This is a genomic window from Methylobacterium sp. 37f, from assembly GCF_023093475.1.
GTDB lineage: Bacteria > Pseudomonadota > Alphaproteobacteria > Rhizobiales > Beijerinckiaceae > Methylobacterium.
Genome location: NZ_JAGHKN010000001.1, coordinates 166,430 through 279,482 on the forward strand (window position 1 = coordinate 166,430; position 113,053 = coordinate 279,482).

Sequence of the window (113,053 nt, forward strand, 5' to 3'; positions counted from 1 at the left end):
AGCTTCGGATGCGGCGCATCGGTCTTGGCCGCGATGGCGATGTTGGCGCCGTCGCGGGCCGCCCGCAGGGCGATGGCGAGGCCGATGCCGCGTGAGGCTCCGGTGATGAACAGGGTTTTGCCCTGCAGCGAATCACGCATGTTTCAGGTCTCCTCGGCGTGGATCTGGAACCGGGCCGGCTGCGTGCCGTCCGCGTCGGTGAAGCCATATTCGGCGGCGAGATCGCCCGCATGGAGGATGCGCCCGGCCCGGGCGGCGATCGCCGGGTCGGCCGCCAGGGCGGCGAGCGCCCGGCCGGCATAGAGCGGGCTCTCCGTCGCCCGGTCGGCATGTCCGATGTCGACGGCCCGCTCGGTCCGCACGAAGCCGGGGGAAAGGCCGAGAGCCGTGACTCCGTGCGGCGCCAGTTCCTGGGCGCAGGCGAAAGCCAGGCGATTCGTGGTCGCCTTGGTGAGATCGTAGAAGATGTCGCCGAGATAGGCGGGCTCGGTGTCGAAGGAGACGAAGGCCAGCAGGCCGGCCCCGGCCGAGACCATGCCGGGGGCGACCGCGCGGGCCAGCAGCAGGGCCGGATAGGGGCCGCTGCCGAAGAAATCCGACAGCGGCTCGGCCGAGCGGCGCCAGAACGGCGTGCCCCAGGCGGCGCCGTCGCCGTAGCGCTCCCCGTCATAACCCTCGTTGCCGCCCCAGACGCTGGATACCGCCACGTCGATGCGGCCGAACCGGCGCAGAGCCCAATGGACCAGGGTATCGACGGCGCGCTCGCTGGTATGGTCGCACAGGTAGTGGTGGCCCTCGCCCCCGGCGGCATCGACCACCCGGGCGGTGTCCTCGATGGTCTCGGGCCGCCCCTCGGTGCGCGGACCCGTCTCGCTCGACCGGGCGGTGACGATGACGGTGGCGCCGGCCTCACCGAGACCGCGCGCCATACCGCGCCCTACCCCGCGCGAGGCTCCGGCGACGAGACAGACCTTTCCACGAAGATCCGGAATCCGGCTCACGCCGGCTTGACCCGGCCGAGGAAACGCATGAAGGCCGCCTGGGCCTCCGGCGAGCGCAGGCGCTCCTCGAAGGCGACGGCCTCGGCCTCCAGGGCCGCTTCCAGGGCGGCCTGATCGCCCCGGATCAGGGCTCGCGTCGCCGCCACCGCCCCGCGCGGCAGCCCGGCGAGGCGCGCGCCCTGCGCCCGGGCGTGCTCCAGCAGCAGCCCGGCCGGCATCACCCCGTTGACCAGCCCGAGGCCGAGCGCCTCGTCCGCGTCGAAGGGCTGGCTCAGCAGCAGCATCTCGGTGGCCTTGAGCAGGCCGACCCGGCGCGGCAGCAGGTAGCTCGACGCCGCCTCCGGCACGAGGCCGAGTTCCACGAAGGGCATGCGGAAGCGGGATGCCGGGCTGGCATAGACGAGGTCGCAATGCAGGGTGAGGGTCGTGCCGATCCCCACCGCGATCCCGTCCACCGCCGCGATCATCGGCGTGCGGGTGCGGGCGAGCTGGCGGATGAACTGCAGCGCCGGCGCCTCGCCGAACGGCTTGCCCGCGCCGGCGACGAAATCCGCGAGATCGTTGCCCGCGCTGAACGCCCCGGACGCACCGGCGAAGACCACGGCCCCGATCGCATCGGTCGCGTCGGCCCCGGCCAAAGCCTCCCGCATGGTGTCGTACATCGCGCCCGTCAGCGCGTTCTTCTTCTCCGGACGGTCGATCCGGATCAGGCGGACGCCATCGGCCGTATCCTCGATCGCGATGTGCTCGCTCATGCTGCCCCCGGATGCCGTCGCTGCGTGTGCACCCCCGTTTCGTCACGGAACGGAGGTGCGTGGATGGGTCTCTGCGCCGTCTTGAGAATCGGTGTCCCGGTCGCCGCGCCGATCAGCTCGCCAGGGCGAGACCGGCATCCTCGGTGAAGCGACCGCCGGCGATGACGCTCTCTTCCAGGCCGCCGGCAGCGGTCAGCAGGTTGTCGGCGAAGAAGCGGGCCAGCGCGATCCGGCCCGCATGGGCGGGATCGGTGTCCCCCGCCTTCCGGGCGGCGTTGGCGGCGAGCGCCTGACGACCGAGGCAGGCCCCCCCCTGCACCAGGCCGAACAGGCGCAGGTACGGCGTCGCGCCCGCCAGCGCCGTCTCGGGCCGGTTCGACGCAAGGGCCTTGAGCTGGAAGCTCGTCGCCCGGTCCAGGCTCTCGATCCCGGCCCGCAGCCGGGCGCCGAGGCTGCCGAAGGCCGGATCCGGATCCTTGAGGAAGCCCTCGGCGGTTTGGCGCAAACGGGCGATCTGCGCCCGCACCGTGGCGCCGCCATTGAGCGGCAGCTTGCGCGCGACGAGGTCGATGGCCTGGATACCGTTGGTGCCCTCGTAGATGCCGAGGATGCGGGCATCGCGCATGTGCTGGGCGGCGCCGGTCTCCTCGACGAAGCCCATCCCGCCATGGACCTGGACCCCGAGCGACGTGACCTCGTTGGCGATGTCGGTGGAGAAGGCCTTGGCGACCGGCGTGAGCAGCGAGGCGCGGTCATGTGCCTCCTGCCCTTCCGGGCCCTGCGCGGCATCGAGGGCCGCGGCCGTGAGGTAGCAGATGCCGCGCGCGGCCTGGGTGAAAGCCTTCATGGTCAGCAGCATGCGCTGCACGTCGGAATGGTCGACGATGGGGCTGGTCTCGGGAGCGCCGGGCGCCCTGCCCTGACGCCGGTCGCGGGCATAGCCCAGCGCCTGCTGGTAGGCCCGCTCGGCGATGCCGACGCCCTGGAGGCCGACATTGAGGCGGGCCGAGTTCATCATCGTGAACATGCAGGCGAGGCCGCGATTCTCCTCGCCGATCAGCCAGCCGATGGCGCCACCGTTGTCGCCGAAGGCCATCGAGCAGGTCGGCGAGCCGTGGATGCCGAGCTTGTGCTCGATGCCGGAGCAGCGCAGGTCGTTGCGGCTGCCGTCCGGCAGGACCTTCGGCACCAGGAACAGCGAGATGCCGCGCGTGCCCGCCGGTGCATCCTTCAGGCGGGCCAGGACGAGGTGGACGATGTTGTCGGTCAGGTCGTGCTCGCCATAAGTGATGTAGATCTTGGCGCCGACGATCCGATAGCGTCCGTCACCGGTGGGCTCGGCGCGGCTGCGCAGGAGCGCGAGGTCCGAGCCGGCCTGCGGCTCGGTGAGGTTCATGGTGGCGGTCCACTCGCCCGAGACCAGCTTGTCGAGGTAGCGGGTCTTCAGATCGTCCGAGCCGTGCTGCGCCAGGGCCTCGATGCCACCGGCCGTGAGCAGCGGACACAGGCCGAAGGCGATGCTGGCCGCGTTCCACATCTCGTTGCAGGCGGCATTGAGCACCAGCGGCAGGCCCTGCCCGCCGTGGTCCGGGTCGGCGCTCAGGCCGTTCCAGCCGCCGGCGATCCAGGTCTGGTAGGCCTCGCGCCAGCCGGGCGGCGTGGTGATGGCGCCGTCGTTCAGCGGCGTGCCGTGGCGGTCTCCGATCCGGTTGAGGGGGGCGATCAGCGATTCCGCGACCTTGCCGGCCTCGCTCAGGATCGCCTCGGCATCCGCGACGGCGAGATCGCCATGAAGGCCGGACGCCAGAGCCGCCTCGAGCCCGGCCACGTGGCGCAGGCTGAACAGCATATCGGCGACGGGGGCGCGATACGTCATGATGTTTCCTCCCGCGCCTTGGTTGAGAGCGACGCGTGTCGCCCCGTGTTTGACGCATGGCCCGACCCGGCGCTAGGCCCGGTCGAATCCCGAATCCGGCCGGACCGCGCGCCCGACAGCGAAGATAGTTTAGATATGAACGATCTGCGGTCAATCCCCGAAGGCTCGATCCCCGAAGGCTCGATCGGCGCCGATGCCACGTCCGAGCCGACCCGTCGCCTTCGCGACGATGCCGCGGGCGTTGCCGAGGCCGCCGCGATCCTGCGCGCGGGCCGGCTCGTCGCCTTCCCCACCGAGACCGTCTACGGGCTCGGTGCCGATGCCGGCGATCCGGCGGCGGTGGCGCGGATCTACGCCGCCAAGGAGCGCCCGCGCTTCAATCCCCTGATCGCGCACCTGTCCGATCTCGACGCAGCCCTTCCCGAGGGGATCTTCGACGCCGATGCCCGACGCCTCGCCGAGGCGTTCTGGCCCGGCCCCCTGACCTTGGTCGTTCCGGCCTCGCCCACCTGCCGGGTCTGCGATCTCGCCCGCGCCGGGCTGCCGAGCGTCGCCCTGCGGGTGCCGGCGCACCCCGTCGCCCGCAATCTCCTCCGGGCCGTCGGTCGCCCCGTCGCCGCGCCTTCGGCAAATCGCTCCGGGCGCGTGAGCCCGACCGATGCCGGCCACGTGCTGGGAGATCTCGACGGCCGGATTGCCGCGCTGGTCGATGGCGGGCGGAGCTTGGTCGGGGTCGAGTCCACCGTGGTGGCGTGCCTCGGCGGAACACCGCGCCTGCTGCGCCCCGGCGGCATCACCCGGGCCGCCCTGGTGGCGCATCTCGGCTTCGACTTCGCCGGACTGGCGGCCGGGGATGCGGCCCACCCGGTCGGCCCCGGCCTTCTCGCCTCACATTACGCCCCGCGCGCCCGCGTGCGCCTCGACGCGACCGAGGTGGCGCCGGACGAGGCGGTGCTGCTGTTCGGACCGGACCCCGTACCGGGCGCCGACCGGGCGCGGGCCCGCATCAATCTCAGTCCGACCGGTGATCTGGCCGAAGCCGCGGCGCACCTGTTCTCGGCCTTGCGCCAGCTCGATGGCGTCGGAGCGGACACCATCGCGGTCGCGGCGATCGCCGAAACGGGTCTTGGTGAGGCGATCAACGACCGGCTCCGCCGGGCTGCCGCCCCGCGCTGAAGTTTTTTCAAAATCATCGGGAACCGCGCGGGCGGCCGCGTGTTGATCCATCACGAAGGCCAGTTCAGCCCCCAATGGCCTTTTCCCTTCTAGGGCTCGGAGCAATCCGAGCCTTTTTTCTTGCGCTTTTGCCGCGAAGACGGCGTCAGGCGATTTCGGTGATCTCGGCCTCGTGCCCGTTGACCTCGACGACGTCTCCGACCATCTTGCCGGTCAGGCCCCGCGCCATCGGGGAAACGTATGAGATCGAACCCTTGGCCGGGTCGGCCTCATCCTCGCCGACGATCCGGAAGGTCTGGCGGCTCTCGTCCTCGCGCAGGATCGTCACGGTCGAACCGAAGCGGGCGCCCTCCCCCGTCTCACCTTCGACAAGCTGGGCCGTCCCGAGCCGTGCCGTCCAGTAATGCAGGTCGCGGGTCACCCGCGCCTCATCGGCCTTGGCCCCCGGCTCCAGCGCCGAGAATTCGGCCTGCAATCGCGCCACTTTGGCCTCGATCTGGGCCAAGCCGTCCGGGGTTACGAAATTCGGATGCGACGAAATCGGGCGGTCGGGGAGATCCTCGAAGGCTTCGCCGCCCTCGCGCTCACGTACAAACGCTTGGCTCATGGTATTCCGTGACTTGTGCGTGCAAAAACGCGCGACCTCGACACGACGTTCCTGGTATACTCAGGCGATCTCCACCACCGTCCGCCCCCGCACCCGCCCCTCCAGTATGGCCTCTGCAAGGGTGTCGACGCCGGGCAGCGGCACCGTCTGGGTCATCGCCGCGAGCTTGTCGTGATCGAGTTCGCGTGCCAGCCGCGCCCAGGCTTCGCGACGTTTCGGCTGGGGCGTGGTCACGCTGTTGATCCCGAGCAATGAGACGCCGCGCAAAATAAACGGTGCCACGGAAGTCGGTAGATCCATGCCCTGCGCCAGTCCGCAAGCGGCCACCGCGCCATCCGCCTTCGTGCTGGCCAGAACATTGGCCAGCGTCGTCGATCCAACAGCATCGATGGCGGCGGCCCAACGCTCCTTGGCCAACGGTTTGCCCGGTTTGGACAGATCGGCGCGATCGAGCACTTCGGACGCGCCCAACCCGCGCAAGTATTCGCCTTCCGCATCGCGCCCTGTCGAGGCGATCACATGCCATCCGGCCCGGGCCATCAGTGCCACCGCCACCGATCCGACCCCGCCGGATGCGCCGGTCACCAGCGCCGGCCCCTGGTCCGGCGTCACCCCCTGGTGGTCGAGAGCCATCAGGCAGAGCATCGCGGTGTAGCCCGCCGTGCCGATCGCCATCGCCTGAGCCTGACTGAGTCCCGCCGGCAGCGGCACCAACCAGTCGCCCTTCACCCTGGCCCGCTGCGCATAGGCCCCCAGATGACTCTCGCCGACGCCCCAGCCGGTGAGCACGACGGCATCGCCCGGCTTATAGTCGTCATGGTCGGAGTGTTCGACGATGCCGGCGAAATCGATGCCGGGAATCATCGGAAAGCGCCGGACGACCGGTGAGCGCCCGGTCATCGCCAAGCCGTCCTTGTAGTTCACGGTCGAGTGGGTCACCCGCACCGTGACGTCGCCGTCCATGAGGTCGGCCTCGTCGAAGTCCTTGAAGGTCAGGGACTGGCCCGTTTCCGTCTTCTCGACGACCCAAGCCTTGAAGTGACCCATCGCGTATCTCCGCTTCCTCTATCAGAGGTGTGGCGGCACCTGTCCGAATCAAGCGCCGCCGAGCGCGTCCGCCGTCAGAGGCGCATGTGACGGCCGCCCGCTCAATAGCCGTCGTAGATGCTGCCGGAGGAGAAGCCGAGACCGACGCCGACATCCGCCGAACTGGCTCCAGTGATGCCGAAAGCGTCTGGAATGGAACCGACGGCGAGGCTGGGGCCGTAGGTGCCCGGATAGCCGCCCTGGCCGTAATTCGCCGGCACCCAGCCCGACCGTGCCGGTTGGATCAGGATACGGCGCCGGACACTGGCGTATTCCGGCGGGATCGTCTCCGGGACGGTCTGGGCGGGCTGTACCAGAATGCGTCGGCGGCGCACCGCGTACTGGGGCGGGACGTCGACCCAGCAGCCGATCAACGCGCCATAAGCATCGCGGCGAGTCTGCCAGACGCGGCCACCCGGCGCCACGACGACCCGTTCGGAGACGGTCTCATAGACCGGCGGCATCGTGCGATAGATCGTTTCGGCAGGCCGTACCAGAACACGCTCGGAGACGGCACCATAGACCGGAGGCGTGTTGACGTGGCGGTAGCATTCGGCGCCGCCGCAGCCGCCGGCCTGGGCCGACGAGATGGTCACGACGGCGCCCGCGAGGGCAGCGAGAAGAAGGCGGGGGGCGACCGGCGTGGTCATGAGGGTACCTCGGCGCGAAACGCTTTACGGGACGGGATGGTGCGCGAAGCCCGCGCGCCTCTCGACGTCCCAGAGGCCGCCAAGTTGCCGTCCGATCAAGCTCTATCGAGACTCAAGGTAAAATTAACCCAAGCTTAGGACTACTTAGGTGTTTCCCTGCTTCTGTTAAATGCCCCGGAACAATACCGAGTTTCAGGTTTGTCCGCGCTTGAGCTGGTAGAAAATATGCCGCCCGATGACGTCCATTTTCTTCAAGCGACGCGACCAGCCGGGTCTTACGTAATCGGCATGGTAATGGGTCGCTCCGCCGACCTCATCCAGGTAAGTGCGGCCGTCGATCACCGCGCTCGCGATGCGGGAGGCCGTCTGCCAGGAACCGTCGTCGGTGATGCGTAGGGACTTGCCCTCGCATGCGAAGGAGAACTGGCAGCCCATGTACCGATGCCGGTTCTGATACACCACACCGCAGACGTTGCTCGGATAGAGCCCGCTTTTGACCCGGTTCAGAACCACCTGCGCAACCGCAGCCTGGCCTTCCTCGGATTCGCTGCGCGCTTCGAAATACACCGCCTCGGCGAGGCAGCGCTGCTCGCGATCTTTGGCATCGGCACCGATTAGGTCGGCGTAGCGATGCCGCGCGACGTCCGGTGGGGCCTCCGGAATCGATGTCCCACCATCGGTCTGTCCGGCCCGCGGTGACAGGCCTGGGAACACCAGGCTCGCGGCCGCGATTTCGATCGGTGTCGCGTCGGCAGGCGCCGGCGTGGTGGACGACAAGGCTTCGGCGCGTGGAATGGCCGGAGTCGCGCCATCGTCGACGACCACGACCGAACCCTCTACCTCCGGGCTCCGGACGCGTCCGAGATCCGGTGTCGGCACGAAGCCCGCATCGACGTCGAGGCTCGGTGCAGCGTTGCCGGGTGGCAGCAATCCCCCACTCATCTCGGTCAGACTGGCCCGAACCAGAATCGCTTCGCTGTCGGTTTCCCCAGGGCGATCGAAGGTTGCTCTGCTCGCCGTCCGCCGTGCCGGATGGGTGCGGGTCTCCGTCCCGGAGAGGCGTGCACCCGGTGATGCAGTGGCAAGAAGCCGGGCGCTTGGCGCAAGAGATCCTGCAATGCCAGGCGCCATGTCGGTGCCGGCCGTTGCCGTGAAGGACACCAGTAACCCGACGCCAGCCGCCCACGGGGTCATCGCGGCACTCAGCCAACGAAGATGCGACGTCCGTCGTGATCGTTTCGTACCCACGCAACCGACTCGCACCAGGATGCCCTACCGTCCGGTCGTTCATCCCACACGCGGGATGCCAGCCGGTCGATCGAACTATCGTGCGGTATGGTTGCGGACCGGTTAAGGCCGCCGCTCAGATCGAGCCGGGTCGTCCATGCGTGGCCGCCAGACTGCCGAACAGTGCCGAAAGCCCGGAGCGATCGCCATTCTGAGCACTCGCGATGCGTTCCGCATCGGCGCCGCTTTGTGTGGCGACGGCGAATACGAACAGGGAAAGGGTCGCTAGCCCGCCGATGCTGGCGACGACCCAGAGAAAGACCTGCTGCACCGCTCGCGGAAGTGGAACGGCGACGGAGTTCTCAGTGAGAAACAAAGGAGGTGGGCTGGTATCGTTCATGACGGCGATCCCACGCGTTGGCTGCCGCCCCTCTGGGCAGGATGGCCTGCGCGCAACGGATCGGCACTAGCACTGAACGTGCCCGCGTGAAATCAGTTCGCCGCGTTTTCGACAATTTGTTGAACGGAACGCTGCGCTGGGCGCCCGGGACGGTCACGGACCGCCCCGGATGGATGTCGTAAGCTTCGGGAAAGCTTAGACCGGAGCGTCCGCTTACTTCGAGGCCTTTGCGGCAAGGGCCGCCTGAGCCGCAGCGAGGCGCGCGATCGGCACGCGGTAGGGCGAGCACGACACGTAGTCGAGGCCGACCTCCTGGCAGAAGGCGATCGAGGATGGATCGCCGCCGTGCTCGCCACAGATTCCGAGCTTGATGTCGGGCCGGACCGCCCGCCCACGCTCCACGCCGATGCGCACGAGCTCACCGACGCCCTCCTGATCGATTGAAATGAATGGATCGGCGGAGAGAATGCCCTTCTGGGTGTAGGCTCCCAGGAAGGTCGCGGCGTCATCGCGCGAGATGCCGAGCGCGGTCTGCGTCAGGTCGTTGGTGCCGAAGGAGAAGAACTCCGCCGTTTCAGCGATGTCGCCCGCGCGCAGGGCCGCTCGCGGCAGCTCGATCATCGTGCCCACCTGATAGTCGACGATGCCGCCCGTTTCGGCAGCGACGGCCTTCGCCATGGCGTCGATGCGTGCCTTGACGATGTCGAACTCCATCTTGGTGAAGACGAGTGGCACCATCACCTCGGGGGTCACGGGTGCGCCGGTCTCCTTGGCTGCCTGCACGGCGGCCTCGAAGATCGCCCGCGCCTGCATTTCCGCGATTTCCGGGAAGGCGATGGCGAGGCGGCAGCCGCGGAACCCGAGCATCGGGTTGAACTCGTGCAGCTCCGTCATGCGGCGGCGCAGCTTGTCCTCCGACACGCCCGTGCTGGTGGCAACGTCGCGCACCTCCTCGTCGGTATGAGGCAGGAACTCATGCAGCGGAGGGTCGAGGAGACGGATCGTGACGGGCAGGCCCGACATGATGGTGAACAGCTCGACGAAGTCCTGACGCTGGTAGGGCAGGATCTTGGCCAAGGCGGCCCGGCGGCCCTCCGCGTCATCGGCGAGGATCATCTCGCGAACGGCGACGATGCGGTCACCCTCGAAGAACATGTGCTCGGTGCGGCACAGACCGATACCCTCCGCGCCGAAGTTGCGAGCGGCGCGCGCATCGGTCGGCGTGTCGGCGTTGGTGCGGACCTTCATGGTGCGGACCTTGTCGGCCCACCCCATCAGAGTGGCGAATTCGCCCGACAGGGAGGGTTCCAGCATCGCCACCTCTCCGAGAATGACCTGGCCGGTCGAGCCGTCGATGGTGATCTTGTCGCCGGCTTTCAGGGTGGTCCCGGCGACCGAGAGGGTGCCCGCCTTGTAGTCGACGCGGATCGAGCCGACGCCGGAGACGCAGGGCTTGCCCATGCCGCGCGCCACCACGGCCGCGTGGCTGGTCATGCCGCCGCGCGTTGTCAGGATGCCCTCGGAGGCATGCATGCCGTGGATGTCCTCCGGAGAGGTCTCCACACGCACGAGGATGCACTTGCGCTCGGCCTTGCGGGCGGCTTCGGCGTCCTCGGAATTGAAGACGATCTCACCGGTGGCCGCACCCGGCGAAGCTGGAAGACCGGCGGCGATGACCTTGCGCTCGGCTTTCGGATCGATGGTCGGGTGAAGGAGCTGGTCGAGAGCCGCGGGCTCGACGCGGCCGATAGCCTCTTCCTCGGTGATCAGGCCTTCCGCCGCGAGATCGACGGCGATGCGCAGGGCCGCCTTGGCGGTGCGCTTGCCGTTGCGGGTCTGGAGCATCCAGAGCTTTCCGCTCTCGATGGTGAACTCCATGTCCTGCATGTCGCGATAGTGGTTCTCGAGAAGACCGTAGATCCGCACCAGCTCGGCGTAGGAATCCGGCATCGCCAATTCCATCGAAGGACGATCGGACTTCGCCTCGATGCGGGCCTTCTCGGTGATGTCCTGCGGGGTGCGGATACCCGCCACCACGTCCTCGCCCTGAGCGTTGATCAGAAACTCGCCGTAGAGGGCGCGCTCGCCGGTCGAGGGATTGCGGGTGAAGGCAACACCGGTGGCCGACGTGTCGCCCATGTTGCCGAAAACCATGGCCTGGACGTTGACGGCCGTACCCCAGCTCTCCGGGATGCTGTTCAGCTCACGGTACTTCTTGGCACGCGGGATCATCCAGGAATCGAATACCGCGCCGATGGCACCCCAGAGCTGATCCTCCGGTGCCTGCGGGAAGTCGGAACCGTGCTCCGTCTTCACGATGGCTTTGTACTTGCCGACGAGGTGCTTCCAGTCCTCGGCCCCGAGCTCCGTGTCGAGGCTGACGCCCTTGCCTTCTTTGTAGTGCTCCAGGGCCTCTTCGAAGGCGTGGTGTTCCACGCCGAGGACGACGTTTGAATACATGGTGATGAAGCGCCGGTAGGAATCGTAGGCGAAGCGTGGGTCACCGGCACCTTGCGCCAGGGCTTCGACGGTGACGTCGTTCAGGCCCAGGTTGAGCACCGTGTCCATCATTCCCGGCATCGAAGCGCGGGCGCCGGAGCGGACCGAGACGAGGAGCGGGTTCTCTGGATTGCCGAAGCCGCGGCTGGTGAGCGCACCGACGGCGTCCAGGGCGGCCTTGACCTGACTTCTCAGTTCGTCGGGATACTGCTGCCCGTGGTCATAGTAGTAGGTGCAGACTTCGGTCGTGATGGTGAACCCGGGAGGAACCGGCAGACCGAGATTCGACATCTCTGCGAGGTTAGCGCCCTTCCCGCCCAGCAGGTTGCGCATGGACGACTGGCCCTCGGCCTTGCCATCACCGAAGGAGTAGACCCATTTGCCCATCTGTATCCGTCCGCTTGCAGGAGTGAACACTGCCCCATGCCTAACACGGCGGGTTGGACCATCTCATGCTGCAACGCAAGATGAATGGATCATTCAGGGGCCGACACCGTGACGCTTCGGTCCGGCTGTAACGTGGCCGTCAGGCGATCATCCAAACGAGCGGAAGACGCCGAGGCCAATGAGCCCCACCAGGATCAGATAGATCGCAACGATAAAGTTGAGCAGGCGCGGCATGACCAGGATCAACACGCCGGCTACGAGCGCTATCACTGGTTGAACGCTTGAAGTCGTGAAGGTCATGAAAAGCTTTCCCGGGTTCGTCCGGTCACCGAAGATCCGATGAGGGCTCCAGGGTGACCGTCAGCTACGACTCGCAGTCGACCTCAAACTCGGTACTTGCCGTTGCGCTTGACGAGGACCTGAGTGCCGACGGGCACCCGCTCATAGAGGTCGACGATGTCTTCGTTGAGCATGCGGACGCACCCCGAAGACATCTGCTCGCCGATGCTCCAGGGCTCGTTGGTGCCATGGATACGGAACAGGATGTCACGATTGCCCTGGTAGAGGTACAGGGCACGGGCGCCGAGGGGATTGTCGACACCGCCCTTGCGGGTGCGCGGCAGGTCCGGATTGAGCGACACCATGGTGGTGGTGGGGCTCCAGTCAGGCCAGACGCCCTTCCGTCCGACCCGGGCCTGACCCTTCCACGAGAAACCCAGCTTGCCGACGCCGACGCCGTACTGCACGGCGGAGCCGTCTTCCTGCACCAGGGCAAGCTGCCGATTATCGATGTCGACGACGATCGTGCCCGGCTTCTCCGGCCCGGTGTACCGCACCACCTGACGTCGGTACTTTGGGTCGAGCCGGTTCTTGTCGACGAGTGGCACGTCATACGGCTTGTCCGGCATCGTTCCGGCGTACCAGGCCGCCTCGTCGTCCTGCGCGACATTCATGGGACCGCGCGACTGGCATGCGGCGAGGGGTGCGATCAGGATCAGCCCGAGGACGAGGCGGCGGGACGGCATGGACAACTCCACGTTTCGACGCGTTGGGCGACGGCACTGTCCCCTGACTACCCCTCCCGGCCGCCCGACGTTGTGTCATTCCCGCCGCAGTCATGATGTTGCTGACCATCCCGGAAGTAGTCCTCGCCCTGTCGGGCCGGGAAGTGACGTTTTCGAGGTGCCTACGATCGGCCGGCGTTTGGAGCCATTGCGTCGAAGGAAGCGGCCTCGCATGATCGGACTACCCATCCTGGGAACGAGGCACGATCGCGCATGGTCGAGACGCAGACGCTGGCAGATTTTGAAACCGGCACATTCCTGACCGATCTCGCCCCGGCCGTGCACCTGGACCATTGCGTCATTCATGTCACCGACTGGGCGCGGTCCAATGCCTTCTATCGTGACGTCATGGGTGCAGAACTCATCCCGCGTGGAGCGACGTTCGCCTACCGATTTGGAGGGGTGCAGCTGAACGTTCATGGGCCGGGCGTGAGTGCGGCCCCGCTCGCCGAGCGGCCTGTCATGCCGGGCAACAGCGATCTCTGCTTCCGCTGGTCGGGGACGATCGAGCAGGCCGCCGCCCATCTGGCGTCGCAAGGCGTAACCGTGGAACTCGGACCGGTCGAGCGCAATGGAGCCGCCGGATCCGGCGTCAGTCTCTATTTCCGAGACCCGGATGGGTCCTTGATGGAATTCATCACCTATCCGGCTGCCTGAACCAACAGGTCTACGCTAGCCCGAGCCCCGCCTAACCCCGGGTCTCGGCAAGCTGCTGATTGGTCTGTTCGAGACGGAGGGCCAATTCCCGCATCACCGCGATGGCGATCGGAGGGAACTGAGCCAGCAACTCTAGGAACACGGTGCGGTCGATCCGCAGTGCGGTGGCCGGTTCTACGGCGGCGACCGTGGCGGAGCGCGGCTGATCGGCCAGGATGCCCATTTCGCCAACCAGGGCATTGGCGCCAAGGAGCGCAAGGCGAAACGGACCATGCGGCCCTTCTATTGCGACCTCGGCCGACCCTTCCAGCAACAGGTAGGCTGCATCGGCCGCGTCGCCGCGCGCGAAGAGTTGCTGCCCCGCCTCGAAATGTACTCGCTCACTCGTGAAGGCGAGCAACTTCAGGCGCGAGGGCTCGACACCCCTGAACAACGGCACTTGACGAAGGGACGTAACCTCGGTTTCGAGGGTCATAGGGCGGGCTCCAGCGGCGCGACGTCCTTGTGGGCACGCCACGATCGTCATGTATCCAATGCGGGCCAAACAGGCTTTGTCCAGCCCCGGCGAGCGGGGTCGCTGCTGGCGGATCCCTGACACCGGCCTACGGACGACGGTCTGAGACCACCCATCGCAGGTTCAACGGTTAAGCTCGGATTAATTGCCAATGGTGGCGGTACTAACCGCTGGCTCAGCCATCAGACGAGGAACCATCGATATTGGCAAAGGTTGTGATCACAGTGAACGCATAGCTGAGGAGGCACTGATGGCATCAGGAAATTCCACCTCGAAGCGAGGTTTCGCATCGATGGACCTCGAACGGCAGCGAGAGATCGCGAGCAAGGGCGGCCGCAGCGTCCCGGCGGAAAAGCGCTCGTTTTCGCAGGACCGCGAATTGGCATCGAATGCTGGTCGTAAGGGCGGACAGTCCAGTGGGTCCGGTCGTCCCGGCGACGAGTAATTTCGGGACGGCGTGCAGCCTCAATAGGGTGCACGCCGTTTTACGCAACAAGAAACACCCCGTTCCTATGGAACGGGGTGTTTCTTGTAGAAGCCTTGGAAAGCAACAGAACGTTTCACGTCATGCACCGACCAGGCACCATTCGGCGGGCCTCAGGGCCCGCCAGAGAGCTGATCGAGCGTTCACAGCCTTCCTGAAGCGGCTTCCGAACACGAGGGATGTCCCTTTCGCTTGCTGTTTGACCGATTGAGGGTGCAACAAGCATCGATCGGTCTCGAATATTCGGTATCGACGCGATGTGAACGGGACGTACGGTCCGCGGGGGAAACATTGCCTCCCCGCTGGCATTGGCGGGCGCTGATATGACTGAGCGCTGTTGAACGATGTTCTGATCAGCGCTGTGGCGCAGGGCCGGATGTATCAGCAGTGTCAACAGCGCAGCCGGCCCACTCACATTGAGAAACAAGCCGGAGCGAAACATCGTCGTAATCTCCACAGGGAGCTTGACAGGCTAATGCGGTAACGCGGCGCTGCCACAACGGTTCCTTAACCGTTCGATCGTGGGTATCGTGGCGTTAGCCGAATAAATCGCTGTGTCTGGAGTAACGAAAGATCGGCTGCAGGAGCGCTTCCGCTGTGGCCTCAGCGCATCACGGCGGAGAAAAATGTAGCAGGGTCTGGCCCATTCGGAACCTGCGGTTCTCGACGCCGTTGTTCGAGCACCCGGCCGCCTGGTCCTCCCCCGCATTCCCCTTGTGCACAGGCCGGAACCTTCCAAACGGGTCGGATTTTCCGACCCGTTTTTTTATGCCGGCCCGCCATGCGACAGCGGCCCGCGCCGCAACGAAAAAACCCCGGTGCGGACACCGGGGTTGATGAGCGATCGGATGGGAGATCCAGCGCGAACGCGACGTTCCGGGGCTGGGGTATATCAGGCGGACTTCGCCTCACGTCGCCGAGCGCTTTGCTGGAAGAACAGGGCTTGGCTGATCACGGCCGAGACGTTGGCAGGCTGGAACGGCTTCGCAATGAGGAACGCCGGCTCCGGCCGTTCGCCCGTCAGGAAGCGCTCGGGATAGGCGGTGATGAAGATAACCGGGACCTCGAAGGTCTTGAGGAGATCGTTAACGGCATCAAGACCCGAACTCCCGTCGGCGAGCTGGATGTCAGCGAGGATCAGGCCTGGACGAGTTCCACCGGACGCGATCTTGATAGCCTCCGTCCGGGTCCGCGCGACCCCGATCACGTTGTGGCCGAGTCCTTCGACCAAAGCCTCGAGATCCATGGCAATCAGCGGCTCGTCCTCAATGATCAGAATCTCGGTTGCCATATCAGCGGCAAGTTCGCGGCCTGCCTCGTCGACGAGGTCGCGGACTTGGCTGACGTCGACGTCGAGAATGATCGCCGCGTCTTCTTCGGAAAACCCTTCGAGGCAGGAGAGCAAGAAGGCTTGGCGTGGCAGAGGCGTGATCTGTCCGAGCCGGACTTCCGCCGGAAGGTCATGCTGCACCTGTTCGCTCTGGCCATTCACGGACAGCGAATTCCAGATTCGGGTGAAGACACGAAACAGGTCGGCCTTCACGTTGGAGCTGCGACCGAGCGTCTCCGGCTCGTTCACGAGAGTCTCCAGGGTGGCCGCTACGTAAGCGTCGCCAGCAACCTGGCTGCCGGTCAGCGCCCGCGCATAACGGCGCAGGTACGGCAGATGCTGAACGACGAGTTGAGCTGTCGACATTATATCCCCTTGGCTTTGCCGTTCTCTCGGGCGCCTCCGCCACAACGCGGAATGCAGGGCTCCGTTCCGCTGGTCGGGAACCGATTGTTCACACCAGCGTTGCAGGTGCAGCCATGGCCTATGTGAAGCCGCAAAACAATCGCGGCGATGTCGCTTGTCGACATCCAAGGGGACCTTAGTATGGATGATGACGGATCGAGGCATGGGCCTTCGGCGGAAGGTTCTACCTCGAAGGCGGACGCCTCGTCGGCAGGACAAGGCCTCAGCGATCACACCCAGAAACGCATCGGTCTACATTTGCGCGCGATGTACGATACCATCGTTCAGCAACCCGTGCCGGACCGTTTCCGCGATCTGATCGCGCAGCTCGACACGTCTTCTTCCCCTTCCGAACCCTAGGCTCCAGGTGATGGTGGACCCACAATTACCTGTTTCAGTGTCGGGATGAGGACATCTCTCGATTGGACCGTTGCCGAAATAAGAAAGGCCGCCCGTCTTGGGGCGGCCTTCACGTCAGAGTCGCGAAGCGTAACGCGCCGCTTGGCTCGTTAGAGTGTCGGCGAACGGCCGCGCATCAGGCCGATGACGGCCGAAATGGCGAACAGAACGATCGCAACGAAGAATACCAGCTTGGCGGCTTCCATTGCGGTGCCGGCAATACCACCGAAGCCAAGAAGCGCCGCGACGAGGGCGACGACCAGGAACGTAACGGCCCATCCGAGCATGTGACCCACCCCTTGAACAAGTACGGTGCAGCATGGGCTGCGACCTCATGACAGCATAACGCCAACTTAGCTGGACGGTTCCTGCGCGCGGCACAGGATCGCCACGTTTTCAACATGCCGCGAAAAGCCGAAAACGTTCATCAGGTCCGACGGTTTTCGCCGGGTCCCGACAACGGACCTTCAAGACCCTTTCGACGAAAGGATCTCTGCAAGGCGAGCCCCGCGATGGCGATCGCCACGCCAAATTGCGCCAATCCGTTCTCGGCGAGATCTCCAGTCGCACAATTGAGCTGAATCGCCATTCTCGTGAGGCCGTTCAGCACGATGACTGTGGCGCAGAACAGTGTCGACGCGCCAAGGATAGCGATGAAATCGGGCATGATGGCCTGTCCAGTCGATCCGGACGTAGGTCACGCAAAGCTTGCGCCACGTCTCGCGATCGTGGCGGCACGTCAGCAATCAACGCCGGCGTCATTGGATTTTGGCATCCCATAAATACCGACGCTTTATCGGCGCGCGTGGAGTGCCGCCGAAGAACTCCGATATGGAGTGTTCAGGGACGTCGTGCCGGCTGTGATTTGGGCCGATCGGCGGCCGCCGCAGGCGTTCGTTGCGATGCCGTCGGCTGGACAGCCGGCGCTCGTGGGGTTTCGACGACCAGGCGCTTCACCGGCCAGCCATCGGCCCAGCGTTCCATGTCGCTGAAACGAGGATTGCCCTTCAGGGATGTAGCATCGGTGCCGGAGAACGCCGAAGCGGCGGCAAGGTCGAAGGTCTTCCAGTAGGCCAAATAGTCCAGGCTATCGGCCCGTGCGTTGTTGATCTGTGAGACCAGTGTGGTCTGCTCGCCGGTCAACGCCATGTCCGGAGACCACTTGAAGGGCGGGGCCGGCTGCTTCGGATCGCGTGGCGGCTCAGGCGGGAGCTTGATCGCCGCCCCGTCATACGCGGTATCGACCGCCGCTGGAGAGGTCAGCGTGGCAGCCAAGGCGGGAAAGCCATGGTCATCCGACAGCGCCCGCACGAACAGCTTACGCTCAGCTGGAACTGCGCTGGCATCCCGCAGCAGCCGTCGAGCGGCAAGATCGGCGGCCCGGGCATCACGATCGCCGATCACGGTGACCACCAGGGTCTCCGGCGCGATCCGACTGAGATCGTGCAGAACCACGCCCCGCGCCCGCGCATCGCTGGCGATCCCGCCCGGCATCACGGCAAAGACTAGCCGCGGTGTGGGCAGGCCTTGATCTGACGCATCAGCAGCGAAATTTGCCGCAATGGGTGCGCCGGCAAGATGGCCGATCACGGCGACACGCTTCACATCGGGCTTTGCTTCCGCGTCGGCTGCCAGATCCGAAAGGGTCGCCTTGACGATGCGCTCGGCAATGGCGGTCGATTCGGATGGGCGAGTGCGATTGAGATCCTGGAACCGTGGGAAGATGACCAGGGACCCGGTCCGCGCGAGGTGGTCGATCCAGCTCCCATAGGCCTGCGGGTTCGGGGCGCCCCAAGCATGCAGGAGGATGACGACCGGTCGTCCCTGGGCCGGCGCGTCACCGGACTTGTAGAACACGAAGCTGCCAGACCCCGCCTTGCCGAGACCGCGCTTCACGATCGCGGCTGCTCGATCGCCGACCCCGCCGGGACCCTCAGCCGGTTGGTTCGGCGGAGTGGCAGCGATCACCGGCTTAGCCAGAGATATGAGGCAGGCAACGCTGATCGCGGCGACACCGAGGCTCAGGTTCAGACGCATGGTTGATCCGGTGACGCAGGCCCGTACGTCTCATGACCCAAGCTCGGAAAGCCGGTCCTGGCGAAGCACGGAGGAAATGTGATCCGAACCATACGTCAAGTCGCAGCGGACAAGTGCGGTATTCCCGCCGCACCCGGCCGGTAGAATGCAAGGATTCAGAAGCCGAGGTCCCTCACCCGCTCTTCAATCACGAGGGCGAGTTGCAGAAGATCCCTCGGCTGATCAGCATCCGTTATCGGCTCATAGATGTTCCGAAGACTGTGTCCGATGGTGGCAAGCAGCCGATCATCCGATAAGCCTGTCAAGGAGGACCAGGATTCATCCGGACATTGAGCGTTCACCGACTGCGCAAAGGTCATCGCTGGCTTTCGGGCCATCGCTCGGCCTCTCGATTTCAGAGACCGGACAACGGCCTTCTGCGTCAATGTTTCCCTTGATTTACGATAATTTTCAGTTGCCGGGTGCCGACGGACCGATGATGTCAGGCCTGGAAACGCCGCTATCGGTTCGGCCGGCGGCTTCCTGGACCCAGGCTAGGATGTCGGCGGCTCGCCACGGCTTCGGAATGAAAGTCGCTGAGACACGCAGGTCACTCGGCTGATCGCCGGCATCACCGGATGTCAGAAGGACCCGGACACGCGGCCAAGTTACGCCGATGATGCGGGCCAGCTCGAAGCCCCCGATCGGACCGGGTGTGCGCACGTCAGAGAAGACGACACTGACTTCGTCGCCCCGGTCGTTCAGGATCGCGAGGGCGCGCTCGGCTGTCTCGGCCTCGATAACTCGAAAACCGGTTTCCTCGAGCAGCTCAGCCGCGAGGAATCGCTCGTCTGGTTCGTCCTCGACGACGAGTATTACGGGACGTGCATCAGACGAATTCACAGCGCTCATGGGTCCGGTACGCTCTTCGGGCCAGAACGGCGGGCCAAGCGCAATCTTGCGCCATGGGGGCGCATCGCTGTCAATGTGGCGGAACCAACCGAATATCCGGATCGAGGCTTGCGGACTCGTCCTGTGCTTTCGGCGTCACGCTTTTCTAGGGATTTTAGCCAACACCATGAGATTTCAGAAAGGCTAAGGCGCGTGTCCATCCGTCTTTGGCATCCGCTTCACGATAGCTTGGCCGATAATCGGCGTGAAAGCCGTGGGGTGCCTCGGGATAGACGACGAGCTCGACCGATTTGCCTGCGGCTTTTGCCTTGTCTCGTGCAGCCTCCACGGCCGCGACCGGAATGCCGGAATCGGCACCGCCGTAAAGGCAGAGCAGTGGCGCCTGTATATCGGCGGCGACGTCCAATGCGGTTTTCGGCTGAATCTCTGAGCGTTCGCCCCCGACCGGCCCGTACCAGGCGATTCCCGCTTTCAGGTCCTTTCGGTGTGCGGCGTAGAGCCAAACGCCTCGCCCACCACGACACCACCCCATGGCGGCGATCCGCCCCTGGTCTCCGCGCGACGTCGAAATGGCCCAGGCGGCTGCTGAGTCGAGGTCGGCCATCCACTGCGCGTCGGGCGTCTTCGAAATGATGTCGCGAATGATCGCCTTCGCATCGGTCATTGTCGAAAGATCGCCCTGACGCGCATAAAGTTCAGGCGCGACCGCACAGTAGCCGGCTTGAGCCAGGCGACGACAAATATCTTTGATGTAGTCATGGACGCCGAAGATCTCCTCGATGACCAACACGATCGGAAATGGCCCCTCGCCCTTCGGCATGGCTCGGTAGCCTGGCATGGGACCGTCGACGGCTGGGATCTTGACTTCGCCGGCCACGATCGAGTCGGCATCCGTGTGGATGACCTGAGCATCGACCGAACTGGTTGCCAGGGTCAGACCGGTCATCAAGCTGGTCATGACAAAGCCGCGTCGCGAGAAGGGGGGTGTCAGCAGGCCGTCGAGACCTTCGAGGTTTGAGCTGTCCTCAACATGATCCGGTGTCTGCGACATGAGATCCCCGCGGCGCATTTCGACGTCGTGGAGCACTTAGGGCATGTAGCAGCAGCGACCAGACGTCAGAGGGCGATACGGTGACGGCTCGTTTCGCCGATCCGCTGAGACGCCGGCGATCCCATCCGCCGCGCTATGACCCGCCCCTCGGAGGCCGGATTGCGCTTTCGAGAGGTGCCCGTCACCGTTGATTTCGGTCGCACGAGATCACCGAGCGATACGAAGTCCTCCTCGCTCTTTTGCGAAGCGCCCGATGCCACGAAACCGAAGGCGACCGCGAAGGATTGCGCCAGATCGGCATCGCGCGCGACGCCGAAGGCATCGATCGCAGCCAGGAACGCCTCGCGGAAGAGGCGGACCGTGCACCAGTTCTTCTCGGCCAAGTGCAGGGGCCATTCCCAAAGATTGTCGCGCCGAATCCCAATCGCCTCTCGTGCGATGAAGTACCCGGTCTCGCGATGCTCGAGACCATCGGCAGCTACACGCCAGTCCGCATTCTCGAAAAGGATCGGGCTCGGCCGGCACGCGTCGTCTAAAGTGAGATCGAACATGATGTCCCCTCGCCGCCAGTCCCGCGGCTGCCTAGTGGCAGTCCCGAAATGGATCAGAACATTAAGGGAACACTGATGGGAAACCTCGGCGACGTCAAGCCTTTGTTCTCGGTGTGTTCCAGGGTGGGACCCGGAAGAACCGACGCTAGCGCGCCGGCTTCTCGAAGAGTGAGTGCTCCACCCGGTCTCCGGCATGCAGACGGAGACGTGCCGCGGTCCCGGCATTGAGTTCGAGCACGGACAGCACCGGTTCGCTCGACGGAATGACCTTTGTCGAGAGCGGCTCGGTATCTGCCGCGATCTTTGCGATGGTGCCGTCGGCCCGGATGAACACCATGTCGAGCGGCAGGTAGGTGTTCTTCATCCACATCGCCACCGGGGCGGAAGCCTGAAAATCGAACAGCATGCCGTGGTCGGGCGCCATCGAGCGACGGTACATCAGGCCGCGCGAACGCTCCGCGTCGGTGCGCATCACCTCGACGGCGAAGACGTGCCGTCCCTCGCGGCCCACGATGCTCAGCGGTTCGGTCGGTCCCGAACGCGCATCCTGCGCCACCGCTGGATCGAGGATCAGGGCGAGGAGCACAAGGGCGAGGAGCGCGCGACATCCATCGCGCCAGTCGATCACGTGTCTGGAGAGCACCGGACCATCCGTCAGTGTGAGGCGGGCAGCGCGCCGTCGAGGAGCCGGACTTCGGCGGCCATCTTGCCCTTGGAACCATCGCCATAGCGGACGAGAACCATCTCGCCCGGCTTGAGTTCGGCGATCCCGTAGCGGCGAAGCGTCTCCATGTGAACGAAGATATCGGGTGTCCCATCGCCGCGGCTGAGAAAGCCGAAGCCGCGGAGACGGTTGAACCACTTCACCACCGCGGTTTCGAGCCCGCTGGTGGGTGTAACCGTGACATGCGTGCGCGGAAGCGGCAGCTCTGAGGGGTGCAGCGCCGTCGACTGGTCGAGCGAGATCACCCGGAAAGCCTGCCAGCCGCGCGGCCGCTCGGTGGCTTCCACGACCACGCGTGCGCCCTCGCTGGCGCTCTGGTGCCCGTCGCGACGCAGGCAGGTGATGTGGAGAAGCACGTCGGCCGAGCCGTCGTCGGGGACGATGAATCCGAAGCCCTTCGAGACATCGAACCATTTGATCCGACCGGCGACCTCCATGAGGTCGAGGGGCCGCTGGGCATCGATGCTCTGTCCTTCGACGGAGCGGTTCTCGTCCTGCTCCCCCCACGAACGCTGCCCAAACGGGCCTGAACCGAAATCGTCAGACATGTCAGCAACCCACACCGAATCACGTCACGCGACCCGCGTCAGAGATTAACAAAGTCATGACTCGGCGGAAGCCCGTTTCATGCGTCCGCCGGCTTCCCGATGCCGCATTGTTCGGCAGGGCTGTGCGCGCGCAACAGCGCACCTTGCCATTTTCCGGCGCAAAGACCGGCGGGGGCTCAGGATTTTTTCGATCGAGCGCGCAAAGCTGAAATTTCGTTAGCGCTGTTGCGCGAAAGCGTCCGTCGAGACCGGAGATCGTCGCGTCGTCGCGGAGGCCATCATTCGATGGTACGGCCTCTGCGATGAAATCCTGGTTGTTGACCTCCGTCGCGCTGCGCTTCCGGTACGCTGCCCTGGATGCCGGGCGTGGCCTCGCTCTGCTGGCGATGGCGCTCTACCACGCCACGTGGGATCTCGGGGCTCTACGGCTCACGCCGGAGAACTATGCCCTGACGCCGCCGGGGCGCATGATCGCTCACGGAATCGCCGGAACCTTCCTCGTGCTCGTCGGCATCGGGCTCGTTCTCATGAATGGCGGCCGCTTCGCACCCAAGCGCTTCGGCCTGCGATTCGCCCGCATCGCGGCTGCGGCCGCCCTTGTGACAGTCGCGACCTACCTCACCGATCCATCAAGCTATATCTTCTTCGGCATCCTGCACTGCATCGCGGCCTCGAGCGTGCTGGCCCTGCCGTTCGTGCAGGCGCCCGGCTGGGCGGCCACCGCTGGAGCAGCCGTCGTGATCGCCGCTCCGCTTTGGACCTCCGGCGGTCCGTTCGATGCGCCGATCCTGTCCTTCATCGGATTGGGACGCGGCACGCCGCAGACCAACGACTACGTGCCGCTGTTTCCCTGGTTCGGCATGGTACTGGTGGGGGTGGCGCTGGCCCGATACGGGCGGGACACCGTCGGCCGATCGCGATTGGCCGACTGGTCCGGGACTGGTTGGTTCGGGCGTGGTCTGAGCTGGGCCGGTCGCCACAGTCTGGCGATCTACCTCATCCATCAGCCCATTCTGATGGCTCTGCTGACGGGCCTCGTCACCCTGACCGGACCGCATCCGCAGGCGGGTGTCGCCGAGTTTCGGGCGCTTTACGTGCGAAACTGCCTTGCCACTGGCGGCGAGGGCACAGCCTGCAGCCGGGCCGCCGCCTGCGTCTCGGACGCCTTTCGGCGAGAGAACCTCTGGGCCGACCGGCCCCGAAGCTTCACCCAGGCGGAGCGCCAGCGAGCCCAGAGCCTGTCGCAGACCTGCTACGAGGCCGCTGATGGAACGACCCCAGCCCCGTGAGGCGGAGGGCCGTTCCCGGAATCGCTCAGTCCTTGGCGCGCTCCACGTAGGAGCCATCCTCGGTCATGATCACGACGCGGGTGCCGACGGCGATGTGGGGTGGAACGGCCGTGCGTACGCCGTTGGAGAGAATGGCGGGCTTGTAGGACGACGAGGCGGTCTGGCCCTTCATCGCCGGCTCGGTCTCGGTCACTTCGAGAACGACGCGCTGCGGCAGGTCCAGGGTCAGCGCGACGCCGTTATGGGTCGAGACCATCACAGCCATGCCTTCCTGCAGGTACGGCGCGGCGGAGCCGACGACGTCCTTCGGGATCGCGACCTGATCGTAGTTCTCGGGGTTCATGAAGTGGAAGCCCTCGCCGTCCTCGTACAGGAAGGTGTGCTCCCGGTCCTCGACGAAGGCGCGCTCGACCGATTCGGTGGTGCGGTAGCGCTCGGAGACCTTCACGCCGTCGGTGATGCGGCGCATGTCGAGCTGGGTCACCGGGGTGCCCTTGCCGGGATGGATGTTCTCGACCGTCAGGATGACGTAGAGCTTGCCATCCTTGTCGACGACGTTGCCCTTGCGGAGCGTAGAGGCGATCACCTTCACGGGGTCTGGTCCTGCTGTGTTCGTTGAAAAAACGGACGCGGCGCCCCGACGCGGAATCCTCCGCGGGAGCGACATCTTGGCTCCGCCACTAACCTATCCGCGCCACCGTTGCCAGTCGCACCGCAAGGCGGCACTTCCGAGACCCTGATGTCCTCCCGTGCGGGCCGCAAAGTTTTCGCGTATGAACACCCCCTCCCCCTGGTGGGCACCCCATCGCCACGCCGACCGCCGTCCGGCCCTGATGGCGCGAAACCGCATCGTCGCCGCTGTCCGCGCGCATTTCGCGGCGGCCGAGTTCGTTGAGATCGATGCGGCCGCCCTCCAGATCTCTCCAGGCAACGAGGCCCATCTCTCGGCCTTCAGCACGGAGGCGCTCGGATCGGACGGGGCGCGTCAGCCGCTTTACCTGCACACCTCGCCGGAATTCGCCTGCAAGAAGCTGCTGGCGGCCGGTGAGCCGCGCCTCTTCAGCATCGCCCGTGTCTATCGCAACCGGGAGCGCGGGCCCTTGCACCATCCGGAATTCACGATGCTCGAATGGTACCGGGCCGGGGCCGAGTACATGGAATTGATGCAGGACTGCGCCGACCTCCTGGCGCTCGCGGCCGACACGGCCGGCATCGGCACGTTGCGCCATCGTGATCGGGAGGCCGACCCGTTCGCGACGTTCGAGCGCTTGACCCTGGCCGAGGCATTTGCCGAGCGCGCCGGCATCGATCTCCTCGCCACCATCGATCGTGACGGTTCAACCGACCGCGACGCGCTCGCCGGGGCGGTGCGTCGGGCAGACCTCCGGGTGGCGGAGGACGACACCTGGGCCGATCTGTTCTGTCGGGTGCTGGTGGCGCGGATCGAGCCGCATCTGGGCATCGGGCGGCCGACCATCCTGTATGAATACCCGGTCAGCGAAGCGGCGCTGGCGCGGCCGAGTCCACACGATCCCCGCGTGGCCGAGCGCTTCGAGCTCTATGCCTGCGGCGTTGAACTCGCCAATGGATTCGGGGAGCTCACCGATGCCGACGAGCAGCGCCGGCGCTTCACGCTGGAAATGGCCGAGAAGGCTCGCGTCTATGGCGAGACCTATCCGATCGACGAGGACTTCCTCGAAGCCCTGGCGATCATGCCGGAGGCAAGTGGCATCGCCCTCGGCCTCGATCGCCTCGTCATGCTGGCAACCGATGCCCGCCACATCGAGGATGTGATCTGGACGCCGGTGGCGGGCGGAGCTCGATGAAGACGGCCCTGCGCAATCCAGCCGCCCTCGTCCGTGCGGGCCTCGTGGCGCCCGGCGATCTCTCGGCCCTGGAGGCCGTCGCGACGCGCTATGCCGTCTCGCTGACACCTGACATGGCCGAGTTGATCGATCCGTGCGATGCCGCCGACCCGATCGCGCGGCAGTTCCTGCCCCGGGCCGAAGAACTCGTGACCCGGCCCGAGGAGGACGCCGATCCCATCGGCGACGCGGCCCACAGCCCCCTGCCGGGCCTCGTGCATCGCTATCCCGACCGGGTCCTGCTCAAGCCCCTGCACGTCTGCCCGGTCTATTGCCGCTTCTGCTTCCGGCGCGAGATGGTCGGCCCGGAGGGCCAGGGGACCCTGAGCGAAGCCGAACTCACCGAAGCCTTCGCCTACATCGCGGACCGGCCGGAAATCTGGGAAGTCGTCGTTACCGGTGGCGATCCGTTCGCACTCTCGGTGCGCCGCCTCGCACACCTCGCCGGCGCTCTCGGGGCCATCCCGCACGTGCGCGTCCTGCGCTTTCACACGCGGGTCCCCGTCGTCGATCCGGGTACGGTCGACGACGACCTGATCGGCGCCCTGAAACGTTTCGGCGGCGCGGTCTTCGTGGCTCTGCATGCCAACCATCCCGCGGAATTCACTCCGGCGGCGATGGCGGCGGTGGCGAGGCTGGTTGATGCCGGGATCCCGATGGTGAGCCAGACGGTCCTCCTGGCAGGCGTCAACGACGATCCCGCGACCTTGGCGCTGCTGATGCGTCGCTTCGTCGAGAACCGGATCAAGCCGTACTACCTTCATCACGGCGACCTCGCACCGGGGACCGGACACCTGCGGACGGACTTGGCGGCCGGGCGTGATCTCGTCCGCGCCCTGAGGGGCCGTCTGTCCGGCCTCGCGCAGCCGACCTACGTCCTCGACATCCCCGGCGGGCACGGCAAGGTCCCGGTGGGACCGGACTACCTGGAGCCGGCCGGGACGACTTGGCGGGTCACCGACCCTCAGGGCACCACTCACGCGTATCCGCCGAAGCCGGCGCGTCCGTAGGTCCCGGCCGCGGGTGCGTTGACAGCGCTTCGGCGCCAAGCTTTTGATGCGGTCGATCTGCCATGCGACGGTCCAGCCAGGGCGACGCAGGCGGAACGCCAGGTGTTCGGGGAAACGAATGGGTGTGTTTCAAGAGTTCGTCGGGCGTTTCTCCCAGACCATGGGGGCCTTTCTCGGCGACCGCCCCCTGATGGAGGCAGCGGTCTCGGCCTCGGCCAATGTGATCCTGGCGGATTACGAAATCGACGAGGAGGAGATCGAGGCAGCGCTCGCCGGCATGCGTTCCAATCCGATCCTGGAGCGGGGCTACGACACGTTGAAGCTGGAATCGGAGCTGTTCGAGGGCATTGCCCGCGCGCGGACGCGTGCTGGGCGCGCGGAGAACCTGAGCTTCGTCTCGGCCATCGCCGAGCGGGACGTTGCCCAGCGGACGAGCGTGTTCCTGATCGCGGCGGATGTCGCCGATCAGGCCGGGATCAGCGAGCTCGAGCACGTGGCGCTGGCTGAGATTGCAACTGCGCTCGGCGTCGACAAGGACGCTCTGCTCGGTGCTGCGACGCCGGCCGGCAGACCTCGTATGTAGTGCTCAGTCGTCATTCCGGCCGGTCATCAAGGCGGCATCCTTCTCGATCTGACGCTCGAATCGGCGCGGAAGCAGGTTCGAGCGGTCCATCCGACGCAGTCCGAGCATCATCAGGATCAGGGCAACGGCCGCAAACGGGGCGCCGACGATCAGCGCCGCGAGGATTTCCGACCCGATCAGAGCCGCCAGACCCTTCACCAGAGCCACGAGCACCATCGCCAACGCAGCCACCAGCAGGATGACGGCTGTACCGAAGCAGGCGAACACGCCCAGGATGGCGCGGATGTTGCCATCCGTCTCCCGGCGCATCAGTTCGAGTTCCTGCCCCACGAGATCTCCGCCGTGGCGCAGGCCCTCACTGATCAGGCGGCCGAGGCTCGGCGTCGGTGGGGCCATCGGGGCGGGTCCTTTTCGTTGGCCGAAGCATCCTGCATGCGCCGGACCTCGAAGGCCACAACCGTGACGGTTCGATCCCGTTCCAGCCAGCCGCGATTCGGTCAGGCGGCTTCCGCATCCCGCGTTTCGGACAGGGCAAGGGCGATCGCATCGAGGAGGGCGGTGTCCTCACCGGCCATCGCCTCCATCGAGGCCATCCGACCGACGACGGTGGTGGCGATGCTCTCCTCCACGGTGCCTTCGGCCAGGGCATAGTAGATCGTCGCCTTCTGCCCATCTCGATGGCAGCGGCCCTCAATCTGGGCGAGCTGAATCGCGCTGTGGCGCAGGTCGTGGACGATCAGAGCACGGGGCCGCTCGCCACCCGGCAACTCGCCGGCGTGAAGCGAGATCGACTCGGTGACGGTAAAGACGATGGCATCGAGCCCGCCGGTCTGGAAGGCGAGACGTGCCGCCTCGTTGGCCTCGCCCGACTGGGCGCCGGTGATCGTCTCCGCCCGCCAGCCGGCTGTCCGCAGCGCCTCGACCAGCGCGGCGGCCGTCTCCAGGAAAGCGACCGAGATCGCCACCGCATGGCCCTCTTCCATCAGGAGGTCGGCGAAGCCCGTGGTTCCCGAGACCCGGAGCAAGCTGGCCTTCTGGCGAAAGCGCAGGTCGGCGGCCCAGCCTGCTGGCTTGCGGGTACTGCCACCCAGCAGCCCCCATTCGCGGCGGAATTCCCGCCAAGTGGCGTCGTAGAGCCGGCGCTCGGCGGGGCTGAGGGCGACTGCGCTGAGGGCACGCTGCACCTCCGGCCAACCGGCGATGTCACCCGGTCGCCGCCGAAGCCCGATCGCTCGATCGCCCTTGAACAGGAGGTCGGCCATGATCGTACAGTCGCGCGGGTTTGCGTCCCAGGACCAGTTGGTCCAGCGCCCCTTGGCACGGCCGATGCCGAGATGCTGCATCAGCGTGCGGAACTCGGCCAGTGTCCCGGTCGGATGGCCGGCGGCCTCGCCGAGCAGACGGCCGAGATACGAGAGTTCGTGCGGGGCCTGGCCCGCCGTGGCGCTGAGATAGATCGTGAAGGCCGCATCCTCCGCGATCTGTCGGCAGACGAGGCTCTGCTGGGCGTAGGGATTGCGGATGCGGTGGCTCTCGTCGAAGACCACCAGGGACCATGCGCGTTTCGGCGTCCCGTGCTTGGCCAGCGCATTGTTCCTGGCCCGGGTCGAGCGCCGATTGCTCGGCGGCGGAGGCGCCATCAGGCCCTTCGTCCGCTCGTAGTTCGTGAGGGTCACGTCCTTCTCGGCGAGGCCCGACAGGGCGATCGTCCGCCGCCACTGAGGCATCGCGCCTTTGGGACAGACGATCAGCACCTCGCGCTCCGGCATGGCGGCGACAGCGCACCAAACCGACAGAGTCTTGCCGAGCCCCGTCATGTCTCCGAGCAGAAAACCCGAACGCCCCGCGTTCCGCGCGGCCAGGATTGCTGCGCTGGCCGCCTGTTGATGAGGGCGCGGGATCAGACGTTCGCTAGCCACCATCAGGAGTGTTTCCTGACCCGGCACGAAGCGTCGGATTTTATTCTCGTCGGGGCTTTGCAACCATACTCGCGAGATCTTGCCGCCATCCTCACCACGTTTTGAAAACCCTGGAACTGTTCAGGTTGTGCTTTTGTTAAGGGATCATCTCGGCACGCGGCCGGGCGCCCTCATCGGAGACATCGATGCCGACGATCTCGCTGCCAGCTGCGTCGCGCGCTGTGATCGCCCCTGCTTTCGGCATGCTGATGCTGACTCTGCCGGCCCAGGCCCAGAGCGCTGAAGGTGGATTGTTCGATCTGCTGTTTGCGCCTGCCCGCCCCGTCCAGCAAGTCGCACCGGCGCCCGCGCCGGATTTCGATTACGGACAGGCGCGCCGCTCCATTCGGCGGGCAGCCCATGCCGGGCGCCCGCGTCCGAAGATCCGCTATGCGGCCCTGCCGAAATCGGAGCCCCTCAAGATCAAGGTGACGGACCGCCAGACTCCGATCGACATGACAGCCGGACCGGCCGCTGCCTTCATGCGGGACGAGACACTTCGGCCCGGTGATATCGTGGTGATGAAGGACGGACCCAAGGTCTTCGTCGGCCGCACTGACGACCGGCATACGGCAGCCGATTTTGCCAGCATCGGCCGGTCCGACTTCATCGATCGGCGTACGCGCACCCAGTTGACCGCGATGATGCTGCCCATCGGAGCGATGCCGGCGGATCAAGCCCGGAAGATGATGCAGCAAGCGCGCAAGGTCATGCCGGCCAATACCGAACTGCAAGCCAAGACCGAACTTACGGCAATGCGGGTGATCAATCCATGGACGACCGCTCGCTAGACCGGACTGAAAGTTTCGGCAGGGTCACGCTGTCCTGACGCTGGCCAGGAAGCCCGTTACCTCGCGACGTAGGTCTGAGGCCTGACGCGCCAGGTCGCTTGCCGCCGACAGAACCTGGGAAGAGCCGCTTCGCGCCGCTTCTGCCGCTTCGCGAACACCTGTAATGTGGCCGGACACGGCGCGCGTGCCCTCCGAGGTTCGCACGGTGTTCCGGGCGATTTCCTGCGTCGCGGCATCCTGCTGATCGACTGCGGCCGAGATGTCCCCGGAGATCCGGTTGAGGCGCTGAATCACCTCGGTGATTCCCCCGATGGCCGTGACGGAGGCCTCCGTCGACTGCGAGATTTCGGCGACCTTGGCGGCGATTTCCTCCGTGGCCTTGGCGGTCTGAGCTGCCAAATTCTTGACCTCGCTGGCGACCACCGCGAAACCGCGCCCGGCATCGCCGGCGCGGGCGGCCTCGATGGTGGCGTTCAGCGCCAGCAAATTGGTCTGCCCGGCGATGCTGGTGATCAGTCCGACGATCTCCCCGATGCTGCTGGCGGCAAGCGCCAAACGGTTCACATCCTCGGCCATCCGGCCGGCATCGCGTTCCGCCTCGCCGGCGACGGCGGTCGAGGTCTCGACGCGGTTGCCGATCTCCCGCACCGAAGCGCTCAACTCTTCTGTCGCGGCCGCGACCGTATCGGCCGTCGCGGCGGTCTCGGAGGACGCCGTGGCCACCGACTGGCTCAGGGACGAGGTGTCGCTCGCGGCCTGATTGAGGGCGTAGGCGGCGGTCTCGAGCTGGCTCGATGCGGCCGAAACCGCCTCCACGATGCCGCTGGCCTGGGCTTCGAAGCGATCGGCAAGTGCGACCATCTCGGCCCGGCGGACCGAAGCGGCCTTCGCGGCGAACTGGTCGGCCTCCCCGGCGATGCGGCGGCGCTCGGTGACGCTGGCCTCGAAATCGATGGCCGCCGCAGCGATCGCCCGGACCTCGCGCGCTCCGTTCCGCGGAATTGCCCCGGCCTGCTCGCCGCGGCCAATCGCCGTGAGCGCGCTGGCGATCCGGGTCAGGGGACGGGCGATGGCCGTTCCGAAAGCGTAGGCCAGCCCGCAAGACAGAGCCAGCGTCGCGATACCGGCCGCGACCCATAGCAGGACGCTGCGCTCAGCTTCGGCGCGGGCATCCGCGGCTGCCATCCCGAGATCGGCGGTGAGCCGGTCCTCTATGGTCTTCAGGCTGTCGATGCGCTGCGTGGCGACGCCGAACCAGGCGGGCGCATCGGTGAAGGACAGGGCCGTTCCCGGGATCGTGTCGAGAATGATGCGACGCAGGCGCTCGACCTCGCGGGCCGGAGCAGCCGTCTTGGCGCCATCGAGCAACGCTGCCTGGGCCGAACCTGCTCCGAGGCGGAACAGGGATTCGTAGGTGGTCTGGCCTGCACTCAGGCCCGCCAAGCGCTCATGCCCCGCGAGATCGGTCTGTCCGGCGCCGAAGATCGCTGAGGCGGTGGCGCGCTCCTGGCCTGCGAGTTCCTTGAGGGCGAGAAAGGACGAATAGGCGGCGATGCGACCGGCGAGATCGGCACTGGCGGCCACCTGGGAAACTTCGCGGACGAGGTCGAGGGCGCTGGCGATCACGCCGGAATAGGCGGCCATGTTCTGGGCCGGCGTGCGCATCAGGCCATCGACCGCCGCGCGATGCGGGCCAATGGCGGCGATCTGGGCAGTCAAGGCCTCGCTCCGGCGAGCGACGCCTGCGCCGAAGGCTCCGATATCCATGCCGGCCCGGCCTGCATCGAGGGCCGTGCGAGCTGCGTCGGTGCGCAAGCGCTGCGCATCCAGTTCCGCCCGGAACTTGGTGCCCTTCGCGCCGAGGAAGAGGCTGGAGGCTCCACGTTCCCGCTGAGTCTCGTGCACCAAGGCACTGATCCGACCCGCCATCCCGACAAGATCCTCGACCTGCCCCATCTGAGACCGCAGGCTCATCCGCTCGGTGATGGCAAGACCGACCACCACCGCGAAGGCGAGACAGGGAGCGAGTGCAACGAGCAGGATTCGGAAGCGCAGCGATGAAGTGAAACCGGCGGACATCAGACGAACCTGCTTGCAAGACGATGCAGCAATGGTTTCATTCATCGGGTAAAGGTTGCGTTGCATTACTATCATATGATGAAAATTTGGTCATAAGTGATGCAAATTTGGTAACGATGAGCCGTTTGCGTTCCGCGAAATCTGGGTTGCTCCCTCCAAGAACCTGGTGTCTTCCGTGTAGTCGCTCATGACTGAAGCCGAGGAATGGCCGCCGTCCTTACGCCCGATCGTGGTCCTGATGAGTCAGGCGGAGACTGGATCGCATTTGACCTTTGTCGGATTTGAGACGGCGCAACGGAGACAACGAAACCGGCATGTGGATCGACCGCTGTTCCACTGATCCGGCGCGGTCTCTGGCGGCGGCCGCCGATATTGTGGTTGTACGCTTTTTGTTCTAGTTGAAGAGCCGATATGCGCGGTGTGCGCCTTGCCCGCGGTTGCCTTGCGCCCGACATGCGGCGAACGGGTCGTTCCGAGACGTGCCGGGTCCCGCACCGCAGACCTTCCAAAGAGACTCCATGGCCAAAGCCAAAGCCGCCGCCAAGAAATCGCAAGCCGAGGCCGAGAAGGTCGAAGCCAAGATCGAGGCATTGTTCGACGGGGCGGCGGCGCGCGATGCGCGGGTCATTTCGGTGCGCGGCGCGCGCGAGCACAACCTGAAGAATATCGACCTGACGATCCCGCGGGATCGGCTGGTGGTCTTCACCGGTTTGTCGGGCTCCGGGAAGTCGTCGCTCGCCTTCGACACGATCTATGCGGAGGGGCAGCGCCGCTACGTCGAATCGCTCTCGGCCTATGCGCGGCAGTTCCTGGAGATGATGTCGAAGCCCGATGTCGATCAGATCGACGGCCTCTCACCGGCCATTTCGATCGAGCAGAAGACCACATCGAAGAACCCGCGTTCGACGGTCGGCACCGTCACCGAGATCTACGATTACATGCGGCTCCTGTGGGCGCGGGTCGGCATTCCCTACTCGCCTGCGACTGGCCTGCCGATCGAGAGCCAGACTGTCAGCCAGATGGTCGACCGCGTGCTGGCCCTACCGGAAAAGAGCCGGCTTTACCTGCTCGCGCCGGTAATTCGAGGCCGCAAGGGCGAGTACCGCAAGGAGATCGCGGAGTTCCAGAAGAAGGGATTCCAGCGCCTGCGCATTGACGGGGAGTATTACCCCATCGACGACGCGCCGAAGCTCGACAAGAAGCTCAAGCACGACATCGACGTTGTGGTGGATCGCATCGTGGTCCGGCCTGACATCGCCGCGCGCTTGGCCGATTCGTTCGAGACCGCCCTGGAACTGGCCGATGGCATCGCCCTGATCGAGTTTGCCGACGCGCCGGAGGGCGAAGCCCCGCGCGAGCCCATCACCTTCTCGTCGCGCTTCGCTTGTCCGGTCTCCGGCTTCACCATCGCGGAGATCGAGCCGCGTCTGTTCTCGTTCAACAATCCGTTCGGTGCCTGCCCGACCTGCGGCGGCATCGGCCATGAAATGCGGATCGACCCGGAACTCGTCATCTCTGACGCCAAGCTAAGCCTCAAACGCGGCGCTGTCGGTCCCTGGGCGAAATCGACGTCGCCCTATTATGGACAGACCCTCGACGCGCTGGCGCGCCATTACGGGTTCAAGACCACGACCGCGTGGAGCGACCTGCCCGCCAAAGCCCGCGAGGTCGTCCTCTATGGGACGCAGAACGAGGCGGTGCGCTTCGCCTACGATGATGGGATGCGGGCCTACGAGGTCAACAAGCCGTTCGAGGGCGTGATCCCGAATCTCGAGCGGCGCTACAAGGAGACAGAGAGCGATACCTCCCGCGAGGAGATCGCGCGCTTCATGAGCGAGACGCCCTGCGCCACCTGCGGCGGCAAGCGCCTGAAGCTCGAAGCGCTCTCGGTCAAGGTCGCGATGCAGGATGTGGGCGAAATCACCGCGCTGTCCGTGCGCGACGCCCATGCCTGGTTCTCGGATCTGCCGGGTAAGCTCACCGACAAGCAGAACGAGATCGCTTTCCGCATCCTCAAGGAAATTCGCGACCGTCTGACCTTCCTGATCGATGTCGGCCTCGAATACCTGACGCTGGCGCGCGGCTCCGGCTCGCTCTCCGGCGGCGAGAGCCAGCGAATCCGCCTCGCCTCGCAGATCGGCTCCGGGCTCACCGGCGTACTCTACGTGCTGGACGAACCCTCGATCGGCCTGCATCAACGCGACAACGAACGCCTGCTCGGCACCCTGAAGCGCTTGCGCGACCTCGGCAATTCCGTGATCGTGGTCGAGCACGACGAGGACGCGATCCTGCAAGCGGACTACGTCGTCGATGTCGGCCCCGGCGCCGGCATCCATGGCGGACGGATCATCGCCCAGGGCACACCCGCGGAGGTTCTGAAGAACCCGAACTCGCTCACCGCCAAATATCTCACCGGCGAGATGAGCGTGCGGGTTCCGAAGGCGCGTCGCAAGGGACGAAAGGGCACGCTGAGCCTGATCGGCGCCCGCGGCAACAATCTGAAGAACGTCTCCGTGGACATCCCCCTCGGAACCTTCACCTGCATCTCGGGCGTCTCAGGCGGCGGCAAATCCACCCTGATCATCGACACGCTGTACAAGGCTGTGGCGAAGTCACTGAACGGAGCCCTCGAGCATCCGGCGCCCTACGAACGCCTCGACGGGCTGGAGCACCTCGACAAGGTCATCGACATCGACCAGTCGCCGATCGGGCGCACTCCGCGCTCCAACCCCGCGACCTACACGGGAGCCTTCACGCCGATCCGTGACTGGTTCGCCGGCCTGCCGGAAGCCAAGGCGCGCGGCTACCAGGCCGGGCGCTTCTCCTTCAACGTGAAGGGCGGACGCTGCGAAGCCTGCTCCGGCGACGGCGTCATCAAGATCGAAATGCATTTCCTGCCGGATGTCTACGTGACCTGCGACGTCTGCAAGGGCCGCCGCTACGACCGTGAGACCCTGGAGGTGAAGTATCGCGACCATTCGATCGCGGACGTGCTCGACATGACCGTCGAGGAGGCGGCCGACCTGTTCAAGGCGGTGCCGACGATCCGCGAGAAGATGGAGACCTTGGCGCGGGTCGGTCTCGGCTACGTCAAGGTCGGGCAGCAGGCGACCACCCTGTCGGGCGGCGAGGCGCAGCGGGTCAAGCTGTCGAAGGAACTGTCGAAGCGCGCCACCGGGCGCACGCTCTACATCCTCGACGAGCCGACGACGGGACTGCACTTCCACGACGTCGCAAAGCTGATGGAGGTGCTCCATGAGCTCGTCGACCAGGGCAACACCGTCGTGGTCATCGAGCACAACCTCGAAGTCATCAAGACGGCCGACTGGGTCATCGATATGGGGCCCGAAGGCGGCGACGGCGGTGGCGTCGTGGTGGCTGAAGGAACGCCCGAGCAGATCGCCAAGTCCCGCGCGAGCCATACCGGTCGATTCCTGCGTGACGTCCTGGCCCGCCGTCCCGCTACGGCCCTCGTCAAGGGACGTGCCGCTGCCGAGTAGACGAACCGCGAGCCCGGATTCGCGCACGACACGGGGAAGGGGGCCCTGATTCGTCCGTGTCGGAGGGGCAAAAGCAGCTCGGCACAGCGTCATGGCCGAGCCCAACCGCACCAATCGGGGTACCGGGGCTACGCCGACTGCGCATTGGCAATAGGTCCTTTGCCGGAAGCTCCTGACGCCCAAGCCAGACCATAACAGGTTGAGAGCCCAGCGGTATTTTGCCGATGCTGGCTGGCACGGGCGCTCAAATAGCCGCGCCAACCTGCTCAAATGGTTAACAATTCCTTCCGCTGCACTGCACCGAAAATGCGACTTTTGAGCAACGGTCAGGGTCGATCTGCCCCGTTTCCAAGCATTCCGCTGTCCTTCTGCGGCGTCCTGTAGAATAGTTCTCGACGTTGAGACTTGAAAACGGGCCGCAAGGGGGGCCGCCGGATCCACTGCAAACAAGCCGCACACAAGCGGCGCATCGGCAGAATGGTTCGGACGGCTGCGTGGCGGACGCCTGAAATCCTTGGGAAGGAATGAATAAGATGTCGAAGAACTGGCTCGTTGCCGGAGCGCTCGCGCTCACCGCCAGCATGACTGCCACCGCCTCCTACGCGCAGAGCACCACGGTTCCGGGTGAGCAGGTCGGCCTCGCCACCGGTGCGCCGCTCCCCGAGGGCATCTACGCCCTCAACACCTTCGTGTACCAGATGCGCGACAACCCGTCGGCTCTCGACGTCGGGGTGAACATCCCGGTGCTGGTCTGGTCGACCCCGCTGGTTCCGCTCGGCGGCCGCATCGAGCTGCTCGTCGCTCCTCCGACCGTCTTCGCCTTCGGCAAGAGCGGCTCCAACCTGCGTGACCTGTCGATCAACGTCGGTACTTTCGTCGGCGGCATCTGGGCCTTCGATCTCGGCAACAACTTCGGCGTCAGCTTGCTCGGCGGTGTTTACCTCAACGAACTCAATGGCGACCGCGGCGTCCTCGTCACCAATAATGGCACGATTGCCGCCTCGGCCGTGCTGCCGCAGCTCTCCTCGAACACCTACCGCTTCGGCGTCGCCGGCAGCTACACCGGCGACGGCTGGAACCTCACTGCCAACCTCACCGCCAACATCTATGACTCGCCCTCCAACTTCGGTGGCGTTCGCAACATTGGTCTCGGCGGCTTCACGCAGTCCTACTCCCTGTCTGACTCGCTGAACCTCGACCTGACCGCGACCAAGAAGTTCGGCAAGTTCGAAATCGGCGCCATCGCCTACGGTACCTACAACTTCGACATCAGCGCCAAGGCCGGCAACCTCATCAACGCTGCTCAGGGTGATCGCGGCCGGTTCCTGATGGGTGGCCTCGTTGGCTACGACTTCGGTTTCGCTACCGGTCAGGTCTACGTCGCCCGCACCGTCGCTCGTAGCGCTGCCAGCTTCGACAGCACCGAGATCTCGGGCCGCCTGATCGTGCCGCTGTACTCGCCGACCCCGGTCGCCGCCGTCGCTGCGCCGATCATCCGCAAGTACTGATCTGGACATCGGCGGCGAGGCCTGGCTTCGCCGCTGCATGACATAGGCAAAGCCCGTCCGACTTCAGTGTCGGGCGGGCTTTCACATGTTCGGCGGACACCGCAACGCCCGGAGAAACCGGCGCCGATACGGCATTGGAGTCGATGATTTCTATCGGAAGCCGGCGCGTCCCTGAAACTTTCGCCGGTTGCATTCCGTAACGGAGCAAGACCCCCTCGAAGGGGCACCCGTTTTCAGAGGAAGCGCTTCATGATCAACCGTCACGCCCGTCGCCCGATCGCGTCAACGTTCGCCGCCGTCGTCCTCGCCTGCTCCGTCGGCGTCGCGTCCCCGGCTCTCGCGAAGAATCCGATGGTCGGCGGTGCGCCGATGTACGCCTCGAAGACCATCGTCGAGAACGCGGTGAACTCGAAGGATCACACCACGCTGGTCGCCGCCGTGAAGGCTGCCGGTCTCGTCGATACCCTGTCCGGCCCCGGTCCGTTCACCGTCTTCGCGCCCACCAACGCCGCCTTCGCCAAGCTGCCGGCCGGCACGGTCGAGACCCTGGTGAAGCCCGAGAATAAGGCTACTCTCACCCAGATCCTGACCTATCACGTGGTCCCGGGTGTCTACACCGCCAAGGATCTGATGAAGCTCGCCAAGGATGGCGGCGGCGAAGCGCAGCTGAAGACGGTCCAGGGTGAGCCGCTCGTCGTTCAGAGCAAGGGCAAGAAGGTCTACGTGACCGACGCCAAGGGCAGCACCGCCACCGTGACCACTGCCAACGTCATGCAGTCGAACGGCGTCATCCACGTCATCAACGGTGTCCTGCAGCCCTGATCGGGCATTTCGATCCCGTCCGAAGCATAGGAAAACGCCCGCGACCCATCAGGATCGCGGGCGTTTTTCATGACTGTCCCGTGCGGGTCGCTCAGCCGACCCGGTTGAGACGGCGAGCGCCTTCGAATCGGTTGAGGAAGCGTGGCTCCTTCTCCGGTGCAATGCGGATCGCGAGGTGCATGGTACCGCCCTCCTCTTCGCGCCGATCGAGCACTTCGGCGTTCTCGTAGAGCCAGTGCAGGGCTGCGCCGTCCTCCGGTGGCAGGACCACGGCAAAGGTCGAGCGCTGGCGCGCGATCCGCGCTTCGATCCGGGCCGTCAGGACTCCCAGGCCCTCGCCGGTCACCGCCGAGACGAGAGCCGGCGCGTCGCTGTCGCGATCGCTGCGGCCCTGGCCGCTGAGGTTGAGCAGGCGGGTGCGCTCGTCCCCATCGAGCAGGTCGGCCTTGTTCCAGACCTCGATGATCCGCGCGGCGGAGGTCTCGATCCCGAGCTCCCGCAGCACGGAGCCCACATCCTCCGCCTGGGCCTCGCTGTCCCCGTGCGAGACATCTCGGACGTGGAGCAGGATGTCGGCGTGAATCACATCCTCCAGCGTGGCGCGGAAGGCGGCGATCAGCGAGGTCGGGAGTTCCGAGATGAAACCAACCGTGTCCGACAGGATCACGGTCTCGCCATGCGGAAGCTTGGTGGCCCGCGCTGTCGGGTCCAGGGTCGCGAACAGCATGTCCTGCGCCATCACCTGGGCCTTGGTGAGGGTATTGAACAGCGTCGACTTGCCCGCATTGGTGTAGCCGACGAGGGCGACGATCGGATACGGAACCCGGGCCCGGCTCTGACGGTGCAGGCCGCGCGTGCGGGTCACGCTGTCGAGCTCGCGCTCGATCTTGGTCATCCGCTCCTGAATCATGCGCCGATCGGCTTCGATCTGGGTTTCACCGGGGCCGCCGAGGAAGCCGAATCCGCCGCGCTGGCGTTCGAGGTGGGTCCAAGACCGCACGAGACGGCTCTTCTGGTAGGCGAGATGCGCGTGCTCGACCTGCAGCGTGCCCTCGCGGGTCGAAGCCCGTCGCCCGAAGATCTCGAGGATCAGCCCGGTGCGGTCGATGACCTTGCAGCCGAAAGCCTTTTCCAGGTTCCGTTGCTGCACGGGGGAGAGGGCGCAATCCATCACCACCAGGCCTATTTCGCGGGCGCGGATCACGCCTGCGAGTTCCTCGACGCGGCCCTTGCCGAGATAGGTCGAGGGGCGGATCCGCTGCACCGGGGCGACGATCGCCTCGACCACGTCGAGCTCGATCGCGGCGGCGAGGCCAGCAGCCTCATCCAGGCGGGCATCGGTGGATCGCAGGATCTCAGGCGTGTGACCCGTGGTGTTGCGTGCCGCCGCGGCCCGGCCGAGATAGGGGCCGACGACGAGAGTGTGGGTGGCCGCCGCGATGTCACCCTCGGGAGCGGCCATCGCCTGGAGCCGGGCTTCGCCGGCCGTCATCGGTTCAGTCATCAAGTCCTTTGATCCGCCCTGTCTTGCCGTGTCGTCAGGCTCGGCCTGTCCTCAGGACAATGGGCGTTTGCCGGCCACAGACAAGGGCGCGACAAACGTTTCACTGCTGCGCCAATCAAATGTGCTGGGCTCACACCTTGTCGGGGGCCGTTTCGTCGGGCTCGAAGAGCTGAACAGGATGTCCCGGCATAATGGTGGAGATCGCGTGCTTGTAGACGAGTTGCGAATGACCGTCGCGCCGCAGCAGAACGCAGAAGTTGTCGAACCACGTCACGACGCCCTGAAGCTTCACGCCATTGACGAGGAAGATCGTGAGCGGAATCTTGTTCTTGCGAACATGGTTCAGGAACGTGTCCTGGAGATTCTGAGCGCGTTCGCCCGCCATTTTTTCTTATCCTTGGTTCGCATCGCCGCCCGCCGTCGTAGCGGGTTCTCATCCGTTGATCTCGACACGAATCGGGCGCACCCAACGTCACATGCCGATCCCGCAACATTACACGTGTATCCCGCCCCCGATGCAAGTGCATCGCGCGCGTGTTCTCAGGGGCCGATGCCGAGCGACTTGAGTTTCCGGTGGAGCGCCGAGCGTTCCATCCCGATGAACTCCGCCGTGCGAGAGATGTTGCCCGAGAACCGGGCGATCTGGGCCACCAGGTACTCCCGCTCGAAGATCTCGCGTGCTTCGCGTAAGGCGAGGCTCATCAGCTTCTCGCCGCCCGAGCCGTTCGGTGTCGTGGGCACCAGGGCGCCGATCTCGGTCGGCAGCATCTCCGAAGTGACCTCCTGATCCGGATCGGTATGGGTCAGGATCATCAGGCGCTCGACGTTGTTGCGCAGTTGCCGAATGTTGCCCGGCCAATCGTGCGATTGCAGCACCGCCATCGCATCCTCGGCGATGCGCCGGCGCGGCAGGCCGGTGGCCCCCGAAATCTGCTCCATGAAGAACGAGATCAGCTCCGGCACATCCTCGCGCCGCTCGGACAGCGACGGCACCCGGATGGGCACCACCGAGAGCCGGTGGAACAGGTCCTCCCGGAATCGGCCGCCCGCGATCTCCTCGGCGAGGTCGCGCGAGGACGACGAGATGATACGCACGTCGACGTGAACCCGGGCGGTGCCGCCCACCCGCTGGAAGTTCTGATCGACGAGGACGCGCAGGATGCGGTTCTGCGTCTCGCGCGGCATGTCGGCGACTTCGTCGATGTAGAGGGAGCCGCCATGCGCCTCTTCCAGGGCGCCGACGCGGCGCACCCGTCCTTCGCCGGCCTCGACGCCGAACAGCTCGGCCTCCATGGTGTCCGGCGTGATCGTGGCCGCGTTGATGACCACGAAGGGCCCGCTGGCGCGGGTCGACAGGGCGTGGAGCGTGCGCGCCGACAGTTCCTTGCCGGAGCCCGGCGCGCCGAGGATCATCACCCGGGCGTTGGTCGGCGCGACGCGCTCCACGGTCTGGCGCAACTGGTTGACGACCACGGAGGCGCCGACGAGGCGGCTCGCCTGCCCCGAGCGAGCCTTCAGGTCGCGGACTTCGCGCTTGAGGCGAGAAGCCTCCAGGGCGCGTTCGGCCACCAGGATCAGCCGGTCCGCCTTGAACGGCTTCTCGATGAAGTCGTAGGCGCCCGCCTTGATCGCCGCGACCGCGGTCTCGATGTTGCCGTGGCCCGAGATCATCACCACGGGCAGGTCCGGGTGGCCGGCCTTGATCTGGTCCAGCACTTGAAGGCCGTCGAGGCGCGAGCCCTGTAGCCAGATGTCGAGGAAGACCAGATGCGGCCGGCGCGATTCGATGGCCGCCAGGGCTTCGTCGGAACCGCCGGCCGTCCGGGTGCGGTGCCCTTCGTCGTCGAGGATGCCGGCGACGAGGTCGCGGATGTCGGCTTCGTCGTCGACGATCAGGATATCGGCGCTCATGAATGGATCTCCGCGATTGGGGGGGCCGTCCGCGCGGCACCCTTCTCATCCTGCACGGAGGGTTTGCCCCCCGGCGTCGTTGGGTCGGTGGCGTCACCAGAGGTTTCGAGCGGCACGCGCAGCCGCACCCGTCCGCCCCGGCCTTCCGGATTGTCGTTCAATTCGATCCCGCCGCCATGCTCTTCGAGGACCTTGCTGACGATGGCCAGCCCCAGGCCGGTGCCACCCTCGCGGGTGGTCATATAGGGCTCCAGCAGCCGCTGGCGCCCCTCGGCCGGAAATCCCTTGCCGTTGTCCGTCACTTCGATGACCACGAATCCGTCCTCGGGCACGAGGCGGACATCGACCCGGCCCTTGCCGAGATCGGCTTCGGGAACCGCCTGAACTGCCTCGACGGCGTTCTTCAGGATGTTGGTGATGGCCTGCGACAGGAGCCGGATGTCGAAGGCTGCCAGGATCGGCTCACCGCCCTCCTCCGCGAAGGAGAAATCGAGATCGGGATGGGCCACCCGCATCATGAAGAGGTTCTGCCGGGTGATCTCGCTGAGATCGTTCCGGGCGATGGCGGGCTTGGGCATCCGCGCGAAGGACGAGAACTCGTCGACCATGCGCTTGATCTCGTCGACCTGACGCACGATCGTCGCCGTGCACTGGTCGAAGATATCCTTGTCGGTGGTGATGACCTTGCCGTACTTGCGCCGGATGCGCTCGGCCGAGAGCTGGATCGGGGTCAGCGGATTTTTGATCTCGTGGGCGATGCGCCGGGCGACGTCGGCCCAGGCCGAGGTCCGCTGGGCCGCGACGAGGTCGGTGATGTCGTCCAGGGTCACCACGAAGCCGCGCGCACCGCCCTGGGCCTGCTCGCTGGTCACCCGGACCGTCACGGTGCGCTCGCGCCCGTCGCGGGTGAGCTGGATCTGCTGCTGGAGGGTGCGCAGGCGCGCCTCGCCGCCTTCCGGGAACAGCGCCTGCAGTTCGGGCACGGCCTGGGTCAGGGGCTTCCCGACGATCTCGTCGGCGGTCAGCCCCAGCGTGCGCTCCACCGACGGGTTGGCGATGGTGACATTGCCCGCCGCATCGACGCCGAGCACGCCCGGCGATACCCCGGACAACACGGCCTCCGTGAACCGGCGCCGACGGTCGATGAGGTCGCTCGCCGCCGTTAGCCCGTCATGCTGGCGGCGCAGCTCCTGGGTCATCTTGTTGAAGCTCTCGGACAGGTGCGCGAGGTCTCCGTCGCTCTTCCGGGCCGGCACCTGAGCGTAGAAGTTTCCGGACGCGACCTGATCGGCCGCGTTGATGAGGCGCCGGATCGGCGCGACGAAGCGATTGGCGAAGTTGAGGCCGAACCACACCGCCGAGAGCAGCGCGATCAGCGCGATAAGCACGAAGACCAGCGCGAAGGTGAGCTGGATCGAGCGCTTCAACGAGTCGTAGGTCAGGTATTCCGCCGCCGCCGCCCGCGACACGCCGGGAAACTCGACCGCGAGCTGGCTCACCTCCCGCTGCACCAGCAGCACGGCGCCGTCATAGGCCGGCATTCGCAGGAGTGCGGCGAAGACCCGGCCCTCGTTCGGCACCAGGCAGATCGGATCGGGGGACTTCGCCGCGTCTTCGAAGGCCGCTGCCGAGGGCAGGCGGCGGTCCTTCAGGATGTCGATCTTGGCCCGGGCGACCACCTCGGTCGGGCCGCGCATGATCTCGGCCACCGGCAGGCCGAGCGCGGTGGCCCGCGTGGTCAGGAAGCTCTCGAACCACGTCCGGTTCACGTCGAAGTTCGGGCGTGCCCGGGTCAGGTCGTCCGTCAGGATGCGGATCTCGCGCGCCAGGCTCTGGCACTGGTTCTCCTGGTAAGCGTCAGCGACCTCGACCGATTTCAGCACCACGTCCCGGACGCGGTCGGTGAAGCCGAGGGAGAGGGCGAGATTGATGGTCATCGCCGCCACCACCGCCAGCAGAAGCGTAGGCAGGATCGCGATGATGCTGAACAGGCCGACGATGCGGGTGTGCAGGCGGGCCACCGCCGCATTGGTACGTCGGGCATAGAGGAAGACCCGCGCCTCCCAGGCGATGATCACCACCAGCCCGAGGACGAGGAACACGTTGATGCCGAGCAGCGTCAGCCCGAGGGTCGGCGTCCGGATGACCTGAATGATCCCGGCCAGGATCAGGAAGGTTGCGATGGCCGAAATCAGGGCGGTGATCACCACCAGGGCGCCGATCAGCCCGGGGCCACGCGGGGGCACCCGCACGGCGCTCTCGAGCCGGTCGGACCCGTTGGCCTGCCCCGGCTCGGGAGGGCTCGCCCCCTTCGCAGAGGGGGCCGAAGTGCTGGAAGATCGAAGCCACGGCATGGCTGATGCGTCGCCACAACAGTGTGGCGAAATTAATACGGATGGGGCACGGATCGCTGCGCAAACCGCCGGCGGGCCGGCGGAACGCTCAGCCCGAAGCGGGGTCCGCACCCTTCCGTCGTAGCGTAAAAATACATTATCCTTCCGTTCGTCATCGCGCAGAGATCAGAATGTCAGACACGCCCGTCTTCGCCACGGCCGCCGTTGCGGCGCCTCACCGTCTCGCGGCCCAGGCCGGGCAGCACGTCCTGGCGCAGGGGGGGAACGCCATCGAGGCGATGACCGCCATGGCCGCGGCGATCGCCGTGGTCTACCCGCATATGAACGGCATCGGCGGCGATGGCTTCTGGCTGGTGCGCGAGCGCGGCGGCCGGGTGCGCGGGATCGAGGCCTGCGGTCCCGCCGGCCGCAAAGCCACGATCCAGCGCTACCGCGAGCAGGGCTACGAGGTGCTGCCGTCGCGTGGGCCCGACGCGGCCCTGACGGTGGCGGGTGCCATCGGTGGTTGGCGCCTCGCCCTCGACCTGTCGAAGGCTCTGGGCGGACGCCTGCCCCTGAACACGCTGCTGGCGGACGCCATCCGCCATGCCCGGGACGGCGTCGCGGTCTCGCCCTCGGAAGCGCGTTACGTGCCGAAGGAACTCGATACGCTGCACGACCAGCCTCACTTCGCCGAGACGTTCCTCGACGGCGGCAAGCCCTACGCGGCCGGGGCGATCCGCAAGCTGCCTGCCCTGGCCGCGACGCTGGATCACCTCGCCCATGCGGGGCTCGACGATTTCTACCGCGGCGATCTCGGCCGCGAGATCGCCGCGGACCTGGAGACGCTCGGAACCCCGGTCACCCGGGCCGATCTCGAGGCTTACGCGCCCCGCGAGCGCACGCCGCTCTCGATCCGCCGCCGGGACGCAATGCTCTATAACTTCCCGCCGCCGACCCAGGGCATCGCCGCCCTGCTGATTCTCGGCATCTTCGATCGCCTGCGGATCGACCGGCCGGAGACCACCGCGCATTATCACGGGCTGATCGAGGCAACGAAGCGGGCCTTCGCGATCCGCGACCGGATCGTCACCGATTACGATCGCCTGAACGTCGACCCGGCCAGTTTCCTGACGCCCGAATCCCTCGACCGCGAAGCGGCCCAGATCGATATGCGCCGCGCCGCGTCGGTGCCCCTGCGCAACCCCGGAGAGGGCGATACGGTCTGGATGGGGGCGATCGACCGTGACGGCCTCGCGGTGTCGTACATCCAGTCGATCTACTGGGAATACGGCTCCGGAATCGTCCTGCCCAAGACCGGAATCCACTGGCAGAACCGCGGAACCTCGTTCTCCCTCGACCCGAAGGCGGTGAACCCGCTGGAGCCCGGCCGTCGGCCGTTCCACACCCTGATCCCGGCGTTGGCCTGCTTCGATGATGGCCGCGTCATGGCCTATGGCAGCATGGGTGGCGACGGACAGCCGCAATTCCAGTCGCAGATCTTCGCCCGCTACGCCGATTACGGCATGAGCCCGGCCGCAGCGGTCGATGCACCCCGCCTTCTCTACGGCCGGACCTGGGGCGCGGAATCGCTGTCCGTAAAGGTCGAGGACCGCTTCGATCCGGCCTGCATCGCGGCCCTACGCAGCCTCGGACACGACATCGAGGAACTCGGCGGCGCCTATATCGACTCCCTCGGGCATGCTGGCATGCTGATCCGCCATCCGGGCAACGGGTCGATCGCCGCTGTTCACGATCCCCGATCGGACGGAGGCTCGGAGGGGCTGTAACCAAAGGCCCTCTTCGCGAACACGTTGTGTGGCAAAGACTTACCACGCATCAACCTGGCATCGTCCTTGCGAAGCGGTTCGCGTCGCAAGGAGCGAATAATGGATACGAACCTCTCCCGCCAACGCTGGATCCAGCTCGGCCTCGGCCTCGTCGCCATGATGGCGATCTCCAGTCCGCAATATGTCTGGACCCTGTTCACCAAACCGCTGATCGCGACCACCGGCGCAACGCTGCCGCAGATCCAGTGGACCTTCACGATCCTGATCGTGCTGCAGACCTTCTTCTCGCCGGTGCAGGGCTACCTGATCGACCGGTTCAGCCCCAAGCTGATGATCGCGCTCGGCGCAGCCCTGTCCGGCCTCGGCTGGGTGCTGGCGGCCCGGGTCGATACCCTGCTGGGCGTCTATGCGACCTACGGCCTGTTCTGCGGCCTCGGCACCGGCATCGTCTATGTCGGCATCGTCGGCCTGATGGTGAAGTGGTTTCCGGACCGGCGCGGCTTCGCCGTCGGCGTCGTGGCAGCCGGCTACGGCATGGGCGCCATGCTGAGCACCTTCCCGATCAGCGACATGCTCACCGCCTCGGGCTACCGCCACACGCTCACGGTGTTCGGCATCGTGCTCGGGGCGATCGGGGCCCTGGCGGCCCTGGGCCTGCGCGCGCCGCGCGCCGGTGAGGTGCTGCCGTCCCCGGCGGTCAATCTCTCCACCTGCGTCCATGACACGCCGCCGCGAGTGATGCTGCGGACGCCGCTGTTCTGGCTGATGTTCGTCATGATGACGATGATGTCGACCGGCGGTTTGATGGTGGTGGCGAACTTCGCCTCCTTCGCCCGCGACTTCGGCGTGGCCGATGCGATCATCTTCGGATTCGTCGCCCTGCCTTTCGCGCTGACCTTCGATCGCATCACCAACGGCCTGACCCGCCCGTTCTTCGGATGGGTCTCGGACAAGATCGGTCGCGAAAACACCATGGGTATCGCCTTCGCGGCGGAAGCGGTGGCGATCGCATTGCTGCTGGTCTTCCGCGAGAACGCCTACGCGTTCGCGCTGCTCTCCGGTGTCGTGTTCTTCGCCTGGGGCGAGATTTTCTCGCTGTTCCCGTCGATCCTCACCGACACCTTCGGCACCAAGCACGCCACGACGAATTACGGCTTCCTCTACATGGCTCAAGGGATCGGTTCGCTCTTCGGCGGCCCGATCGCGGCCTGGATCTATGCCGTGCAGGGCTCGTGGCTGCCGGTCTTCGCGATCATCATCACGCTCGATGTGCTGACCGCGATCCTCGCCTACTTCGTGCTCAAGCCGATGCGTCGGCGCTGGCTCGGCGAAGTCGAGGCTCCGACCCTGGTCGGCAAGCCCGCGCTGGCTTGATTGAGGCTGGGACAGGCGCGGATGGGAGAGCCCGTCCGCGCCTTCCTCGGGGAATCGGCCAGGATTTTGGCTGGGTGCAGGATTTTGGCTGGGTGAATGAGCAGGAGCTCGCGTTCACCACATCGTCTGGCGGGCGCGTTCGCCCCAGGTCCTGTCATAGGTTTCGCCACCCACCCGGCCCTCGCTGCGTTCGGCCAGGATCTGCCCCGGTGAGGGAAGCGACGTCGGGTCCACGTGGCTGTCCTGCCGCCATAGGCCGGAGCGGATCAGGGCGCGGGCGCACTGGAAGTAGATCTCGTGGACGGTGATCACCATCACGGTCCGGGGTGCCTTGTCCTCGACGGCGAACGTGGCGAGGAGGGCCGGATCGTCCTCGATCACCGCACGCCCGTTCACCCGTAGGGCATTGCCGATGCCGGGGATCAGGAACATCAGGCCGACGCGCGGGTCCCGCACGACGTTGCGCAGGCTGTCGATCCGATTGTTGCCGCGGCGATCCGGCAGGAGGAGCGTACGGGCATCGGCGCAGCGCACGAATCCAGGCCGGTCACCCCGGGGCGAGCAATCCAGGCCTTCCGGACCGACGGTGGCGAGACTCGCGAAGGGCGCGACCTCGATGAAGCGGCGGTAATGCGACGTGATGTGGTCGGCCACCTTCGCGGTGGAGGCCTCGGAGACAGCGTCCCAGGCACCGTAGATGGTCTCGAGGTCCGCCACTGTCTCGACGATGGCCATGGGGTGTTCCCGTTTCGCAGGCTGGAGAAGCGTGCTCCCCTTGCAGCAATCCGAGGGTGATCGCCAAGTGCCGCATGAAGCTTACCGATCAGGCTTGCCGAGATACGGAAACGCAATCGTGCTTTCGAAGCGCCCGGTCTAACGGTCGGGACCGATCGGTTTCGGCGGTCCGCCTTCAGGCGTCACCCAGTCCCGCGCATTGCGCAGACGCAGCCCGCTCGCATGGAGGCTCGAGCGCCAGATCGGTGCCAGGGGTGTGAGGCGAGGCAGGATGCGGAGTTCCAGGCCCGCCGTCGCCATGGCACCGGGCAGATCCCCCAGGGTGTCATGGCCGTCCGGCACGACCGGTTGGCGTGAAACCCAGGTGCCGGCCTCGCCGGAGGGTTCGAACGTAGCGAATGGCATCTGGTAGCGTTCGAGGACGCCGGCCTCGATCCGGTCCGCCCAGGCCTCCTCGACATAGGCGACCGCGCGGCCCGAGACGTCGCCGAACCACGTCTCCCGGTCCTCCGGCGACGTCTCGGCCGTGGGCCAGATCACGATCCTGGGGCAGTCACGCGGAAACAGGTAGAGCAGGCTGTGGGCGCTATCGATCGCCCAGACCAGAGCCCCGTTCAGCCAGGCGCGCTCCGCTCCCCGGTCGATGCCGACCCGCACCGGGCGCGGTACGAAGACCCGGATGTCCGGATCCTCGCTGAAGTGGAACAGCGACGGGCAGGCATTACTCGCCGTCGCCGCGTCTCTGGTGCTCACCGGGCGTTGCGAAACACCTGGAGGTCGAGGTCCCGTACCTTCTTGCGCAGGGTGTTCCGGTTCACGCCGAGCAGCTCCGCCGCGCGAATCTGGTTGCCGCGCGTGGCGGCGAGCGCCGCTCCGATCAGCGGCCCTTCGATTTCGCGCAGGATGCGATGGTAGAGTCCGGGCGGGGGCAGCGTGTCGCGATAGTTGCTGAAATAGTCGGCCAAATGCCGCTCCACGGCGCCCGACAAAGTTTCGGCCTCACCGTTGTTCTTGCGTGGGGTGCCCGTGCCATTCGTCTGACTCTGGGCCAGCGGGAGGGTATCGAGTTCGGCCTCGATCACCGGGCCGGTGATCGTCTCCTGCGGGTAGAGGGCAGCGAGGCGCCGGACGAGGTTCTCGAGTTCGCGCACGTTGCCCGGCCAGCGATAGCGCTTCAGGCGCTCCATCGCCTCGCCATCGAGCTGCTTGCGGCTCAGGCCCTCGCGCTCCACCAGGATGAAGAAGTGGCGGATCAGGTCGGGCACGTCCTCGGAGCGCTCACGCAGGGCCGGCAGGCGCAGCGGCACCACGTTCAGGCGGAAGAACAGATCCTCGCGAAAGATGCCCTGCTGGATCGAGACCCGCAGATCCTTGTTGGTGGCCGCGATGATGCGGACGTTGGTCTTGATCGGGACGCGTCCGCCGACGGTGGTGTATTCGCCCTGCTGAAGCACGCGCAGGAGGCGGGTCTGTGCCTCCATCGGCATGTCGCCGATCTCGTCCAGGAACAGCGTGCCACCTTCGGCCTGTTCGAAGCGTCCGGCCGATCGCGCCAGCGCGCCGGTGAAGGCCCCCTTTTCGTGGCCGAACAGCTCGGATTCGATGAGGTCGCGCGGGATCGCGGCCATGTTCACGGGCACGAAGGGGCCGGTCCGGCGCCGGCCGTAATCGTGTAAAGCCCGTGCGACCAGCTCCTTGCCGGTGCCCGACTCGCCGGTGATCATCACCGTCAGGTCCGTCGGCATCAGCCGGGCCAGCGCCCGATAGATCTCCTGCATGGCCGGGGAGCGCCCGACCAGCGGAATGTCCTCGTTGCCCGGATCGGCCCCGACCGGCGCGGTTCCGCGCGGGCGGGACAGAGCGCGTCCGACGATCGCGATCAGCTCCTTCAGGTCGAAGGGCTTGGGCAGGTACTCGTAGGCGCCGCGCTCCGAGGCGCGGATCGCCGTCATGAAGGTATTCTGCGCGCTCATGACGATGATCGGCAGCTCGGGGCGCACGCGCTTGATGCGCGGGAGCAGGTCGAAGACGTTCTCGTCGGGCATCATCACGTCGGTGATGACGAGGTCGCCCGCCCCCTCCGCGACCCAGCGCCAGAGGGTGGCGCAATTGCCGGTGGAGCGGACCTCGTAGCCCGCCCGCGACAGGGCCTGATTGAGGACGGTGCGGATGGCGGCGTCGTCATCCGCGACGATGATGTGTCCGTTGGGCATGACGCGACTCTACAGCTCCGCGGACGATTCGCGCCCGTCGCGGGCGCTCGACATGGGGAGAAGAAGGCGGAAGGTGGTTCGGCGCGGGACCGGATCGCATTCGACGATCCCGCCGTGGTCGCCGATGATCTTGGCGACCAATGCAAGTCCGAGGCCGGAACCCTGCGCCTTCGTCGTGACGAAGGGATCGAACAGGTCGGGCAGCAAATCCGCCGAGACGCCGGGGCCGTTGTCGCGCACCGCCACCTCGATCGGCAGGCTCACGCGCTCGCGCGAGCCTGGAACCTGCAGGCGCAGGCCGGTGCGGAAGGCGGTCGACAGGGTGATCTCGCCATCGACCGCATCGGCCCCGATCGCCTCGGCGGCATTCTTCACCAGGTTGAGGATGACCTGAATGAGTTGATCGCGATTGCCGAGCACCGGCGGCAGCGACGGGTCATAGGTCTCGACGAAGCGGATATGGCGGGCGAAGCCCGACTGGGCCGAGCGCTTCACCTGGTCGAGCACGCCATGCACGTTGACCGAGCCGCGCTCCACCGGGCGCTCGTCGCCGAACAGCTCCATCCGCTCGACAATGCGTACGATCCGGTCGGATTCGTCGCAGATCAGCCGGGTCAGCAGGCGGTCGTCCTCGTTGCCGGACTGCTCGAGGAGCTGCGCCGCCCCCCGGATGCCGGCGAGCGGATTCTTGATCTCGTGCGCCAGCATGGCGCCGAGCGCCACCATCGAACGCGCGGCGCCCCGATGGGTGAGCTGGCGGTTCATCTTGTCGGCAATGGTGCGTTCCTGGAGCATCAGCACGACGATCTCCTCGTCGTCGCCGAGGGGCGTGGCGAAGACGTCGACGCTGCGCTCCAGGCCCGAACGCGGCTGCACCAGTTCGACCCCGTACTCGCTGACGCTGGCCCGGCGGCGACGCACCTCAGCCACCAGGGCGATGATCGGCGACGCGAACGGGATGATGTCGGACAGGCGGCGCCGCTGCATCAGCCGGGCCGAATGATCGAAGAACGTCTCGCCCGCATGATTGACGTGCAGGATATGGTCGTTGGCCCCGACCGTCAGCACCGGCAGCGGCAGGGCGTTGATCACCGCCTCGTTGGTCGGCACGACCTCGGGCTTCTGGCCGCCGCCCCGGCCGGATATCGGCTTTCCCGCGCTCATGCGGCTTCCTCGCTGGTGTCCGGCATCGCCCATGCGTCCCGCGTCCCGAAGGCGCGCGCCAGCAGGTGCGTCGCCACCGCGGGGTCGGTGGTTGTGAGGAGCCGCATCCGCGCTGGCGCATCGAGCCCTCCACCCGCCTCCGCGTAGGCCGCGAGGTGCTTGCGGGCGTGGCGCACGCCCATGCGCAGCCCGTAGAGAGCGAGAAGACCCTGGTAATGCTCGATCGCCAGCGCGGCCTTCTCGGCGCTCGACAGCGTCGGAACCGGGCGCCCGGCGAGGCCAGCCGCCAGGGCGCCGACGAGCCACGGCCGGCCCACCGCTGCCCGTCCGACCATGAGCCCGGCAGCGCCGGAGCGCTCCAGACAAGTGCGCGCCTCGGTCAGGGTGGAGATGTCGCCATTGGCGATCACCGGAATCGCCACGGCCTCGACCACGGCGCGGATCGCGCGCCAATCGGCCCGGTCCTTGTAGAATTGCTGCCGGGTCCGTCCATGCACCGTGACGGCGTTCAGCCCGAGCCCTTCGGCCCGGCGCGCCAGATCGGGCGCATTGAGATTGGCATGGTCCCATCCGAGACGCATTTTCACCGTCACGGGGATGCGCACCGCGCCCCGGACCGCCGCGAGGATGCGGGTCGCCCCCTCGATGTCGCGCATCAGGGCCGACCCCGAGGCGACGCCGGTGACCACCTTGGCCGGGCAGCCCATGTTGATGTCGATCACGTCGGCGCCGTTCGCCTCGGCGATCCGGGCGGCTTCGGCCATCGGCTCCGGCGCGCAGCCGGCGAGCTGGACAATGTGCGGATCGACGCCGCTGCCCTCGGCCCTCAACTGGGCCTCCTGATCGCCGCGCGCCAGTTCGGCGGCCGCCACCATCTCGGAGACCACCGCGCTGGCGCCGAGCCGGCGGGCGATGCGCCGGACGTGCAGGTCGGTAACACCCGAAAGCGGCGCCAGCAGCACCGGTATCGGGCGTTCACCCTTATCGATTGCGATGCTGCGCTCACCCTCCGCCGGGCGAAGGAAGCTTAAATAATCATCAGTGGCCATTGTGCTCAACAAATAGACAAATCCGCCCGGCGCGCAAGCGATTCGGTGGATTTGATTTCAGCTTCTCCCGCGCTTAAACGACAGGTCTCCCCATCGGCGGGTTTCCAGGCCTACGCATCGCAGACGCGCGGTGCCCCGTGGGCGTGGCGATCGGCAGGTGCGCGGTTCCTCACCCCCCGAAGCGCGGGAGCATACGCATGTCCGGCATCGCATGGAATGCGGCCGCGGTGGTCGTCGCGGCCGGTCGCGGCATCCGCATCGGCGGCGATACCCCGAAGCAGTACCGCAGCGTCGGCGGTCAGGCCGTCTTGACCCGGACCCTGACGGCTCTGGCGGCCCATCCGGGCATCGTCCGCATCCAGCCGGTGATCGCGCCGGATGCGGCCGAATTCTACCGCGCCTGCCTCGCCGACCTCGACGCCGCGACCCGCGATAAAGTTGCCGCGCCGGTTCCCGGCGGCGCCACCCGCCAGCAATCGGTTCGCGCCGGCTTGGAAGCGCTGGACGGATCGCAGGCGCCCGACCTCGTCCTGGTCCACGACGCGGCTCGCCCGCATGTGGACGTGGCACTCATCGAGCGGGCCCTGGTGGCCGGCCGCGATCACCGTGCCGCTGTGCCGGGCATCGCCGTCACCGACACCATCAAGATCGTGGACGATCTCGGCGATGGCAGCGGACGGGTGCGCGAGACGCCCCGGCGCGAGGGCTTGCGCGCTGTTCAGACGCCGCAATCCTTCGTCTACGGCCTCTTGCGCGACGCCCATCGCCGGGCGGCCGCGGCTGACCTTCATGCCTTCACCGATGACGGGGCCCTCGCCGAATGGGCCGGCCTGCCCGTCGTCGTCTTCGAAGGCGATCCGCGCAATCGCAAGATCACCCAGCCGGCCGACCTGATCGAGGCCGATCGCGGCTTCTCCGGCCAACACTTCACCACTTTAAGCGAGGCCCAGCCCATGACCACCTACGTCACCCGCCTCGGCACCGGCTTCGACGTCCACGCCTTCACCGACGGCGACCACGTCTGGCTCGGCGGCGTGAAGATCCCGGCCGATCGCGGCGTGCTCGCGCATTCGGACGGCGACGTCGCCCTGCACGCCCTCACCGACGCCCTGCTGGGCGCGATCGCCGATGGCGATATCGGCACCCACTTTCCGCCGAGCGACGAGCAGTGGCGCGGCGCCTCGTCCGATCGCTTCTTAGCGCATGCGGTCGAGCTGGTTCGGGCGCGCGGCGGCAAAATTGACCACCTCGACATCACCGTGCTGGCCGAGGCCCCGCGCATCGGCGCCCATCGCGAGGCGATCCGCGCCCGCATCGCCGAGATCGCCGGGGTGCCGCTGAGTTCGGTTTCGATCAAGGCGACCACCACCGAGAAGCTGGGCTTCGTCGGTCGCGCCGAGGGTCTGGCCGCGCAGGCTGCCGCCACCGTGCGGCTGCCCGAAGTGACCGCCGAACTGAACGCGGCCGACGAGACGGCCGAGCGCCGCTCGTGATCGACGATCCCGCCTTGCTTGCTCGAGCGGAGGCGCTGGTCGCCGCCTATGCGGCGGCGGAATTGACGATCGCCACGGCTGAATCCTGTACCGGTGGCCTCGTCGCCGGCCTGCTCACCGCAATCCCAGGTTCGTCCGCCGTGGTGGAGCGCGGCTTCGTCACCTACTCGAACGCCGCCAAGGCCGAGAGCCTCGGCGTGCCCGTCGATCTCATCGCCGCCCACGGCGCGGTCAGCGCGCCGGTCGCCCGCGCCATGGCGGAGGGTGCTCTGGCACGATCCCGGGCCACCGTCGCGGTGGCGATCACCGGCATCGCCGGCCCGGGCGGCGGCAGCGCCGACAAGCCGGTGGGCCTCGTGCATTTCGGCCTGGCCGTGACGGGCGCGACCGTGCGCCACCTCGAGCGCCGCTACGGCGATCTCGGCCGCACCGAGATCCGCCGGCTGGCGGTGGGCGATGCGCTCGGTCTCCTCGAATTGATTCTCGCTCCCGGTCTCGGCCCGGCGTCTTGAAACTGACACGCTTGGGCGTCAGCCTGCGTATCACGGCGCATCGATCCGCGCCGGGTTCGCTCTCGAACCCTTGGGGAGGCTGCATGACATCAAGTTTGATCGCCGCCCCGGTCCGCCCGCGCCTCTCGCGCCTGCCGGCCTGACGGAGCCCACGCGCCCGAGCGCGTCGCAGCCGTCTCCCTCATCCTCTTCGTCCATCCTTTCGGCCGGCCCTTCCGGGGCCGATCGCCGTTCACGGAGCCGGCGCGCATCCCGCGCCGCGATCGCGTTCCATGATCCTCGACCGCCTTCAGGGCGCGCAAACCTATCGCGCCGTCCTCGCCTTTCTCGTTCGCCAGTGGTGCACTCGGCCCGGTCTTCTGCTCGGGCTCGTCGCTGCCATCGTCGGGTCGACCCTCGCCGACGTCTTCCTGCCGCTCTTCGCCGGCCGGCTGGTGGATGCCCTCTCGGCCGCCGATCGCGATGCGGGGCGCTGGGATGCCCTTGTCGCCTTCGCGGCGATGGGCGGGCTCGGCCTCCTCACCCTGGGCTTGCGCCACGTGGCCTGGACCTTCGTGGTGCCGTTGAGCCTGTCCACCATGCAGGCGGTGGCGCAGGCCGGCTTCCAGCGGGTCCAGCGCCTGTCGACCGACTGGCACGCCAACAGCTTCGCGGGCTCGACCGTGCGCAAGGTCTCCCGCGGGATGTGGGCGCTCGACGGCCTCAACAACACGCTGCTGCTGGAATTGCTGCCGGCCTTCGTGGTGCTCTTGGGCACCATGGTCTTGCTCGGCGTGCAATGGCCGCTCATGGGGCTGGTGATCGGCTTCGGCTCCCTGGTCTATCTCGCCGTGGTGGTCCTGCTCGCCATCCAAGTCATCGCTCCGGCGGCGCAGCTCTCCAACGTCTGGGATTCGCGCCTCGGCGGTGCGCTCAGCGATGCGGTCGGGGCCAACGCGGTGGTGAAGGCCTTCGGGGCCGAGGCCCGCGAGGATGCGCGCCTCGGCCGCCTCCTGGCCAAGTGGAACCGCCGCACCCACCGGACCTGGATGCGCATCACCTGGAGCATCACGGCGCAGTTCGCGCTGCTCCTCCTGCTCCGCACCGCCATCGTCGGTACCGCGCTCTGGCTGTGGTGGACGGGAGATGCGACGCCCGGCGACGTGGCCTACGTGCTGACCACCTATTTCGTGGTGCACGGCTACCTGCGCGACATCGGCGATCACATCAATCGGGTGCAGCGCGGCGTGAACGAGATGGAGGAGTTGGTCGCCCTCGACGCGGAGCCCTACGGGGTCGCCGATCGGCCGGACGCCACGCCTCTCACCGTGCAGGGCGGCACGATCGGTTTCGACCGCGTCACCTTCCACTACGACGGGCACGCGACGCCGCTCTACCGCGACCTGTCCGTGCAGATCCCGGCGGGGCAGAGGGTCGGGCTCGTCGGCCGGTCTGGCTCCGGCAAGACCACCTTCGTCAAGCTGGTGCAGCGCCTCTATGACGTCACGTCTGGCCATGTTCGCATCGACGGGCAGGACGTCGCCGCGGTCACGCAGGCATCCCTGCGGGCGCACATCGCCATCGTGCCGCAGGAGCCGGTCCTGTTCCACCGGTCACTGGCCGAGAATATCGCTTACGGGCGTCCCGGCGCCTCGGCGGAGGACATCGCCCGCGCGGCGCGGCTCGCTAACGCGCACGACTTCATCGCCCGACTGCCCAAGGGTTACGGCACGCTGGTGGGCGAGCGCGGCGTCAAGCTCTCGGGCGGCGAGCGCCAGCGCGTGGCCCTGGCCCGTGCCTTCCTGGCCGATGCACCGATCCTGATCCTCGACGAGGCGACCTCCAGCCTCGACTCGGAATCGGAAGCACTGATTCAAGAGGCGATGGAACGCCTGATGCGCGGCCGCACAGCCATCGTCATCGCGCACCGGCTCTCCACCGTGCGGTCGCTCGATCGAATCCTGGTGTTCGATCGCGGTTGCATCGTCGAGGACGGAACCCAAGCGGACCTGCTCGGCCGATCGGAGGGCCGGTATCGCGCCCTGTTCGAGCGCCAGGCCGGCGGGGTCATCGAGGCGTGACGGACGGATGAATCGACGGTGCGGCTCAGGCGGCGGCGCCGTAGACCCGGTTGGCCCGTGCCTCGAAGGCGTCGGTGAACTTGCGGAAGGCGCGGTCGAACATCGTGCCCATGAGCAGCCCAAGAGTCCGGCTCTTGAACTCGTAGGTGATGAAGAAATCGACGGTGCAGGTATCGCCCTCGCCGGGCTTGAAGGCCCAGCGGTTCTCCAGGTGGCGGAACGGACCGTCGATGTATTCGGCGACGATGCGCAGGTTGTCGGGGTCAAGGGTGACGCGCGTGGTAAAGCGCTCGCGGATGGCCTTGTAGCCGACGCCCATCTCAGCCACGAGCACTTCGGTGCCGTCCGGCCCCGGCTGGCGCCGCAGCACACGCAGGGATTCGCAGAGCGGCAGAAATTCCGGGTAGCGTTCCACGTCGGCCACGAGGTCATACATCTGGCGCGGTGAGTGCCGCACCGCGCGGTTGATCCGAAATGAGGGCATCGAGACTCAGGCGTTGGCGATGCGGGCGAGACGGGCCGCTTTCAGCTTTGCGAAATCCTCACCGGCGTGGTGGGAGGAGCGGGTCAGGGGCGTTGCGGAAACGAGCAGGAAGCCCTTGGTATAGGCGGTGGTCTCCAGGCCCTTGAACTCGTCCGGGGGCATGAAGCGCACCACCGCGTGGTGTTTCTTGGTCGGCTGGAGGTACTGGCCGATGGTCAGGAAGTCGACATCCGCCGAGCGCAGGTCGTCCATGAGCTGGACCACCTCGTTCCGCTCCTCGCCGAGACCGACCATGATGCCGGACTTGGTGAAGATGGTCGGGTCGAGTTCCTTCACGCGTTGAAGCAGGCGCACCGAGTGGAAGTAGCGCGCGCCGGGGCGCACCGTGAGGTAATTACCCGGCACCGTTTCCATGTTGTGGTTGAAGACGTCGGGGCGGGCGGCGACGACGATTTCGAGGGCGCCGGGTTTGCGCAGGAAGTCCGGGGTCAGCACCTCAATGGTGGTGGCCGGGCTGCGCGCCCGGATCGCCCGGATGGTACGGGCGAAATGCTCGGCCCCGCCATCCGCCAGGTCGTCGCGATCCACCGAGGTGATCACCACGTGGTGCAGGCCGAGCTTGGCCACCGAATCCGCGACCTTGTCGGGCTCGCTCGCGTCGAGGCCTTCGGGCAGGCCGGTGCGGACGTTACAGAAGGCGCAGGCCCGCGTGCAGGTGTCGCCCATGATCATGAAGGTGGCGTGCTTCTTCTCCCAGCACTCGCCGATATTGGGGCAGCCCGCCTCTTCGCAGACCGTGACCAGGCCGTGCTCGTGCACGATCTTGCGCGTGTCCTCCCAGCCCTTCGAGCCAGGCGCCTTGACGCGAATCCAATCGGGCTTGCGCTGGATCGGCTTGTCCGGGCGATGCGCCTTCTCGGGGTGGCGCGGGCGCTGGTCATTGCGCAGAAGATCGAGGACGACGGCCATGACAATCCACGGGATTCGCCCGCAAGACGCCGGCGCGTAACCCCGACTTAAGGCCTGGGACCGGCCTCCGCAAACCCGCCGCGTCGTCGTGGCGCGACAGGCCCGCGTGTTCGTCAGGTATCGAGGACGTGATCGGCAGGATCGCCGCGCTGGTTCACCCGGTCGTCTGAGGGGAACGCCTACGTTGCTCGACGATGGGTGCCTCCGCCGTCCGTCTTGGCGCGGTAGAGAGCACGGTCCGCCATCCGATAGACCGTGTCGGGGTCCTCGCCGTCCAGGGGGACCAGCGCGATGCCGATGCTGACCCCGACATCGACGGGGTGCCCCTCGATGACCATGGGCACCTCGATGGCCTGGGCGATCCGGCCGGCGAGGGTATCGATGTCGTCCGTGCAGGCCGCCCCGGTCTGAATGATGACGAACTCGTCGCCGCCCAGCCGCGCCACGGTATCCTCGATCCGGACGACGGAGCGCAGCCGATCCGCCACCATCGTCAGCAGGGTGTCGCCCGCGGCGTGTCCGAGGGTGTCGTTGACCGCTTTGAACCGGTCGAGGTCGAGGCACAGCAGGGCGAATGGCGGCCCGCCGCGCCGGACCAACGCCAGCTCCTGGAGGAATCGTTCCTGGAACTGCATGCGGTTGGCGAGGCCGGTGAGCGGATCATGCCGCGCGAGATGTTCGCTGCGACGCTCAGCCAGTTTCCGGGCTGTGACGTCGAGGGTCAGACCGACGACCCATTCCGGATCGCCCCCCTCGCCGACCACGACCCGTCCGATACAACTCAGCCAGCGCGTGTCGCCCGTGGGCCGGAGGATGCGGAAGTCGGACACGAATGTCCCGCGCGCTTCAATGGCGAGGTCGAGGTCGGTCAGGGTACGGTCCGCATCGTCCGCGTGGATGAGAGGCCGCCAGTCCCGTCTCACGTCGATCTCGATCTCGTCGTCGCCGAAGCCGTGCTGGCGTGCCATCTCGGCGGACAACAGGGCTCGCCCGCTGGTCACGCTGTAGTGCCAAGTCCCGGCATCGGCGGCCTTCAGCGCGAGGTCGAGCAGAAGGGACTGGTCGGCCATCCGCTCGTGCAGCAGACGGCGCTCGGTCTCCCGCCGCAGTTCGGAAACGAGGCGCCGCCGCTGGTCGAGGAGGGATCGGCCGGCGACTTCGGCCTTGATCAGGTCTGCCACCGCGCTCTGCATGAAGTGGATCAACAGGATGTCGATGCCGACAACGAAGGTATAGAGCGCCATGGCGGTGATGACGGAGCCGTTCAGTGCGAACGCGTACTGGCCCGGCATGAAGCAGTACCAAGCTGCAAGCCCGGACAGCGTTGCGCAGACGATGCCCGCATAGGCCCCACATAGGTAGGCCGAGAGGATGACGGCCGGGAAGAACGTGATGAAGGGAAAGCCCGGCGGGAGATGGGGGTGTATGATGCTTCGCACGAGGAGAGCGGCGAGGAAGGCGGCAATCCCGACCGGGATCGAGAATCTCGGGTGACGATGCGGTCCGGCGGCGGGAAGCAGCAGAGCCAGCGCCGTTCCGCTCCGGCTGACGAAGGTGGACTCGCTCACGGTCGGCGCGTTGACGGCCTCCGTCGTTTCCATGTCGATCAATGGACGATGGTCCTTGCTGGCCATTGTGGAAATCGGGTCGTCGCGCCTACCCGACGCGAAGGGACAGGCCGCCGCGTGTTCCCGTGGTCCAGGTGAAGATGACGCCGTTCCGTTCGAAGGCCCGACGGGCCGCATCGACCTTGGATGGACGCACGCTGTCGATGCGGGCCGCGTCCTCGATGCGCGCGACCGTAGACGGCGACAGGTCCGCCTCTTCCGACAGGCGCTCGATGGTCCAGCCGAGCATTGCCCGCGCGCCCCGCACCTGTTCCGTCGTCAGGCGTCCCAACCCGGCCTCCGCCGAGACCCGGTCAACCTCGAACCGCTTGCTGCCCGTGATCGGCAAGCACACCCCGACCCACTCGCGGATCGTGCCGTCTCGGGCGAGGACGGGGGCGCCGCGTGCGTTGAACCAGCGGTGGATGCCGTCCGCGCACCGGATGCGATAATCGGTGTCGTAGATGCCCTGATGAAGGACCGCCGTTCGCCAGGCCTCCCGAGTTCGTTGCCGGTCGTCCGGATGGATAGCGTCGAGCCAGCCGTAGCCGGCCATCTCGCGCGATGTCTGGCCGGTCAGTCCAGTCCAGTCCGATCCGACCCTTGTTCCCCCGTCGGCGGTCGCGGTCCAGACAACGGTGGCGACCGCACGGACGAGCGCACTGTACCGTTCATGTGCAAGCTCGTTCGGATCCTCGACCGAGGCCGGGGCCTGCAGGGTTCCACCCATCGCGTATCCTGGGTTTACATCGCTCGGCGCAATGATTTGCCAGATTTGAATGGTTTTAGAAGCGATATTCCTCAGAAAGAACGAATTTCGTTCTTTCTGTCGGACACAAAAACGTTTGTGTATTTGTTGCAGCGCGCACGGATGATTGCGTCCCTGAGGCCGTCCAACCCCGCTTCAGCGTCCGACAGCCTTGTTCCCGATATCGCGACGACGCCAAGGTCACGGTGGAGGCGGACGACGGCTGCCGCGATGGTTACGGCAGGCATCCTCCTCGTCAGAAACCATCCGGCGCGGTGCTCACGCCGCCATGTTCCGCGAGGCCTCGCGGACCAGGCGGGTCGACGCATCGACCTCCCGAGTCGACGCGGCGATCAACCCGACGCTCTGGCTGATCTCGGTGACCGCGCTGGTCATCGCCTGCATATTTGCAGACATCTCCTGAGCGACCGCCGCCTGCTGCTCGACGGCCGTCGAGATCGCGGCCGAGATGGCATTGACCTCACCGATGGTTCCGCCAATGCCCGCAATGGCGGTTGCCGCCTCGTGCGCGGCCGACTGCGTCTCGGCGATCTGGCTACCGATACTTTCGGTGGCCTTCGCGGTTTGGGCCGCGAGGCTCTTCACCTCGGCGGCCACGACGGCGAACCCCCGACCGGCCTCACCGGCTCGCGCCGCCTCGATGGTGGCGTTCAGGGCCAGGAGATTGGTCTGACTCGCGATGCTGTCGATGAGTTCGACCACCTCGCCGATGCACTGGGCTGCGGCGGCGAGGCCGGCCACGACCACGGAGGTCGCGTTCGCCTGCTCGACCGCCCGTCCTGTGACCGCGAGGGCACGATTGACCTGCTGGCTGATCTCGCCGACGGAGGCCGCCAATTCCTCGGCGCCGGCGGCAACGCTCTGCGTGTTGCCGGAAGCCTGCTCCGCGGCGCTCGCGGCCCCCATGGCCTGCTGCGAAGCGCGAGAGACCGAGTCCGCAACGCCGTCGAGGTCGCGGTCGATCCCGCGTTGCAGCTCGGCGCGCCGGAGCCGGTCCTGGACGGCCTCGGTGACGTCGGTTGCGAACTTCACGACCTTCACCAGCCGCTCGGACGCGTCGCGCACCGGGTTGTAGGTGGCTTGGATCCAGACCTCGCGGCCGCCCCTGGCAATGCGCTTGTACTCGGCCTGCTGGTACTCGCCGCGTCGCAGGGCATCCCAGAAGGCACGGTAGGCCGCAGAATCTCGTTCCGTCGCGTCCACAAACATCGCGTGCGGCCGCCCCGCCACTTCGTCCAGGGCGTAGTCGACGACCGCCAGAAAGTTTGGGTTCGCGGTGATGATCGTGCCGTCGAGGTTGAACTCGATGATGCCTTGCGAGCGGTCGAGGGCCCGCAGCTTGCCCTCGAAATCGGCGTTCCGCAGCTTCTGGGCCGTGATGTCAACGGCGCACTTGAACACGCCGGTGAGCTTGCCGTTGCGTCCGATGAGGGGATTGTAGCTGGCCTGGATCCAGACCTCCCGCCCCCCTTTGCCAATCCGCTTGTACTCGGCCGCCTGGAACTCGCCGCGGCGCAGGGCCTCCCAGAAGCGACGGTAATTGTCGCTCTCCCGCTCGGCCGAATCGACGAACATGGAATGATGGCGACCCCGGATCTCGTCCAGACGATAGCCCAGCGCGTCCAGGAAGGTCTTGTTGGCGGTGACGACCTTGCCGTCGAGGTCGAACGCGATGAGCGCCTGAGAAGCGTCGAGCGCGTTGAGCTTGGAAATCTGCGCATGGCTACCGAAGACCATCGAGCATCTCCCTCATCCGATGGGCGAGCCGCCATCATTCGACGAAGGGTGACGACCCCTGCTGACGAGGCCTCGATCCGATCGGCGAATCCCGCCTGCATCGTGCAAGTGTCATGGCATCTATCGTTTCATCGTCATGGCGGCTTCGATCGAACGCCAGAATAAGGAAGGTTCTATTTCATAATGGGATGGACCGGTGAGGCCGCCCAGTGAATTCTTAAAACGCTCCTGGTTCCGCACCCAAAGCCCCGACCAGATTTGCGATCGGTGCGCGTGCCAACGGACTTTCTACGCCATGTCGGCCTTTCTGGATCCGGCAAAGGCACTTCCCTGACATCGTCAGCGAATTTACAACTTCAGCGTGGGCCAATTCGTTTCTCTTAAGAGTCCGAGCACCAAGTTCATGACTTGAACTATTTCATGCCCCGATCGGGTGCGAGTGGGCGATCCGAGGACCAGCGATGCCGACACGTTCACTCATGCGGCCCGGCAATTCCGGCGGGATAGCCTCTGCGCCCCGGGCGTTCTCGTCGCGACATTTCCTCAAGCTCATCGAGGACACGGGCAAGGTGGGTTTCTGGTCCGCCGATCTTCGGGCCGACCGGATGGATCTCTCTCTCGGACTCTACCGCATCCTGGGGCTCGATCCGGCCGCAGAGATGACCTTCGGCTTCGGTCTCGACATGATCCATCCCGAAGATCAGGCGACGCATGGGGACCAGATCGCGGTGCTGCGCTCGGGCCAGCCGGTCAGTCGCGAGTTCCGGATCATCCGGCCCGACCGGACCCAGCGCTGGATCCTTCACCATGCCGAGGCCATTCTGGGTCCGGACGGCGCACCGAGCCACGGCATGGGCGTGGTGTTCGATGTGACCGCGCAGCACGACACCATGAACGCGCTGATGCAGCGGCATGACCGGCTCAACGCGCTGATCGCCGCCACCGCCACGGTGTTCTGGATCAACAAGGCCAACGGCGAGCCGAGCGAGATGCCTCAGTGGATGGCGCTGACGGGGCAGAGCCATAGCCAGATGCAGGGCTTCGGTTGGCTCGACGCGGTGCATCCCGACGACCGCCCCCGCACCCAGGCGGCCTGGGTGACGGCCGTCGAGCATACCGCTCCTTACAACACCGATTACCGCGTGCTCTGCGCCGATGGCATCTATCGATGGTTCAATGCCCGCGGCGCACCGGTGCTCAACAAGGACGGCTCGGTCCGGGAATGGGTCGGCGTCTGCCTCAACGTACCCGGGCGCAACCGCTACGGCTCGTCCGAGGGCACCGCCCGCAGTTCCGCGCCCCGGGGCACGTCCGCCTCCCCTCCGCCGGGTGACGAGCTGCCGACCCCGGGCCAGATTCGCGCGGCGCGCGCCTTTGCCGGACTGTCGAAGGAGGATCTTGCCCAATTGTCGAACGTCTCGGTCTCGACCATCAATCGCTTGGAAGATCCGAACTCGTCCATCCGGACCCGGAACGATACGGCCATCGCGGTCCGCCGTGCCCTCGAGAAGGCCGGGGTCGAGTTCACGTTCGAGGATGGGGTGAAGCCTGGGGTGCGGGAGGCCTGAGGCTCGGTTGTCCCAAACCTGGTCGCAGTCCGCCGCGACACTGGCTGTCCGGGATCGACCGGCACGCCCCCATCGACGCGCGGTGGAGACGGGGCGGCCCTCCCCCCCTGGTGTCGACAGCGTCTCACGCGGCTCTCGATATCCAGAGGCGTGATATGCGGCGCGATCCGCGGCGACCCGGATGCAGGGCGAAAGGACCCCACATCGGGGGCGATGTCCGACGACCGATTTTTGGCCCAACGCCCGTGTCTGGTCCGGCGTCAGGTGCCGGGTCTGGTGATGGGGCCGTGAAGGGCCGCGTAATCCATGACGGCCTTCGCAAGCCGCGTCATGTTTGCCGCCGCATCTCTGAGCTGACAGACCATCGGGTCGTCGGGCGGCAAGTCGGCAGCAAGCAGGATCACGGCCTCCCGCAAGCCTTCCACCGAGCGCATGATCGCCTCGGACAGGCAGGCAATCTGGCCGTGGCGCGAGCCGAGATCCCTGCCGGCCTGGATCTCCCGTTCGAGCTGGGCTCCCAAGCGACTCATGCCGCTCGGGGACAGATCGACGGGGAGGATGAGCATCTCGGTCATGGCCCCCTCACGCCGCGCGGATCTTGGCAAGGAACCGACTGACCTCGCCATCCAGGTGCTCGGACTGGCGCGAGAGGTCCGAGGCGGCGGTCAGGACCTGGGTGGCCGCGGCCCCCGTCTCTTCGGCCGCGCGGGCGACACCCGACACGTTGCTCGTCACCTCGCCCGTCCCGGTGGCGGCCTCCGTCACGTTGCGCACGATCTCCTGGGTCGCCGCCCCCTGTTGCTGAACGGCTGCGGCGATCGACCCCGCGACGCCGTTGATTTCCTGAATGCGGCGCCGGATGCCGTCGATGGCGCTGACGGCGCTGCCCGTCGCCCCCTGGATGCGGCCGATCTGGCCCGTGATCTCGTCCGTGGCCCGGGCGGTCTGGTTGGCGAGTTCCTTCACTTCGGACGCGACCACCGCAAACCCGCGCCCTGCTTCCCCGGCCCGCGCCGCCTCGATGGTGGCGTTGAGCGCCAGCAGGTTGGTCTGGCTCGCAATGGCCGAGATCATGGCGACGACGTCCCCGATCTTGCGCACGGCATCGCTGAGTTCCTGGACGAGGTCCGCGGTTTGCTGTGCCTCCGCCACCGCCTGGCCGGCAAGGTGCTCGGAACCGGCGACCTGCCTCCCGATCTCGTTGACCGAAGCCCCGAGCTCTTCCGCAGCCGCCGCAACCGTACCGACATTGGCGGCGGCCTGACTGGCCGCCGCGGCCACGGCAGTCGATTGCTGGGCGGTCTCGGTCGCGATCCCCGACATGCTCGAAGCCGTCGCCTGAAGTTCCGTGGCGGCAGACGCGACGGAGGCCAGGACGGCCCCGACCGTCTGCTCGAAGCCGTCGGCGAGGCGCAGGAGGTCCGCCTTGTGGCGCGCTTCGGCGGCGACGCGGTCCCTGGCCGATTCCTCCTCCATTCGCCTGACCTTGTCACGCTGCTCGACCTGGGCGGTGACATCGATGGCGAACTTGGTGATCTGGACGGGTCGTCCGTCGGCATCGAGCACGGGGTTGTAGCTGGCCTCGATCCAGACCTCGCGGCCGCCCTTGCCGAGGCGGCGGAACTGCCCGGCCTGGTGCTCGCCGCGGCGAAGCGCCTCCCAGAAACGGGTGTATTCGGGGCTCGCGCGATGCTCCGGGTCGAGGAACATGCCGTGATGCTGGCCGACAACCTCCGCGGCCGCATAGCCGACGGCGGCCAGGAAGTTGGCGTTCGCCTCGAGGATGCGTCCGTCGAGGTCGAAACTGATCACCGCCTGCGACTTGCGGATGGCATCCACCTGTCCCCGAAGGGCATTGGCCTCGAGTGTTTGCGCCGTCACGTCGGTGGCGTACTTGACCACGCCCGTGACGACGCCGGCCGCATTGCGGATCGGGTTGTAGGAACCCTGGATCCAGACCGCCTTGCCGTCCTTGGCGAGACGCTTGAACGCCGCGACTTCCGCTCGGCCCGAACGCAGACCCTCCCAGAACGCGGCGTAGGCGCGGCTGTCCCGATACCCGGCCTCGACGAAGAGGCCATGATGGCGCCCGCGAACCTCGTCGAGGGTGTAGCCCATGATGTCGAGGAACGCCGCATTGGCCGAGACCACGGTGCCGTCCGGGGCGAACGCGATGACGGCCTGCGACGCTTCGACCGCCGCGAGGCGCTGCGACCGGTCTTCGCTCTCCAGGCGCGGGGCTGCATCGATCCATTCGAGGACGTAGCCCGAGACCTTATGTCCGGAGAGCAAGGGGGTGGCGGTCACATCGAAATGACGGCCGTCGAAGCGGACCAGAATCTTGTGCCGGTGGCGCAGGCCCGGCGGGATCAGCGGCTGACCGGAGACGTCGCGACAGACATCATCGAGGCGCGAACCCGACAGGCCGGGTCGGCCCGTCCCAAGCAGGTCGATCATGGCCGGGTTCATTGTTCTGATGACCGACTGAGCGTCAACGACAAGCACTGCCAGACACAAGCCGTCGAGCATCGCAGAATCACGGCCGAAATTTTGCGACCGAGCCATGAAATCGAACATCGGATACTCCATGTCGCATCAGGAAAGGCCGCAGAGGTATTTGCAGTTACCAGTCCTGAACCTTCCATCATTGTGAAACTTCATCACTTCACAAATTCTGAATTCAAATCCCCGTGCCGGGCTCGAAACAGGTCTTTCCGAGGATGAGAACCCTCACCGAAGCTCGGTTGAGACGTCTGCCGGCCCGGCATGGAAGAATTCATGCCATGGGTCTCATCGGCCCTGTTCGCCTCTTCGCCGCGTGATCCGACGTCGACCTTGTTCACGGACCTCGACTTCTCACCGGCATCAAGCCTGAACGCCCGGGGCCCGCGGTGATCTATGCAAACCCGGCCTTCGCACGCATTCGTCGATCCGGCGTCGTGAAGATCGGCGAGGGATGGCCGAGCCTTGCCCGAACCCGGCGCGATCGGGTGCCGGGAACCGCGCCGGCTCCGATCCTCGCGGGAGAGGCTCCCCGGGTTCAGCGGATCCTGCCTCGCTCGGGCTTGTCCGATGTCGTGCGCTTCAGACTTCGGCCTGAAAAGCCGCCAGGGGAGCCTCAACCGAGAAGACGAGGCCGGTCGGGTCATAGGAGAGTTCCACTACGCCCCCGACCTGACCGGCGAGCCCGCGCTCGATCAGGCGACTTCCGAACCCCTTGCGCGAGGGCATCGCCACCTTTGGACCGCCGATCTCACGCCAGGTCAGGCGGAGTCTCGCCGCATCGTCCTCGCCGAGAACGTTCCACGAAAGGACGACGCGTCCGGTGCCGTTCGCGAGAGCGCCGTACTTCGCGGCGTTCGTCGCCAACTCGTGGAGCATCAGCGACAGCGACAGGGTGACTTTGCCACCGATCCTGACCTCCGGCCCCGACAGGTCGAAGCGCGACACGGCCTCCGTATGCAGGTGCAGAGCGGCTTTCACCACGTCCAAGAGAGGACTGCTGCCAATCTGTCCGTCGAGAAGCATATCCTGCGACTGCCCCAGCGCGGAAAGGCGTCCGGCAAGGACCTCGCTCGCAGCCGTGAGGTCGTTGGCCGAGCGCATGGTCTGCGTGGCGATGGCCTGGACGATCGCCAGAAGGTTCTTGAAACGGTGGCTGATCTCGCGGGTTCGGAGTTGCTGCTGCTCCTCGGCGGCGATCCAGCGCATCGCCAGACGCGCCCGCTCCGCGACGGCCTCCGCGAAGGCGACCTCCTCGGTTGTCCAGTCACGCGGTTCCGCGTCGTGGAGGCAAAGGACGCCAACGAGGCGCCCGTCGGTCATCGCCGGGACGTTGACGAGCGCGCCGATGCCGTATTGCCCGAGCGCGTCGCGGCGCGACGCGGTGCGGGGGTCCGCGCCGATGTCGCGAATCACCACGGTCGTGCCGCGGCGCAAATCCTCGACGTAACGGCCGTAATCGGCATAGCGATGGCTGCCGACGACAGTGGGATGCCCCGGCAGGGTCCAATCGCGCTCGAAGGCAATGCCGCTCGCCGTCGTGTCGACGACGCCGTAGGCCGCTCGGCAGAGGCCGAGGGTTCGACCGGCCGTCTCCGACGCCCGGTAACCGACCTCCTCCGGGTCCGTGAGGCCCCGAAGGCGATCGCTGAGGCGCGTCAGGGCCATCTGTCTCCGGGTTGCCAGCCTGGCCGCCGTCAAATCGCGCGAGACAGCCAGAATGCGCTCCGGTCGCCCGTCGACACCGTTGATCGGGGTGACCATCACGTCCCAGAATTTCCGTCGGCCACGACGAGTTTCGGCCCAGCCCGCGAATCGGCCGACGCCGCCCGCTCGGGCGGCGCGGAGCGCGATCTCCGCCCGTTCTTCATCCGGACCCGACCAAAGTGGGGGCCAGCGCATCCCGGAGAACGGGGCGAAATCGTCGATTTCCATGGCGCGCAAGCCCGGTTCGTTCATGGAAGCGAGCCTGCCGTCGAGGTCGAGCACCTTGATGCAATCCTGGGACGCGGCGAGCACGCCCTTGAGAAACGCTTCGCTCGACTGGAGCCGCGCTGCCGATTCTTCCTGGCTGCACAGGGCTCGTCGCGCCTCCATGAGGGCCATGACCTGCATGCCGAGGGTTCTCAGGACCTGCTCCTGGGCGACGGTGAGACCGCCGTCCCGGGGCTCCCGGTCGAGGACGCACAGGGTGCCGAGGCCGAAACCACACGGGGTTCGCAGCGGGACCGCCGCGTAGAAGCGCATCGGCGCTTCGCCTGTGACGACCGGGTTCGCCTGGGTGCGTGGGTCCAAGGCCAGGTCGGGGATGACGAGCAGGGAGGGCTCCGGCAAGGTGTGGATGCAGATCGAACGGTCGAGCCCCGTCTCGGAGCGCTCGAACCCGACCCGAGCCTTGAACCACTGCCGGTCCGACGCCACCAGGGTGATCAGGCCGACAGGCGTTCCGCAGAGTTGCGAGGCCAGCCGGACGAGGCTGTCGAAGGCCTCATCCGCTGGCGTGTCGAGGATACGGTACCGCTCCAGCGCGGCGATCCGGTCAGGATCGCCGAGGCCGAGGGATACCCAGACATCCTCACCGCCTTTCGTCGGCACATCGTCATTGGGGTGCGGTGTCATGGGTGCGGTGTCATGGGTGTCGGGTCGTTGGCCGCCGGATGACCGAGGCCTGAGTCACCGGGCGGAATGTCATTTGCCGCGAGGTCACTGGCCGCGATGTGGTCTGGTGAGGCGTCATGGGGCGAACGCGGAGCTTTGGAGAGCCGTGAGCAGCAGGTCGAAACGGCAACGCACGCCCTCCGGCTCGAAGGCCAGAGTGACATCCCCCTGAAGCTGCCGGCATATCCCGTCTTCCAGGAAGCGTCGTCCGAACCCCCTCCGTGTGGGTTCAGCGCGCATCCGCACGCCGCGCTCGATCCAATCGAGGTGCAGGCGCGGTTCGCCCCCATCGACGCAAGCCCGGATTTCCCAGGTCACGGAAAGTCGGCCTTCGGGTCTTGAGAGGGCACCGGAGGCGATGGCGTTCAGAGTCAACTCGTTGAAGGCGAGAGCCAGTGTCACGGTGGCCTCGGGGCCGAGACGGATCATCGGGCCGCCCATCGTGATGCAGGCGCGATCCGCGAAGGAAGCGAGATTGCGTGCGATGAGTTCGCGAAGCTCGACCGATTCCCATCGTCCCGCCTCCAGCAGGTCATGGGCGCGGGACACAGCGACCAGCCTGGCCTCGAAGGCCTGCCGGAACGCAGCGGGGTCCGGCGTGTGGCGCAGCGTCTGCGTGGCCATCGACTGGATGGTCATCAGGGTGTTCTTCACGCGGTGGTTCAGTTCGTCGCTCAAGCGGCGCTGCCGGCGCTCGGCCGCGATGCGGTCGGAGATGTCGCGGACGACCTTGGATGCGCCGACGACCTTGCCGCTTCCGTTCCGGATCGGCGTGACGCGCAGCAGAACATCGATGATGCGGCCGTCCTTGTGCCGGCGCCGGGTCTCGTAGGCATCGACGGGTTCGCCCCGTCGGATGCGGACGAGGAGGTCGGGCATCTCGTCTCGTCGGCCCGCCGGAGCCAGCATGGTCACCGGCCGTCCCATGGCTTCGAGGCCGGTATACCCGAACAGGCGCTCGGCTGCGGCGTTCCAGGTCGCGATAAAGCCATCCAGCGTCTTCGACACGATGGCGTCGTCGGAGGATTCGATGATGGCGGCAAGCCAGTTCTCGGCCACGTTCGCATCGTCGGTCTCAAGGGGCATCGATCGGGGCTTTCTCGGTTCCCGCGCCGGTGTGGCCCAGTCTCCGGGACGAGGAGACGATGACGTCGTCGCGCGTGTTCGGATGGTTTGGCCCGGCACCGGCTGGCGAATGGAGCCTCTCCTGTCACCCGCCTCCTCCTCGGGGGTCTGCGGCTGCCGAAAATCCCTAGGGCGTTACACAGCGACGCTACTTAAAGCCAAGCGGCTTTCAAGGATGATTGTTGATCATTCGAGATAAAATCGCCGTGAAATGAGATGAAATCGACCACTCGTTTCGTGCACTTCAACGATCGACCGGAATGACAGGTTTTCGCTCATGCCGGTGGTTGAAAACGCCGCTGCAGCGGCTGGCGAGGCCATCCGGGTCGCCCGGGCGTTTCATTGACCGGCCTGACCAGCGAGAGGGTCGGCGTCCGCGTGCGGTCCAACTCGCCGCCACACCCGCCCGCCGGCTGCGGCGGCGCTTCGATGCGCGCGATCAGGGCGGTGATCTCGCCGGCCGGTCGGGCGGGGCTGTAGAGAAACCCCTGGGCGATGTCGCAGCGCTTGGCCCGAAGAACGTCGAGCTGGGCCTGCGTCTCCACGCCCTCCACCGTCACGTTCATCGACAGGGCCCGCGCCATTCGGGCGATCGCCTCGACCACGGCGACCTTCTCGGGCCGTCCCTGCAAGTCACGGACGAAGGACCGGTCGACCTTCACCTTGTCGAACGGAAATTCGGTCAGATAACTCAGGCTGGAATAGCCCGTGCCGAAGTCGTCGAGAGCAATCCGCACGCCCAGGGCGCGCAGGCGCTTCAGGTTGCCCAGCACCGCGGGTCCATGGTCGAGCAGAACGGATTCGGTGATCTCGATCTCCAGGTTCTCCGGCGCCAATCCGGTTTCCCGGAGGATGGCGGCGACCTCGTCGTGGAACGTCGGCATGCGGACGTGGATGGAGGAGATGTTCACGGCGACCCGCAGGTCGGCCCACAGCCGGGCGTCGGCGCAGGCCCGGCGCAGGGCCCACCGGCCGATCTCCACCACGAAGCCGGTCGCCTCCGCGATCGGGATGACTTCGCCCGGCGAGACCCAGCCGTGGCCGGGCTTGTTCCAGCGCAGCAGCGCTTCGAAGCCGACGACCCGCCCGCTCCGCATGTCGACGAGCGGTTGATAGTGCAGTTCCATTTCGTCGGACGCGAGGGCAACGCGCATGTCGGCATCCAACTGGCGATGGCGCAGCGCCTTCTCCTCCAAGGACGGGTCGAAGCCCTGCCACCGTCCCTTGCCGGCGGCCTTGGCGGAATAGAGCGCCAGGTCGGCGCGCATGAGCAGGCTCTCGGGGTCGACGGCGTCGTCCGGGGCGTAGGCGATGCCGACGCTCGCGCCGATATCGAGGCGCACGGAGTCGATCTGGAACGCGCGGCGCAGGGCGGACACGATGCGCGTCGCCAGCGCCTCCGCAGCCTCCGGGTTGGTATCCGGAACGACGAGCGCGAACTCGTCGCCCCCGAGCCGGAAAGCCGAGGCTTTGGACCCTGCGAGGTCGGTGAGGCGCAAAGCCACGGCCTTCAGAAGCCGGTCGCCCGTTCCGTGCCCGCGTTCGTCGTTGACGGCCTTGAAGCCGTCGAGGTCGAGATAGAACAGGGCGCCGCATCGTCCCGTCGACACGCCGTCGTCGCAGAGCGCCTGAACCGCTTCCTGGAACGCCGCACGATTGGGCAATCCCGTCAGGGTGTCGTGTCCGGCGAGGAACGTGATGCGTGCCTGGGCTTCGCGGCCCGCCGTGGTGTCCGATCCGACACCGCGATACCCCTGAAACGTTCCCGACTCGTCGAGGACGGGCTTTCCGTTGAGGGTCCACCAGCGGATGCCGCCCGATGTCCGCAGCCGTACCGTCCGGTCACGGAACGGCGCGCGCGCCTCGATCGCCGCGACGACCGCGTCGATTTTCGCACGGCCCTGGGGGCCGTCCGCGTAGCGATAGAGGATATCGGCAAGGGTGCAATGGTGCAGGCCGGTGGCATCGACACCGAGCAATTCGCCAAGTCGTCCGGAGGCATGCCGCAAGCGACCGGTGTTGTCGGTCTCCCAGAGCCAGTCTCTCGCCCCCTCCTCGAAATCGTTGAGGAGCAGGCCGATGGTCTCGTTCTGCTCCTGCACCTTGAGACGGTCGAGGATGCGCTGGTGAGAGAGGCGACACATGCGGCGCGCGCTGATGAACACGAACGTCGCATAGATGACCAGCAGAACCGCGATGTATCCGCCGACCGGCGCGTCCGTTCCGGCCAATCCGACGATCGCCCCAGCGACGACGGGAGCGACGAGCAGGATCGCGACGGAGAAAATCGGGCCGACCACGTAGGCGTCGGAGATCAGCCCGGCACAGACGGCGACCACCACGATCCGATAGGCGTTGTCCACCGACGGAAGCAGCATCGCCGGCATCGTCGACCAGACGAGCCCGAGGCCGAAGGAAAGCACCTTCGCGAGGAGGAATCCGCGGCGGACCGCCGTTGGGGTCGCGCAATCGCGGAACCGCCTCCGGTGGTGCCGTGTGGCGACGAAGGTCGCCGCGCACAGGGACGTCACACTGATCGCGAGTCCCATCAGATAGGTGTTCGGGGCGATATCCCAGAACATCCAGGCGAGCGCCACGACCACGGCGGCCTGCGTGACGGCCGAAAAGTTGGCGAGGTGCAGGGTCTCGCGAAGCAACGCCGTGCGGATGTGCCGTTGGAAGCGATTGTCATTGCCGCCCGGCACATTCGATCCATCGCCGTGGAACACTGCGTCGTCGGAGACCGACATGGCTTTCATTTCCCCCCGTTCGACGTCATGTCGCCGCTGTCGGGTGATGTATCGCAGTGACAAGCTGCCGACGGTTCAAGCCGATCCGCGAAAAGCGGGAGCATCCCGTGGATTCCGTGGGCGTTTTCGTAGCATTCCGCCTCAGCTTCACCGGATCGTTCCAGTAAAGGACGAATTTTTGTCATCAACGGCTTCGTAGCTCAATCTTCGAGCGTTGCCTTCGACGACATGTGAAGGTGAATTTTGAAGGTGTCGGCCGTGATGGGCCTCTGAACTTGTGATCTTGTCCGGCCGAGCGACATCCGCGACTCTTCGATTGGCCACCCATGACGGAGGCCTTCTGCCGCGGCAATCCGACGGGTTCGTCGCTGCGCGATGGCTATGCGCTCTCCCAGGCCGTCCGGACGGGGCCGGTCGCCGTATCCGGCTTCGAAGGGCCGATGAAGATCACCACCGGACCGTGCTCGGCCCGTCGCGGGTCGTAGAAGTCGAGCAGGTCGGGAGAGCGCTCCTGGATGAAGTCCGGACAGAGGCCTTCCCGGCGCAGCAGGTGATCGATGACGACCTGATCGCCGTGCACGGCGTTCGGCACCGGGCCGCAGGAGCCGGCCGCCATCCAGCGCTCGGGCTCGGCCGCGAAGGTGGCGTAGAGGAAGTCGAGTTCGGCGCCGTGCCACCGCAGCAGGGCGCTGGAGAGGCGGCCCTTGTGGAAGTAGTCTTCCATGGCGGCCAGGCCCGGCTCGGCCAGGGCATCGGCCGGCCCGGTGAGGACGGTGTCGAGGTCGCAGAGCAGCGTCAACCCGTCTGTCAGACCCGGGCGGAACGCCTCCATCTTGGCCCACCACGCCGGCCAGTCGTGCCGGAGCGGCACCCGCTCGACACCGGCTACCGCGAGAGGAAGGTCCGTGAGGCAGAGGATGCGGTCGAAGGCCGGGGCGTGGCGGCGGACGCCGCGTGCCAGGCGCTCGACCCAGGCCGCATCGTAACGTCCGCCGCTCTTCAAGACGGTGATGAGAGTCGTCATCGGATGAGCGTGATCCTGATCGATGCGGTCAAGAAGAACAGGGGAAGAGCCGGAGTTGCCCGGCCGTCTCAGCCTGCTGGAACCAGGCCCGCTCGGCGGCCCACGGGTGCCCGGGCCAGCCGTCGAAGCCGAAGCCATAGACTTCGGCCGGGCTGTGCCGGAGGGGCCGGCCCTGCAGGAACGCCCGTGTCACGAGAAAGCCGGTGCTCGGGTTCGGACGTCCCGTGGTACCCGGTGCCAGGTCGCGCCGCGCCGCCTCGTGCAGATCCTCGGGCAGGATGTGAACGGGTTTGCCCAGGGGGGCGAGCAGCGCCATCGCCTCGCGGGTCCAGCATACCTGTTCGGGCCGATTGTGCTCGGCCGGCAGCATCGGAAATGGAAGGATGAACGCCGCCGCGCGCCGGACCACCGGGCGGTCGAGAAAGCGCGGGTCGGCGAGCCATTCGCGCATCTGTCCACCCCGGTTGACCAGGGCGAGGTGGGTGACCCGGTCGCCGGTCCGGCCGCCGAAGCCCGGCGCATTGTTGAAACGCACCACGCTGGTGGCGGCATCGATCGCCGCGGCGGCATCGAGAGCCGGCGCATTGCCCACGATGGCGAGCGTGCCCGGTGCGGAAGAGGACAGGTCGAGCATGTGCGGAGGGTCGACCTGAGCCATCACCTGCGGCATGGATTTGCGGAGCAACCGAAGTATGGCGCTGGCCCGGCCCGGCAAGATCCCTTCCGTGGCGGCAAGATCCTTTCAGTGATGGCAAGATCCCTTCAGTGATGGAAACATCCCTTCAGTGATGGAAACATCCATCCAGCAACGGTAAAATCCCTTCGGTGAAGGAGCCCGGGACCGATGATGCGGCGATGCTTCGTCTGCGGCGCCGACATGCTCGGACCGAGCACCCGGCACCTCGTCTATCCCGACGGGCAAGACCGGTTGTTTCCGATTGCCTGCGGCTCCTGCGGCCTCCTGCTTGAGGTGGAGGCCGATCCCGCTGCGTGTCGCGCGCATCTGGCCGAGCGCCTGGCCGGCCCGATCTTCGAGTCCGACCCGCGCGCGCCCTACGGCCTCGACCTCTACACCCTCCGCAGCGCCGCGACCGGCCACGCCCGTGGTGTCCGGCCCTGCGACGCGGCGGGCCAGACCGCCCTGCGCCACCCCCATAGCCAACACGCCGCACGGGCGGCACTCTACGGGCTCGACCGGGCCGTCGGGATGCCGGTCTCCCTCGGCCTGCTCTGCCGCCCCGACGCGTTGGACGCGGTCCTGGCGACGCTCGCGATCCATGCCGCCTGGACCGACGACGTCGTGATTCTGCTCGATGCGCCGGTGCGGCCAGCCGATGTGGTGCCCGCCGCCGGATTTCCGCCGGGGGTCGTCCAGGTGGGAGCCCGGCCGCTCGCGGGTGATTTCGCCGCCCAGCGCAATGCCCTGCAGGACCTCGCCCGCCATCCCTGGATGCTGCAACTCGATGCCGACGAGACCCTGGCCGTCGAGGCCGGCCGGCGCCTGCCGGCTCTGGCGGCCCTGGCCGAGGCAGGGGACGTCGTCTCGGTCGGGCTGGCGCGCCGGAACCGGGTCGACGGCCTCCTCGCGGACGTCTATCCGGATGTGCAATACCGACTGAACCACCGGTCCGTGCGATATGCGGGGCGGGTGCACGAGCGGCCGGCGCTCGACGGCGGCTGGCCGCGGAGCCTGATCAGCCTGCACGGGGCGATCAAGCACCATCTCGACCGAGCCCACGTCCTGGCGCGCTCGCGGCACTATGAGCGCCTTGAGCCCGGGCGCGGACGCCCCGAGGAGGAAACCGCGCTGCTGCGCCCCTACCGGGATTAAGGCTCCGGGTCTTCCGGCGCGTAGCCCTCGACGCGAAATCGGACCGCCGCGATGGCCCGAGCGTAGAGAGCGAGTGTCTCGCGAGCCAGGATCTCCCGGGTGAACCGGCCGGATGCCGCCAGCGCCCGGCTGCGATAGGCCCGGCGCAGAGCCGGATCGGCGAGGAGCGGGCGCAGGGCGTCGGCGAGAGCCGGGCCGGTGGCCTCCTGCGCCAGGGGACCTGCTCCCGGCACACCCACGAAGGCGCGGGCGCTCGCATCCTCGGCGCAGGCCAATACGGGCCGGCCATAGGCCAGCGCCTCCTGGTAGACGAGGCCGAAACTCTCGTAGCGCGAGGGGGCGAGCACCGCGTGCGCCGCCGCATAGGCTTGCGCCAAAGCCGCGGCGGGCACTCGCCCCCGGGCGTGGATTCGCGCGCGCGCCGCCTCCGGCAAGTCGGTCGGCAGATCCTCCGGGGGCACGCCGATCAGATCCAGCCGGAAGGCGGGAGCGGCACCCCGCTCCGCCTCGTCGCCGAGGATCGCGACCGCGTCGAGAAGCGCGTCGAAGCCCTTGCGCGCCTCCGCCCGGCCGACGAAGAGCAGGCGCACCGGCCCGTCCGCATCCGGGTAGGACGCGCAGCGCGCCGATGCCAGGATCCCCGGGGGAAGGCTAAGGCCGATCACCGCCTCGGGCTGCCGGCCGGACAGGCCATAGGCTCGGGCGATCACCGTCCCGTGCTCGGCGGTGTTGGCGATGAGCCCGGCGCTGCCGCGGGCCTGGCGTCGCTCCAGGGCATCCGCGCTCCGGCCATCCAGGCGGTCGCGCAGCGAGCCGCGTGAATCCCGCGTGAAGGCGGCCGGCGTCGAGCTTCGGGTCACCAGCGGCAGGTCCCGGCGCCCGGCCAGCATCACGGCGGGAGCGTACCAGTTCGTCGCCTCGACGATGTCGAAGGGGACGCGCGCATGGTCGGCCAGGACCACGCGGTGAAAGGCCAGCGGAGCGGCGAGGTGCCCGGCCGAGCCCCAGAGCCGCAGACGGGCCAATCCGCCGCCGGGCGGCAGGGCGGCGCCCACCACCGTCACGCCGCCGATCCGGTCACGGCCGATCCGGTCGAGCGTGAAGACCGTGACCTCGGCTCCCGCTTCCGCGAGGCTTTCGGCGATCTCCCGGGCCGCCGTCGACAATCCGCTCGGGGCCGGCGGGTAATCCCACGTGAGAAGGGCGACGCGCATCAGGCCGCGAGCAGGCGATGATAGATCGCGAGATAATCGGCTGCCATCCGTTCGGCGGTAAAGCGCGCCTCGAAGCGGCGCCGGATATCGGCTCGGTCGAGGCGGTCGATCCTCCCGAGGGCCGCCACGGCTTCCGCCTCGGAGCCGACGATGAACCCGGTGACGCCGTCCTCGACGATCTCCGGCACGGAGCCCCGGTTCCAGGCCACCACGGGGGTGCCGCAGGCCATCGCCTCGATCATCACGAGCCCGAAGGGTTCGGGCCAGTCGATCGGGAAGAGCAGCGCCTGCGCGCCGCCCAGGAGGTCCGCCTTCCGGGAATCGTCCACCGGTCCGAGATAGGTCGCGTCGTCGCCGAGGAGTGGCCGCACCCGGTCCTCGAAATAATCGGGATTGCCGACGTCGATGGTGCCCCCGAGACGGATCGGGATGCCGGCGGCGCGCGCCACGCGGATCGCGGTGTCCGGCCGCTTCTGGTCGGTCATCCGGCCCACGAAGGCGACGTGGTCGCTGGGCTGCGTCCGCAGGGCATAGCGATCCCGCGCGATGCCGTGGTGGACGATCCCGGCACGATTTGCGACCGGTATGCCGGTTTCCTGCGCGGCCGAGATCGCCGCCACCGGCAGGTCGGGAAACCCCGCGAAGTACAGCGCCCGGTCGAGTTCGTCCACCCGCCAGTGGACGGTGGTCAGGCTGTGGCGCCGGCGTGCGCCGAGAAGCGCGGCATGCGCGAATTCGCCGTGGCCATGCACGATATCGAAGGTGTCGAGCCTCAGGCGCAAAGCTTCCAATTGCAGGGCGTCCAGGGCCGCCGGGACGCCGGGGGCGACGCGTCCGTGACGGCGCTCCAGGGCGGCGAGGCTCGGATTGTCGCCGACCCGCGGCAAGTCTGTCGCACTGTCGGATGATGCAAAAAGCGTTATTTCCACGCCCAGGCTTCGTAGTGCCGTGCTTAGGTCGTGAATGACCCGCTCCGTACCGCCATGATGCTCAGGGGGAACGGGAAAAATGTTCGGGGCGACTTGGGCGACACGGATCATAACGTCTTCCTCGACTTTAACATACATTTATTCGATTGTTCGTGAGTCGCTGGCGGCCTGATGTTTATCTTACATGTCGCCCTGCAAGGCTGCCTGCGCGGCGGCGGTGTCGTGTTCGGCCTGACCGCCGACACGGGAGGCCACATTCGCTATCTGCTGGATCTGGTAGCGGCCTCGTCCCAGGACATAGGCCTCGATCGGATCGTGATGGCGACGCGCCTGTTCGAGGGCGCGCACGGCCCTGATTACGCCGTGCCCGAAGAGCCGATCTCCGACAAGGTCACGCTCGTGCGGCTCGCGAGCGCGTCACCGGATTACCGCGCGAAAGAGGACATGCACGCGGAGGTCACCAGCTTCGCGCGCAGCCTCATGGCCTGGATCGCCCTTCAGCCGCGCGCGCCCGACATGATCCACGCCCACTACGCCGACGCCGCGTCCGTCGCCGCGATCGTCGAGGCCGAGTGCGGCATTCCCTTCGTGTTCACGGCCCACTCCCTGGGCCGGGTCAAGGCCACCATGCTGGGTTCGGGCGCCGAGGATGACCCGGACCTCGCCCGCCGGATCGGCGCCGAGGAAGACGCGCTGGCGCGCGCGCGCCTCGTCATCGCCTCCTCCCGCGATGAGGCCGAGGTGCAGTATGCCGGATATGCGGCTTACGATCCCGGCCGCATCCGCGTCCTGCCGCCGGGCAGCGACTTGGCCCGCTTCGCGGCGGCCGAGCCTCTGCCACGCGTGGACGCCACCATCGATCGCTTCCTGCGCGACCCGGGCAAGCCCACCCTCCTGGCTCTGGCCCGGCCGGTGGCGCGCAAGAACCTCGGCGCCCTGGTGCGGGCCTACGGCGAGAGCCCGATCCTTCAGGCCCGGGCCAACCTGGTGCTGATGGCCGGGACGCGCGAGGACATCGACGCTCTCGACGGCGACATGGCCGACACCATGCGGGAGATCCTGATGCTGATCGACCGCTACGATCTCTACGGCCGCGTGGCTTATCCGAAGACCCACGGTCCGGAGGACGTGCCGGCGATCTATGCCTCTGCGCGCGCGCGGGGAGGCCTCTTCGTCAACCCTGCCCTCAACGAACCCTTCGGCCTGACGCTACTGGAGGCCTCGGCGTCCGGGCTACCTTTGGTCGCCACCGACAGCGGCGGCCCCAACGACATCGTCGAGACCTGTGGCAACGGACTTTTGGTCGATCCGCGCGCGCCCGACGCGATCGCGGCCGCCTGCCTGCGGCTCCTCGACGAGCCCGCCCTGTACGCACGCTGCGTGGCGGGCGGCGCCCGCGCCGCGGCCGCCTACGACTGGGATCAGCACGCCGCGCGCTACCACGCCCTGTTGCGGGCGCTGCTGGCACCCGAGCCGCCGCTGGCGGCGCCCCGCCAATTGCTGGTGTGCGATATCGACAACACGCTGGTGGGCTGCGCGGCGGCGCTCGGCATCTTCCGGCGTTGGCGCAGCCGGCAGGCGGGCCTGGCCTTCGGCGTCGCCACAGGTCGCTCCTTCCACAGCGCGATGGCGATCCTCGAACAGCAGGACAGTCCGCGACCGCAGGTGATGATCACCTCGGTGGGCTCGGAGATCTACCATCTCGACCCCAACGGCGTGACCTACACGGCCGATCTGGCCTGGCGCGCCGTCGTATCCGCCGGCTGGGAGCGTTCCGCGGTGGCGGCTGCGCTCGCCGGTCTCGACGGGCTGATGCCGCAGGGCTCCCTGGAGCAGCGCGGGCACAAGCTCAGCTATTTCGCGGATGCGGCAACCGTCCAGACCGTGCGCGCGACCCTGGCGCAGGCGGGATTGCGCGCCAACGTGATCCACAGCCATGGCCTCTACCTCGACGTCCTGCCGCAGGCGGCCTCGAAGGGCACGGCGGTCGGCCATGTCCGCGACCTCTACGGCCTGCCCGGGCGAGCCGTCTTCGTCGCCGGCGATTCCGGGAACGATGTCGAGATGCTGCGCGCTCAGTCCCAGGCGATCATCGTGGCGAATTACTCCGACGATCTGGCGAGCCACGCGGCCTTGAAGCATTCCTACGTGGCCCGCACCTCGCACGCCCGCGGCATCATCGAGGGCGTCGGCCATTTCCGCCGGATGTTGGCTGATGCCGGCTGATGCATCGGCGCCGCTCTCGCCGAGCGTACTCACGCTGGTTCGGGGCCGGCCCGACCGCCTGCGCAACCTCATGCGGGGCCTGGCCCGACAGACGGTGGCCCCGCGCGAACTGGTGATCGCCTGGATGCAGCCCGAGCCGGCCCCGGACCTGCCCGACCCGGGCTGTCCGGTCCGCCACCTCTTCGTCGCGGGCGAACCGATGCCGCTGGCCGCCGCCCGCAACCGTGCCGCCGAGGCGGCAGCCGGCGACCTGCTGCTTTTCCTCGACGTGGACTGCATTCCATCTCCCACCCTGGTGGACGCCTACCGGCACGCGGCAATGCAGGGCGAAGGCCTCTTTCTCGGCGAAGTCCTGTATCTGCCGCCGGGGCTGGACCTCGCGGCGGCGTCCGACGAAACAGCCTTGGCCCGCCTCGGCCAGGTACATCCGGCCCGGCCGGCGGTGCCGCCGGCGGGTCTGCGACGGGAGCCCGATCCCGGCCAGCTCTGGGGCCTGTCCTTCGCGCTGCCGGCACGGGCCTGGCAGGCGGTCGGGGGCATGGACGAGGCCTATGCGGGTTATGGCGGGGAGGAGACGGACCTCGCCGTCCGCCTGAATGCCAGAGGCCTGCCGATCTTCTGGGTTGCGGGAGCGCGCGCCTATCACCAGCACCATCCGGTCCACGTGCCGCCGCTCCAGCACTTCGAACCGATCCTCGCCAATGCCGCGCGCTTCCACCGGACTCACGGGCGCTGGTGCATGACCTACTGGCTCGGTCAGTTCCGGGCCGCCGGACTGATCGCCTGGGATATGGAGGCTCCCGCGATCCGGGTCATCCGGGTCCCGGACGCCGCCGAGATCGCCGCCGCCCTGCGGCCCGACGCCCTGTTCTCCTGACGATTTGCGAATCCCAAGCCATGAAGAAGCCCATCGCGTTCTTCGTCCATCACCAGGGACGGGGCCATGCCAACCGTACGATGGCGGTGGCGGCCGAGTTCTCCCGTGACCGGCCGGTCTCGGTGCTCACCGCCGGCCCGCAGCTGTTCGACGGGTTTTCCCGCGACATCGAGATCGTGGCTCTCCCGAACATGATCGGCGCCGGGGTGCCGACCGTGCGCCTCTATGCCGAGCCGACGCCGCAGGTGATGCATTGCGTACCGCTCGGGCTGACCGAGATGCGCCGGACCATGCGGCGCATCCTCGACCATCTCGACGAGCGCGACGTCGGCCTGTTCGTGGTCGACGTCTCGGCGGAGATCGCCCTGCTGTCGCGCATCGCCAGCGTGCCGGCGGTGCAGATCCGCATGCATGGCGACCGCTCCGACATCGGCCATGTCGGCGCCTACGAGGCCTGCGTCGGGATGTTGGCACCCTTCGACGAGCGTATGGAGCAGGACGACTACCCGGCCCATCTGCGCGCCAAGACCTTCTACAGCGGCGGCCTCTGCACCAGCGTCGACGGCGTACCGGGTCGGGCGGAAGCGAGGGCGAAGCTCGGCCTCGATCCGGAGCGTGAAATCGTCGTGGCGGTGACCGGCGGCGGCGGCAGCGGCACGCCCTACGCCCCCCTGACGGTGGCGGCCCGCGCGGTCCCGGACGCCCTCTGGTTCACCCTCGGGCCGACCCACCGCGAGGGCCACGAGACCGACTTCTCCAACCTGCGCGAACTCGGCTGGGTGCCTTCGGTGACCGACTACCTCGCCGCCGCCGACATCGTGGTGGCGTCGGCCGGTGACAACACCATCCACGAGGTGGCGCGCGTAGGCGGGCGCCTGATCGTGATGCCGGAATGGCGCTATTTCGGTGAGCAGACCCGCAAGGCCGAGGCCCTGGTCCGGCTTGGCGCCGCCGTTCAGGCCCCGGTCTGGCCCGGTGACCTGCAGGGCTGGCGCGACCTTCTCGCCCTGGCGCGCAGCCTCGACACGGGTCCCCTGCGCAGCCTCTACGCGCCGGACGCGGCCGCCCGCGCCGCCGGCTGGCTCGAGGGCCTGACCGACGACCTCTGGCGCGGGGCGACGGAGCGCCCGGCGCTCGATGTCGTCGCCGGCTGACCACGTCCCGTCACGCGCCTGCTTTTCTCGGCCCTCGAAATCTCCCGGAGTCAGACCGCCCCATGTCCACCGTTTCCGTCGTGACCCTGGCCAAGGGACGGCCCGCCCACCTGCGCAACCAGCTCCTGGGCCTGGAGCGCCAGACCCGGAAGCCCGTCGAGATCATCGTGGCGGTGATGCAGGACGCGCCGTACGACCTGCCCGAATTCGGCTTTCCGGTCCGCCAGATCCTGGTACCCGGCACGGAACTGCCCCTGGCGGCGGCCCGCAACCAGGGCGTCGCGGCGGCGGGGGGCGACGCCGTGGTCTTCCTCGATGTCGACTGCATTCCGGCCCCCGACCTGGTCGCCGACTATGCGCGGGGACTTGGCGAGCTCGACGGGCTGCTGATGGGCGAGGTCCTTCACCTGCCCGAGCGCGCCACCACGGGGGACTGGACCTATGAAACCCTCGCGGGCGTCGCCGAGCGCCACTCCGATCGACGCGGCCCCCCGGCCTCGGGCCTCGAGATCTGCCCGGATTACCGCTGCTTTTGGTCCCTCAACTTCGCCATCCGGCGCGCCACCTTCCTGGCCACCGGCGGCTTCGACGAGCGCTATACGGGCTACGGCGGCGAGGACACGGATTTCGGAAAGATCCTCGACCAGCGGGGCACCCCGATCGCCTGGATGAAGGGCGGACTAGCCTATCACCAGTACCATCCGCACCACATGCCTCCGGTCCACCACCTCGACAGCGTGGTGCGCAATGCGGAGCTGTTCGAGGCCAAGTGGGGATACCGCACGATGGGCCATTGGCTCTATGCGTTCAAGGTGATGGGCCTGATCGACGACACCCCCGATCGGCCGATCCGAATCCTGCGCCGCCCCGAAGCCGGCGATCTTGCGCTGACCGGCCAGCAGAGCCACCAGCCCTACAGCAACGCGGCCTCCGTCATCCGCTTCCTCGAAGCCCAAGGGGCGTCGCAAGAATCGTCGCAAGGGGCGACGCAGGCGCGCACCGCGTGAGGATCGCCCTCCTCGCCCATCTGCGCCATCCGGTGGCCCCGCCGTTCGCGGGCGGCATGGAAGCCCATGCCTGGGTCCTGGCCGAGGGATTGATGGCGCGTGGACACGAAGTCGTCCTGTTCGCCGCCGGGGACAGCGACCCGCGATTTACCATCGACCCGGTGATCCCGCTGCATCACGAGCGCAGTTTCCCCGGGCGCGAGCACCGGGCCGATTCCGGCCTCGTCGCCCATGTGGATGACGGCTACGCGGCAGCGTGCGACCGGATCGCGGCCGGCGGTTTCGACGTGCTGCACAACAATTCCCTGAGCCGACTGCCCCTGGAGCGCCGGCGCCTCGCCGCGGTGCCGACCGTGACGTCGCTCCACGTGCCCCCGTACGACGCCCTGCGCTGGTTCGTTCAGGACAGCCTCGTCCCCGGCCACCGGATCACCGTGACGTCGGAGGCTCATGGCAGGGCCTGGTGGCCCGATGCGCCGCCCGAAGGGGTGTCCGTTCTCCACAACGGCGTCGATCCGGCGGCCTGGCCCTATCGCGAGCGCGGCGACGGCAGCGCGGTCTGGTCCGGGCGCATCGCGCCGGTCAAAGGGCCGCATTGGGCGGTGGCGGCGGCCCGAGAGGCCGGCCTCCCCCTGACCCTGTTCGGCCCGATCGAGGATCGGGCGTATTGGGACGCACAGATCGCCCCACGGCTCGGCGGCCCTGTCCGCTACGGCGGCCACCTCGCCGGCGACGCCCTGGCCCGCGAGATCGGCCGCGCCTCGGTCTTCCTGTTCACGCCCTGCTGGGACGAACCCTTCGGCCTCGTGGCGATCGAGGCCATGGCCTGCGGCGTCCCCGTGGCGGGGATCGCTTGCGGCGCCGCCGAGGAGGTCGTCGGCGAGGCGGGATGCCTTGCGCCCCATGGCGACGGACCGGCGCTCGCCGGGGCGGTCGTAGCGGCCCTCGCAATCCCGCGCATGGTCCCGCACGCACGGGTCCTGCGCCTGTTCACCCGCGACCTCTGGCTGTCGCGCTGCGAAGCCCTCTACGCGCAGGCCAAGCGGGCGCCGCGCGGCTGACCCCCATCCCTCAGGCCCGATCCCCCCGATCGGCGCAACCTCCATCGCGAGCCGACCTCATGAGCCAACCCCCGACCACTCGCGACCGCCTCCTCGATGCCCTCTGGCACGGGCGCGACCCGTTCGCGAATCCACCGGACGACCTGCGCCCCCTCGACTTACAGGGCTGGCGCAGCGTCCATCCCTATCTCGACGCGGCGATCACCGAGTTCCGCCCCGCCGTGGTCGTGGAGATCGGCGTCTGGAAGGGGGCGAGCAGCCTGAATCTGGCCCGGACCATGGCGGCGCACGGCGTCGACGGAACGGTCATCGCGGTCGACACCTGGCTCGGCGCCGTCGACCATTGGGCCGACCCAGCGCTGTTCGGCGAACTCGTCACCGAGCATGGCTATCCGAGCCTGTACCGGACCTTCCTCGCCAACGTGCTGCGCGAAGGGCTGGCCGACCGCATCCTGCCGCTTCCGCTGGATTCCGTGAACGCGGCCGAGTTGCTGCGTCTGCGCGGCGTGGCGGCCGATGTGATCCATCTCGACGCCGGTCACGAGGAGGCGTCCGTGATGGCGGATCTCCGCGCGTGGTGGCCGGTTCTGCGCCCGGGAGGCCTCCTGATCGCCGACGATTACGACCGGCTCGGTGGGCGGTTCCCCGGTGTCACCCGTGCTGTCGACGCCTTCTGCACAGAGGTCCGCGTCCAAGGACCCTGGTCCCAGGAGGGCAAATGCAAACTGATCAAGGCAGCCTGAGGCGTCGGATCGAAGCGGCCCGGACGATATCGCGCCAGCGACGCGTCGCCCCTCGGTCCTCGATCCACGTCTCGGCCCCGTCGCGGGACTCTGCCGTCGTGACCGGGAGGACCCTGTTCTGCCAAGCCCACCGCTTGGCGGATTGGCGGCTTCAGGCGGATGCCTGCAACGTGGCGCAAGTGCCGGACCAACGCACGTAGGCGCGTTCGGACCGGGAGCGTCGTCACGGGATTCGATCTGACGGAACCAGTGCGTTGGCGGCGGCGGTAATGGGCGGTCCTACGCGCCCGAGATCGCCTTGCCGAATTCACCGATGCGGAAGTTGTCTGCCTCTCGTGGCAAGTTGATGTTTGCCCCCGTCGCGTCTCCGGGCTCGGATGGGACATCGCCGCCTATCGACGGCTGCGGAGCAACCCTGACCATTGCGTTGGCGATCTTCGGCACCACCGTCAGCCCCTCCCTGCTCTGGTTGCGAGCGGCTGATGACCTGCAGCACCCCGTACGGAGCGAGCACCGTCCCGGCATCGGGCAGGCTCTGGCAAAGCGCTCGGATAGCCACTCGGCTCGACCGCCCCGTGGCTCGGGAACGCGCCGATCTCAGGGATAAGGCCCCAAATCGGGGCGCTGAATCCCGGCCCTCCGATTGCCCTGCACAAGCCGTGTTACGAGCCCGCAGGCCTCAGAGAGGGAGAAGATCCGTCGACGTCGATATGGCCGGGTATCTCACCTCTGATCCGTAAAGCTCCGAGTGCCATCTGCAGCTTTGTATACCCGCCCCCGAGAAGATAGACCGAGATAAAGACCGAACTCCCGATCGATATCAAGCTTCCAAGCCTGACGACGGGATCGACTGCGAGCAGCAGGTCTCGCGAGATCACGATCGACATGGCCATCGTGACTGCCGCAGCGAGAGGCAAGACGGACTGCCGCAAAACTGTCGAGGTCGATATTTTCAGGAGGCGACACACGGCAACCATCATTGCCAAGCCGGTGGCGAGATTCGACAGACTTACCCCGATCACCGCTCCGAGAACGCCCCACTGTGATCCGACCAAGATCCCAACAACGACCCCAATCGTCGAAAAACATGAGATCTGAAACGGGATTTTCGCGTTCTCCAAGCCCAGGAGAGCCGCCTGCTGAACGACGTTGATGCAATTTCCGAACGCATAGATGATGAGCACCATCAGGATCGGCGCTGCACCTTCCCACTTCGAACCCAGAAAGAGCGCCACGATATCCGCTGAGACGAGGCCGATCCCACACAGCGCCGAGAGGCAAAAGGAGAAAACGAGGAACATCGAGGCCGTGTAGAGATTCACGAAATCCCGACGTTCCCTGACCGCGCGGGAAAACGCCGGCAGCAATGTCGTGTAAATCGGACCGACTACCAAGGACTCGGGGAGCCGGACGACTTGCATCGTAATGCTATAGAGGCCCAGGGCATATGCCCCATGCAGGAATCCGATCAGCAGGCTGTCGACGCTCTTCGTGATGACATTCATCGCAATCGAATTGAAGGCATAGAAAGCAAACTTGGCGTTCCTGGAAATAAACTCTTTATCGAGGGCAAGAACGACTTCGAATTTTCCGATAAACACGGCGATCGATAAGCGCGCGATAATCGAAACGGCTTGCTGAAGCACCAAGCTCTGAACGCCGGCACCATTCCAGGCCGCGACGATCGCCACCACGCCGCCGAGAACGACGCCCGCAACGTCGCCGATCGCAAAACCAAGCATCTTCCCTTCCCGCTGCAAGCGAGCGAAGGGCGCGCTGCAGACTGCGCCGAGCACCAGAACGATCGTACATTCTCGCAGAAGAACGCTCAGGCCCGGCTGGCCCATCCGCCGTTCGATCGCTTCGCTGCTGGCGAACAAGATGAGCGAGATAACGGCGCCACCGAGAATACTGATGAGAAGAACCGTCGTTTCCTGCGCTGGATTCTTCGACACGGATCGTACGAGGACAGGAGAGAATCCAAGATCCGCAGCGCAGGTGAGAGTGATGATCAGCGGAAAGACGAGATTGAAGAGCCCGTAATCTTCAGGTGACAGGAGCCGCGTCAGGACAGGAATGAGAGCAAAGGCCATCCCGAGTCGAAAAAGGTTGGATCCGACGAGCCAGATCGTCCCGAAAAATGTCGATTCGCGGTCCTGTGCCAAGGTCTCGATCCTAGCCTACTCGTCGGAGCAAAGTTCGTGCGGGTTCGGTTTGGACAATGATGAACCGCTAGGCCGGTGTTTCTGTCGGATCATTGGCCGTGGCGCAGGGGTCGCGACCTCCGCGGGACTTCTGTCATCGCGAACCGTGCGCCCGACGGAGACGCGAAGGGATTGCTGGCCTCGATCCGTTGTCGGCCGGAGAGATCGGGGGGAAGCGCCAGACGCTTCGCGCTGACGATATCGCATGCCGCTCAGCCCTGGCAGGACGAGCGCAAGCCCTTGCTGAGGATGCATGTCCCGCAGGCGGAGTTCTGAGCCAACAGCTTAGAGACGATCGACGCTCAAGGTGTTCGATGTTCCCTCGACCAGGACGACCCTCTGGGCGCCTTCGTGGGAACTGCTATCGTCCGATAGGGGAAGCGGCAGGGCTCGAATCGCGTCGCAAAGCTTCTGGACGCGCCGACTTTCTTCAGTGGAGGTGATCACGCCCCACTCACATGCCGCCTGTGGCGCAAGGACAAAGACTTCTTCTTCGCAGACCTTGGCTGCCGCCTCACGCATCCATTCGACCGCCCGCTTGAGCTGCGCGATCTTCGCACGTGCATCAATCAAGTCGAAGGTCTCGACAAGCAGAAATGTATGATTGATCTGCCCGTTCGCTTCACTGTATTCGCCCTGAAACAATGCCGATTCGGGCATGTGATCCTCCATCTGATTTAGTCATCGGAGAATGCACGAAGCGCCACAACTATGACAAGGCCGCCATTGGGGTTTGTTCCGATATTAAACTACGCAATGTCGGCTATGATTAATTCGCGCTTTCTTCCCAGCACTCGAAATCTGCGGTCGCAGTGTCGTTCGATTGCATCGAAAAGGGCATCGCGATGGCAGCTTCCGTGCGTCGGTCGAGCCCGCACCGGCTTCCAGATGTCGAGACATCGGGGCAGGACGTGCCATGTCTCGGGATCGTCGCGCCTGAGATCGCATCTGGATGGTGCCGGGACTCGAGTGCGAATGCCGGCGACGGGCTGCACCGCACCTCGGAGATGGCCGGACTTGTCGCGCCACCTCAATCCGTCATCGGCGACCATGACGGCGCCAACACCTACGGCGCGACGACGTCATGCCGTTCCTGGGTCGGCTCGGCTCATTCCTGCTGTCCTATGGCGGCCACCCACCCGAGCAGCCAGCGCGTCCTCCTCGGCGGGACGATCGTGCTCCCGCCGGCGATCCTGGAGCACGCCGCTCACGTCTCCTGGCTGTTCCGCGGCAAGGTCACCGCCGACGCGCTGGGCTACCATTGAGGGGCGTAATCATTACCCGTCACGATGCCGCGCGCTGCGTCGGCTGGTTCGTGGCGCTTCCGGCGGGCGGCATCGCCTGCCTCACGGCGGTTGCGCTGCCGCTGCGATGGCATCTCAAGGCGGTTTAACCGCGAGGGACGCGTTACGCCGGGTACTCCCGATCCCGGCTATGGTCGGGGCAACCCGCGACCACGCGTGCAGGATGCTGTCCGGCGTGGAGCGCAGGCAATCATGCGCAAACCTCGTCGCCCGGTTTGGATCATCACGGTTTCGTCGGGAACAAGGGGATGTGGAGCGGGTACCGGGAATCGAACCCGGGTATTCAGCTTGGAAGGCTGCTGCTCTACCATTGAGCTACACCCGCATCGATGACCAGACGAGCCGATCAGCGAGGTTCGAGACAGCCCGGATTGGGACTGGATCTCGACAGGTTTGGTGGGGGAAGTAGGACTCGAACCTACGAAGCTTACGCAGCGGATTTACAGTCCGCCCCCTTTGCCGCTCGGGACATTCCCCCAAACCGGCCGCCTTCCGGCGGCGCGCCGTCCTTATGATGACGGGTCGGGTCCGAGTCAACCGCGTCGCTCACGCGAAATGCGCGAGATCGCAGATCCGCATCTGCGCCCGTTCGGCCCCGCGCCAGGTATCGACCGACAGCGTGCCGGCGATATGGACCTCGCGGCCGAGTCCCGAGAGGATCGCCTGTCCGAGCGGGCCCTGCGCCGCCCGGAACGCGATGGCGCCGATGGCTTGGCCATCGCGGCTGCGCAGGCGGGCCCGGACGTGCCCGTTGCCCACGATGGCTGCATCGACGATGCGGTGGCGCGCCAGGACGAAGGTGGGTTCGGGCGCCGCCGAACCGAACGGCCCCGCCCGGTGGATCGTCCGGACCAGCTCGGCGGTCACGCCGCCCGCGCTCATCGCCCCGTCCACCAGCAGCGCCTCCACGGACCGGGCCTCCGCCACGGTAACGGCCAGGGCGCCGGCAAGATGGTCGCCGAAGCGGCTCACGTCGAAGCCCGGCAGGGTGACGCCCGCCGCCATGGTGTGGCCGCCGCCCTTGAGAGCCAAGCCGGCCTCCACCGCCGACCGCACGGCCTGACCGAGGTCGGCCCCGGCGATCGAGCGCCCGGAGCCGGTCGCGGTCCCGTCCGGGCGCAGGGCGAAGGCGAAGGCCGGGCGGCCGAAGCGCTCCTTGAGGCGGGCCGCGATCAGCCCGACGATGCCGGGATGCCAGTCGGCCGAGGCCGCGACCAGGACGGGCCGCTCCGGGTCGAGGCTCAGGGCATGATCCATCTCCGCCTCCGCGGCCGCGACGGCCTGAGCCTCTATGGCTTGGCGCTCGCGATTGAGCCGGTCGAGATCGGCGGCGATCCGGGCGGCCTCCGCCGGGTCGGCGGTGGTCAGCAGGGTTGCCCCGAGGGCAGCGTCGCCGATGCGCCCGCCGGCATTGATGCGCGGCCCGACGAGGTAGCCGAGATGCCAGGCCTCCGGCGGCTCGCTCAGGGACGCGGCATCGAGCAGGGCCGCGAGGCCGACCCGTCCGCGCGCCCGCATCACCTTGAGGCCCTGGACCACTAAGGCGCGGTTGAGGCCGGCGAGCGGAACCACGTCCGCCACCGTGGCGAGGGCGACGAGATCGAGGGATTCGGCGAGGTCGGGCAGCGAGCCGACAAGACCTTCCTGCCCGCGCAGGCGCCGGTTCAGCGCCACGAGGGTGAGGAAGACGACGCCGGCGGCGCAGAGGTGGCCGAGCCCCGACAGGTCGTCGAGGCGGTTCGGATTGACCAGGGCGCAGGCCGGCGGCAGTTGCTCGGGCGCGCCATGGTGGTCGAGCACAACGACGTCGAGGCCGAGCGCCGCGGCGGCTTCGAGGGGCGCGTGGCCGCTGGTCCCGCAATCGACCGTGACCAGCAGGGTGGCGCCGGCCGCGTGCAGAGCGGTGACGGCGGCGACGTTGGGGCCGTAGCCCTCGGTGATCCGGTCGGGGATGTGGATCTGGACGGTGAGGCCGAGGCCGCGCAGGTATCCGGCGAGCAAGGCGGCGCTGGCCGCACCGTCGACGTCGTAGTCGCCGAAGATCGCGACCCGCTCGCCGGCCATGACCGCGCGGGCGAGGCGGTCCGTCGCCGCCGGCATGTCGACCAGGCAGTCGGGGTCCGGCATCAGGTCGCGCAGGCGCGGGTGCAGGTGGGCCTCGGCCTCGGCCGGACGGATGCCGCGCCCGGCAAGGACGCGGGCGAGCATCTCCGGCAGGGCGTGCGCCTGCACCATGGTGGCGGCGTAGGCCTGGAGCGCCGGATCGGCGCAGCGGTCGCGCCAGGGCCGCCCGAGGACCGAGCGGGTGACGTCGAGGAACGCGCGGGGCGCGTCGAGGGCATGGGCGGCTGACACGGGCCGGAGCATAGCCGCAACCGGGCCGCACGGCTGCATCCGAAACGACAAAGGAGCCGGCGATCGCGCGCCGGCCCCTCGGTTTCGCGGGCGGGTCGTCCGACCCGCCGCGTTTCAGAGGTTCTTGAGGATCTGGTCGACCACCTTCTTGGCGTCGCCGAACAGCATCATGGTGTTGTCGCGGAAGAAGACCTCATTCTCGACGCCGGCATAGCCGGAGCCCATGCCACGCTTGATGAAGAGCACGGTCTTGGCCTTCTCCACGTCCAGGATCGGCATCCCGTAGATCGGCGAGGCCTTGTCGGTCTTGGCGGCCGGGTTGGTGACGTCGTTGGCGCCGATCACGAAGGCCACGTCGGCCTGCGGGAACTCGCCGTTGATGTCCTCGAGCTCGAAGACCTCGTCGTAGGGCACGTTCGCCTCGGCGAGCAGCACGTTCATGTGGCCGGGCATGCGACCCGCAACCGGGTGGATCGCGTATTTCACGTCCACGCCTTCCTTCTTGAGCATGTCGACCATCTCGCGAAGGCTGTGCTGGGCCTGGGCCACCGCCATGCCGTAGCCCGGCACGATGATGACGCGCTCGGCGTTCTTCATGATGTAGGCGGCGTCGTCGGCCGAGCCCTGCTTGACCGGACGGGTCTCCACCGCGCCGCCCGCGCCGGCCGCCGCGGCATCACCGCCGAAGCCGCCGAGGATCACGGAGATGAACGAGCGGTTCATCGCCTTGCACATGATGTAGGACAGGATCGCACCGGACGAGCCGACCAGCGCACCCGTGATGATGAGCGCGAGGTTGCCCAGGGTGAAGCCGATACCGGCTGCGGCCCAGCCCGAGTAGGAGTTCAGCATCGACACGACGACGGGCATGTCGGCGCCGCCGATCGGGATGATGAGCAGGCCGCCGAGCGCGAAGGACAGCAGCACGATCAGCCAGAAGACCGCCTTGCTTTCGTTGCCGATGAAGATCGCGATCAGCACCACCAGGGCGATGCCGAGGCCGATATTGATGAGGTGGCGCTGGGGTAGCATGATCGGCTTGCCCGACATGCGGCCGTCGAGCTTCAGGAACGCGATGACCGAGCCCGTGAAGGTGATGGCGCCGATGGCGACGCCGAGGGCCATCTCGAACAGCGACTCCTTGTGGATGTGGCCGTTCTCGAGGATGCCCACCGCCTGCGGTGCGTAGAGCGTCGCCGCCGCGCCCATCACGGCCGCGAGGCCGACGAGGGAGTGGAAGGCGGCCACGAGTTGCGGCATCGCCGTCATGGGCACGCGCTTGGCGATGATCGCGCCGGCACCGCCGCCGATGGCGAGGCCCAGGATGACGATGACCCATGCGCCGAGCCCGGCCGGCGGATGGCCGACCAGGGTGGTGAGCATGGCGAGACCCATGCCGATCATGCCGTACAGGTTGCCCTGCCGCGACGTGGTCGGGTGGGACAGGCCCCGCAGCGCCATGATGAACAGGACGCCGGAAACGATGTAGAGAAGGGATGAGACGTTCTGGGACATGTCTCAGGCCTTCTTCTTGTACATGCCGAGCATGCGCTGGGTGACGAGGAACCCGCCGAAGATGTTCACGCTGGCGAGGATGATGCCGACGAAGCCGAAGAAGCGGGCCCAGCCGGTGCCGTGCTCGATGTAGGGAACGCCGGCGGCCAGGAGCGCGCCGACGATGATCACCGAGGAGATCGCGTTGGTCACCGACATTAGCGGCGTGTGCAGGGCGGGCGTGACCGACCACACCACGTAGTAGCCGACCAGGATCGCCAGCACGAAGATCGCGAGCTGGAACACTGTCGGGTCGACGGCGCCGTGGGTCACGGCGCTGAGGCCGTGGCCGATGCCGTCTGCGTATTTCTGGGCCTGGAGCGCGTGCTGCTGCGCGATGTCGGCAGCGGTTCGGGCCGCGGCGGCGGCGGCGCGCGCCTGCTCGGCGGCCTGATCGGGGGGAAGCATAGCCATCGTATCCTCCGGCGGGATCAGGATTGGGTCTGGAACGAGGGGTGCGAGACCTGGCCGTCACGGGTCAGGTTCGTCGCCTTGACGAGTTCATCGTCCCATTTAACCGCCAGAGCCTTGGCGTCCTTGTCGACCAGGGTCTCGACGAAGGCATAGAGGTTGCGCGCGTAGAGGCTGGAGGCCGTCGCCGCGAGACGGCCGGCCACGTTGAGGTGGCCGACGATCTTCACCCCCTTGTCGGTCACCACGACTTCGCCGGGCTTGGCACCCTCGACGTTGCCGCCGCGCTCCACCGCCAGGTCGATCAGGACGGAGCCGGGCTTCATCGAGGCGACCATCGCCGCCGACACCAGCTGCGGGGCCGGACGCCCCGGAATCAGCGCCGTGGTGATGACGATGTCCTGCTTGGCGATGTGGGTGGTGACGAGGTCGGCCTGCTTCTTCTTGTACTCGGCCGACATCTCCTTGGCGTATCCGCCCGAGGTCTCGGCCTGCTTGAACTCCTCGTCCTCCACGGCGACGAACTTCGCGCCGAGGGATTCGACCTGCTCCTTGGTGGCCGGGCGCACGTCGGTGGCGGTGACCACCGCGCCCATCCGGCGCGCCGTGGCGATGGCCTGGAGACCGGCGACGCCGACGCCCATGACGAAGACGCGGGCGGCCGGCACGGTCCCGGCGGCGGTCATCATCATCGGCATGGCGCGGCCATACTCGGAGGCGCCGTCCACCACGGCGCGGTAGCCCGCGAGATTGGCCTGGGACGACAGCACGTCCATCACCTGCGCGCGGGTGATGCGGGGCATCAGCTCCATGGCGAAGGCATCGAGACCGGCTTCCGCCATGGCCCCGAGTTCGGCCTCGTGGCCGTACGGATCCATGATGGCGATGACCGTGGCGCCGCGCGGCAACAGGGCGATCTCCTCGGTCGAGGGACGACGCACCTTGAGCACGAGGTCGGCGGACCCGGCGGCTTCGGAGGCCGATCCGGCCACGGAGGCTCCGGCGGCCTCGTAGTCGGCGTCCGGCACGCCGGCCTTCAGGCCGGCGCCGGACTGGACGGTCACGTCGGCTCCGAGCCCGATGAATTTCTTGACCGTTTCTGGCACCGCCGCGACCCGCGGCTCCGCGGGATCGGTTTCGGACAATACAGCGATGCGCATGCAGGAGTGCTCCTTAAAGGACGGCCCGAAGGCGACCCGCAAAGTCAGTCAGAGATTCAAGGTTGTTCAGGCGAAGAAGAGGTACAGCAGCAGCAGGATGCCGACGGCGGCCGGGGCCTTGTAACCGATGGCGGGTGCCAGGGCGCCGACGGTGCCGGCGACGCCGGACAGGATCACGCCGAAGATCGCGGTCAGCCACGCTTCGCGAATGCCGCCGATGGCGAGAGCGAGGACCCAGCACAGCACCACGCCGGTGCCGATTTCGACGAAACGAACGAAGCCGCGATAGGTCTGCTCGTGAGTCTTCTCGTCCATTGCCGGGCTGTAATGCACGCCGGTCACGGTCTTGGTATCGGCCATCTTGTGGGCGTCCCCTTGGGTATCATCTTGATTTGTTCCAAGGGGATTTAGCGCATGCCAAGGTCGCTCGCAATCGAGATGCGTGCCCCGCATTCGCCACGAACGCCTTTTTATGGCCGCGCTTTCAAGCCGGCCAAGCACCTTTGCGCTGCACCATCAATTCAGGTCGCAGTTCAGGTCGCAGTTCAGGTCGGAAGCCCGAGCCCGGCTCTGGTCAAGGCCTCGCTCTGGCGCGTCTCGAGTTCCGCAAGCGAGAACTTGTCGATCTCGGCTTCGAACAACCGGTGGTAGTTCAGCTCCGAGCGCAGGTGAAGGAACACGGCGCCGAGCCCGACGGCCGCCCGATCCATGAAGACGAATTCCTGCGGGATTGTGACAGGACCACGGGCCTTGAGCGCCTGATGCACCTCGAAGGCCTGGCGCCGGCCGTATTCGCCCGGCTTCACGCCGTCCGCGACGGTGCGTGTGCGATCCTCCAGGATCGGTCCATAGATAAAGCGGGCCCAGATGTTGAGGATCTCGACCAGTTCCTTGTTGAGGTTCTTGAAGCCCCAGGTTTCATAAGCGTGGACGATACGGGCATTGTCGTTGGTCAGGAGGCCTCGGTAGAGATCCACCACGCCGCCGACGAAGCGCGGATGGAAGATGCGGACGCAGCCGTAATCGAGCAGGTTGATACCCTGTGCCTCGCCGCCTTCCGAGAACACCGTGTAGTTGCCGAGATGGGGATCGCCGTGGATCACGGCGGCCCGGCTGAACGGATGCCACCAGGCCTTGAACATGGACCGCGCGAGGCGGTTGCGGATCTCCACCGGCGAGTCGGCGAAGTTCAGGATGCGCTCGCCGTCGAGCCAGCCCAGCGTCAGCAGGCGCTTCGTCGACAGATCCTTGTGGATGGGCGGCACCCGCACGGCATCGACGTCGCGCAGGACGTTGCCGTACAGCACGGCGTGCTTGGCCTCGCGCTCGTAATCGAGCTCCTCGCGCACGCGGGCACCGATCTCCTTGGCGATTTCGCGCGTGTCGAGCCAGGACGACATGCGCCGATGCAGGGCGAAGGCGATCTCGAGCTGCTTCAGGTCGGCCTCGACGGCCGACTGCATGTCGGGATACTGGAGCTTGCAGGCGAGCCGGGTGCCGTCGAGGGCCGTCGCCCGATGGACTTGGCCCAGTGAGGCGGCAGCCGCGGGCTTCAGGTCGAAGTCCTGGAAGCGCGACTGCCAGTCGGCCCCGAGTTCGGCCATCATCCGGCGCTTGACGAAAGCCGCGCCCATGGGCGGCGCATCGGCCTGCAGCTTCTGCAGTTCGGTGGCGTATTCCGGCGGCAGCAGATCCGGCACGGTGGCGAGGAGTTGGGCCACCTTCATGATCGGCCCCTTGAGCCCGCCGAGAGCTTGGGCCAGGGCGGCCGCGTTGGTCGGGGCCTCCTTGCCGCCGAACAGCTTGGCGCCGGCCATCCGCGCCGCGACCCCGCCGACATTGGCCCCGACGCGGGCATAGCGGCCGGCACGGGCGGAAAAGCGGTTGGCTTCGCGATCGATCTCGCTCATCGGAATCATTCAACTCGTCGGGAGAGGCTCCTCCCGAGATAAGCGCGCCGCCCGCGCTTGCCAGGGCGGCGGGCTCATGGGTCGCGGACCCGCGCTTACGCCTCCGGCCAGTTGTCGCGAATCCAGCGGGTGAGCCCGGCCTCGTCGATCTCGCCGGCGGCGAGGCCGAGGATCACGGCGGTGGCCTCGGCGGGATCCGGCTGGAAGGGAATCGCGTTCAGGCGGAGAAAAAGAATCATCGCCACAAACGCAATTCGCTTGTTTCCATCGATGAACGCATGGTTTCGTGCCAGACCGAAAGCATAGGCAGCCGCGAGCGAAGCGAGATCTCCGTCCTCGTAGCGCCACCGATTGGCTGGTCGCTCCAAGGCGGATTCTAAGGCATTCTCGTCACGGAGTCCTGTCGGTCCACCGAAGCGCGCGAGTTGTCGCTCATGGGCGATCTTGACCTCCTCGGAGGTCAGCCAGCGAGGCTCGGTCATTGGGCGAGCGTACGCAGCGTGTCTTTGTATTCGTCCATGATAACGTCGACCAATGCCATCGCACGATCGAACTCAGGATCGTATGGCGTCAGTCGCACGCCACCATCCGGCATCTCGGTGACGTGAAGCCACTGGCCCTGGGACAGGTTGAGCTTTGCCATCAGCTCCTTCGGCAGGATCAGCCCGGTCGAATTGCCGATCTTCTTGACTTCAAGCTTCATCGCGAACCGCCTCCCGTTGTACGAAGCGTACAACGGGAGGCGGAGATCGTCCAGCGTCAAGCGCCGAGAGCTAAGCGGCGTTAGGCGTCTTCCATTCCTTCCAGCTCGACGATCATGCCCTCGATCATCGACAGGCCGATCTGCCAGAAGCCCGGATCGCGGGCGTCCAGGCCGAACGGGGCGAGGAGTTCGCCGTAGGGCTTGGCACCTCCCGCCGACAGCAGGGCGAAGTAGCGCTCGACGAAACCGTCCTCGGCTTTGGCGTAGACGCCGTAAAGCGAGTTCACCAGGCAATCGCCGAAGGCGTAGGCGTAGACGTAGAACGGTGAGTGGATGAAGTGCGGGATGTAGGCCCAGAACGGCTCGTAGCCCGGATCCAGGGCGATGGCCGGGCCGAGGCTCTCGGCCTGCACCGACATCCACAGGCCGTTGATCCTCTCGGCGGTCAGCTCGCCCTGCGCCCGGGCGAGGTGGACCTTGCGCTCGAAGGCGTAGAACGCGATCTGGCGCACCACCGTGTTGATCATATCCTCGACCTTGGCGGCCAGCATCGCCCGGCGCTGCGAGACGCTGGAGGTCGCCGCGAGCAGGCGGCGGAAGGTCAACATCTCGCCGAACACGCTGGCGGTCTCAGCCAGGGTCAGGGGCGTCGGCGCCATCAAGGCGCCGTTCGGGCCCGCGAGCACCTGGTGCACGCCGTGCCCGAGCTCGTGCGCGAGGGTCATCACGTCGCGCGGCTTGCCCTGGTAATTGACCAGCACGTAGGGGTGGGCCGAGGGGACGGTCGGGTGCGCGAAGGCGCCCGGCGCCTTGCCGGGCCGGGTCGGCGCGTCGATCCAGTTGCGGTCGAAGAAGGTGCGGGCGATGTCGGCCATGCGCGGCGAGAACGCCCCGTAGGCGTTCAGCACGGTGTCGCGGGCCTCGGTCCACGGGATGGTGCGCTGTTCCACCTTCGGCAGCGGCGCGTTGCGGTCCCAATACGGCAGCGCCTCGACGCCGAACCACCGGGCCTTCAGGCGATAATAGCGGTGCGACAGGCGCGGATAGGCCGCCTGCACCGCCTCCACCATCGCGGCGACCACCTCCGGCTCGACGCGGTTCGACAGGTGGCGGGCATCGGCCACGTCGGCGAAGCCGCGCCAGCGGTCCGAGATCTCCTTGTCCTTGGCCAGCGTGTTGGTGATCAGCGTGAAGGTGCGCAGGTTCGCCCGGAAGACGTCGCTGAGCGCGCCCGCGGCTTCCTTGCGCACGGTGCCGTCCGGGTCCTGGAGCTTGTTGAGGGTGGGCTCCAGGGTCAGCTGCTCGCCCTGGACGGGGAAGCGCAGCGACGCGATCGTGCCGTCGAAGAGCCGGTTCCAGGCCGAGCGGCCGGTGACGGATTTTTCGAGGAACAGCTTCTCGGTGCGGTCGTCGAGCTGGAACGGCTTCTCCCGGCGCAGGTCCTCGATCCACGGCGCGTAATGCGCCAGCGGTCCGTCGGCCATCGCCCGGTCCATCTCCGCATCCGGAATCCGGTTCAGCTCCAGGGCGAAGAACAGGAGATGGCTGGAGGCCGTGGTCAGGCGCTCCTGGGTGTCGCCGTAGAACTTCTCCCGGCGCTCATCGGTGGTGTCGCCGGAATAGACGAGGCCCGCGAACGACATCAGCCGGCCGAGCAGGTCCTCGATGCCCTCGTAGGCCGCCACCGCCTCGGCGAGCTGGGCCGACGCGTCGGGGGCGGAGGCCATCGCGGCGAGACGGCCGGCATAGCGCTCCGAGAACCGGGCGCAGTCGACCTCCGCGCGGGCGAGATCGGCGGTGAAGTCGGGGGCGTCGATGCCCGCGTAGAGGTCGGTCAGGTCCCATTCGGGCAGCACGCCGAGATCGGCTGCGTGGGCGGCGGCCCGCGCCGCGCTGGCCCCTTCCGCATTCGCGACGATGCCCGACAGGCTGGCATGGGCGACGGCTCGGCTCGGCATGATGGTTTCTTTCTTCGCGACACGACCTGGGCGACTCGACGGTGCCAGGCGCTGATATCGAGCGCCCGGCGGGCGCGATCAATCCGGCGTGAGGAGAATCCTGCCGCTTGCAGCGCTTTCCCGGGGGGATTCGGCAAAGGGTCACACCCACCCTGGTCTTCACCGCAAAAAGTCTGATCGTCGTTAAGCGCGGCTTTACGGTCTTGGGTCACCCTACGGTTCGAAACGAAACAAACCGGCGGTGCGCAGCCGGGCGAACCCGTGTCGCCCGCTCTCCTCCGCTTGCGAAACGCGAGGCGCTCCCATGTCGACAACGGTCCTCATCGTCGACGATGATCCCGTCCAGCGCCGTCTCGCCGAGGCGATGGTGCGGCGCCTCGGCTTCAACGCCAAGGTGGCCGAGAGCGGCGAGCAAGGTCTCGAAACCCTGCGCGCCGGCGATCCGATCGACGTGGTGCTCCTCGACCTCGTCATGCCGGGCGGCCTCGACGGCCTCGCGGTGATGGCCGAGATGCGCAAGACCGGCCTCGACGTTCCGGTGATCGTGCAGACCTCGAACGGTTCAATCGATGCCGTGGTGACGGCGATGCGGGCGGGCGCCGTCGATTTCGTGGTCAAGCCGGCGGGTGCCGAGCGGCTGCAGGTTTCGATCAAGAACGCCCTTAAGGTCGATCAGCTCGAGGAAGAGGTTCGCCGCATGCGCCGGCGCGCCTCCGGCGCCCTCAGCTTCGAGGACCTGACCTCGCGCAGCCCCGACATGGACCGGGTGATCCGGCTCGCCGAGCGCTCGGCCAAATCGAACATCCCGGTCCTGATCGAGGGCGAATCCGGCGTCGGCAAGGAAGTGCTGGCCCGCGCGATCCAGGGCTCGGGCGACCGGCGCGGCAAGGCCTTCGTCACCGTCAATTGCGGCGCGATCCCCGACAACCTCGTCGAATCCACCCTGTTCGGCCACGAGAAGGGCGCCTTCACCGGCGCCACCGATCGCCACGTCGGCAAGTTCGTCGAAGCCTCGGGCGGCACGCTGTTCCTCGACGAGATCGGCGAACTGCCGCTCGACGCCCAGGTCAAGCTTCTGCGCGCCCTGCAGGAAGGCGAGGTCGATCCGGTCGGCGGCAAGCGCAGCGTGCGCGTCGACATCCGGCTGATCTCGGCGACGAACCGCTCGCTGCTCGATCTCGTCAAGCAGGGCCGCTTCCGCGAGGACCTGTATTACCGGCTCAACGTGTTCCCCATGACGCTGCCGCCCCTGCGCGCCCGCCGGGAGGACATTCCCGATCTGGTGCGCTCGTTCTGCGCGCGCTTCGCCGCCGAGGAGGGCAAGCGCGTCCGGGCCATCACCCCCGAGGCAATGGCGCTGCTCACCCGTTACGGTTGGCCCGGCAATGTCCGCCAGTTGGAGAACGCGCTGTTCCGGGCGGTGGTGCTGGCCGATGGCGACGAGCTGACGGTGTCGGAATTTCCGCAGATCGCCGCTCAGGTCGAAGGCTTCGACGTCCGGATTCCCGCCGCTCCGCTGCAGCCGATGGTGCAGCACGGCGCCCCGGAACCGGTGCGCGAGATCGTCCGGGTCGAGGTCCGCGATCCCCACGCCATGAGCCTCGTCGCCGAGGAGACCGGCGAGATGAAGACCATGGAAGCGCTGGAAGCGGAGATCATCCGGTTCGCGCTGCAATATTACCGCGGCCGCATGTCCGAGGTGTCGCGCCGCCTCGGAATCGGCCGATCCACCCTCTATCGCAAGCTCAAGGACCTCGGCCTCGAGGACGGCGACAAGGCCGACGAGGCCGCGGCCTGAGGTCTTGCTCCGAAATCTCGGCTTGAGACCGCACGATGCGGTCTTAAGCGGAGGTCTCGACATGGCGTGCGGGTCGACCCACCCGTATCGCCCCGGGACGGCCCAACGGCGCAGGTGCATTTGCACACGCGCCCGCTTGGCCCGATTGTCCTAATCCGATCGGCCTGCCGGGTCGGTCCTGAGGAGTTGCCATCATGGGCGTTTCGCGCTCCGCCTCCGTTGCGCTGTCCGCCCTGCTGGCGGGCTGCATCGGCTATACGGCCCAGGCTCAGACCCAGGCCCAGACCCTGCCCTCCGATGAGGTGACGGCTCAGGCCAAATCGGCCGAAGCGGCTCAAGCCAATCCTCCTGAAGCGCCCGCTGTCGCGCCCGTCGTCAAAAACGCCTCCGTCGATGCGGCCGCCCCGGCGGTCGAGCCGGCCGCGCCGCAGGCGGGTGCTGCGGCCCCATCGACAGGATCCGCACCCGACGCAGCCGCGTCCGCACCGGTCGCCGAGGCGCCGCCGCCCCTCCCCGCCGATCCCCAGGGGGCGGCCGTCGCCGCACGGCTCCTCGATCCGGCACCGCTTCTGCCACGCCTCTCCACGAAGGAGCGCGAGGCCATCCAGGCCTTCTACGCGCTGGGCGCCTTCAAGCCGGTCTGGATCGTCGACGGCGCCCTGACCCCGGCGGCCAAATCCGCCGCCGCCCGCCTCGCCGCCGCCGGCGAGGACGGCCTCACCTCCTCGGCCTACCCGGTGCCGGTCCTCGGCACGCAGGGCGCCACCGAGGCACAGATCGCCGAGGCCGACCTGAAGCTGTCGGCCGCGGTGGTGCTCTACGCCCGCGACGCGCGCGGCGGCCGCATCCACCTCGCCAGCCTGTCCCGGCTGATCACCCCGACCCTCGACCTGCCCGCCCCCGACGCGGTCCTCGGCCGCATCGCCTCCGCGGGGACCCAGGCCGGCGCGCTGCTGCAGGGCTACAATCCGGCTCAGCCCGGCTACCTCGCCCTCAAGGCGCGGCTGGCGACCCTGCGCGGGCACGGTGAGACCCCGGCCGCCCCCAGCGTCCAGCTGCCGCCCGGTCCCGTGCTGAAGCTCGGCATGAGCGATCCGCGGGTGCCGGCCCTGCGCACCCGCTTCGGCCTGGAGACACGGACCGCCGGCACCCTCGATGCCGGTCCCGGCGATCCGCAGACCTACGATGCCCGGGTGGTCGCCGCCGTCACGGGTTTCCAGCGCGCCCGCGGTCTGGCACCCAACGGCCATCTGACGCCGCAGACCGTGGCGGCGCTCGCCCGGCCGGACTCCGCCGCCCGGCCCGATGCCGGCGAGGCCGCGCTGATCGTCAACATGGAGCGCTGGCGCTGGCTGCCCTCCGACCTCGGCCGCGACTACGTCCTGGTCAACATCCCCGAGTTCCGCCTGCGGGTGATCCGGGACGGCCGGCAGCGGGATGAGGCGCGGGTCATCGTCGGCAAGACGGAATCGCCGACGCCGATCTTTTCCGGGATGATGGAATACGCGGTGGTCAATCCGTCCTGGAACGTGCCGCCCTCGATCCTGAAGAACGAGTTCCTGCCCGGGCTCGCCCGCGATCCGAACTACGCGGCGCGGCGCGGCTACGAGGTGGTCTATCGCAACGGCAACGTCTCGGTGCGCCAGCCGCCGGGCGAGCGCAACGCCCTCGGGTTCATCAAGTTCATGTTCCCGAACAACCATGCGGTCTACCTGCACGACACACCGAACCGCAGCCTGTTTTCGTCGTCCCAGCGCGCCCTCAGCCATGGCTGCGTGCGCGTCGACGACCCCTTCCGCTTCGCCGATGCGGTCCTGCCCGAGGCCTGGTCGAGCGAGCGCCTCAAGAAACTCATCGGCAAGGGCGAGCGCCAGATCCGCCTGCCCGAGAAGCTGCCCGTGCACCTCGCCTACTTCACCGCATCGGTGGACGAGACCGGGAGCCTGCGCACCCTGCCGGATCTCTACGGCTACGATGCGCGCATGAAGATCGCCCTCGGCCTCAGCCCCGGCAGCCTCCTGGTCGCCAAGGCGAAGGAGGGCAAGAGCCCGGATCAGGCACGTCGCGGCACTCAGAAGCCGACCGTGACCGGCCGGACCGGTCCCGCCCTCACGGCCGCCCCGAAGCCGATGGCCGAGGCGCGGCGCCAGCGCGTCCGCGAGGTCAACTCGGAGACGGGATCGGCTGCGCGGGGGAATCCCGGCCGCGCTCCGGGCGATTTCGGCGAGCCCGACCTGTGGACTCCGCGTCCGGGCCGGCCCCTGAACAGCTGGTGGTAGGCCCGACGCGCCGGGGACGATGCTGAAGCGGGGTTTCATCGACCGCGCCGGCATCGTTTTCACCTCCCGACATCTTGGCGACGTCATTCCCATCGCGGGCGAATAGTCTCGAGGACAGGACCATAAGCCTGGGTGTGCGTCTCCGCACAGCCGGGCACGATTTTGCCACGGTTGAGACTTAGCCGTTAACGCCTGAACCGACGACGCGTCGAGGACCCGATAACCGGACGTTTACGGTTTTCGGCAACCTTGCGTTCACCATGATCCGTGCCCCGCATGCGATCGGGAGAGGGTGAGACAACGGTGGGTAAGCTTCTGCGACACGGTCAGACCACGCGTCGACGCTTCCCCGCTCCGGCGCGTCTCCGGCGCCTCGCGGTCATCGCGGCCGGCATCGGCCTCGCGGTGGTCGGCGGAACCCGTGGTACCCAGGATGCCGTGGCCAACGGCGACACCCGGACCCTCTCGATCTATCACACCCACACGAAGGAAAGCCTGACCGTCACCTTCAAACGGGATGGCCGCTACGACCGCGCCGCCCTGGAGCAGTTGAACTGGCTTCTGCGCGACTGGCGCATGGAAGAGCCGACCAAGATGGACCCGCGCCTCTTCGACACGGTGTGGGAGGCCTATCGTTCGGTGGGCTCGCAGGAGCCGATCAACGTCGTGTCGGCCTATCGCTCACCCGGCACCAACGCGATGCTGCGGCGGCGTTCGAAGATGGTGGCCGAGTACAGCCAGCACATGCTCGGCAAGGCCATGGATTTCTACCTGCCGGACGTGTCGATCGATCAGATCCGCGCCATTGGCATGCGGATGCAGCGCGGCGGCGTCGGCTGGTATCCGCGCTCCGGCTCTCCCTTCGTCCATCTCGACGTCGGCTCGGTCCGGTCCTGGCCGCGCATGACCCACGATCAGCTGGCCCGGCTGTTTCCGGATGGCAAGACCGTCCACCTGCCGAGCGACAATCGCCCCCTCCCCGGCTACGAGATGGCGCGGGCCGAAATCCTGCAGCGGGGCGGCACCGTGCTCGGCGTCACCGAAGTGGCGCAGATGGACGAGGATGACGGCCCGAGCATCAAGGGCTTCTTCGCCAGCCTGTTCGGCGGTGGCCGCACGCAGGAGACCGCGCCGCCGGTCCAGGTTGCCGCCAAGGCCTCCGACCGGACGTCCGAGCGAATGAGGGCGAAGCCCTCCCCCGTCGTCGTCGCGAGCGCCGACCCCGAGGATGCGGTCGGGGCTCGCGCCGCCCTCGCCTACGCGGCGCCCGCCGCCGACGAGACCCTCAACGGCGCCCTCCTCCGTCGCGACGGACGCGACGCCCAGAGCCTGCTGACCGCCGAAGCGCCGAATGCGGCTGCCTCCGAACCCGCGAAGGCCACTATCGTCCTGCCGCTGCCGCCCCGGCGTCCGGCGGAGTTCGCAGCCGTCACCGCGGCCTTGACCATGCCGCTACCGCCGTCGCGGCCGGCCGTCCAGGTGGCGAGCCTCGGTGCCGTCGGGATGGCCAACCTGACGTCCACGCCGAGCCGCTCCGCGGCAATCCCGGTGCCGGCCAACGCCGATTCGCGCACCCAACTTCGCGCCCTGTTCGCGGCCGCCGCTTCCGACGCGGAGCCCGCCAGCCGCGCGGCGCCGGTCAGGCTCGCGAACGCGAAGGCCAAGCTCGACGGCGCGCCCGGTGCGGTCGTGGCGCGGCCGGCCGGTGTCGCCACCCGCTTCTCGGTTCGCAGCCCCGGCGACGACCTCGCCGCGACCCGCTTCACCGGGTCCTCGACCCGAGGCGTTCCCGGCACCCGCTGACCGGGTCCGGTCCGCGATCGGACGATCGGGAGGGGCGGGGTTCGCTCCGTCCCTGTCTCGCCCGGGCATGTGGAACGGTCGGCGCCGCGTGCCCTGGTCGGCGCCGGACAGTCTTTCGCCATGCCGTTCTGGTGTTATCCGGTGGGAATACGGCCGATCCCCGTGTGTATCCGTCTCGGCGAGGCGATCTGTCCTGATGGCGGCCGGACACGCCGCGATGGACGTGAGCAACGGCATCAACACCGGACCTTGGGCGTCGGACCCGTGTCCTGACCGTTCCTGATCTCGAGTCCGCCAGCCTCGCGCGGATGAAGCAGCGCTTGGCGCTTCGACAAGTCTTGATCCGAACGACTGCGTTTTATCGGGCTCCAGCGCCGCGCAGAATTGGAGAGATCCGGCGCTATACGTAGTTTCCGGACGGGGGGAACGCCCCCGCATCACCCATATGGTGTATGACGCCGCCCCGCTGGCTCGGGACAAGGTGTGAATCCCTCACATCGGGAGGATTTGGCAACCGTCTTTCGCGAGATGGCGTTGCAGGCGGTGCGGAGGACCAGGGATCGTGATGTTTTCGATCAGCGCGACGTGCCTGCTGGCGGGGATCGTCCTCGCGCTGGTCGCGCAAAGTTACCCGCGCCGCCGGGTCGCCCTCGAATGGGCCGGCGGCACGCTCCTGATCGCGGGGCTGGGGCTGCTCGGCGCCGGTCTGCGCCTGTTCCGCTGACGGTCCCGGCTCAGACCATCCCGAGCGCCTGCATGTACAGCTCCAGGATCGCCTCTTCCTCCTGGCGCTCGGCATGGTCCTTCTTGCGCAGGGAGATGATCTTGCGCAGGGCCTTGGTGTCGAAGCCGGTGCCCTTGGCCTCGGCGTAGACGTCCTTGATATCGGAGGCGAGGCCGGCCTTCTCCTCCTCGAGGCGCTCGATGCGCTCGATGAAGCTCTTCAGCTGGTCGGCGGCGACGGAGGAGGCGTCGACGGCGGGTGCGGCGGATGCGGCCATGGTGGTTTCAAGTCCCTGACATGCGAGGCGCGGTGCGGGGCGCCGGAACCGCCTCGATAAGCCGTCAAGCTTACCGGGACCTTAGTGCGGCTCGGCCGCCGCCTTGGCGAAGGCCGCCTGTTGCTCCGGGGACGCGTCCGACTGGTACAGCCGCTTCCACTCGGCGAACGGCATGCCGTAGACCGCCTCCCGGCTCTCGTCCTTGCTCATCGGCAGGTCCTTGGCCTCGGCCGCGTCCTTGAGCCAGTTCGATAGGCAGTTGCGGCAGAACCCGGCCATGTTCATCAGGTCGATGTTCTGCACGTCGGTCCGGGCCTGCAGATGGGCCACGAGGCGCCGGAACACGGCGGCCTCGAGTTCGGTGCGGGTGGCGGCGTCGATCTCGGTCATGGTGCGGTGTCTCCGTTTGTCGGCTTGAGGTCGGGCGGCCCGGCCCCGCCGTCAAGCGGCGATCGGCAGCATCGGCCGGAGCAGGCGCGCGAAGCGGGTCGCCCATTCGGCCTGTCCCGCCTCGCCGACGATGAGATCCTGGCGGATCTCCACCAGGGCGTTCGGCAGCCCGCGCGCCATGGCGTGACGGTCGATGGTGTCGCCGGGCAGGCCGCCGCCGTAGGGCTCGTTGTCGCCCACCGTCAGCCCCGCCGGATCAGCGCGCAGGCCCGCGATCAGGGGCGCGCTCATGCGGTCGTCCCGGTCCCACAGGATGCCGACCTCCCAGGGCCGGGGCACGCCGCGCCAATAGGGCGTGAAGCTGTGGATGGTGACGATGGCCGGGCGCCTGCCGGTGGCCTCGGCCTCGGCGATGCCGGCGTCGATCGCCTCGTCGAAGGGCGCGTAGAAGCGCCGGATGCGCTCGGCCTTGCCGTCCTCGTCGATGCGGGCATTGCCCGGCACCACCGCCCCGTCGGAGAGGCGCATCACCAGGGTCGGGTCGGCCCGGCCCCGGTTCGGATCGATGATCAGGCGTGAGAACCGGGTCAGGATCGCCGGCACGCCGAGATCCGCCGCCAGCCGGCGCGTCACCGCGGCGGCGCCGATGTCGTAGGCGATGTGGCGGGCGAATTCGTGCTCCGGCACCCCGAGCTGGTCGAGGTCGGCCGGAACGTGGTTGGAGGCATGGTCGCAGATCAGGAGCAGGCCCCGGGCGGGATCGCCCGGGATGGTCTCGACGGGATGCGGTGGCTGCATGGGAAGGCAGGGTCCGGTTGAGCGCGGGCGGCGGCGTTGGAACGAACGGCACCGGTTTCGCCGGCGGGAAGCAAGGCCCCGGCCGCATCGCGGGGGATGCGCCGTCACGCACGGCTTACCCGTCATGCGTGGCTTGCCGAGGCGGCGAGCGTCGGGCACAGCACGTATCGCGGATCGCGCCGCGACGGCAACAATCCGGCACCATGCCGGGGGCACAACAATCCGGAGGACAACCACCGGGCCGCCTTCGCGATCGACCACCGGAATACGGAAACGCCATGACCGACTCCAACTCGACCGGCTCCAACTCGACCGAGACCGCCCGCGCCCTGCTCCTGCATTGCCTCGATGAGGCGATCGCCGCCGCCCACCCGGCGCGCTGCCTCGTGCCGCACCTGCCGGCGCCCGGCCAGGGCCGCCTCATCATCCTGGGTGCCGGCAAGGCCGGCGGCAGCATGGCGGCCGTCGCGAGCCGGTTCTACCGGGAGGAGCACGGCGTCGATCCGAGCCGCATCGTCGGCCTCGCGGTCGCCCGCCACGGCTACGGCGAGGAGGCGCCGATGATCCGCATGGTCGAGGCCGGACACCCGGTGCCGGACCAGGCCGGCATCGACGCCACCATCGACACCCTGAAGATCGCCGCCGACGCGGGGCCGGACGACGACGTGCTGGTGCTGCTCTCGGGCGGCGGCTCGGCCAACTGGATCGCCCCGGCCGGCGACCTGACGCTCACCGAGAAGCAGGCCATCACCAAGGCCCTGCTGCGCTCGGGCGCGCCGATCAACGAGATCAATTGCGTGCGCAAGCACCTGTCGCGGATCAAGGGCGGCCGGCTCGCCATGATGGCGCGCAACGCCCGCTCGATCCTGACGCTCGCCGTCTCCGACGTGCCGCACGACGACCCGGCGGTGATCGCCTCCGGCCCGACCGTACCCGACCCGTCCACTCTGGCCGATGCCCGCGCGATCTGCGAGCGGCGCGGCATCCCCCTGCCGGAGACCGCCAAGGCGCTCCTCAACGATCCCGCCAACGAGACACCGAAGGCCGGCGACCCCGCCTTCGCCCGGGCCGAGTACCGCATCATCGCCCGGCCGATCGACGCCCTGGAGGCCGCGGCGGCTGCCGCGTCCGCGGCCGGCTACGAGCCGGTGATGCTCGGACCCGACGTCGAGGGCGAGGCCCGCGAGGTCGCGGCCGAGCACGCCGGCATGGCCCGCGAGATGGCGGCGGCCGGGCGCAAGGTCGCCATCATCTCGGGCGGCGAGCTGACGGTCACGATCAAGGGCGAAGGCCATGGCGGCCCGAACCAGGAATACGCCCTGGCGCTCGCCCTGGCGCTCGACGGCGCCCCCGGCATCCTCGGCATCGCGGCCGACACCGACGGCACCGATGGCGGCCGCGGCGAGGCGACCGATCCGGCCGGCGGCCTGGTCGACCCGACCACGCTGGCCCGCGCCCGCGCCGCCGGGCTCGATCCCGCCGCGATGCTGGCCGACAACGATTCGACGAAGTTCTTCGCCACCATCGGCGACCTCGTTCAGCCGGGTCCGACACGCACCAATGTCAACGATTGCCGCATCATCCTCGTTGGCTAGGTGCGCCGGCGGGCGGTCCCGGGTCTTCGATGGGTCCACGGTCACCTTGGGTCCCCTCTCCTGGACGGAAACGGGCAGGGTGAGGCGTATGGATTCTCCGGACACGACCCACGCCTCACCCCAGCCCTCTCCTTCCAGGAGAGGGAGCGGCGTCGCGGCGTCGTCCGGCGGGGTCCTGCCCTGGGTTGCCGCGCTTCGGGCTGGAAACGGCGACCAACGCGGCGGACAGCTGGCCCGGCTCGCCCGCGCGGTCGCTGGCACGGTCGCCGTCACGTGCCTTGCGGCGATCCTCGTGCCGGTGCCGGCCCGCGCCGACCTGCGCATGTGCAACCAGACCGCCAGCAAGGTCGGGATCGCGCTCGGCTACCGCGACCCGCAGGGCTGGGTGACGGAGGGCTGGTGGGACGTCGCGCCCAAGGTCTGCGAGACGCTTGTGAAGGGAGCCCTCGCGGCGCGGTTCTACTACGTCTACGCGGTCGACTACACGCGCGGCGGCGAGTGGAGCGGCCGCTCGCTGATGTGCACCAAGGACCGTGAGTTCACGATCCGCGGCGTCGAGGATTGTCTCGCCCGGGGTCTCGACCGCAACGGCTTCTACGAGGTCGACACCGGCGAGCAGAAGAGCTGGACCATCCAGCTCACCGACCCCAACCAGCCGGTGACGCCGACGCCGTGACAGGCGGCCAAAGCCCGTGTCGCAACGGCGAGCCCCTGGGACGGACGTCCCGGCTCGGGCCACCTGCGCCCTCCTGGTGGCGATGAGGCCCGGTCCGGCCCCACCCTGTCAGGTTCGGCCAGGCCGGGGGATCGTTCTCACCGGCTCGCGGGCCGGCTCAGGGCTCGCGCGCCATGGTTCGCCCTCAGGCTGTCGCCCGCTTCTCAACGACGGTCGTGTTGACGGTGTCGGCGGGCTCATACAGCCACCGGGCCATGGCGCCGGCCGCGATCGCGCCTGCGATCGGCGCGAGCCAGAACAGCCACAACTGCATCACGGCCTCGCCGCCCGCGAACAGCGCGGGTCCGGTGCTGCGAGCCGGGTTGACCGAGGTGTTGGTCACCGGGATCGAAATCAGGTGGATGAGGACGAGAGCAAACCCGATGGGGATGCCGGCAAACCCCGTGGCGGCGCCTTTCGAGGTCGTGCCGACGATGATGAAGAGGAAGAAGAACGTCGTCAGGAATTCGATGATCAGGCAGGCCGCGAGACCGTACTTGCCGGGGCTGAGATCACCGTAGCCGTTCGACGCGAACCCGTTCGGGACCCAGCCGGCCTTGCCCGACGCGATCACGTAGAGGACGCCGGCCGCGACGACGGCGCCGATCACCTGGGCGACGATATAGGGCAGCACGTGCCGGTTCGCGCAGCGGTGGGCCGACCAGAGTCCGAGGGTCACGGCCGGGTTGAAGTGGCCGCCCGAGATGTGCCCGACCGCATAGGCCATGGTCAGCACGGTGAGGCCGAAGGCGAAGGCCACCCCGAGGAAGCCGATGCCGAGTTCCGGAAAAGCAGCCGACAGAACGGCGGCGCCACAGCCGCCGAAGGTGAGCCAGAAGGTGCCGAAGAACTCGGCGGTCGCGCGCCGCATGGTATCGTGATCCATCCTGAAACCTTTCGCTGCAAGAGTCCGCGAAGTGCTCGCGATCGGTCAGGACTGAAGATTTCAGTCGGCAAAGCGCGAGTTCGAGTTATCGACGACGGCATGGGCTAAGACGCCTTGCGCGAAAGTTGCATGTGCCCGTTGAGGTGGCAATTGTCGGCGCTGCGAATATTTTAGCAGTTGATTGCTTCTGTGCCTTATTATTGAGCTGATATGCTCAAGGATCATGAGCAAAGCGCCGGATTCAAAATCCACTGGGTATTCTGAGCCGAATTCATAGCTCTGCCGACGCGGCGTGGCTTTCGTGAAAAGCCGGCGGGTCTAGGCCACGCCGATACTGGGACGGACAAGGCCGAAACGATGCCGAATCTTGCAGCCATGCGGTGGATGTCGGGACCTGAAGTCCGATACCCTCGCGGTCCGTTCCGGCAAGACCGCGCGTCGAAGTCCTCGTTTCCGCAGTCCGGCTGTCGTGAATCCGGGCGCGGAGGGCCGCGCAGAACGTCGAATGTCCATCCACAAAAACATTGACAATATTCCTATTTCGTGCTTTCCTGCCGCCACTCGCCTCCCCCCGACGGGAGGCCCTTCGGCGGACCGGGTCGAGGGGTTTGGGAGGACGAGACGGCGCCCGCGCCGATGGCCCGGTTTCGCCATCGCCCCGGGCAGCGCCGCGCGACGCAGGGTGTCTCGGCGCGGGTTGGGCCTCTTCAGGCCGGACCCGCAAACCCTGGGGTACCTCCAGACAACGGACGACCCGCCCACTACGAGACGGGTACGGGGCCGTGGGCCATGATCAGCCGGCCGCCAGGGGCCGCCGCCTTCCAATAGGGGGCGACGGACCGTGGAGGAGGGCCGCCATAAGCCGAGTCGCCGACGCCGTAGAGGACGCCGTGACGTGACAGGTTCGACCCTTCGGGGCCGCGCCCAGGGACGCCGGGAGACCGGCTTCGTTTTCCCTTCGTGGTTTCGCGGCGTCCCGCGTCTCCCGCGTCGGTGAAACCCCGCGCCGGGATCGGCGGCGGGGCCGCGCGCGCATGCCGGCAGCGCATCGCGACCCCCTGGACGGGGGTCGGGGGCGGCCCGGCGTTCTTGACGCGCCGGCCCCATCGGTGCTTGTGGCCCTTCGCTCAACGCCGGTCGTCTGAAACCGGCGAGGCCTGATTTCGGGGATGGAGACCACAGTGAAACGCTCACGCCGCACCAAGATCATCGCGACCCTGGGTCCCGCCTCCGATACGCCGGAGATGATCGAGAAGCTGTTTCGCGCCGGCGCGGACGTCTTCCGCCTCAACATGAGCCATCTGCCCCGGGAAAAGCTGCCCGAGAAGATCGAGGTGATCCGCACGATCGAGCGGGAGTTGAAGCACCCGATCGCGATCCTGGTCGATCTCCAGGGACCGAAGCTGCGCGTGGCGGCCTTCGCCGAGGGTGCGGCGATGCTGGCGAACGGCGCCACCTTCGTGCTCGACAGCGACCCGACCCCCGGCGACGTGTCGCGGGTGTTCCTGCCCCATCCGGAGATCCTCTCCGCCCTGGAGCCGGGCCACGTGGTCATCATCGACGACGGCAAGCTGCGGCTGACCGTGACGGAGGTGTCCGAGGGCCGCGCCGTGACCCGCGTCGAGGTCGGCGGCCGGATCTCGAACCGCAAGGGCGTCTCTCTCCCCGACACCGTGATCCCGGTCGCCGCCATGACCGAGAAGGACCGCGGCGACCTCGAGGCCGGCCTCGCGGCGGGCGCCGACTGGATCGCCGTCTCGTTCGTGCAGCGTCCCGAGGACGTGGCCGAGGTGAAGAAGGTCGCGGCCGGCCGGGCGCTCATCATGGCCAAGATCGAGAAGCCGCAAGCCCTGACCCGGCTCGAGGAGATCATCGAGATCTCCGACGGCCTGATGGTGGCGCGCGGCGATCTCGGCGTCGAGATGCCCCTGGAGCAGGTGCCCGGCGTGCAGAAGCGCATCACCCGCGCCTCGCGCCGCATGGGCAAGCCGGTCGTGGTCGCGACCCAGATGCTCGAATCGATGATCACCGCCCCGGTGCCGACCCGCGCCGAGGTCTCGGACGTCGCCACCGCCGTCTACGAGGGGGCCGACGCGGTGATGCTCTCGGCCGAGAGCGCATCGGGTTCGTTCCCCATCGAGGCGATCTCGATGATGAGCCGGATCGCCGAGCAGGTCGAGCGCGACGCCCTGTACTGGACCATCCTGACGGCCCAGCGCTCGGAGCCCGACGCCACCGCCTCGGACGCGATCGCGGCGGCGGCGCACCAGATGGTCGACGCCCTCAACCTCACGGCGATCATGGCCTGGACGCATTCCGGCTCGACCGCCCTGCGTCTCGCGCGCTCGCGGCCCAACGCGACGATCATCGCGCTGACCCCGAAGCGCGAGACGGCCCGGCGCCTCGCTTTGTGCTGGGGCACGCACCCGATCGTCACCAAGGACGCCAGCGACGTGGACGACATGGCGTTCCGCGCCGCCAAGTTCGCGGTGCGCGAAAACTTCGCCGAGATCGGCGGCCGCATCATCGTGGTGGCGGGCGTGCCGTTCGGGACGCCGGGCGCCACCAATCTGGTGCGTATCGCCTTCGTGACCCGCGAGCACGCCGCCAAGGCGTGAGGTTCATGACGGAGCCGCGCCGCCGGTTCGTTGCGGCGGCGCGGCTCAGTGAGTGGTGACGGATTCGGACAGGCGGACCACCTCGTCGACGACCGCCTGCGTCGCCACCGCGTGGACCATATGGCCGATGCCGGCCAGCTCCACGAGCCGTGCGCCCGGGATGAGCCTGGCCAGCGGACGGGCATGCCGCTCGGCCGGGACGATGGCGTCGCGGTCGCCGGTGACGATCACGGTCGGTACCGCGATGCGCCCGTAGGCGGCGCTCTGCTGCTGGAGCGCGGCCGGCAGCGCCATCAGGTCCTGGACATTGGCCAGCATCGTCGCCGGTCGCAGGACGAGGGCGGCGCGGCTGGCCTCCAGGTAGCCCGGCGGCGCGCTCTGCGGCTTGAACACCGATTGCCCGGCCGGTCCCAAGTAATAGAGACCGACCGGCGTGGCGACGGTCCGGCTCAGCAGCCACGTCACCGGCGGGACCAGGGCAAGGCGGTAGTACCAGGGGATCGGCCCCATCTCGGGCAGCGGCATCACCGCCGGCGACACCAGGACGAGCCCCGAAACGCGATCCGGATGATCGAGGGCCAGGGCGGTCGCCAGCGCTCCGGACCAGGAATGGCCGAGCACGAGGGCGGGGCCGATGCCGAGATTCGCCAGCGCCTCCGCGATCACGGCGGCCTGCGCCCGCGGCGTCGCCAGGGCGCTGCCGCCGGGGCGGTCACTCCAGCCGAAGCCCGGCCGGTCGAGGGCCACCACCCGGAACCCCTCGGCGGCGAGGCGCCGGCCGAGATCTGTCATCGGATCGGCCGCATTGGCCGAGGCCCCGTGCAGCAGCACCACGGTGCCCCGCGCCGAGGGATTCGGGCCGGCCTGGATCGTGGCGATGCGGCCGCCCGTCACCGCCACGAACGGGCCAGCCGGCGGATAGCGCGCATCGATGCGCGCCGAAATCAGCAGGGTGATGCCGGCCGCGATCAGCGCCAGCACGAGGCCGCCGGCCAGGAGACCGGCGATCAGCTTGAGGAGGAACATGGGGGCTACAGGTCGCGACCGTCGACGTCGGGCGCCAAGCGGTCGATGGCGGTCTGGAGCCGGTCCATGCGGGGATAAAGGGCCGATGCCCGCCGGAATGCCTCCAGGGCACGGCCCTTGTCGTCGAGGCTCTGGTAGATCCGCCCCAGGGCCGCCCAGGCCTCGAAGTGGCGCGGCTCCAGAACGAGCGTACGCTGGAGGTCGGCGATGGCCGCCGACGGATCGGACAGCATCCAGAACACTGTCGCGCGCCGATTCCAGCCCTCGGACCAACCGGGCTCCAGGGTCGTCGCCCGGTCCATCAGCTCGATCGCCAGCGGAAGATCCTGGCCGGACATCGCCTGCCGGGCCCGCTCCGTGAGAAGGTCAGCAGTGGCGCTGCCGGACCGGCCCAGCCGCTGCTCGATCAGGCGGGCGACGCCCTTGGCCTCGGCATCGTCGCCGGCGGCCTTCAGGCGAGCATAGAGGTCGTCCAGGGAAAGCGGCTG

General features: G+C 67.4%; 101 protein-coding genes and 2 tRNA genes (2 of these 103 cut by a window edge). 33 read left to right on the top strand and 70 right to left on the bottom strand.

All coding sequences use genetic code 11. The annotated features are described in order from the left end of the window. The 4 genes from J7U37_RS00835 to J7U37_RS00850 all read right to left on the bottom strand — a co-directional run. Positions 1–140: the start of an NAD(P)-dependent oxidoreductase gene (locus J7U37_RS00835; protein WP_056190374.1), read on the bottom strand. Its footprint begins 721 nt before the window's first position; only the first 140 of its 861 coding nucleotides appear in the window; its start codon is at positions 138–140; the stop codon falls past the left edge of the window. A 3-nt stretch (positions 141–143) separates the two neighbouring features. After that, complete coding sequence (locus J7U37_RS00840; protein WP_348772961.1) at positions 144–1,001, bottom strand: SDR family NAD(P)-dependent oxidoreductase; 858 nt, start codon at positions 999–1,001, stop codon at positions 144–146. After that, entirely contained in the window at positions 998–1,756 is a 759-nt protein-coding gene (locus tag J7U37_RS00845) for an enoyl-CoA hydratase-related protein (RefSeq protein ID WP_056481607.1), read from the bottom strand. The genes J7U37_RS00840 and J7U37_RS00845 overlap by 4 nt, the downstream gene beginning before the upstream one ends. A gap of 112 nt (positions 1,757–1,868) precedes the next feature. Further along, a complete protein-coding gene (locus tag J7U37_RS00850) occupies positions 1,869–3,632 on the bottom strand; it encodes an acyl-CoA dehydrogenase (RefSeq protein WP_247634519.1) in 1,764 nt (587 codons plus the stop codon). A 183-nt stretch (positions 3,633–3,815) separates the two neighbouring features. On the opposite strand from J7U37_RS00850, the gene J7U37_RS00855 reads away from it, so the two are divergent. Beyond that, positions 3,816–4,808 carry an L-threonylcarbamoyladenylate synthase gene (locus J7U37_RS00855; protein ID WP_056482682.1) on the top strand — a complete coding sequence of 331 codons (993 nt, stop codon included), beginning with the start codon at positions 3,816–3,818 and terminating at the stop codon, positions 4,806–4,808. Positions 4,809–4,953: 145 nt separating this feature from the next. Here the strand turns inward: J7U37_RS00855 and greA are convergent, their stop codons facing one another. From greA to J7U37_RS00895, 8 genes are all read right to left on the bottom strand, one after another. After that, positions 4,954–5,415, bottom strand: a complete 462-nt coding sequence (gene greA / locus J7U37_RS00860; RefSeq protein WP_247634520.1) for a transcription elongation factor GreA — start codon at positions 5,413–5,415, stop codon at positions 4,954–4,956. Positions 5,416–5,475: 60 nt separating this feature from the next. Next, complete coding sequence (locus J7U37_RS00865) at positions 5,476–6,462, bottom strand: MDR family oxidoreductase (protein WP_247634521.1); 987 nt, start codon at positions 6,460–6,462, stop codon at positions 5,476–5,478. Between the two features lie 101 nt (positions 6,463–6,563). Next, on the bottom strand, positions 6,564–7,151 hold the full coding sequence (locus J7U37_RS00870; protein ID WP_247634522.1) for a hypothetical protein: 588 nt from the start codon (positions 7,149–7,151) through the stop codon (positions 6,564–6,566). Between the two features lie 192 nt (positions 7,152–7,343). Next, positions 7,344–8,345, bottom strand: coding sequence for a cell wall hydrolase (locus tag J7U37_RS00875; protein WP_247634523.1), 1,002 nt, complete (start codon positions 8,343–8,345; stop codon positions 7,344–7,346). Between the two features lie 169 nt (positions 8,346–8,514). Beyond that, on the bottom strand, positions 8,515–8,778 hold the full coding sequence (locus J7U37_RS00880) for a hypothetical protein (RefSeq protein WP_247634524.1): 264 nt from the start codon (positions 8,776–8,778) through the stop codon (positions 8,515–8,517). 213 nt (positions 8,779–8,991) lie between these two features. After that, positions 8,992–11,664, bottom strand: a complete 2,673-nt coding sequence (gene ppdK, locus J7U37_RS00885) for a pyruvate, phosphate dikinase (protein WP_247634525.1) — start codon at positions 11,662–11,664, stop codon at positions 8,992–8,994. Positions 11,665–11,811: 147 nt separating this feature from the next. Continuing rightward, complete coding sequence (locus J7U37_RS00890) at positions 11,812–11,964, bottom strand: DUF3096 domain-containing protein (protein ID WP_247634526.1); 153 nt, start codon at positions 11,962–11,964, stop codon at positions 11,812–11,814. An 83-nt stretch (positions 11,965–12,047) separates the two neighbouring features. Further along, entirely contained in the window at positions 12,048–12,689 is a 642-nt protein-coding gene (locus J7U37_RS00895; protein ID WP_247634527.1) for a L,D-transpeptidase, read from the bottom strand. A 252-nt stretch (positions 12,690–12,941) separates the two neighbouring features. Between J7U37_RS00895 and J7U37_RS00900 the strand changes: the two genes are divergently transcribed. After that, positions 12,942–13,385, top strand: coding sequence for a VOC family protein (locus tag J7U37_RS00900; RefSeq protein WP_247634528.1), 444 nt, complete (start codon positions 12,942–12,944; stop codon positions 13,383–13,385). Between the two features lie 31 nt (positions 13,386–13,416). Here the strand turns inward: J7U37_RS00900 and J7U37_RS00905 are convergent, their stop codons facing one another. Then, the gene (locus tag J7U37_RS00905) at positions 13,417–13,860 is read right to left on the bottom strand and encodes a Crp/Fnr family transcriptional regulator (RefSeq protein ID WP_056190397.1); all 444 of its coding nucleotides are present in this window, start codon (positions 13,858–13,860) and stop codon (positions 13,417–13,419) included. 289 nt (positions 13,861–14,149) lie between these two features. On the opposite strand from J7U37_RS00905, the gene J7U37_RS00910 reads away from it, so the two are divergent. Beyond that, positions 14,150–14,344 (top strand): KGG domain-containing protein, encoded by a 195-nt coding sequence (locus tag J7U37_RS00910; protein WP_055953126.1) that lies wholly within the window; start codon positions 14,150–14,152, stop codon positions 14,342–14,344. 931 nt (positions 14,345–15,275) lie between these two features. Here the strand turns inward: J7U37_RS00910 and J7U37_RS00915 are convergent. Further along, positions 15,276–16,079 carry a response regulator gene (locus tag J7U37_RS00915; protein WP_055953119.1) on the bottom strand — a complete coding sequence of 268 codons (804 nt, stop codon included), beginning with the start codon at positions 16,077–16,079 and terminating at the stop codon, positions 15,276–15,278. A 180-nt stretch (positions 16,080–16,259) separates the two neighbouring features. Here J7U37_RS00915 and J7U37_RS00920 point away from each other — a divergent pair, with 180 nt between their 5' ends. Further along, positions 16,260–16,478, top strand: coding sequence for a NepR family anti-sigma factor (locus J7U37_RS00920; RefSeq protein WP_247634529.1), 219 nt, complete (start codon positions 16,260–16,262; stop codon positions 16,476–16,478). A gap of 149 nt (positions 16,479–16,627) precedes the next feature. Here J7U37_RS00920 and J7U37_RS00925 read toward each other — a convergent pair whose 3' ends face one another. The 9 genes from J7U37_RS00925 to J7U37_RS00965 form a co-directional block, all read right to left on the bottom strand. Beyond that, positions 16,628–16,804 (bottom strand): DUF1328 domain-containing protein, encoded by a 177-nt coding sequence (locus J7U37_RS00925; protein ID WP_003599466.1) that lies wholly within the window; start codon positions 16,802–16,804, stop codon positions 16,628–16,630. A gap of 140 nt (positions 16,805–16,944) precedes the next feature. Further along, entirely contained in the window at positions 16,945–17,184 is a 240-nt protein-coding gene (locus tag J7U37_RS00930) for a hypothetical protein (protein ID WP_247634530.1), read from the bottom strand. 173 nt (positions 17,185–17,357) lie between these two features. Further along, positions 17,358–18,554, bottom strand: coding sequence for an alpha/beta hydrolase (locus J7U37_RS00935; RefSeq protein ID WP_247634531.1), 1,197 nt, complete (start codon positions 18,552–18,554; stop codon positions 17,358–17,360). Positions 18,555–18,709: 155 nt separating this feature from the next. Beyond that, positions 18,710–18,913: a hypothetical protein gene (locus J7U37_RS00940; protein WP_247634532.1), complete on the bottom strand. Its 204-nt coding sequence runs from the start codon at positions 18,911–18,913 to the stop codon at positions 18,710–18,712. Between the two features lie 91 nt (positions 18,914–19,004). Then, entirely contained in the window at positions 19,005–19,445 is a 441-nt protein-coding gene (locus tag J7U37_RS00945; protein ID WP_247634533.1) for a response regulator, read from the bottom strand. A gap of 154 nt (positions 19,446–19,599) precedes the next feature. Next, the gene (locus tag J7U37_RS00950) at positions 19,600–20,496 is read right to left on the bottom strand and encodes a dienelactone hydrolase family protein (protein ID WP_082503756.1); all 897 of its coding nucleotides are present in this window, start codon (positions 20,494–20,496) and stop codon (positions 19,600–19,602) included. A gap of 65 nt (positions 20,497–20,561) precedes the next feature. Continuing rightward, positions 20,562–21,047, bottom strand: coding sequence for a hypothetical protein (locus J7U37_RS00955; RefSeq protein ID WP_056481561.1), 486 nt, complete (start codon positions 21,045–21,047; stop codon positions 20,562–20,564). 145 nt (positions 21,048–21,192) lie between these two features. Beyond that, on the bottom strand, positions 21,193–21,633 hold the full coding sequence (locus J7U37_RS00960) for a DUF192 domain-containing protein (protein WP_247634605.1): 441 nt from the start codon (positions 21,631–21,633) through the stop codon (positions 21,193–21,195). A 68-nt stretch (positions 21,634–21,701) separates the two neighbouring features. Continuing rightward, complete coding sequence (locus J7U37_RS00965; RefSeq protein WP_200935845.1) at positions 21,702–22,208, bottom strand: cold-shock protein; 507 nt, start codon at positions 22,206–22,208, stop codon at positions 21,702–21,704. A gap of 425 nt (positions 22,209–22,633) precedes the next feature. Between J7U37_RS00965 and J7U37_RS00970 the strand changes: the two genes are divergently transcribed. Next, positions 22,634–23,608, top strand: coding sequence for a heparan-alpha-glucosaminide N-acetyltransferase (locus J7U37_RS00970; protein WP_247634534.1), 975 nt, complete (start codon positions 22,634–22,636; stop codon positions 23,606–23,608). Positions 23,609–23,633: 25 nt separating this feature from the next. Here J7U37_RS00970 and efp read toward each other — a convergent pair whose 3' ends face one another. Next, positions 23,634–24,200 carry an elongation factor P gene (gene efp / locus J7U37_RS00975; protein ID WP_055953091.1) on the bottom strand — a complete coding sequence of 189 codons (567 nt, stop codon included), beginning with the start codon at positions 24,198–24,200 and terminating at the stop codon, positions 23,634–23,636. Between the two features lie 181 nt (positions 24,201–24,381). Between efp and epmA the strand changes: the two genes are divergently transcribed. The 3 genes from epmA (at position 24,382) to J7U37_RS00990 (ending at position 27,066) form a co-directional block, all read left to right on the top strand. Continuing rightward, on the top strand, positions 24,382–25,434 hold the full coding sequence (gene epmA, locus J7U37_RS00980) for an EF-P lysine aminoacylase EpmA (RefSeq protein ID WP_247634535.1): 1,053 nt from the start codon (positions 24,382–24,384) through the stop codon (positions 25,432–25,434). Continuing rightward, on the top strand, positions 25,431–26,483 hold the full coding sequence (locus tag J7U37_RS00985) for a lysine-2,3-aminomutase-like protein (protein WP_247634536.1): 1,053 nt from the start codon (positions 25,431–25,433) through the stop codon (positions 26,481–26,483). The genes epmA and J7U37_RS00985 overlap by 4 nt, the downstream gene beginning before the upstream one ends. Positions 26,484–26,601: 118 nt before the next feature. Beyond that, complete coding sequence (locus J7U37_RS00990; RefSeq protein WP_056183320.1) at positions 26,602–27,066, top strand: hypothetical protein; 465 nt, start codon at positions 26,602–26,604, stop codon at positions 27,064–27,066. 3 nt (positions 27,067–27,069) lie between these two features. On the opposite strand, the gene J7U37_RS00995 is transcribed toward J7U37_RS00990, so the two are convergent. Together J7U37_RS00995 and J7U37_RS01000 are read right to left on the bottom strand one after the other, a co-directional pair. Continuing rightward, positions 27,070–27,462 (bottom strand): phage holin family protein, encoded by a 393-nt coding sequence (locus tag J7U37_RS00995; protein WP_056183323.1) that lies wholly within the window; start codon positions 27,460–27,462, stop codon positions 27,070–27,072. 101 nt (positions 27,463–27,563) lie between these two features. Next, the gene (locus tag J7U37_RS01000) at positions 27,564–28,988 is read right to left on the bottom strand and encodes a DEAD/DEAH box helicase family protein (RefSeq protein WP_247634537.1); all 1,425 of its coding nucleotides are present in this window, start codon (positions 28,986–28,988) and stop codon (positions 27,564–27,566) included. Positions 28,989–29,170: 182 nt separating this feature from the next. Between J7U37_RS01000 and J7U37_RS01005 the strand changes: the two genes are divergently transcribed. After that, positions 29,171–29,815 (top strand): hypothetical protein, encoded by a 645-nt coding sequence (locus J7U37_RS01005; protein ID WP_244476855.1) that lies wholly within the window; start codon positions 29,171–29,173, stop codon positions 29,813–29,815. A gap of 24 nt (positions 29,816–29,839) precedes the next feature. Here the strand turns inward: J7U37_RS01005 and J7U37_RS01010 are convergent, their stop codons facing one another. Beyond that, a complete protein-coding gene (locus J7U37_RS01010; protein WP_247634538.1) occupies positions 29,840–31,894 on the bottom strand; it encodes a nitrate- and nitrite sensing domain-containing protein in 2,055 nt (684 codons plus the stop codon). 518 nt (positions 31,895–32,412) lie between these two features. Here J7U37_RS01010 and uvrA point away from each other — a divergent pair. The 3 genes from uvrA (at position 32,413) to J7U37_RS01025 (ending at position 37,724) form a co-directional block, all read left to right on the top strand. After that, the gene (uvrA, locus tag J7U37_RS01015; protein WP_247634539.1) at positions 32,413–35,394 is read left to right on the top strand and encodes an excinuclease ABC subunit UvrA; all 2,982 of its coding nucleotides are present in this window, start codon (positions 32,413–32,415) and stop codon (positions 35,392–35,394) included. 533 nt (positions 35,395–35,927) lie between these two features. Next, positions 35,928–36,902, top strand: a complete 975-nt coding sequence (locus J7U37_RS01020) for a transporter (RefSeq protein WP_056183476.1) — start codon at positions 35,928–35,930, stop codon at positions 36,900–36,902. 249 nt (positions 36,903–37,151) lie between these two features. After that, positions 37,152–37,724 carry a fasciclin domain-containing protein gene (locus J7U37_RS01025; protein WP_082503755.1) on the top strand — a complete coding sequence of 191 codons (573 nt, stop codon included), beginning with the start codon at positions 37,152–37,154 and terminating at the stop codon, positions 37,722–37,724. 91 nt (positions 37,725–37,815) lie between these two features. Here the strand turns inward: J7U37_RS01025 and hflX are convergent, their stop codons facing one another. The 4 genes from hflX to J7U37_RS01045 all read right to left on the bottom strand — a co-directional run bounded on the left by hflX (position 37,816) and on the right by J7U37_RS01045 (position 43,493). Continuing rightward, the gene (gene hflX / locus J7U37_RS01030) at positions 37,816–39,228 is read right to left on the bottom strand and encodes a GTPase HflX (protein ID WP_247634540.1); all 1,413 of its coding nucleotides are present in this window, start codon (positions 39,226–39,228) and stop codon (positions 37,816–37,818) included. A gap of 130 nt (positions 39,229–39,358) precedes the next feature. Continuing rightward, positions 39,359–39,613, bottom strand: coding sequence for an RNA chaperone Hfq (gene hfq / locus J7U37_RS01035; protein ID WP_056183333.1), 255 nt, complete (start codon positions 39,611–39,613; stop codon positions 39,359–39,361). Between the two features lie 155 nt (positions 39,614–39,768). Then, a complete protein-coding gene (locus J7U37_RS01040) occupies positions 39,769–41,139 on the bottom strand; it encodes a sigma-54 dependent transcriptional regulator (protein WP_247634541.1) in 1,371 nt (456 codons plus the stop codon). Continuing rightward, positions 41,136–43,493, bottom strand: coding sequence for a PAS domain-containing sensor histidine kinase (locus J7U37_RS01045; protein ID WP_247634542.1), 2,358 nt, complete (start codon positions 43,491–43,493; stop codon positions 41,136–41,138). Before J7U37_RS01045 ends, J7U37_RS01040 begins: the two co-directional genes overlap by 4 nt. Positions 43,494–43,663: 170 nt before the next feature. Between J7U37_RS01045 and J7U37_RS01050 the strand changes: the two genes are divergently transcribed. Both J7U37_RS01050 and oxlT read left to right on the top strand, forming a co-directional pair. Next, positions 43,664–45,262 (top strand): gamma-glutamyltransferase family protein, encoded by a 1,599-nt coding sequence (locus J7U37_RS01050; protein ID WP_247634543.1) that lies wholly within the window; start codon positions 43,664–43,666, stop codon positions 45,260–45,262. Positions 45,263–45,361: 99 nt separating this feature from the next. Then, positions 45,362–46,636: an oxalate/formate MFS antiporter gene (gene oxlT / locus J7U37_RS01055; RefSeq protein WP_056183346.1), complete on the top strand. Its 1,275-nt coding sequence runs from the start codon at positions 45,362–45,364 to the stop codon at positions 46,634–46,636. Between the two features lie 114 nt (positions 46,637–46,750). Here oxlT and J7U37_RS01060 read toward each other — a convergent pair whose 3' ends face one another. From J7U37_RS01060 to dusB, 5 genes are all read right to left on the bottom strand, one after another. Then, positions 46,751–47,371: a pyridoxamine 5'-phosphate oxidase family protein gene (locus tag J7U37_RS01060; RefSeq protein WP_247634544.1), complete on the bottom strand. Its 621-nt coding sequence runs from the start codon at positions 47,369–47,371 to the stop codon at positions 46,751–46,753. 138 nt (positions 47,372–47,509) lie between these two features. Then, entirely contained in the window at positions 47,510–48,124 is a 615-nt protein-coding gene (locus J7U37_RS01065; RefSeq protein WP_247634545.1) for a DUF6886 family protein, read from the bottom strand. Next, complete coding sequence (gene ntrC, locus J7U37_RS01070) at positions 48,121–49,584, bottom strand: nitrogen regulation protein NR(I) (RefSeq protein ID WP_056183355.1); 1,464 nt, start codon at positions 49,582–49,584, stop codon at positions 48,121–48,123. Before ntrC ends, J7U37_RS01065 begins: the two co-directional genes overlap by 4 nt. Positions 49,585–49,593: 9 nt before the next feature. Then, complete coding sequence (locus J7U37_RS01075) at positions 49,594–50,748, bottom strand: ATP-binding protein (RefSeq protein WP_056183484.1); 1,155 nt, start codon at positions 50,746–50,748, stop codon at positions 49,594–49,596. Beyond that, positions 50,745–51,797 carry a tRNA dihydrouridine synthase DusB gene (gene dusB, locus J7U37_RS01080; protein WP_247634546.1) on the bottom strand — a complete coding sequence of 351 codons (1,053 nt, stop codon included), beginning with the start codon at positions 51,795–51,797 and terminating at the stop codon, positions 50,745–50,747. Before dusB ends, J7U37_RS01075 begins: the two co-directional genes overlap by 4 nt. A 197-nt stretch (positions 51,798–51,994) precedes the next feature. Here dusB and J7U37_RS01085 point away from each other — a divergent pair, with 197 nt between their 5' ends. The 3 genes from J7U37_RS01085 to J7U37_RS01095 all read left to right on the top strand — a co-directional run bounded on the left by J7U37_RS01085 (position 51,995) and on the right by J7U37_RS01095 (position 55,862). After that, positions 51,995–53,290, top strand: a complete 1,296-nt coding sequence (locus J7U37_RS01085; RefSeq protein WP_247634547.1) for a bifunctional 2-C-methyl-D-erythritol 4-phosphate cytidylyltransferase/2-C-methyl-D-erythritol 2,4-cyclodiphosphate synthase — start codon at positions 51,995–51,997, stop codon at positions 53,288–53,290. Next, positions 53,287–53,802, top strand: coding sequence for a CinA family protein (locus J7U37_RS01090; RefSeq protein ID WP_247634548.1), 516 nt, complete (start codon positions 53,287–53,289; stop codon positions 53,800–53,802). Before J7U37_RS01085 ends, J7U37_RS01090 begins: the two co-directional genes overlap by 4 nt. Before the next feature lie 272 nt (positions 53,803–54,074). Beyond that, positions 54,075–55,862, top strand: coding sequence for an ABC transporter ATP-binding protein (locus tag J7U37_RS01095; RefSeq protein ID WP_247634549.1), 1,788 nt, complete (start codon positions 54,075–54,077; stop codon positions 55,860–55,862). A 25-nt stretch (positions 55,863–55,887) separates the two neighbouring features. Here the strand turns inward: J7U37_RS01095 and J7U37_RS01100 are convergent, their stop codons facing one another. From J7U37_RS01100 to J7U37_RS01120, 5 genes are all read right to left on the bottom strand, one after another. Then, positions 55,888–56,346, bottom strand: a complete 459-nt coding sequence (locus J7U37_RS01100) for a type II toxin-antitoxin system RatA family toxin (RefSeq protein ID WP_247634550.1) — start codon at positions 56,344–56,346, stop codon at positions 55,888–55,890. Between the two features lie 6 nt (positions 56,347–56,352). Then, entirely contained in the window at positions 56,353–57,315 is a 963-nt protein-coding gene (gene lipA / locus J7U37_RS01105; RefSeq protein ID WP_056481504.1) for a lipoyl synthase, read from the bottom strand. A 179-nt stretch (positions 57,316–57,494) separates the two neighbouring features. After that, positions 57,495–58,916, bottom strand: coding sequence for a diguanylate cyclase (locus tag J7U37_RS01110; RefSeq protein WP_247634551.1), 1,422 nt, complete (start codon positions 58,914–58,916; stop codon positions 57,495–57,497). A 55-nt stretch (positions 58,917–58,971) separates the two neighbouring features. Beyond that, entirely contained in the window at positions 58,972–59,652 is a 681-nt protein-coding gene (locus J7U37_RS01115) for a PAS domain-containing protein (RefSeq protein WP_247634552.1), read from the bottom strand. A 297-nt stretch (positions 59,653–59,949) separates the two neighbouring features. After that, positions 59,950–61,428, bottom strand: a complete 1,479-nt coding sequence (locus J7U37_RS01120) for a PAS domain-containing methyl-accepting chemotaxis protein (RefSeq protein WP_247634553.1) — start codon at positions 61,426–61,428, stop codon at positions 59,950–59,952. A gap of 461 nt (positions 61,429–61,889) precedes the next feature. On the opposite strand from J7U37_RS01120, the gene J7U37_RS01125 reads away from it, so the two are divergent. After that, positions 61,890–62,996 carry a PAS domain-containing protein gene (locus J7U37_RS01125; RefSeq protein ID WP_156376013.1) on the top strand — a complete coding sequence of 369 codons (1,107 nt, stop codon included), beginning with the start codon at positions 61,890–61,892 and terminating at the stop codon, positions 62,994–62,996. 260 nt (positions 62,997–63,256) lie between these two features. On the opposite strand, the gene J7U37_RS01130 is transcribed toward J7U37_RS01125, so the two are convergent. The 7 genes from J7U37_RS01130 to J7U37_RS01160 form a co-directional block, all read right to left on the bottom strand. Next, a complete protein-coding gene (locus J7U37_RS01130; protein ID WP_056183390.1) occupies positions 63,257–63,571 on the bottom strand; it encodes a hypothetical protein in 315 nt (104 codons plus the stop codon). A gap of 7 nt (positions 63,572–63,578) precedes the next feature. Next, complete coding sequence (locus J7U37_RS01135) at positions 63,579–65,453, bottom strand: PAS domain-containing methyl-accepting chemotaxis protein (RefSeq protein WP_247634554.1); 1,875 nt, start codon at positions 65,451–65,453, stop codon at positions 63,579–63,581. A 627-nt stretch (positions 65,454–66,080) separates the two neighbouring features. Beyond that, positions 66,081–68,117 carry a GAF domain-containing protein gene (locus J7U37_RS01140; RefSeq protein WP_247634555.1) on the bottom strand — a complete coding sequence of 679 codons (2,037 nt, stop codon included), beginning with the start codon at positions 68,115–68,117 and terminating at the stop codon, positions 66,081–66,083. 114 nt (positions 68,118–68,231) lie between these two features. Further along, positions 68,232–69,242, bottom strand: a complete 1,011-nt coding sequence (locus J7U37_RS01145; protein WP_247634556.1) for a PAS domain S-box protein — start codon at positions 69,240–69,242, stop codon at positions 68,232–68,234. Between the two features lie 314 nt (positions 69,243–69,556). After that, positions 69,557–72,031, bottom strand: a complete 2,475-nt coding sequence (locus tag J7U37_RS01150; RefSeq protein ID WP_247634557.1) for an EAL domain-containing protein — start codon at positions 72,029–72,031, stop codon at positions 69,557–69,559. A 379-nt stretch (positions 72,032–72,410) separates the two neighbouring features. Then, entirely contained in the window at positions 72,411–73,055 is a 645-nt protein-coding gene (locus tag J7U37_RS01155) for a hypothetical protein (protein WP_056183396.1), read from the bottom strand. A 28-nt stretch (positions 73,056–73,083) separates the two neighbouring features. Then, entirely contained in the window at positions 73,084–73,689 is a 606-nt protein-coding gene (locus J7U37_RS01160) for a hypothetical protein (protein ID WP_247634558.1), read from the bottom strand. Between the two features lie 213 nt (positions 73,690–73,902). Between J7U37_RS01160 and J7U37_RS01165 the strand changes: the two genes are divergently transcribed. After that, positions 73,903–74,886 carry a hypothetical protein gene (locus tag J7U37_RS01165; protein WP_247634606.1) on the top strand — a complete coding sequence of 328 codons (984 nt, stop codon included), beginning with the start codon at positions 73,903–73,905 and terminating at the stop codon, positions 74,884–74,886. Here J7U37_RS01165 and J7U37_RS01170 read toward each other — a convergent pair. After that, positions 74,883–76,100: a glycosyltransferase family 4 protein gene (locus J7U37_RS01170; protein WP_247634559.1), complete on the bottom strand. Its 1,218-nt coding sequence runs from the start codon at positions 76,098–76,100 to the stop codon at positions 74,883–74,885. The two genes, J7U37_RS01165 and J7U37_RS01170, sit on opposite strands and share 4 nt — an antisense overlap. After that, positions 76,100–77,140, bottom strand: coding sequence for a glycosyltransferase family 4 protein (locus tag J7U37_RS01175; protein ID WP_247634560.1), 1,041 nt, complete (start codon positions 77,138–77,140; stop codon positions 76,100–76,102). Before J7U37_RS01175 ends, J7U37_RS01170 begins: the two co-directional genes overlap by 1 nt. A gap of 60 nt (positions 77,141–77,200) precedes the next feature. On the opposite strand from J7U37_RS01175, the gene J7U37_RS01180 reads away from it, so the two are divergent. The 6 genes from J7U37_RS01180 (at position 77,201) to J7U37_RS01205 (ending at position 84,097) form a co-directional block, all read left to right on the top strand. After that, positions 77,201–79,255 (top strand): HAD-IIB family hydrolase, encoded by a 2,055-nt coding sequence (locus J7U37_RS01180; RefSeq protein WP_247634561.1) that lies wholly within the window; start codon positions 77,201–77,203, stop codon positions 79,253–79,255. Next, on the top strand, positions 79,245–80,132 hold the full coding sequence (locus J7U37_RS01185) for a galactosyltransferase-related protein (protein ID WP_247634562.1): 888 nt from the start codon (positions 79,245–79,247) through the stop codon (positions 80,130–80,132). The genes J7U37_RS01180 and J7U37_RS01185 overlap by 11 nt, the downstream gene beginning before the upstream one ends. Positions 80,133–80,152: 20 nt before the next feature. Further along, complete coding sequence (locus J7U37_RS01190; protein WP_247634563.1) at positions 80,153–81,286, top strand: glycosyltransferase; 1,134 nt, start codon at positions 80,153–80,155, stop codon at positions 81,284–81,286. A 62-nt stretch (positions 81,287–81,348) separates the two neighbouring features. Further along, positions 81,349–82,293 carry a galactosyltransferase-related protein gene (locus J7U37_RS01195; RefSeq protein WP_247634564.1) on the top strand — a complete coding sequence of 315 codons (945 nt, stop codon included), beginning with the start codon at positions 81,349–81,351 and terminating at the stop codon, positions 82,291–82,293. Continuing rightward, the gene (locus tag J7U37_RS01200; RefSeq protein ID WP_247634565.1) at positions 82,290–83,354 is read left to right on the top strand and encodes a glycosyltransferase; all 1,065 of its coding nucleotides are present in this window, start codon (positions 82,290–82,292) and stop codon (positions 83,352–83,354) included. The genes J7U37_RS01195 and J7U37_RS01200 overlap by 4 nt, the downstream gene beginning before the upstream one ends. 59 nt (positions 83,355–83,413) lie before the next feature. After that, entirely contained in the window at positions 83,414–84,097 is a 684-nt protein-coding gene (locus tag J7U37_RS01205) for a class I SAM-dependent methyltransferase (protein WP_247634566.1), read from the top strand. 279 nt (positions 84,098–84,376) lie between these two features. Here the strand turns inward: J7U37_RS01205 and J7U37_RS01210 are convergent, their stop codons facing one another. The 3 genes from J7U37_RS01210 to J7U37_RS01220 all read right to left on the bottom strand — a co-directional run bounded on the left by J7U37_RS01210 (position 84,377) and on the right by J7U37_RS01220 (position 86,961). After that, entirely contained in the window at positions 84,377–84,541 is a 165-nt protein-coding gene (locus J7U37_RS01210) for a hypothetical protein (protein ID WP_247634567.1), read from the bottom strand. Positions 84,542–84,759: 218 nt separating this feature from the next. Further along, the gene (locus tag J7U37_RS01215) at positions 84,760–86,262 is read right to left on the bottom strand and encodes an oligosaccharide flippase family protein (RefSeq protein ID WP_247634568.1); all 1,503 of its coding nucleotides are present in this window, start codon (positions 86,260–86,262) and stop codon (positions 84,760–84,762) included. A 324-nt stretch (positions 86,263–86,586) separates the two neighbouring features. After that, positions 86,587–86,961: a hypothetical protein gene (locus J7U37_RS01220; RefSeq protein WP_247634569.1), complete on the bottom strand. Its 375-nt coding sequence runs from the start codon at positions 86,959–86,961 to the stop codon at positions 86,587–86,589. A gap of 347 nt (positions 86,962–87,308) precedes the next feature. Here J7U37_RS01220 and J7U37_RS01225 point away from each other — a divergent pair, with 347 nt between their 5' ends. Then, a complete protein-coding gene (locus J7U37_RS01225; protein WP_247634570.1) occupies positions 87,309–87,566 on the top strand; it encodes a hypothetical protein in 258 nt (85 codons plus the stop codon). A gap of 290 nt (positions 87,567–87,856) precedes the next feature. Here J7U37_RS01225 and J7U37_RS01230 read toward each other — a convergent pair. From J7U37_RS01230 to J7U37_RS01280, 11 genes are all read right to left on the bottom strand, one after another. After that, positions 87,857–87,930 (bottom strand) — tRNA-Gly (locus J7U37_RS01230). 69 nt (positions 87,931–87,999) lie between these two features. Further along, positions 88,000–88,083 (bottom strand) — tRNA-Tyr (locus tag J7U37_RS01235). A 68-nt stretch (positions 88,084–88,151) separates the two neighbouring features. Beyond that, complete coding sequence (recJ, locus tag J7U37_RS01240; protein ID WP_247634571.1) at positions 88,152–89,972, bottom strand: single-stranded-DNA-specific exonuclease RecJ; 1,821 nt, start codon at positions 89,970–89,972, stop codon at positions 88,152–88,154. Positions 89,973–90,074: 102 nt separating this feature from the next. Next, on the bottom strand, positions 90,075–91,475 hold the full coding sequence (locus tag J7U37_RS01245; RefSeq protein WP_056180830.1) for an NAD(P)(+) transhydrogenase (Re/Si-specific) subunit beta: 1,401 nt from the start codon (positions 91,473–91,475) through the stop codon (positions 90,075–90,077). A gap of 3 nt (positions 91,476–91,478) precedes the next feature. Next, complete coding sequence (locus J7U37_RS01250; protein WP_056180833.1) at positions 91,479–91,928, bottom strand: proton-translocating transhydrogenase family protein; 450 nt, start codon at positions 91,926–91,928, stop codon at positions 91,479–91,481. A gap of 17 nt (positions 91,929–91,945) precedes the next feature. Continuing rightward, positions 91,946–93,085 carry a Re/Si-specific NAD(P)(+) transhydrogenase subunit alpha gene (locus J7U37_RS01255; RefSeq protein ID WP_056481295.1) on the bottom strand — a complete coding sequence of 380 codons (1,140 nt, stop codon included), beginning with the start codon at positions 93,083–93,085 and terminating at the stop codon, positions 91,946–91,948. A gap of 66 nt (positions 93,086–93,151) precedes the next feature. After that, positions 93,152–93,445: an aa3-type cytochrome c oxidase subunit IV gene (locus J7U37_RS01260; RefSeq protein ID WP_056180837.1), complete on the bottom strand. Its 294-nt coding sequence runs from the start codon at positions 93,443–93,445 to the stop codon at positions 93,152–93,154. A gap of 185 nt (positions 93,446–93,630) precedes the next feature. After that, the gene (locus tag J7U37_RS01265) at positions 93,631–94,995 is read right to left on the bottom strand and encodes an AarF/ABC1/UbiB kinase family protein (protein ID WP_247634572.1); all 1,365 of its coding nucleotides are present in this window, start codon (positions 94,993–94,995) and stop codon (positions 93,631–93,633) included. A gap of 95 nt (positions 94,996–95,090) precedes the next feature. Next, positions 95,091–95,477, bottom strand: coding sequence for a type II toxin-antitoxin system death-on-curing family toxin (locus J7U37_RS01270; RefSeq protein WP_247634573.1), 387 nt, complete (start codon positions 95,475–95,477; stop codon positions 95,091–95,093). Then, a complete protein-coding gene (locus J7U37_RS01275; protein ID WP_247634574.1) occupies positions 95,474–95,698 on the bottom strand; it encodes an AbrB family transcriptional regulator in 225 nt (74 codons plus the stop codon). Before J7U37_RS01275 ends, J7U37_RS01270 begins: the two co-directional genes overlap by 4 nt. An 80-nt stretch (positions 95,699–95,778) precedes the next feature. After that, entirely contained in the window at positions 95,779–97,656 is a 1,878-nt protein-coding gene (locus J7U37_RS01280) for a M3 family oligoendopeptidase (protein WP_247634575.1), read from the bottom strand. A 304-nt stretch (positions 97,657–97,960) separates the two neighbouring features. Between J7U37_RS01280 and J7U37_RS01285 the strand changes: the two genes are divergently transcribed. The 4 genes from J7U37_RS01285 (at position 97,961) to J7U37_RS01300 (ending at position 104,260) form a co-directional block, all read left to right on the top strand. Further along, entirely contained in the window at positions 97,961–99,454 is a 1,494-nt protein-coding gene (locus tag J7U37_RS01285) for a sigma-54 dependent transcriptional regulator (protein WP_247634576.1), read from the top strand. Positions 99,455–99,648: 194 nt separating this feature from the next. Then, a complete protein-coding gene (locus J7U37_RS01290; RefSeq protein WP_247634577.1) occupies positions 99,649–101,733 on the top strand; it encodes a L,D-transpeptidase family protein in 2,085 nt (694 codons plus the stop codon). A gap of 276 nt (positions 101,734–102,009) precedes the next feature. After that, complete coding sequence (locus J7U37_RS01295; protein ID WP_247634578.1) at positions 102,010–103,536, top strand: DUF882 domain-containing protein; 1,527 nt, start codon at positions 102,010–102,012, stop codon at positions 103,534–103,536. Positions 103,537–104,101: 565 nt separating this feature from the next. Beyond that, entirely contained in the window at positions 104,102–104,260 is a 159-nt protein-coding gene (locus J7U37_RS01300) for a hypothetical protein (RefSeq protein ID WP_156376003.1), read from the top strand. 10 nt (positions 104,261–104,270) lie between these two features. On the opposite strand, the gene J7U37_RS01305 is transcribed toward J7U37_RS01300, so the two are convergent. The 3 genes from J7U37_RS01305 to J7U37_RS01315 form a co-directional block, all read right to left on the bottom strand. Next, a complete protein-coding gene (locus tag J7U37_RS01305; RefSeq protein WP_056180857.1) occupies positions 104,271–104,537 on the bottom strand; it encodes a DUF2312 domain-containing protein in 267 nt (88 codons plus the stop codon). 81 nt (positions 104,538–104,618) lie between these two features. Then, complete coding sequence (locus J7U37_RS01310; RefSeq protein WP_056180861.1) at positions 104,619–104,927, bottom strand: DUF1244 domain-containing protein; 309 nt, start codon at positions 104,925–104,927, stop codon at positions 104,619–104,621. A 51-nt stretch (positions 104,928–104,978) separates the two neighbouring features. Continuing rightward, positions 104,979–105,725, bottom strand: a complete 747-nt coding sequence (locus J7U37_RS01315) for an N-formylglutamate amidohydrolase (protein WP_056180864.1) — start codon at positions 105,723–105,725, stop codon at positions 104,979–104,981. Positions 105,726–106,003: 278 nt separating this feature from the next. Here J7U37_RS01315 and J7U37_RS01320 point away from each other — a divergent pair, with 278 nt between their 5' ends. Further along, entirely contained in the window at positions 106,004–107,320 is a 1,317-nt protein-coding gene (locus J7U37_RS01320; RefSeq protein ID WP_247634579.1) for a glycerate kinase, read from the top strand. 286 nt (positions 107,321–107,606) lie between these two features. Further along, complete coding sequence (locus J7U37_RS01325) at positions 107,607–107,996, top strand: DUF1036 domain-containing protein (RefSeq protein WP_274533539.1); 390 nt, start codon at positions 107,607–107,609, stop codon at positions 107,994–107,996. Positions 107,997–108,180: 184 nt separating this feature from the next. On the opposite strand, the gene aqpZ is transcribed toward J7U37_RS01325, so the two are convergent. Further along, on the bottom strand, positions 108,181–108,921 hold the full coding sequence (gene aqpZ / locus J7U37_RS01330; protein ID WP_056180871.1) for an aquaporin Z: 741 nt from the start codon (positions 108,919–108,921) through the stop codon (positions 108,181–108,183). 1,181 nt (positions 108,922–110,102) lie between these two features. Between aqpZ and pyk the strand changes: the two genes are divergently transcribed. Further along, complete coding sequence (pyk, locus tag J7U37_RS01335; RefSeq protein WP_056180953.1) at positions 110,103–111,539, top strand: pyruvate kinase; 1,437 nt, start codon at positions 110,103–110,105, stop codon at positions 111,537–111,539. Between the two features lie 45 nt (positions 111,540–111,584). Here pyk and J7U37_RS01340 read toward each other — a convergent pair whose 3' ends face one another. Beyond that, complete coding sequence (locus J7U37_RS01340) at positions 111,585–112,565, bottom strand: alpha/beta hydrolase (RefSeq protein WP_247634580.1); 981 nt, start codon at positions 112,563–112,565, stop codon at positions 111,585–111,587. 5 nt (positions 112,566–112,570) lie between these two features. Further along, on the bottom strand, positions 112,571–113,053 hold the 3' portion of the coding sequence (locus tag J7U37_RS01345) for a tetratricopeptide repeat protein (protein WP_156633848.1). 123 nt of this gene lie beyond the right edge of the window; the window shows 483 of its 606 coding nt (coding positions 124–606); its start codon lies off the right edge, out of view; its stop codon occupies positions 112,571–112,573.

Bases quoted from the DNA above. Each gene is read 5' to 3' on its own strand.
- J7U37_RS01050 (WP_247634543.1), top strand. From the start codon at position 43,664: ATGTCAGACACGCCCGTCTTCGCCACGGCCGCCGTTGCGGCGCCTCAC.
- J7U37_RS01205 (WP_247634566.1), top strand. From the start codon at position 83,414: ATGAGCCAACCCCCGACCACTCGCGACCGCCTCCTCGATGCCCTCTGG.
- J7U37_RS00920 (WP_247634529.1), top strand. From the start codon at position 16,260: ATGGATGATGACGGATCGAGGCATGGGCCTTCGGCGGAAGGTTCTACC.
- J7U37_RS00850 (WP_247634519.1), bottom strand. From the start codon at position 3,632: ATGACGTATCGCGCCCCCGTCGCCGATATGCTGTTCAGCCTGCGCCAC.
- J7U37_RS01155 (WP_056183396.1), bottom strand. From the start codon at position 73,055: ATGACGACTCTCATCACCGTCTTGAAGAGCGGCGGACGTTACGATGCG.
- J7U37_RS01305 (WP_056180857.1), bottom strand. From the start codon at position 104,537: ATGGCCGCATCCGCCGCACCCGCCGTCGACGCCTCCTCCGTCGCCGCC.
- J7U37_RS01315 (WP_056180864.1), bottom strand. From the start codon at position 105,725: ATGCAGCCACCGCATCCCGTCGAGACCATCCCGGGCGATCCCGCCCGG.
- lipA (WP_056481504.1), bottom strand. From the start codon at position 57,315: ATGGCCGTCGTCCTCGATCTTCTGCGCAATGACCAGCGCCCGCGCCAC.
- J7U37_RS01040 (WP_247634541.1), bottom strand. From the start codon at position 41,139: ATGAGCGCCGATATCCTGATCGTCGACGACGAAGCCGACATCCGCGAC.
- J7U37_RS01220 (WP_247634569.1), bottom strand. From the start codon at position 86,961: ATGCCCGAATCGGCATTGTTTCAGGGCGAATACAGTGAAGCGAACGGG.
- J7U37_RS01085 (WP_247634547.1), top strand. From the start codon at position 51,995: ATGTCCGGCATCGCATGGAATGCGGCCGCGGTGGTCGTCGCGGCCGGT.
- J7U37_RS01295 (WP_247634578.1), top strand. From the start codon at position 102,010: ATGCGATCGGGAGAGGGTGAGACAACGGTGGGTAAGCTTCTGCGACAC.
- J7U37_RS00880 (WP_247634524.1), bottom strand. From the start codon at position 8,778: ATGAACGATACCAGCCCACCTCCTTTGTTTCTCACTGAGAACTCCGTC.
- J7U37_RS00945 (WP_247634533.1), bottom strand. From the start codon at position 19,445: ATGAGCGCTGTGAATTCGTCTGATGCACGTCCCGTAATACTCGTCGTC.
- J7U37_RS01320 (WP_247634579.1), top strand. From the start codon at position 106,004: ATGACCGACTCCAACTCGACCGGCTCCAACTCGACCGAGACCGCCCGC.
- J7U37_RS00915 (WP_055953119.1), bottom strand. From the start codon at position 16,079: ATGTCGACAGCTCAACTCGTCGTTCAGCATCTGCCGTACCTGCGCCGT.
- J7U37_RS01060 (WP_247634544.1), bottom strand. From the start codon at position 47,371: ATGGCCATCGTCGAGACAGTGGCGGACCTCGAGACCATCTACGGTGCC.
- J7U37_RS00965 (WP_200935845.1), bottom strand. From the start codon at position 22,208: ATGGAGGTCGCCGGTCGGATCAAATGGTTCGATGTCTCGAAGGGCTTC.
- J7U37_RS00985 (WP_247634536.1), top strand. From the start codon at position 25,431: ATGAAGACGGCCCTGCGCAATCCAGCCGCCCTCGTCCGTGCGGGCCTC.
- J7U37_RS01045 (WP_247634542.1), bottom strand. From the start codon at position 43,493: ATGCCGTGGCTTCGATCTTCCAGCACTTCGGCCCCCTCTGCGAAGGGG.
- J7U37_RS00845 (WP_056481607.1), bottom strand. From the start codon at position 1,756: ATGAGCGAGCACATCGCGATCGAGGATACGGCCGATGGCGTCCGCCTG.
- J7U37_RS00890 (WP_247634526.1), bottom strand. From the start codon at position 11,964: ATGACCTTCACGACTTCAAGCGTTCAACCAGTGATAGCGCTCGTAGCC.
- J7U37_RS01025 (WP_082503755.1), top strand. From the start codon at position 37,152: ATGATCAACCGTCACGCCCGTCGCCCGATCGCGTCAACGTTCGCCGCC.
- J7U37_RS01160 (WP_247634558.1), bottom strand. From the start codon at position 73,689: ATGCTCGACCTGTCCTCTTCCGCACCGGGCACGCTCGCCATCGTGGGC.
- J7U37_RS01340 (WP_247634580.1), bottom strand. From the start codon at position 112,565: ATGTTCCTCCTCAAGCTGATCGCCGGTCTCCTGGCCGGCGGCCTCGTG.
- J7U37_RS01000 (WP_247634537.1), bottom strand. From the start codon at position 28,988: ATGGTGGCTAGCGAACGTCTGATCCCGCGCCCTCATCAACAGGCGGCC.
- J7U37_RS01120 (WP_247634553.1), bottom strand. From the start codon at position 61,428: ATGGTCTTCGGTAGCCATGCGCAGATTTCCAAGCTCAACGCGCTCGAC.
- recJ (WP_247634571.1), bottom strand. From the start codon at position 89,972: ATGCTCCGGCCCGTGTCAGCCGCCCATGCCCTCGACGCGCCCCGCGCG.
- J7U37_RS01290 (WP_247634577.1), top strand. From the start codon at position 99,649: ATGGGCGTTTCGCGCTCCGCCTCCGTTGCGCTGTCCGCCCTGCTGGCG.
- J7U37_RS00995 (WP_056183323.1), bottom strand. From the start codon at position 27,462: ATGGCCCCACCGACGCCGAGCCTCGGCCGCCTGATCAGTGAGGGCCTG.
- J7U37_RS00955 (WP_056481561.1), bottom strand. From the start codon at position 21,047: ATGTTCGATCTCACTTTAGACGACGCGTGCCGGCCGAGCCCGATCCTT.
- hfq (WP_056183333.1), bottom strand. From the start codon at position 39,613: ATGGCGGGCGAACGCGCTCAGAATCTCCAGGACACGTTCCTGAACCAT.
- J7U37_RS01130 (WP_056183390.1), bottom strand. From the start codon at position 63,571: ATGACCGAGATGCTCATCCTCCCCGTCGATCTGTCCCCGAGCGGCATG.
- J7U37_RS01115 (WP_247634552.1), bottom strand. From the start codon at position 59,652: ATGGGTGGAACCCTGCAGGCCCCGGCCTCGGTCGAGGATCCGAACGAG.
- J7U37_RS01175 (WP_247634560.1), bottom strand. From the start codon at position 77,140: ATGATCCGTGTCGCCCAAGTCGCCCCGAACATTTTTCCCGTTCCCCCT.
- J7U37_RS00870 (WP_247634522.1), bottom strand. From the start codon at position 7,151: ATGACCACGCCGGTCGCCCCCCGCCTTCTTCTCGCTGCCCTCGCGGGC.
- J7U37_RS01180 (WP_247634561.1), top strand. From the start codon at position 77,201: ATGTTTATCTTACATGTCGCCCTGCAAGGCTGCCTGCGCGGCGGCGGT.
- J7U37_RS00895 (WP_247634527.1), bottom strand. From the start codon at position 12,689: ATGCCGTCCCGCCGCCTCGTCCTCGGGCTGATCCTGATCGCACCCCTC.
- J7U37_RS00940 (WP_247634532.1), bottom strand. From the start codon at position 18,913: ATGACCTTTGCGCAGTCGGTGAACGCTCAATGTCCGGATGAATCCTGG.
- J7U37_RS00875 (WP_247634523.1), bottom strand. From the start codon at position 8,345: ATGACCCCGTGGGCGGCTGGCGTCGGGTTACTGGTGTCCTTCACGGCA.
- greA (WP_247634520.1), bottom strand. From the start codon at position 5,415: ATGAGCCAAGCGTTTGTACGTGAGCGCGAGGGCGGCGAAGCCTTCGAG.
- J7U37_RS01245 (WP_056180830.1), bottom strand. From the start codon at position 91,475: ATGTCCCAGAACGTCTCATCCCTTCTCTACATCGTTTCCGGCGTCCTG.
- J7U37_RS01140 (WP_247634555.1), bottom strand. From the start codon at position 68,117: ATGACACCGCACCCCAATGACGATGTGCCGACGAAAGGCGGTGAGGAT.
- aqpZ (WP_056180871.1), bottom strand. From the start codon at position 108,921: ATGGATCACGATACCATGCGGCGCGCGACCGCCGAGTTCTTCGGCACC.
- J7U37_RS01170 (WP_247634559.1), bottom strand. From the start codon at position 76,100: ATGCGCGTCGCCCTTCTCACGTGGGATTACCCGCCGGCCCCGAGCGGA.
- J7U37_RS00910 (WP_055953126.1), top strand. From the start codon at position 14,150: ATGGCATCAGGAAATTCCACCTCGAAGCGAGGTTTCGCATCGATGGAC.
- J7U37_RS01225 (WP_247634570.1), top strand. From the start codon at position 87,309: ATGGCCGGACTTGTCGCGCCACCTCAATCCGTCATCGGCGACCATGAC.
- J7U37_RS00925 (WP_003599466.1), bottom strand. From the start codon at position 16,804: ATGCTCGGATGGGCCGTTACGTTCCTGGTCGTCGCCCTCGTCGCGGCG.
- J7U37_RS01275 (WP_247634574.1), bottom strand. From the start codon at position 95,698: ATGAAGCTTGAAGTCAAGAAGATCGGCAATTCGACCGGGCTGATCCTG.
- ppdK (WP_247634525.1), bottom strand. From the start codon at position 11,664: ATGGGCAAATGGGTCTACTCCTTCGGTGATGGCAAGGCCGAGGGCCAG.
- J7U37_RS01280 (WP_247634575.1), bottom strand. From the start codon at position 97,656: ATGCCGAGCCGAGCCGTCGCCCATGCCAGCCTGTCGGGCATCGTCGCG.
- uvrA (WP_247634539.1), top strand. From the start codon at position 32,413: ATGGCCAAAGCCAAAGCCGCCGCCAAGAAATCGCAAGCCGAGGCCGAG.
- J7U37_RS01020 (WP_056183476.1), top strand. From the start codon at position 35,928: ATGTCGAAGAACTGGCTCGTTGCCGGAGCGCTCGCGCTCACCGCCAGC.
- hflX (WP_247634540.1), bottom strand. From the start codon at position 39,228: ATGACTGAACCGATGACGGCCGGCGAAGCCCGGCTCCAGGCGATGGCC.
- epmA (WP_247634535.1), top strand. From the start codon at position 24,382: ATGAACACCCCCTCCCCCTGGTGGGCACCCCATCGCCACGCCGACCGC.
- J7U37_RS01010 (WP_247634538.1), bottom strand. From the start codon at position 31,894: ATGTCCGCCGGTTTCACTTCATCGCTGCGCTTCCGAATCCTGCTCGTT.
- J7U37_RS01300 (WP_156376003.1), top strand. From the start codon at position 104,102: ATGTTTTCGATCAGCGCGACGTGCCTGCTGGCGGGGATCGTCCTCGCG.
- J7U37_RS01310 (WP_056180861.1), bottom strand. From the start codon at position 104,927: ATGACCGAGATCGACGCCGCCACCCGCACCGAACTCGAGGCCGCCGTG.
- J7U37_RS00935 (WP_247634531.1), bottom strand. From the start codon at position 18,554: ATGCGTCTGAACCTGAGCCTCGGTGTCGCCGCGATCAGCGTTGCCTGC.
- J7U37_RS01260 (WP_056180837.1), bottom strand. From the start codon at position 93,445: ATGGCCGATACCAAGACCGTGACCGGCGTGCATTACAGCCCGGCAATG.
- J7U37_RS00930 (WP_247634530.1), bottom strand. From the start codon at position 17,184: ATGCCCGATTTCATCGCTATCCTTGGCGCGTCGACACTGTTCTGCGCC.
- J7U37_RS01190 (WP_247634563.1), top strand. From the start codon at position 80,153: ATGAAGAAGCCCATCGCGTTCTTCGTCCATCACCAGGGACGGGGCCAT.
- J7U37_RS01145 (WP_247634556.1), bottom strand. From the start codon at position 69,242: ATGCCCCTTGAGACCGACGATGCGAACGTGGCCGAGAACTGGCTTGCC.
- J7U37_RS01285 (WP_247634576.1), top strand. From the start codon at position 97,961: ATGTCGACAACGGTCCTCATCGTCGACGATGATCCCGTCCAGCGCCGT.
- J7U37_RS01110 (WP_247634551.1), bottom strand. From the start codon at position 58,916: ATGGAAACGACGGAGGCCGTCAACGCGCCGACCGTGAGCGAGTCCACC.
- J7U37_RS01135 (WP_247634554.1), bottom strand. From the start codon at position 65,453: ATGATCGACCTGCTTGGGACGGGCCGACCCGGCCTGTCGGGTTCGCGC.
- J7U37_RS01270 (WP_247634573.1), bottom strand. From the start codon at position 95,477: ATGACCGAGCCTCGCTGGCTGACCTCCGAGGAGGTCAAGATCGCCCAT.
- J7U37_RS01265 (WP_247634572.1), bottom strand. From the start codon at position 94,995: ATGAGCGAGATCGATCGCGAAGCCAACCGCTTTTCCGCCCGTGCCGGC.
- J7U37_RS01255 (WP_056481295.1), bottom strand. From the start codon at position 93,085: ATGCGCATCGCTGTATTGTCCGAAACCGATCCCGCGGAGCCGCGGGTC.
- J7U37_RS00900 (WP_247634528.1), top strand. From the start codon at position 12,942: ATGGTCGAGACGCAGACGCTGGCAGATTTTGAAACCGGCACATTCCTG.
- J7U37_RS01250 (WP_056180833.1), bottom strand. From the start codon at position 91,928: ATGGCTATGCTTCCCCCCGATCAGGCCGCCGAGCAGGCGCGCGCCGCC.
- J7U37_RS01125 (WP_156376013.1), top strand. From the start codon at position 61,890: ATGCCGACACGTTCACTCATGCGGCCCGGCAATTCCGGCGGGATAGCC.
- dusB (WP_247634546.1), bottom strand. From the start codon at position 51,797: ATGGCCACTGATGATTATTTAAGCTTCCTTCGCCCGGCGGAGGGTGAG.
- ntrC (WP_056183355.1), bottom strand. From the start codon at position 49,584: ATGCCCAACGGACACATCATCGTCGCGGATGACGACGCCGCCATCCGC.
- J7U37_RS00990 (WP_056183320.1), top strand. From the start codon at position 26,602: ATGGGTGTGTTTCAAGAGTTCGTCGGGCGTTTCTCCCAGACCATGGGG.
- J7U37_RS00865 (WP_247634521.1), bottom strand. From the start codon at position 6,462: ATGGGTCACTTCAAGGCTTGGGTCGTCGAGAAGACGGAAACGGGCCAG.
- oxlT (WP_056183346.1), top strand. From the start codon at position 45,362: ATGGATACGAACCTCTCCCGCCAACGCTGGATCCAGCTCGGCCTCGGC.
- J7U37_RS01095 (WP_247634549.1), top strand. From the start codon at position 54,075: ATGATCCTCGACCGCCTTCAGGGCGCGCAAACCTATCGCGCCGTCCTC.
- J7U37_RS00950 (WP_082503756.1), bottom strand. From the start codon at position 20,496: ATGTCGCAGACACCGGATCATGTTGAGGACAGCTCAAACCTCGAAGGT.
- J7U37_RS01150 (WP_247634557.1), bottom strand. From the start codon at position 72,031: ATGTCGGTCTCCGACGACGCAGTGTTCCACGGCGATGGATCGAATGTG.
- J7U37_RS01100 (WP_247634550.1), bottom strand. From the start codon at position 56,346: ATGCCCTCATTTCGGATCAACCGCGCGGTGCGGCACTCACCGCGCCAG.
- J7U37_RS00905 (WP_056190397.1), bottom strand. From the start codon at position 13,860: ATGACCCTCGAAACCGAGGTTACGTCCCTTCGTCAAGTGCCGTTGTTC.
- J7U37_RS01185 (WP_247634562.1), top strand. From the start codon at position 79,245: ATGCCGGCTGATGCATCGGCGCCGCTCTCGCCGAGCGTACTCACGCTG.
- J7U37_RS01195 (WP_247634564.1), top strand. From the start codon at position 81,349: ATGTCCACCGTTTCCGTCGTGACCCTGGCCAAGGGACGGCCCGCCCAC.
- J7U37_RS01005 (WP_244476855.1), top strand. From the start codon at position 29,171: ATGCCGACGATCTCGCTGCCAGCTGCGTCGCGCGCTGTGATCGCCCCT.
- J7U37_RS01075 (WP_056183484.1), bottom strand. From the start codon at position 50,748: ATGAGCGCGGGAAAGCCGATATCCGGCCGGGGCGGCGGCCAGAAGCCC.
- J7U37_RS01165 (WP_247634606.1), top strand. From the start codon at position 73,903: ATGCGGCGATGCTTCGTCTGCGGCGCCGACATGCTCGGACCGAGCACC.